Here is a 111,027-nt window from a genome sequence, read left to right on the forward strand (position 1 = left end):
CGACGGCGACCCGAAGAAGATGGCCGCGCTGTTCCAGGCCCTCGACGGCAAGGTCGATGCGTTCGGGCTGGGCGGCGCGGACCTGTACGTCATCGCGGACGACAGGCGCTACACCTTCCGCAACGTCCGCGCCCTGGTCAAGAACGCCGTCAAGACCCCCGTCCTGGACGGCTCGGGCCTGAAGAACACCCTGGAACGTGACGCCATCGCGCAGCTCGACCCCATCCTGAACTGGCGCACCCAGAAGGTCCTGATGGTCTCCGCCGTGGACCGCTTCGGCATGGCCGAGGCCCTCGCCGAGCACCACGCGGACATCGTGTTCGGGGACATCGTGTTCGGCCTGAACCTCGATCGGCCCCTGCGCAGCATCACCTCGCTGCGCCGCGTCGCCAGGCTCGTACTGCCCGTCATCACGCAGCTCCCGCAGGACTGGTTCTACCCCACGGGCGCCAAGCAGGAAAGCAGCGTGCAGGGCAGCGGCACGAAGTACTACGCCTGGGCGGACGTGATCGCCGGGGACACCCACTACGCCAAACGCTACGCCCCGCAGGACCTCACCGGGAAGACGATCCTCACGCAGACCATCACCGCCGCCGACCGCGACTGGATGAAGGCGCGCGGCGTCAGGCGCCTGATCACCACCACGCCCCGCATGGGCAGCCGCAACTTCGCCACGAACGTCCTGGAAGCCATGTTCGTCGCCCTGAGCGGCAAACGCGAGGCCCTGTCCGGCCCCGAGTACCTGGAGTTCATCCGGCAGGTGGGCTTCAGACCCGAGGTCAACGAGCTGTAAGGGACGGGGGGCTCAGCGCCCCAGTGCCTCCTGCCACTGCGGCACACGCGGACTGACCCGCAGGAGTCCCATCAGGGTGGTGGCGGGGCGGGTGTACCACAGATCGCCGTTCTCGTGCGCCTCCGGCTGCCGGGTGAGGTAACGGGTGGCGTTGTCCAGCGTGTACGCCAGCACCCGGAGGGTCAGCGCGTCGTCGGCGTGCCCAGTGGCCTCGTGGTACCCGGCGAGCAGGTCCGGCACGGCCAGCGGCCCGGCGTAACTGAGGTCCAGGGCCGGGTCGCCCCACCCGGCGTCGCCCCAGTCGATCAGGGCGCTGACCGCGCCGTCATCCGTGACCATCAGGTTCCCGGCGTGCAGGTCGTCGTGCAGGAAGGCGAGGCGTGCGGGCGGCGGGTTCTCGCTCAGGAGGCGGGCGGTCAGGCCGGTGGCCCAGTCGGCCTCGGCGGTTCCTACCTTCTCGCCGGTCAGGACGCGCGCCCGGGTGCGGGCCGGGTCGGGCGGCCTGATGGCCTTCAGGTGCCCGTTCGGGTCGGGTGCGCCTTCCACGCCCGCGTGCAGGGCGGCCAGGGCGCGACCCGCCTCCCGCCACGCGCGGGCCAGGCGCGGGTCGCCGTGCGCCCAGCCCAGGCTGTCCAGGCTGCGGCCCGGCGCGAAGGCGTACACGCTGACCGGCGCGTCCAGCACTGCGCGGGAATCGTCGAAAACCAGCAGCTCCGGTGTCGGAATGCCCGCCCGCACGGCTGCGGGCACAGCGACACTCTCGGTCAGGGCGTCCGCGTCGTCGCCGGGCAGCGGCACGCGCAGCACCACGTCCTGCCCGGCGCGGCGGGCGCGGTACACGCGGTTCACGATCCCCACGCTGGGCAGGCGCGTCAGCGGCCCCTCCAGGCTGAACTGCTGCGCGAAGGCCGACAGTTCGGCAGGGGTCAGGTCAGGCAGGGCAGGCACGCGTCCCAGCATGCCGCGTAGGCGACCCGCCGGGCATCCGTCAGGTGGCGGGTACACTCCGGGGCATGCAGGCACTCGTGGACGCCATCCGGCAGCAGGGCGAGATTCTCCCCGGCGGCATTCTCAAGGTGGACGGACTGGTCAACCACCAGCTCCTCCCGCACCTGACGCGCGAGATGGGGGAGACCTTCGCGCGGCACTTCGCGCCACTGAACCCCAACAAGATCGTGACCATCGAGGTCAGCGGCATCGCGCCCGCCATCGCCACCGCCATGGTGCTGGGCGTGCCCATGGTGTACGCCCGCAAGAAGAAACCCGTGACCATGAAAGAACCCGCGTTCACCGCGCAGTCCGTCAGCCGCACCAAGGGCGGCGTGGTGGACCTGTACGTCAGCAGTGAGTTCCTGGGCGCAGACGACCGCGTGGTCGTGATCGACGACTTCCTCGCGTCGGGCGGCACGCTGCGCGCCCTGGCAGGCATGATCGACGTCAGCGGCGCGCAGCTGCTCGGGATCGGCTGCGTGGTGGAAAAGCAGTTCGAATCGGGCCGCGAGAAACTCGCCGACCTGAACGTTCCCATCCACACCCTGGCGAACATCGTCCGCATGAGCGAGGCCGCAGGGATCGAGGTCGAAGCCGGACGGTGAAGGTGGGCGCAGGGGACGCCGCGGGGGGCGGGCGGTACAATGCCCCCCATGAGTGACCACTACCAGCAGGATGGCTTCACCGTCACCCCCGAACTGAGCGCCGAGCGCCAGACCCGCTTCAACGCGGCCCCCGAACTCGGGGACGGCATCGAACCCGGCAAGAGCTACCGCGCCGTGCTGGAAACCAGCAAGGGCCGCATCGTCGTCGAACTGTTCGCGGACGACGCGCCCGTCACCGTGAACAGCTTCGCGTACCTGCTGCGCCACCACTACTACGACGGCATCAAGTTCCACCGCGTGATCGACGGCTTCATGGCGCAGGCCGGTGACCCCACCGGCACCGGCGCCGGCGGTCCCGGCTACGACTTCGAGGACGAACCCAACGACCACCGCCACCGCGGCAAGGGCATCCTGAGCATGGCCAACCGCGGCCCGAACACCAACGGCAGCCAGTTCTTCATCACCTTCGTGGACACCCCCCACCTCGACGGCCGCCACACCGTGTTCGGCAAGGTCGTCGAGGGCCTCGACGTGCTCGACCGCCTCACCCGCATCGAGCCGGGCCGCATGGGCACCGCCGACGTGATCGAAACCGCCTACCTCGTCGAGAAATAAGTCGAGGGTTGAAAGGTGATGGTTGATGGACTGGGGATTGCCCCGATCCATCAACCATCACCTTTCGACTATCAACCCTCTCAAGCCTCTTCGGGTGTGGCGTCCACCGCGCGGCGTACCAGCGGCATGATCGTGAGGCCCTGCACGGCGATGGTGAACAGCACGATGGCGTACGTGACGGTCACGAGGTGCGTGCGGTACGGGCTGTCCGGCAGGCCCAGCGCGAGGCTGATGGCGATCCCGCCGCGCAGGCCGCCCCAGGTCAGCAGGCGCACCGTGTACGCCCCGTAGCCCTCGCGGGCGCGCACGAGGGCGAACGGCACGGCCACGCTGATCCAGCGGGCGGCGAGGGCTACGCCGATCAGCAGGACGCTCGCGAGGATCTGCGCGCCGGTCGTCTCGGTCAGCAGTACGTCCAGGCCGATGAACGCGAACAGGACGATGTTCAGCACCTGATCGATGGTCTCCCAGAAGCCCTCCACGAGTTCCTGGGTGTCCGGCGTGAACAGCGTGTGCTTGTACGCGGAGATCACCAGGCCCGCCACGACCATCGCCAGCGGCCCGCTGATGCCCAGCGCCGCGGCCGCCACGTACCCGCCCACGACCAGCGCCAGCGTCAGCAGGATCTCCACGGTGTGCTCCTTCACGCCGCGCAGCAGCACGAAACCCAGGCCCCCCAGCAGCGCCCCGAACGCCAGCCCGCCCAGGGCCTCCTGCGCGAACAGGCCCGCCACGCCCGCCGCGCTGACCTCCGCGCCGTGCCCGCCCAGGCCCGCCGCCCCGGCCAGCGCCAGGAAGATCACCACGCCCACCCCGTCGTTGAACAGGCTCTCCCCGGCGATCAACGTCTCGATCTTCACCGTCACCCGCGCCCGCTTGAGGAGATCCAGCACCGCCACCGGATCCGTCGGGCTGATCAGCGCGCCGAACAGCAGTGCCCACATCAGCGGCACGTCCAGCCCCACCAGCGCGAACACCCCGTACGCCGCGAAGCCGATCAGCGCGGTGCTGATTAGCGTACTCAGGAACGCCAGCAGCAGGATGCTGCGCCGCTGCCGAAGCATCTGCCGCGCATTCAGGCTCAGCGCCCCCGCGAACAGCAGCACGCTGAGAATCCCGTTGAGCACGAACTCCGTGAAATCCAGCGTCTCCAGCACCCCTGCCGCCCACCCCCGCAGGCCCGGCAGGCCCAGCGCGTCCAGCACGATCAGCAGGATGCTCGCCAGCGCCCCTGCCAGCGTCACCCCCACCGTCGTCGGGAAATGCAGGAACCGGTCGTTCAGGTACGCCAGCAGCGCGGTCACGCACAGCAGCACAGCAAAAGCACTCAGCATCCCCCACACCATACCCCCCGCCGCAGGGCACAAAAAAACGCCCCACGGGGGGGCGTTCTCGGGCCGAACAGGCTCAGTCCCGTTCGCGTTCGCGTTCGGCGTTCAGCTGCGCCTGCAGCTGGGCCTGACGCTGCCGCACGTAATCCTGATGGAAACGCTGCTCGTCGATCATGTTCGTGCCGACCGTGAGTTTCCCGGTCGCCAGTTCCCGCATCGCCTGCGTGACCAGATTCCGCGTGCGGACGCGCTGCTCGACCGGCAGCACGCTCGGCGCGCCACTGCGCAGCTGCAGCGCCCGCTTGGCGGTCACGACGCTCAGTCGGTACTTGCTGTCGGTCAGTGACAGCAGCTTGTCAATATCTCGTTCTGCCATGATGCACAACCTCCCTGGAAGCCACCGGACCCTGCACCGGTATCAGCCCCCCACTCTAGCCCACGCGCCGCGCCCCGGCCAACCCCCGGCCCCACACTTGCGGATTGGGCGACTGAAGGGGCAGATCGGACTCATGCGGTTCCCGGGCATCCGGAACAGCGCCGGATACCCGTCCACCTCCTGAGCTCCGATCCTGCTTGCCTCTCTCCTGCGGAGCTCTGCGAGTCCCTCCGGTCGGGTTCGTCTTCGACTCACCGCAAGCTCAGGCGTTGTACGTCGTGCTGGCCGTGTCCCCACCGCGCCCGGTCCAGTTCGTGTGGAAGAACTCGCCGCGCGCCCGGTCCGTGCGTTCGTAGGTGTGCGCCCCGAAGTAGTCCCGCTGCGCCTGGATGAGGTTCGCGGGCAGCACCGCCGAGCGGTACCCGTCGAAGTACGCCAGGGCGCTGCTGAACGCCGGAACGGGCACGCCCCCGCGCACGGCGGCCGCCAGGGTGTCACGCCACGCGCCCTGCGCGCCCTGCACCGCGTCGCGGAAGTACGGCGCGACGAGCAGGTTGGCAAGGTCCGGCTGCGCGTCGTACGCCTCCTTGATGCGGTCCAGGAACGCCGCGCGGATGATGCACCCGCCGCGCCACATCTGCGCGATCCGCCCGTAGTCCAGCGTCCACCCGGCGTCCTGCGCGCTCAGGTGCAGCAGCTGGAAGCCCTGCGCGTACGCCGCGATCTTGCTGGCGTACAGCGCCTGCCGGACGCCCTCCACGAACGCGCCTCTGTCAGCGGGCGTGGCAAACGTTGGGCCGCTCAGGACCGCGCTGGCCGCCACGCGCTCGGCCTTCAGGGCACTCATGGCCCGCGCGTACACCGCCTCGGTGATCGTCGCGGCGGGACTCCCGGCGTCCAGCGCCGCAACCGACGTCCACTTCCCCGTGCCCTTCTGCCCGGCGGCGTCCAGGATCACGTCCACCAGGGGCTGCCCGGTCTCGTCGTCGGTCTTGCGCAGGATGTCGGCCGTGATCTCGATCAGGTAACTGTCCAGTTCGCCCTCGTTCCAGCGGGCAAAGACCTCCCCGGCCTCGGGGGCGCTGAGGCCCGCAGCGCGCAGCAGCTGGTAGCTCTCGGCGATCATCTGCATGTCGGCGTACTCGATGCCGTTGTGCACCATCTTCACGAAGTGCCCCGCGCCGTCCGGCCCGACCCAGTCGCAGCAGGGCGTGCCGTCCGCCACGCGCGCCGCGATCCTCTGGAAGATGGGCTTCACGGCCTCCCAGGCCTGCTCGTTTCCGCCGGGCATGATGCTCGGGCCGGTCAGGGCGCCCTCCTCGCCGCCGGAGACGCCGGTGCCGATGAACAGCAGCCCCCTCTCTGCCAGCTCGCGGGTGCGGCGCGTGGAGTCCGCCGGGTGGCTGTTCCCCCCGTCGATGATGATGTCCCCCTCGGACAGCAGCGGCGTCAGGTGCCCGATGAACTCGTCCACGGCGGCGCCCGCCTTGACCATCAGCATCACGCGGCGCGGCGGCTTGAGCAGCGCCACGAAGGCCGGCAGGCTGTCCGCGCCCAGGATGCGCTGGCCCCGGGCGCGGCCCCCGGTAAAGGCGGTGACCTTGCTGACCGTGCGGTTGAACGCCGCGACCGTGAAGCCCCGGCTGGCCATGTTGAGAATGAGGTTCTCGCCCATCACGGCCAGCCCGATCACGCCGATATCTGCCTGCGCCTGCACGTCCAGAGTCATGCTGGAAGTGTACGGCGGACACAAAAGGGCTGCGGCGACGCATGTCCGCACAGCGGCCCGCCCCTCACCCTTCGGGCGGCGGGGTGCGCTAGCCTCCCGGCACCCATGCCCCGCCCCCCGCTGCGCGCCCTGCTCCTGCCCCTCCTGCTGGGCGTTTCTGCTCCTGCCGCCGCCCAGAGCGTCGCCCCGGCACCTGCGGCCCCCGCCCCTGCACCCAGCGAGGCCCCCCAGTCCAGTGCGGCCCAGTCCAGTGCGGCGCAGCCCAGTCTGGTTCAGCCCGGTTCGGCGCTGCGCGGCCTGTGGATCGACGCCTTCGGCCCCGGCCTGAAAACGCCCGCGCAGGTGAAGCAGACCGTGCAGGACGCCGCGCGCCTGGGCGTGAACACCCTGTTCGTGCAGGCCATCCGCCGCGCCGACTGCCTGTGCCGCAGGGCCAGCGTGCCCGCCGTCACGGACGCCGACCTGACCCCCGGCTTCGACCCGCTGGACGCCATCACGGCCCAGGCCCACGCGCGCGGCATGCGGGTCATCGCGTGGCTCAGCGTGACCGGCGTGGCGAACACCACCGTCCCCAACACCAGCCCCGACCATCTCATGCGCGCCCACGGGCCGGACGCGGGCCGCGCGTCCTGGCTGGCCCGCCGCCCCGACGGCAGCTGGCTCGAAGGCAAGGACGCCTGGCTGGACGCCGCCATTCCCGACGCCGCCGAGTACATGACCCAGGCCGCCGTGAGCCTCGTGCGGCACTACCCCGTGGACGGCATCCAGCTCGACCGCATCCGCTACCCGGACGGCGGCGCGTGGGGCTACGACCCCAAGGTGCTCGCCCGCTACCGCGCCGAGACCGGACGCCCCGGCACGCCCGCGCCCACCGACCCCACGTGGCAGGCCTGGAAACGCGAGCAGATCACCAACCTCGTGCGGCGCATCGCGCTGGAGGTCAAGGCGGTGCGCCCGGACGCCTGGATCAGCGCCGCCACCATCACCTACAACGACGCGCCCGCCGACCTGGGCGGCTTCCGCAGGACCCGCACGTACACCGACGTGATGCAGGACTGGCCCACCTGGATGCAGACCGGACTGATCGACCTGAACGTCCTGATGAACTACAAGCGCGACGCCGCCTCGCCCCAGGGCGCGTGGTTCGACCGCTGGAACGCGTTCGCGCAGCAGGTCCAGACCCGCCCCGACGGGCAGCGCGTGGCGCTCGCGTCGGGCACCGCCATGTACCTCAACGCCCCGAAGGTCACCGCCGCGCAGGCCGCCCGCAGCGTCAGGGCGGGCCTCGGCTGGGTCGGGTACTCCTACCGCACCCCCACCGCCGACGTGTACGGCCAGCGGCAGGACACGCCCGCCGGACTGGGCGCCGTGCAGGCCGCCCTGACCGCCCCCGGTGGCGTCCTGAACACCCCGCGCCCCTGGACGGAATCACCCGTCACCACGCGCGGGCTGCTGGGGCGCATCACCGGCGCGGGCACGCCCGGCGGGCAGACCGTGCAGGTCCTGCGTGACGGCAAGCCCATCGCGCAGGCGCAGACCGACGCCCTCGGGTACTACGGCTTCGCCACCCTCACCCCCGGCGCGGTCGAGGTGCGCGTCAGCGGGCAGCGATGGCTCGACCGCGTGCCCGAACGGGGCGTGGTGCGCCTCCCGGACCTGCTCGTGCGGGCCGTGCAGATCATCCCCAGCCTGCCGCCCGCCAAACCCTGACGCCAGTGCGCCGCAGCCCACCTTCGGCTCCTGATGTCCGGGGCAGACGAACGGCCCGGCCCCCCGCGCCGGGTACACTCCCGGCATGACCGACACCGGCCTCTCCCCGCAGGAATTCCGTCAGACGCTGGGCCGCTTCGCAAGCGGCGTGACCATCATCACCGCCAGGGGTGACGAGCGGCGCGGCATGACCGCCAGCGCCTTCGTGTCCGTCAGCCTCCAGCCGCCCCTGATCCTCGTCAGCGTCGACCAGCGTGCGCACATGCACGCCCTGCTCCTTCAGGACGACGTGACGCACTTCGGCGTGAACGTCCTGTCCGCCACGCAACGTCACCTCAGCGACCACTTCGCGGGCCGCCCCGGCCCCGAGGACCAGGTGCCGTGGTTCGAGCACGAGGGCCTGCCCCTGATCGGCGGCAGCGTCGCGCAGCTCGTGTGCCGCAAGGACCGCGTCATCGAGGCCGGGGACCACACGCTGTTCCTGGGTTTCGTGGAGTACAGCCGCTACACCGACGACGACCCGCTCGTGTACTTCCGCGGCCAGTACCACGAACTGGGGTGAGGAGCTGTGGGCTCTGAGCCATGAGCTGTGAGGAAGACATCTGAGGCTCCGGCAGCGGCGGATGCTGGCCCCACCGCTCATAATTCCCCTGTGCCTCCCTACGCGCTGCAACTGCTGATCGCGCTCGTGCTCGTCGGCGTCACCCGCCTCGTCGCGTACCCGCTGAATGTGGGGAGCGGCGTGGTGGACGCCCTGGACGCCGTGCTGATGATGCTGGCCCTCGTGAACCTGCGCCTCGCCTGGACGGGCGCGAACGCCTCGGGCGGCGGGCGCGCCCCGGCCTGGTTCGTGATCGCGGGCCTCGTCACGGCGGGCCTGATCACCCTGGCGATGGTCGCGGCCCTCACGCCCCGCGCCTCCTGACATGGACGCCATCTGACAGCGATGTTCAGCTGCATTGATCCGCTTTCAGTCTCTGTCTTTCTCAGGTGCTCGCTCCGCGGTGCAACTCTGCGAGCCCACCCTGTTCAGAGGTACCGAGGCATACCCGCAAGACCTCTGAATTCTGCTGTGAGACGCCTGCCGGGTTTGCGCGGGGCTCGCGCCGGGGCTGGGCTAGACTCCGGGGCATGATTCGCCTCGCCATTCTCGCGGACCTGCACGCCAACCTGGCGGCCACCCTCGCGGTCCACGCAGACATTCAGCGGCGCGGCCTGACGGACATCTGGGTGCTGGGCGACCTGGTCGGCAAGGGACCACGCCCCCGTGAAGTGCTGGACTGGACGCAGGCGCACGCCACGCGCGTCATCCAGGGCAACTGGGACGCCCGCGTCGCCGGCGCCACGCACCGCCCGCAGGACCTCTGGCCGCGCAGCAAACTCAGCCCCGAAGGCCTCGCGTACCTCGGCGCCCTCCCGTACGGCATCGAGGAGCAGTTCGGCGGCGCGTGGTGGCGCTTCGTGCACGCCAGCAGCCGCGGGCTCTTCCACCGCCTGTACCCGCACAGCAGCCTGCACGATCAGCTCGAGGCGTTCGCGCCCAACGCGCAGTTCGGCCTGAAGGCCCACGCGGACGCGCTGGTGTACGCCGACATGCACGAGGCCCTGATGCTGGACGTCGAGGGCCGCCCCCTGATCAACTGCGGCAGCGTCGGCAACCCGCTGGACTCCACGCTGCCGTGCTATCTGGTACTGGAATTCGACCCGCACGGTCCGTCTCACAGCGCCACGTACGTCCGCCTGACCTACGACCGTGACGAGGAGATCAGCGCCGCCGAGGCCAGCGGCATGCCGTTTACCCGCGAGTACGTCGCGGAACTCCTGACCGGCGCGTACCAGAAACGCCGCGCCCGCACCGGGGAGTAGGAAGTAGGACACCACTGGACTGGCGGGCACCACCAGCGCTGTCTGGGGATGGGAAGGAACTGGACGGGTACCGCCGCGCCCTCCGGCTCAGCCCTTATCCTGGGCCGCATGCGCCGCGCCTTGCTGACTGCCGCCCTGCTGGGTCTGACCGGGGCGGCGCAGGTGGCCGCGCCCGCCGCGGGGGAGCCGGTGACGCTGCACCTGTCGCGTGAACCGGGCCTGAGCGCGGGGGTGCGCGCGGCCCTGCGGGCGCTGCCGGGGAATGTGGAGACGGTGGTGCTCGTGCAGGACCTGCGGACGCGGGCGGTGCTGGAGGCGCAGCAGCCCGACCGGGCGCTGATTCCGGCGAGCACCACGAAGCTGGTGACGGCCGCCAGCGTGCTGAACGAGCGGGGCGGGGCGGGCGGCTGGTGGAGTGCCGAACTGACCGTTCCGGCGGCGCAGGTGGGCCGGGCGTCGGTCAAGGCGGTGACGCTGCGCGGCAGTGGCGACCCGACCCTGAGCGTGGCTGACGGCGCGTACAGCCTGCGGGCGCTGGCGCGGCAGGCGTACGCGCGGGGGCTGCGCGAGGTGGGCGAGGTGCGCGTGGACGACCTGGGCTTCGACTCGGCGGCGTGGGAGGTGCCGCTGGGCGTCCCCATGACGGCGCTGCGGCTCGCGGAGTGGCATGATGATCCGCCCGTCTCGGCGCAGGCGGCGCGGGAACGGCTGGGCGCGGCGCTGACCGCGCAGCTGCGCGCAGCGGGCGTGCGCGTCACGCGGGAGGGGGTGGGGCGCGCCGCCCCGTGGCAGGCGTGGGTGCCGCCCGCCCGGACGGACGGGCAGGGGCGGGCGCTGCCGCCCGAGCCGGTCACGCCCGTGGCCGCCCGCCCGGAGCAGGGGATCGCCAGTGTGCGCAGCGCCTCGCCGTTCCAGGTGCTGGCGGCGACGCTGCGGCCCAGTGACAACCTGCGCGCCGAGGAACTGCTGGGCACGCTGGCGCACGGCGCGAACGGCACGCTGCGCGGGGCGCTGGCGCGGGAGCGTGCGTACCTGCGCCGCATCGGCGCGGACCTCAGCAGCGTGGAGCTGCATGACGGCAGCGGCCTGAGCCGCAAGAACCGCCTGAGTCCGCGTGTGCTGGTGGCCGTGCTGCGCGAGCAGTTCGACCTGCCCGCTCCGCTGCCCGGGAAGGCGGGCCTGCCCGGGGCGCTGTACCGCGCGCGCGGCAACGCGTTCGCCGAGGCCCTCCCGCAGGCCGGTACGGGTGAGAACGTCCCGGAGCACGACGGGCGCGGCGGAACGATGGCGCTGCGGCTGCGCGGCGCGGGCCTGGACGTGCGCGCCAAGACTGGCACGTTGCCCGGCGTGAGCGCCCTGGCCGGGTTTGTGACGGGCCGCAGCGGACACGTGCTGGCCTTCGCCGTGATCATGAACGGCCCGGAATCCAGTCCGATCCTGACGCTGCGGGCCGTTCAGGACGACGTGGTGCGCGCGGTCGCCGCGGCCCACTGATCGACGGTCCGGCCCGCGGACCCACCCGCCGGAGGGGGCGCGCGCAGCGGGCCGCGCTTCATGCAGGACTTGAGCCCGATCCCCTACACTGCGGGGCGTGACGACTGATGCGGGCATGAACGTGGTGGTGGCGACCAGCAACGCCGGGAAGGTCCGGGAGATCGAGGAGGCCCTGCAGGGCACCGGCTGGACCCTCAGCCCGCTGGGCGGCCTGATCCTGCCGGAGGAGACCGGCGCGACGTACGAGGAGAACGCGGCATTGAAGGCCTGCGCCGCCGCGCTGATGACCGGGCGGCCCGCGCTGGCCGACGACAGCGGCATTGAGGTCGAGGCGCTGGGCGGCGAGCCCGGCGTGTACTCCGCCCGTTACGGCAACCGCGACAACGACGTGGAACGCAACGTGTACCTGCTGGAAAAACTGCGCGGTCAGACCAACCGCCGCGCGAAGTTCGTGTCGGTCGTGATTCTGGCGTACCCGGACGGGCACCTCGAAACCTACCGGGGCGAGCTGCCCGGCACGCTCTTGGAAGGCCCGCGCGGCGCGAACGGCTTCGGGTACGACCCGCTGTTCGTCCCGGACGGCGACACCCGCACCCTGGCCGAGCTGACCGTCGCGGAGAAACGCGCCATCAGCCACCGCGGCCGGGCACTGGCGGCCCTGCGTGACGCGCACCGCAGCGGGCTGCCCGAACGGGACATCACCCCGATCGTCTGATCCGGCCGTTCGGACCGGGGCCACCTCTGACCGGGGTGGCCCCGCGTGTTCATGTTCCCCTGACGGCCCGTGCAGCCTTCCTTCACCCTGGGCGCTGCCTTCCAGTCGCGCCCCGCCCGCGTTCCGTACGGTGAACGGCATGAGTGCATACCGGAGCGTGCTGGCAGGACTGATCGGGGGGGCCGTGGGCACACTGGCCATGGGGCAGTACTGGACGCGCGTGGCGCCGCTGCTGCAAGGGGACGGCGGCGGCAATGGAGACAGCGAGCAGCCGAAGAAGGACGAGCATTCCATCTCGGTGATCGGGCAGCAGCACCAGCCGGGCGAGAGCAGCACCGCCGCCATCGGCCGGGTCGCGTACGAGAAGGCCGAGGGGCACGCGCCCGGCAGGCAGACCCGCGCGGCCCTCAGCGAGGCGGTGCACTGGGGCATGGGCGTCGGCAGCGGCGCGCTGTACGGCGCCCTGGCGGGCCGGGGCAACCCCGTTAAGGGCGTGGCGTTCGGGGTGGGTCTCTGGGCACTGGTGGACGAGGGCATCGTGCCGCTGCTGGGTCTTCAGGACGGCCCGGCCGGCACGCCCGCCAAGGGCCACGCCAACCGCCTGGGCGCGCACCTGACGTACGGACTGGCGCTGGGCCTCACGGCGCTGCTCGTCGACGCCGCGCTGCCCGAGGACTGAACCGGGGCAGGTAACAGAGGACGGGCCGCCTCCCGGGCAGGGGAGGGCGGCCCGCCTCACAGCGGGGCGGTGTTCAGGCCCTGGCGTGGTCGCGCACGTCGTTCTTCAGGCGCATCAGGATGGCGCCCATGCCGCGCAGGCGCATGGGGGTGATCAGTTCAGTGAGGCCCATGTCCATGTAGAACTGGTCGGGGATGCTCAGGATCTCCTCGGGCTGCGCGCCGTCGAGCGCCTCGTGCAGGATGCCCGCGTAGCCGCGCACGGTGGGGGCCTCCTCGGGGACCTTGAAGTACAGGTGCATGCCGCCCTGCTCGTCCTGCTCGGTGACCAGGAAAAAGGGGCTGGTGCACTCGGGCACCGGCTGGAGGAACTCGGGGTGCTCGAGGTACTTCTCGGGCAGCCCGGGGAGTTTCTTGCTGTATTCCAGCAGGGCCTGGAGGCGCAGGGGTTTGGGGGCGCTGCGGAACATCGTGACGATGGTCTGGAGTTTGTCCGGCAGGGCGGGCGCGGCGTCGGTCATGCGCGGAGTGTAGCGCCGCCCCCGGGGCGGGATTGGGTGGGCCTGTCCAGTTGACCTCTTTTGTCAATAAGTTAGGGATCAGGGTACAATCCTGGGGCACTCGGCAGTTCCACCCCCACTCACAGGAGGCACCACACCATGGACTACGCGAAAGACGTACTCGTCAGCACCGACTGGGTCGAACAGAACCTCAACACGCCCGGCATCCGCCTGATCGAGGTGGACGAGGACATCCTCCTCTACGACACCGGCCACGCCCCCGGCGCCGTGAAACTCGACTGGCAGGTCGACCTGTGGCACCCCGTCGAGCGTGACTTCATCACCCCCGACAAGGTCAGCGACCTGCTGGGCCGCCTGGGCATCAAGGCAGACGACACCATCGTGCTGTACGGCGACAAGAGCAACTGGTGGGCCGCGTACGCCTACTGGTTCCTGTCCTACAGCGGCGTCAAGAACCCCCTGAAACTCATGAACGGCGGCCGCCAGAAGTGGGTCGCGGAGGGCCGTCCCACCACCACCGACGCCCCCAGCGTGGAGGCCGCGTCCTACCCCGCCCTGACCCGCGACGACAGCCTGCGCGCCTACCGCGACGAGGTCAAGGCCCACCTGGAGAGCGTCAAGGGCGGCACCGGCGCGCTGGTGGACGTCCGCAGCCCCGATGAGTTCAGCGGCAAGGTCACGCACATGCCCAACTACCCGCAGGAAGGCGTACTGCGCGGCGGGCACATCCCCGGCGCGCGCAGCATCCCCTGGGCCAAGGCCACGAACGAGGACGGCACCTTCAAGTCCGCCGACGAACTCAAGGCCCTGTACGAGGGTGAGGGCGTCACCGCCGACAAGGACGTCATCGCGTACTGCCGCATCGCCGAACGCAGCAGCCACAGCTGGTTCGTGCTGCGCGAACTGCTCGGCTACCCCAAGGTGCGCAACTACGACGGCAGCTGGACCGAATGGGGCAACGCCGTGGGCCTGCCCATCGAGAAGAGCTACAGCGAGGCGTAACCCTCACCCCGCGCACCCCCGGCCCCCACAGGTCGGGGGTGTTGTCATGCCGTCGCAGTGCCGGTCACGGAGCGCCTGAGACGGCGTGGTACGCCTCCTGCTGCTGGGGACAAGGGCACGCCTCCGCTTGTAAATGGAGCCGCTGTGTTCTGGGGTTCCCCTGGACGCCGTCCCGGATCGGCGTGCGTCCGCCCCCGTTCGGGGGTATGCTGCGCTTCGTTTCACCAACTGATTCAGGTTTCACAGCAACCGACCCGTCTGCCTGCCCCGCCCGCGCGGAGGCGTGCAGACCGCCACCCCCGGAGGAACACCCGATGCGCCGCCTTGCCTTGTGCCTTAGCTTGACCCTGATGACCGCCACTGCCCCGGACGCCGCCGCCCAGACTGCCCCCACTGCGCCGAACACTGCTGCGCCCCAGACCGCCGCGCCATTCCTGCCCGGCGACGCCCGCCCCGACGCCCCGGAACTCGCCGCGCGCGGCAGCTTCGCGGTGGGCGTGCGCACCGTCACGCTGGTCAACCCGGGCCAGCCAGACCTCGCCCGCGCGCCGCAGGGCGGGCCCGTGCCGCGCGCCGACCGCCGCCTGACCGTGGAGATCTGGTACCCCACCGCGAGCGGCGCGAAGGAAACCGTCACGTATACCGACACCCTCACCAGTGGCAAGGCCTTCACCTTCGACGGCCGCGCCGCGCGGGACGCCAGGCCCCTGAGCGGGCAGGCCTTCCCGCTGGTCATCGTGTCGCACGGGTACACCGGCAGCCGCTACCTGCTGACGTACCTCACCGAGCACCTCGCCAGCCGCGGGTACGTCGTGGCGGCCATCGACCACACCGACAGCACCCACGACAACCGCGGCCCGTTCAACAGCACCCTGGTGAACCGCGCGCCGGACATCAACTTCACCCTCGACCAGATCGCGAAACTCGGCGCGCCCGGCAGCGGCTCCCCGCTGAGCGGCGTGGTGAACGCCAGCCGCACGGCCGTGCTCGGGTACTCCATGGGCGGCTACGGCGCGCTGAACGCCGCCGGGGCCGGGTACGCCCCGAAGGTCGCCGCGCTGCTGCCCGGCGGGACCCTGACCGCCCGCCAGACCGGCGCGTTCACGCCGGATGCGCGCATCCGCGCCGCGGTCGCCTTCGCGCCCTGGGGCGGCCCCAGCGCCGCGCGCGGCCTGGGCGTGCCCACCGGCGAGTACGGCTTCTGGGACGCCAGGGGCCTGGAGGGCCTGAAGGTGCCCACCCTGTTCGTCGTGGGCGACCATGACGACGTGTCCGGCTTCGAGGAGGGCGTCAAGCCGCTGTTCGAGCACGCCGTGAACGCCGACCGGTACCTGCTGGTGTACCAGAACGCCCGGCACAACATCGCCCCGAACCCCGCGCCCAGCCTGCCGGGCCTGAGCTTCGCGGACCACGAGCACTACGCCGACCCGGTGTGGGACAGCGCCCGCCTGAACAACCTCAACCAGCACTTCGTCACCGCCTTCCTGAACCTGACCCTGAAGGGCGACGCGGGCGCCGCCGCGTACCTGAACGTGCCGACGCCCATCGCCGCGAACGCGACCGGCGCCGCCGCCTGGAAGGGCTTCGCGCCGCGCACCATGCTGGGCCTGGAGCTGTACCACCTGCGCCCCCGCTGACATGACGGATCTCCGCCGCACCCTGTATCACGTCCAGGCAGACGGGCAGCACCTGCGCGTGCACCTGCTGCTCAGCGGCGCCGTCCGCCTGGACCTGGACGGCGTCACGCACGACGAACCCACCCTGGAAGGCGCGCTGGACGCCGCGGCCCTGTGGCCCGCCGTGCCCGGCGCCCTGTACGACGCACTGGCGTGGGAACTGGAGCTCTGTGCCACACGCGGTGGGTTCTGGTCGCCGCCGGACGGCCCGCCCACCTGAACCACGCCCCGGCGTGAAGAACACCACAGGAGCGCGTCCAGAACGGGGGATATCCACCCCTGCCCCGGGCGCGTTACCTTAAGCGGGATGCTGGGTTTCCTGATCGTCATTGTGCTGCTGGCCGCCGCCGCGTTCGCCTGGCGGGCCACGCGCCGCGCCGCGCCCCCCCAGGCCCCCCGGCCCTCCGAACCGGCCGCGCCGCTGCCCGCCGGGGACGTGCGCCCCACCGCACCCACCCTGGTCATGCCCGCTGAGGGCGGCGAACTGCTGCACGACGCGCAGAGTGAGATGCTCGCCGACGTGAGCCCCGAGGAACTCCAGCGCCTGATGGCCGCCGTGCCCAGGGACGTCATGGGCCGCGCCATCGGCCAGGAGGACCTGACCAGTCACGCCCCCGTCACCGCCGAGCAGCGGCAGGAACTCCAGGGACTGGGCAGCGCCCTGGACGACCTGGACTTCTGGAACATGGACGGCGAGCAGAAAGACCCGCCCAAGGCCTGATCCACTGGGTTGCCACCACCGTTCAAGCCGGGGGAAGCGGGCAGGAGTGAAGAGGCTTCCGGGCGTCAACGGAACAGACGGAATTCGGATGCCCCGCGTCAGAAATTCCGCCGGAGATTTCCGGTAGAGCCGCGACCGCCGCGCGCCGCACAATGCCCGCATGACCCTGCCGTACGCGCGTGACTTCATGCTGGGCCGCATGTTCGCGGCGGACGCGGCGTTCGACGGGCTGTTCTACACCGGCGTGACGAGCACCGGGATCTACTGCCTGCCGTCCTGCCGGGCCCGCAAGCCCCGCGCGGAGCACGTGCAGTTCCACGCGACGCCCCATGAGGCGCGCGCGGCGGGCCTGCGGGCCTGCCGCCGCTGCCATCCGGACGGGTACCGGGGCGTGCCCGGTCCCGAGGCGGCGCTGCTGGCCGCGCTGGGTGGCGTGCGCGTGCCCGACGTGCCGGGTGTGCGGGCGCTGGCCGACGCGCTGAACCTGGGCGAGAGCGCCCTGCACGTCCACTGGCGTGAGCTGTTCCAGGTGACGCCCGGCGAGTGGCTGGCCCGCGAGCGCGTGCGGCTGGCCGCGCGGACCCTGCGCGGCACCGGGGACAGCGTGGCGGAGGTCGCATTCGCGGTGGGGTTCGGGAGCCTGTCGGCGTTCGGCGCACAGTTCCGGCGCGTGATGCACCTGACCCCGCAGGCGTGGCGGCACGCCGGGCGCGGCGGCGGGCTGACCCTGACCCTTCCGGCGGCGTTCCCGCTGGAGGTCGTGTGGCGTGACCTGGGCCGCGACCCGGACTCCGTGACGCAGCGGGTGGAGGCGCACGCGGGCCGAGTGACCTTCGCGTGGGCCCTTCCCGGCGGCCCGCAGCGGGTCACGCTGCACGTCACCCCCGGTCGGGTCGAGGTGCACCCGGACGACCCCGAGGCGCTGACCCCCGCCGACTGGGAGGCGCTGCACACCCTGACCGTCCGCGCGCTGGGCCTGCACACGCCCCTCACCCCCGGCGACTGGCCGGTCCCTCTCGTGCCGCAGGCCTTCGACGGGCTGATCTGGGCGGTCGCGGGCCAGCAGGTCACGTTCGCGCAGGCCCGCCGGACCCGCCGCACGCTGACCCTGCGGTACGGCACGCCCGTCGCGGGGGGCCTGACCGCGCCGCCCACCGCCGCGAGGCTTGCCGCGCTGGAGGACGCCGACCTGCGCGCCTGCGGCCTGACCGACGCGCGCGCGGCCCTGCTGCGCCGCCTCGCCGGGCGGGTCGCGCGGCGTGAGCTGAGCATGGACGCCCTGGCGCGCGGCACGGTCGGCGAGGCCCGCCGCACCCTGCTGGCCGTGCCCGGCATCGGGCCCTGGACGGCGGATTACGTGCGGCTGCGCGTGCTGGGCTTCCCCGACATCGTGCCCGAGGGCGACGCCGCGCTGGCCGCCAGCCTGCGCCGCACCCACGCCCTGCCCGCGCGGCCCACGCCCGCGCAGGTTCAGGCTCTGCTGCACCCGCACGCGCCGCGCCGCAGTCAGGCCGTGCTGCGCGCGTGGCACGCAGGTCTGAACCCCACGTAACGCCCCTCGTTTTCGCTATCCGGCCCCGTTGTGGCGCCGGACGACCTTCCCCCATGCCCCAAGGAGCCCACCCATGATCCGACCCGACCACGCCCGCACCCTCCACGCCCTGCACGCCCCCGCCGGTGGGGGCCTGATCCTCCCGAACGCCTGGGACGCCGCGAGCGCCCGCACGCTGGAGCACGCGGGGGCGCCCGCCATCGGCACGACCAGCGCCGGAATCGCCTTCGCGCTGGGGTACCCCGACGGCGAAACGGCGCCCGTGGAGGACCTGCTGGACGCCCTGGCGCGCCTCGTGCGGGCCACCTCCCGGCCCGTCACCGCCGACCTGGAAGGCGGGTACGCCCGGGACCCCGGCGGTGTCGCGCGGATCGTCACCCGCGCGTTGCAGATGGGCGTGGCGGGCCTGAACCTGGAGGACGCCACCGACACGGGCACGCTGCGGGCCGTCGAGGACCAGACGCTGCGGCTGCGCGCCGCCCGGCACGCCGCCGACACCCTGGGTGTGCCCGCGTACCTGAACGCCCGGACCGACACGTACCTCGCCGGGTTTGGGCACACCCAGGGCGAACGCCTCGCGGAGACCGTCCGGCGCGGCCGGGCGTACCTGCACGCCGGGGCGGACAGCGTGTTCGTGCCCGGCCTGACCGACCCCGCCACCCTGCGCGAACTGCGCGGCGCGCTGGGCGGCCCGGTCAGCGTGATGCTCCTGCCCGGCGGCCCGGACGCCCACACCCTGCTGCGCGCCGGGGCCAGCCGCGTCAGCAGCGGCCCCGCGCTGATGCTCGCCGCGCTGGGTCACACCCTGACCCTCACCCGCGACCTGCTGGGCCCCGGCACGCCGCCCGCCACGCCCGGCCCCAGCTACGCGCAGGTGCAGGAGTGGTTCAGTGGGGGGGCGTCACTCGCTCAGCAGTAGGCGCGGATTCCAGTGAGTCGGGCCGCTGAGCTGCACGCGCCGCTCGGGGTGCGCCTGTCCGTCGCAGGGGGCCTGCGCGTGCTCAGGGAGGGTCAGGGGCCACACGCTGGCCACCGCCCGCCCGGCGATGTCGGCGGTGTCCACCGGCCCGAACACGCGGCTGTCGAGGCTGCCGCCCTCGCTGCGGTTGTCGCCCATCACGAAGTACGCCCCGGCGGGCACGGTGACGGCGGGCGTGTTCGCCAGGGGGCTGGCGGTGTCGTGGCAGCTGGCGTCCCAGTACGCCTGCGTGCGCGGCTCGGGGAGCGGCTTGCCGTTCACGAGGACGGTACCGCCGCGCACCTGAACGGTGTCGCCGGGCAGGCCCACGACGCGCTTGACGAGGTACGGACGGTACGCCCAGGGGAGGGTCACGCCCCGGTACTCGCGCGTCCACTCGGCGGCGGCGCTGCGGGGCGGTTTGAACACGACCACGTCCCCGCGTGCGTACGTGCCCAGCCCGGCGCGGTGCGCCCAGCCCTCGACCTTCGGGACGACCAGCTGTTCGCTGTGGCGCAGGCCGGGGAGCATGCTCGCGCCGTCCACGCGCACAGCGGTCGCGCCGAACTGCGTGAGCAGCAGCGCGAACAGGGCGGGTGATCCCCACTCCTGCCAGAGGGTCCGCCAGCGGCCCGGGCGACCCTGCGGCGGGGTCACCGGCCCACCTGCGCGGCGGGTGCGGGGGCGGGCGGGGTGTGGGTGCCCAGCGCGTACGCCGCGCCGCCCAGCAGGCCCGCCGCGAGCAGCCAGCGCAGCGCCAGCCCCAGCGTGTACGTCCGCGCGAAGCGCAGCGCGGTCAGGGGAGCGGGGCCCGCGTCCCGCAGCGCCTGCGCCCAGGCCTGCGCCTCGTCCAGGCCGCGCAGGCGGGCGTTCAGCATGTCCATGTGCAGGTGCCCCAGCAGTTCGGCCTGCACGACCCGCGCGGCGCGCGGGGGGATCAGGCAGGTCACGCGGCGCAGGTAGGACCTGACCTCGCGCGGGGGTTTGCCGCTCACCACAGGCCCCTCAGCGCCCGGTCGAACGCCTGGTAGCGCTCGCGGCGCCGGGCGAGTTCCTCGCGGCCCGCGTCCGTCAGGGTGTACGTCCGCACCGGGGGGCCGCCGCGCGCGGGGCTGGCCTCCTGGGCATGCAGGAACCCGGCGCGTTCCAGGCGGTGCAGCGCGGGATACAGGCTTCCGGCGTTCAGGCGGATGTGCCCGTCGGTGCCGCTGTGCACGCGCGCGGCGATGTCCTGCCCGTAGCCGCCCTCGCGTTCGAGGACGCTCAGGAGGATCAGGTCGAGGTTGCCCTTGAAGAGGTTCGGATCCACGGGTATCAGAGTCCGATATCAGGATGTGATGCCGGTGAGCCGCCTCCCTCTTGTCTCCCCCTCACCTCTGCACGCGACCGTACGGTCTGACCGGGCGGCCCCCTGCCATCCTGACCGCATGACCGCCCCGCCCGCCGACGTGCCCCTGGACCTCCCGGACGCGCAGCTGCCCGGCGTGCTCGGCGCCGCCCTGGCGGGCCTGTACACCGGCGAGCCGCGCCTGCCCGCCCGGCCCGGCGGGCGCGCGGCGGGACTGGCGGCGCTGCACGCCTGGACCGGCGCCGGGTACCGCGAACGCAACCACCTGTCGGGGAACGTGTCGCGCCTGAGCATGTACCTGCGGCACGGCATGCTCGGCATCCGCGAGGTCGCCGCGCACGCCCGGCACGTCCTGCGGGGCCGCGAGCGGGACGAGTTCCTGCGGCAGCTGACCTGGGGGGAGTTCTTCCGGCTGGTGCTGCGTCAGGAGGGCGCGCGCGTGCTGGACAACCTGGAAGAGCCCAAGTACCCCGCCCGCTGGACGGCCGCACTGCCGGACGACATCCGCACGGCGCGCACGGAGCTGCCCTGCGTGGACGCCTGGGTGACGCACCTGACCCGGGACGGGTGGCTGCACAACCACGAGCGGCTGTGGTTCGCGGCGTACCTGATCCACTGGCGCGCGGTGCACTGGCGGGCCGGGTACGCCTTCTTCCGCGAGCACCTGCTCGACGGGGATATCGCCAGCAACGCCCTGTCGTGGCAGTGGGTGGCGAGTACCTTCAGTGGCAAGCCGTACTTCATGAATCAGGAGAACGTCGAGCGCTTCAGCGGGGGCCGCTGGTGCCGCACCTGCACCGCGAATTGCCCGTTCCGGGGCAGTTACGAGGAGCTGGAGGCGCGCCTGTTCAGCGGCCGCCCGCCCGGAGAATCGCTGTCCGGTGAAGCCGGGACCTTTCGCCGCGCCGCGCCAGCAGAGGAGCCAGCAGCAGAGGTGGTGCCTGCGCCGGTCCAGCCGACCGGACCGACCTCCCCGCGCGTGGTCTGGGTGCACGGGGACGGCCTGTCCGTGACGGACCCGGCTCTGAGTGCCTGCCCGGACGCCCCGGCGTTGTTCGTGTTCGACCGGCCGTTCCTGTCCGGGACGCCCATCGCGTTTCCCCGGCTGGCGTTCATGTACCAGGGCGTGCGGGACATCGCGGCCGCGCGCCGGGCGCCCACGCACGCGCGGGTGGGCGCGGTCGCCGGGGAACTCGCGGCGTTCGCCCGCGCGTACGGGGCTGGGGAACTGCACGTCACGCGGAACTTCACGCCGGAATTCACGCGCATCCTCGCGGGCGTGCGCGCCGCCCACCCGGACCTGCGGGTGGTCGTGCACGAGCCCGAACGCCTGACGTCGTACGACGGGCCGGTGCGGCGCTTCTTCGGCTTCTGGAAGAAGGTGGAACGCGAGGTGCTGCAGGGCGCCCCCAGCCCGGACGCCCCCCGGCGCGGCCACCGCTGATACGGACTCCGGTTGAACGGTGTGCAACAACGTTCAACCCGAGCAGACTCGGAGAGCTGCGCAGCAGAGCGAGCAGGAGCGAAACGCCCCTCCGGGCGTGGAGTTGGCAACCCGGTGCCCTTCCGGGTTGTGAACGAAACAGACGGAATCCGTATGACCCACCCCGGTCCTGGGGGCGGGTGTCCATCTGGCGGATGCGCCCGCCCGCCGGGGTGGGGGAGACTGCCCGCATGACCGCACCGAATGCCGATCTGCGCGCCGCGTACGCCTGGGCCCGCGTGGGCCGCGAGCGCCTGCTGGCGTGGCTGGAGGCCCTGCCCGGGGAGGTGTACACCCTGGAACGCCCGGACTTCGCGTTCGGCAGCCTGCGGAACGTGCAGGTGCACGTCGCGGACTGCTACCGCGTGTGGATCGCGGCGCGCGGCCTGGGCGAGACCGTCGTGCGGCTCGACCCGGGCGCGCTGCCGGACGTGGCGGCCCTGCGCGCCGTCTATGCGGACGTGGACGCCCTGGTGGACCGGGCCCTGAACGCCTTCACGCAGCCGGACGAACCGCGCCGCGTGCCCTTCCGGGACCGGGAGCTGGAGGTCACGGGCCGCTGGCTGGTCATGCATCCCCTGACGCACGAGTTTCACCACAAGGGCCAGCTCCTGACGATGGGGCGCGTGCTGGGCTTCCCGTACCCGGCGGGGCCCGACACGGACCTGGGCCTGCCGGAGGAAGCGGCGGCGTGGCTGAACTCTTGAACGTCCTGAACATTCCGGTGGACGCCGCGATGCTGGCGGCGTGGCGCGGCTGGCTGGCCCCGGCGCGGCCGCCGTTCTACCTGACCGCAGCCGAGGCGGAGGCGCTGGGCCTGGACACCGTGCCGCGCGACGGGCTGACCCTGACCCCCGAGGTGCGTGACACCATCACCGAGTGGAACATCCCCCCGCTGGCAGACCGGGTGGCATGGCTGACCCTGGCGGACGTGGACGCCCTGCCGCCCGGGGCGCGCCGGGCGCTGCTGCGCGCGCAGGTGCGCCACGGGCGGGGCAACGTCCCGCTGGGCCGCGCCTTCCCGGAGCTGGGCCTGCCGCCGGGCCGGTTCCTTTGGCGGCCCGGGCAGCTGACCGCCGGGGTGCTGGCGCGGCTCGTCGCGGCGTCTGGTGTGCCCTGCCAGCGCGCGGAGGTTCCACCGGAGGTGTGGCGCGCGGCGCAGGAGGTCCTGCCGGGCGCGCGGGCGCTGGCGGGTTCATTCCCGCAGGGCAGCGCCGGGAACTGTTTCGGAGCCGTGATGGGTGCGGCGGGGACCAGGGGCGCGGCGGCCGAGTGGATGCAGCGCGAGCCGTTCGAGGCCTTCCTGCATGAACACACCCGCCCCGGCGGGCGGGACGATCGGGCGGGCACGGTGCTCCTGTGGCGTTCGGCCAGTGGGCTGGCGGCTCTCGCGGCGTCAGTTGCGTTGAACGGGTCTGGTAGCCTGCGGGCATGATTCATCCGAACTGGGCGGCGCTGGTCGAGGATGACACGCAGCCGTGGGCGACGCTGGAGTCCCGGCAGATCGTGTCGGGGTTCCGCACGGTGTTCGAGGACCGCGTGCGCCTCCCCAGCGGCGTGGAGACCACCTACCAGTACCGGCCGCGCGGGCCGCGCGCGGTGTTCGTGCTGCCCGTCACGGCGCAGGGCGAGGCGGTCCTGATCCGCCAGTACCGCTACCCGCTGCGCGCGACCGTCACCGAGGTCGTCGCGGGCGGCGTGGAACGCGGCGAGGACCTCCTCCCGGCGGCCCAGCGGGAACTGCGTGAGGAGGTGGGGGGCGTGGCGGCCGAGTGGGTGCCGCTGCCCGGCTTCTACCCGCAGCCGAGCATCAGTGGCGTGATCTTCTACCCGTTCCTGGCGCTGGGCGTCACGCTGGGCGACATGCACCACGAGGACACCGAGACCATCGAGCGCGTGGTGGTGCCGCTGGCCGAGGCGTACCGCCGCCTGGACGCCGGGGAGATCCTGGACGGATCGAGCAGTCTGGCGATGTGGCACGCGCGCGCCGTGCTGGCCGGGCGGGGCCTCCTCTGACTGTGGCGCCGACCGACCTGCCCGCGCCGTTCACGACCCTGGCCGGACCGCACCGGTTCGACGCGGTGATCGAGAACAGCGAGTTCCTGACCTTCGCGGACCGCGCCGACACGCCTGAGGACGCGCTGGCGCAGCTGTCGGCCCTGCGGGCGCGCTACCCGGACGCCACGCACCACTGCTGGGCGTACCGCATCGGGGCCGCGTACCGCTTCAATGATGACGGCGAGCCGGGCGGCACGGCGGGCGCGCCGATCCTGCGGGCCATCGAGGGTCAGGGCGTGGACCGCGTGATGGTCGTCGTGGTGCGCTTCTACGGCGGCGTGAAGCTCGGCACGGGCGGGCTGGTCCGCGCGTACGGGGGCGGCGCGGCCGAGTGCCTGCGGACCGCCGCGCGGCTGGAGGTGCGCCCGCGCCGCACCGTGCGGGTCGCGGTGCCCTTCGATGCGGTCAGTGGGCTGTATCACCTGCTGGGCACCTGGGACGTCACGCGCGGCGAGGAGGCGTACACGGCGGGCGGCGTGGAACTCGACGTGCACCTCTATTCGGAGGACACCGGGGCCTTCGCGGCGGCCCTGCGGGACGCGACGCGCGGCGCGGCGGTGACCGACCTTGACTGAGCCGACCCCCACCCTCACCCCCGCGCCCACGACCCCGACGCTGATCACGCTGGGCGGGCTGGACCTGGCCGGCTTCCGCAAGGTCAAGTCCCTGCTGCTGCTCGTGTACGTCGCCCTGGAAGGCCCCACGCCGCGCCGCACCCTGGCGACCCTGCTGTGGCCCGGCGCGGCCCGCCCGGAAGGCAGCCTGCGCGTGGCGCTGCACGCCCTGCGCGAGGTCCACCCGGGCGCGCTGGGCGGCGAGGACCGCCTGATCACCCCCGTGACCAGCGACGCGGCGCACCTGCTGACCCTGCGCGGCGAGGCCGCCTGGGACGCCTACGCCGGGCCGTTCCTGCACGGCGTGCCCCTGACCGGCGTGTCCGCCGAGTTCGAGGAATGGGTGGAAACCCAGCGGGAACGCCTCGCGCGGCACGTGCAGGAGGAAGCCCTGCGCGCCGCTGAGACCGCCGACCCCGCCCGCGCCGCCGACTGGGCAGCGCGGGCCTACCGCACCCCGGGCGCCCCGCCGCCCGAGGCGGACCTGCTGCGCCGCGCGCTGCCCCTGACGCTGCCCGGCTCGCCGCTGGAGGCGGAGATCCGCGCGGAACTGGGCGAACTGGACGAGGGAACGCCCACCCCGGCCCCCGCGCCCCGCGTGGCCGCGCGCATGCTGGGCCGCGAGGCGGAACTCGACACGCTCCTCGCCTGGACGCTCGCCCCGCAGCCTGACCCCCCGGCGGGGGGCGCGGCCCTGATCACCGGCCCCGGCGGGATCGGCAAGAGCACCCTGACCCGCGAACTCCTGCGGGAACTGACCCGCCTGGACCGCCCCGCGACCCTCGTGGACGCCGAGGGCGCCACCAGCGCCGCCGAACTGGGCGCCCGCCTCGCCGCCGCCCTGACCCCCGGGCAGGCCGCGCCCCCCACCCTGGCCGCCCTGAGCGATCACCTGCCCCCGCACGCCACGGTCCTGCTGGACGGCGCGGACGCCCTGAATGACCTCCCGGACCTGCTGCGCGCCCTGCGCCGCGACCTGCCCGGCGTGCGCTGGGTGATCAGCAGCCGCCGCAGCCCCCCCGGCCTGCTGGGCGGCGGGGACCTGCTGCTGCCCCTGGCGGGCCTCCCGCAGGCGCCGCCGGAAGCGGACCTCGCGCAGATCGCCGCGAGCAGCGCCACGCAACTCTTCCTGCGCGAAGCCGCCCGCACCCGCCGCGACCTGACCCTGACCGCCGGGAACGCCGCGCTGATCGCCGGAATCACCCGCCGCCTCCAGGGCCACCCCCTCGCCCTGGCCCTGGCCGCGTCCTGGCTGCGTGTCGAGCACCTGGAAGCCGTGTACGCCCGCGTCCTCACCGAGGCCGCCCAGCTGACCCCCGAAGGCGGCGGCAGCGACGGACGGCGCGGCCTGAACGCCGTCGCCCGCCGCTCCTGGGACCTCCTGAGTCCGGAACAGCAGCACGCGGCGCTGCGCCTGACCGTCACCAGCGACCTCGACCCCGCCGACGCGCCCCACCTGGGCGTCCCCGCGCACCTCATCGACGAGCTGCTCACGCACAACTTCCTCGAAGCGCACCAGCCCGGCACCGAACGCCTGCGCCTGTACCCCGCGCTACGCGGCCTGCTGACCGAACAGGCCGCCGCGCACCCGGACCTGATCACGCAGGCCCGCGCCGACCACGCCCACCACTACCTGACATGGTTCACCGCCCAGCCCCCCGAAGCGCCCCCGGTGGACGCCGAACGCGACAACATCGTGGCCGCCCTGCACACCGCACTGGAACACGGGCACGCCACCGCCGCCCAGATCGACCACTTCCTGGCGCACCATGACCGGCGCGGCCTGCACGCCAGCGGCACCGACACCTTCGCCGCCCTGGCCGACGCCGCCGAGGACGCGTGCGCCCCGGACAGCGTGCAGGCCGCCGCGCAGATCGCCAGCATGTGGCTCGCGTACCGCGCCGGACGCCTGCTGGACGCCCAGACGCTCGCCGGGCACTTCCTGGCCGGACCACTGGCCGCCGACCCCACCAGCCGCATGAAAGTCCTGAACACCCTGGCCGCCGTCCGGGGGGTGCAGGGACAGATGCAGAGCGCCACGGACCTGCTCAGGCAAGCGCTGGCACTGGCGGTCGAACTGGGCGATCAGGTGCGCGCGGTGTTCTACAGGGTGAACATCCTGTCCAATCTGGGTTTCCTGGGGAACGCGCCGCAGATTGAGGAGATGGCGGGTGAACTGCGTGCGGAACTGCCGACCCTGCCAGATGCGCTGGCCTGGATGGTCCGTGAGCGGCTGCTGCATATCCTGCTGTACGCTCCGTCCCCCGATATGCCCGTGCTAGAGGCAGAAGCGAGGCAGGTGCTGACGCATGCCCGGGTGGTCGACAATGTCTTCTTGCAGCGGGAGGGCTGGTTCCGGCTCATACGTGCGCTGCTCTTGCAGGGACGCGTCCGTGAGGCTGAACAGCACCTACAGCAGTTCAGGGCCGCCTGCGCGGAGGTCAAGGAGACGGCGATCTGGCTGGAGTACCATCTGCTCCGGGTGGCTCTGCTGTACACGAGGGGACGCGCGCAGCAGGCCCGTCAGGAAGCCCGGATGGCGCTGCGCCTGCTCGGGCAGCACCCGGCTCAGTGGGACGCGAACGAACTGCTGTTGCTGGTGAGTCCTGATCTGATGCAGATCCGACCGGCCGAGACAGCGCAGGCTCTGGCGTCCCTTCGGAACCTGGACTCGGCACACGCCGCGCAGCGACACCGGGCCACTGAACTGCTGCGCATGTATCCGCACGCCCCAGCCGCAGAACATCCCTACCGGATGGATGGATTGCTCTCATGGCTGACTGAGGCGCTCGGGAGTGACTGAGGCTCAGGGTCCCAGGTACGGTCCAGGGGGGCCAGTCTCGTCGCCCAATGCCTCAGGAATCTCGGTCTCACTGCCTGCTGCGGGTGGGGCCATGGTGGCCGTGGCGGGCTGGAACATTGCAGGTTGTTCGGTCTTGTGGCCGTTTTCGAGGCCGTCCACGTAGTACAGCGGCCAGCCATTGCACAGAACCTGCTCGTAGGCATACCACGTGTCGTCCGCCTTGGCGCGGTCTTGCGTGCTGAACTTCGGTCCACTGGGGAGAGATGCCACGACTGGCATCGGCACATACTGCTTCACGAAGGGTTTGTTGTATTCGGACCAGCGGCAGCCCAGGGTCACGGTGTACTTCCCGGCGTAAGCCTGTTGCAGGGGGGTGTAGATGAACAGGGCGTAGTCCTTGCCCTTGCGGGTGGCATACAGCTGACCATTCCTGCTCGTGATGCTGTCGAACGTTTCGGGTTGCGTCATGGAACCTCCGTTGTGTGGTGCGTGTTTCAGTTTAGGGCCCGTGGGGGCGGTGGTGCGGGCCGGGCAGGGGGGGTTGGTCCAGGCGAACCTGGGTGAACAGGTGGGGGACCTCGCCGCTGGGCGGCTGGCCGGGGTGGTCGTGGGCGTACAGGTACAGGGGCCAGCCCTGGTAGGTGGTGTGGTCCCAGGTGCGCAGGCCGTGCGGGTCGCGCGCCTGGGCGTGAACCAGTCCGGGCGGGGGGTGTGGGGCGGGCGGCAGGACGGGCAGAGGCACGTACTGGTACAGGAACGCCTTGAGGTGCTCGGGCCACTGCGCGGCAGTGAGAATGGTGTCGCCGGTCAGGAGGGCCATCTGCAGCGGCGTGAAGCGGTACAGCGCCAGGGGCCCGCGTGGGGTGTGGACGCTCAGGTGGGGGCCGTGGGGGGTGAGGTGGTGCAGATCAGCGGGGGGGAGGGGCTGGCCCAGGCGGCGGGTGTGGGGGGTGGGGTGCGGGTGGGTCATGCGGGCTTCCTCTACAGGGCGAGCATGGGGTGGGTGGGGGCCGGGTTCAGCAGGCGTTTCAGGCTGTCCAGGGAGCGGCGGGTGGGGTGGGTGCCGGCGCGGGTTTGCGCGGCGTGGAGCAGGTCGGCCAGGGTGTGGCCGTCGTGCGGGGCGTCGCTCAGGCCGGTGCGGGGTTCTGGGGTGCGGCCCAGGGCGCTGAGGTGCGCGTGGATGCGCCGCACGACCGGGGCGAGCTGGTCGGGCGTGATGGTCTGGGGGCTCAGGAGGGTGAAGTCGTGCGTGCCGGTGCGGTAGGGGCTGGCGTTCCAGGCGCGCGCGGCGGTGTTCAGTTCGCGCGCGGCGCGGCGCAGGGCCTGATCGATGGGCGCGTCGCCCAGCTGGCGGCGGTGGTCGTGCAGGGGGGGCAGGCGCAGCGTGGCCAGGGTGGTGACGCCGTGCGTCTGGGCGGCGTCGTGCAGCAGCGCGTCCCGGTCGGGCAGGTGCGTGACGGGGTCGAGGTGGTAGCTGTGGACGTCCTCGATGAGCAGGATGCGGTCGCCGTTCGGCAGGCTGCGGAGGTTCAGGCGGCACACGCGCCGCTCGCCGGTGTGGGTCAGCAGGCGGGTCTGGTGGGTGCCGTCCGTCCAGGTGGTGACGGGGGCGGGCAGGGCGCTGGGGTGGTAGGCGCGCTGGTAGGCAGGGTTGGGCTGGGCCTGCGTGGGGGCGTGGGCGGGCCAGCGCAGGCCGGGCAGGGGCAGCAGGTGGAACAGGTCGTCGTCGAGGTGCGGGTGGGTCATGCTGGGTCGTCTCCCTGGGTTGTGGGGGGCGGGGGTGTGTCGTTGGCCTCAGCATGCCCGGAGAGGCGTTAACAGGGCGTTAGGGCGGTGTTCGGGGGAGGTGGGGGCAGCGCGCGGGCTACACTCCGGGGATGACGTGGCCGTTCAGGGTTGGGTTTGGGGAGGACGCGCACCGGCTGGAGGCGGGGCGGCGGCTGGTGCTGGGCGGCGTGGAGATTGGGCACGCGGAGCTGGGTGCGGTGGCGCACAGTGATGGGGACGCGGTGCTGCACGTGGTGGCCGACGCGCTGCTGTCGGGGCTGGCGCTGGGGGATATCGGGGCGTACTTCCCGGATACGGCCGAGCAGTGGCGCGGCATGGATTCGCGCGTGATCGTGGAGCGGGCGCTGGCGCTGGTGCAGGAGCGCGGCTGGGTGCCGGTGAACGTGGCGGTGGTGGTGACGCTGGACCGCCCGAAGCTGGGGCCGCTGCGCGCGGAGATCGCCCGGTCGGTCGCGGCGCTGCTCTCGCTGCCCGAGGGGGACGTGGGCGTCAGTTTCAAGACGTCAGAGGGTCTGGCGCCGCTGCACGTGCAGACGCGCGCGACGGTGCTGCTGGCCCGCGTGGACGCGGCCCCGGGGGTCGGCGGTGAGTGACGCGGCGCCGGGTGGGGAGGGGCCGCTGCTGCACGTGGTGCTGTTCGAGCCGGAGAAGGCCGGGAACGTCGGGAACGTCGCGCGGACCTGCGCGGTGCTGGGCGCGGACCTGCATCTGATCCGTCCGTTCGGCTTCCACCTGCACGACCGGGAGTTCCGCCGCGCGGTGATGGATTACCTGGAGGGCGTGACGCTGCACGAGCACGCCAGCTGGACGGCCTTCCAGGGCACGCTGGGCGTGGGCGCGCGGGTGTGGGCGTTCAGCACGCACGCGACCGACCTGCACACCCGCGCGGGCTTCCGGCGAGGGGATTACCTGCTGTTCGGCCCGGAATCGCGCGGGCTGCCCGCGTGGCTGCGCGACGCCCTGCCGAAGCTGAAGCTGCCGCAGCCGGGTGGGGGCCGCAGCCTGAACCTGAGCGTGGCGGCGGGCGTCGCGGCGTTCGAGGCCGGGCGGCAGATCGAGGGCTGGTAACGCCCGGACCGGGCGGGGGCGCTGCGCCATTCGGCTCATTTCGACAGGCATCGAATCAGTCATGATGATTCGAGGAGGATCGAAATGACCGACGCCGACTCCACCCCGCAGGGCCGCATGAACGCCCTGTACCACCGCCTCGTCACGGGCATCCGCACGAACGCCGAACGCGACCTGCGCCTCGCCCGCGCCGCCGGGAACGCCGCCGATCAGGCCCGCGCCCAGGCCCGCCTGGACACCTCCCCCCTGAACACCATGGACGCCGCACTCGGCATCTACGAGGGCGCGCACCGCGCCGCGCACGGCACGCCCCCCTGGCCCCGCGAACCCCGCCCATGAGCGCCGACCTCACCGCCCGCGCTGGCCTCTTCCGCGCGCTGTCCCACCCCGCACGCCTCAGCCTCCTGCGCCTCGTCTGGACGCGCGAGGCCAGCGGCGACGAACTCGCCCGCCTGATGAACCTCGCGCCCGCCACCATCAGCCACCACCTCGCGCAGCTCACCGAGGCCGGACTGATCCTCACGCGGCAGGACGGCCACCACCGCCTGCACCGCGCGCACACGGCCGCGCTGAACCTGATCCTCGCGGACGTCGTGCGCGGCGCCACCCCCGCCCCCACCCCCGACGACCCCTACCGCGACCGCGTCCTGCGCGCCTTCCTGAAAGGTGGACGCCTGACCACCCTGCCCGCCCAACGCAAGAAGAAAGACGTCATCCTGCACGAACTCGTCACCCTGTTCGAGCACGGCCGCCACTACCCGGAAGCCGAGGTGAACGCCATCCTGGGTGACGTGTACGCCGACGTGTCCACCCTGCGCCGCGAGATGATCGGCCTGGGCGTCCTGAACCGCGAACGCGGCGTGTACTGGCGGCCCGAAGCGGACGCCGACCCCTCTTCCCCCGGGGACGCCGGGTAGAGTGGCAGGCATGACCTCAAGTGATTTCCAGGCGCGACTGGCGCGCTACGCCGAACTGCTCGTCCGGACCGGCGTGAACCTCCCGCAGGGCGGCAAGGTCCGCGTGAGTGCGCCGGTCGAGGCGACCGAACTGGCGCGGCTGGTGGCGCGCGCCGCGTACCGCGCCGGGGCGGCCGACGTGCGCGTCACGTACCACGATCCTCACCTGGGGCTGGCGCTGTTCGAGGACGGCTCGGACGACGCCGTGAACCACCTGCCCGCGTGGCACGCGCAGGAGGCCGAGGCGATGGTCGGTGACGGGTACGCGTCCATCGGCATCATCGGTGAGGACCCCTCGCTGCTGGCGGGCGTGGACCCCGCGCGGATCGCGGCGCGCAGCAAACTGGTCGCGCAGGCCATGCGCCGGGTGAGCGAGGCGAGCGGCAGCTTCCGCGTGAACTGGACGGTCGGCGCGATGGCCACGCCCGCCTGGGCCGCCCGCGTGTACCCGGAGCTGCCGCAGGAGGAGGCCGTGGCGCGCCTGTGGGACGACATCTTCACGGTCACCCGCGCCGATCAGCCCGACCCGGTCGCCGCGTGGGACGCGCACCTGACCCGCCTGGAACGCCTGACCACCCACCTGAACGGCCGGCAGTACGCCGCCGTGCACCTGAAGAGCGACCTGGGCACCGACCTGACCGTGGGCCTCGCCCGGAACCACGTGTGGCAGGGCGGCGCGGAAACCGCGCAGAACGGCGTGCGCGGCGTCCCGAACCTCCCCACCGACGAGGTGTTCACCGCCCCGCACCGGGACCGCGTGGACGGCGTGGCGGTCGCCAGCAAACCCCTGAGTACGCGCGGGCAGCTCATCGAGGGCATCCGCATGCGCTTCGAGGCCGGGCGCGCCGTCGAGGTGAGCGCCACGCGCGGCGAGGAGACCCTGAAAGCCCTGATCGCCACCGATGAGGGCGCCGCCCGCCTGGGCGAGGTGGCCCTGGTGCCCGCCAGCGCGCCCGTCGCGCAGACCGGCACGCTGTTCCTGAACACCCTGTTCGACGAGAACGCCGCGTCGCACATCGCGCTGGGCCGCTGCTACCCCACCAACGTGCAGGGCGGCACCGACCCCGCCACGCTGGACGCGGCGGGCGGGAACCACGACAGCCTGATCCACGTGGACTGGATGATCGGCACGCCCGCCACCGATGTGGACGGCATCACCCATGACGGCACCCGCGAGCCGCTGATGCGTGCGGGCGAGTGGGTCATCGAGGGGCTGTAAGGAACAGAAAAAAGGGAAGAGGGGAGCCGGTCGCGGCTCCCCTTCCCCTGACGTGCGTGGGGCTTACAGCGCCAGGATCGCGCTGAAGTTTCCGCTGAGGCCGTCGGGGTAGAAGCCGCCCTTCGTCGCGCCGGGCGCGAGGAACACGATGTTCCCCACCTGACGGGGCGTGCGGCTGTACGCGATCCCGTTCGCGTCGGCCAGGACGATGTTCGCCTTGCCGCCCTCGACGATGCCCTGATCCACGTCCGTGTCGCCGTCCACGCTGTCACGCAGGTTGCTGATCGCCTGCACGACGTCCGAGACCTTCAGGCTGGCCGTGACGTCCGTGTTGCGCTGCTGGTACAGCAGGGTGCGGATCATGCCCGAGTGGTAGGCCTCGACGGCCAGGATGCCCGCCGCGTTCTCTAGGTTGCCGCCCGCGCTCGTGTCGGTCAGCAGGCGCGCCGCGCCCTTGTACGCACTGACACCCACGTCCTCGAAGATGAACGCGCCGTGCAGGAAGAACAGGTCGTTCGCGAAGGGGTTGAAGTTCGCGATGGCCCCGCCCGACGCGGCCTTGCCCGCCGCGACGAACGCCGGACCCAGGTCCAGGGTGGGCTGCGCGACGGCCGCGGCACCCAGCACCTTGCGGATGACCTTCACGTGGTTCAGCTCGTCCGTGGCAATCTCCTCGGCGTAGGCGCGCACGTCGGCGGACGCGAACGGCACGCCGTTCCCGTTCTTGCCCGTGAAGCCCGCAGGCAGGATGACCTTGCTGCTGTCGCCACCCGCGGCGTCCAGTTCCTGCAGGCGACCCACGGCGGCCAGGTAGAACGCCGCTTCCAGGTACTCGAGGTTCAGCGCGAAGTTGAAGATCATGGCGTCCAGGTTCGCCTTGGGCGTGGCGCTCAGGGCGGGCGTGCAGCCGGCGAGCAGACCGGTGGCGGTGACGGCCCCGGCGGCCCCGAGGAACTTACGGCGGTTCATGGCGTCGGACATGGTGATCCCTCCAGAAGGTGAAAGAAACGGTTCGGACACGAGGACACCCCCACCGGCGCAGGCGGATTCCTGCCCCGGGCTTGCTGATCGTGTCGCTCTGATCAGCTCTATGCACCCCGCTGGAAACCGGATCACCCCGGCGCGCAACCGTGAAGATCCCATGAACGTCAGGTGGGCGGCGCCCCCGGTCCGGCCTGCCCGAAGGCGTTCTCCTGCACCATGCGTTCCAGCGCGCGGGCCCGCTCCAGCTGTGCGCCCAGCGCCGCGTGCCGGTCCTCCAGCGACCGGACCGCGCCCCCCAGCCGCGCCAGTACGTCCGCCTTCAGGGCCGGGAGGGACGCCGGGTCCGGCGCCTCGCGCTGCACCGAGAACATCGTGCCGCCCTGCGCGACCAGCCCCAGCAGACCCTGCGCGTCCAGGAACGCCCGCGTGTCCTCCAGCGTCAGCCCCACCGCCTGCCACTGCTGCACGCCCCGCAACTCGATCACGTTGTGCAGCAGGAACCGGAACTTGCCGTTCACCCGCATGGGGTGCAGCAGGTCCTCGCGCAGCAGGTGCCGCACCGTCGTCGCGGGCAGCCCCATCAGCGCCGCGAACCGCCCGATCCCCACGCCCCGCTCCTCGAACAGGGCGTCCAGCACCTCCGGGCCGCCACACATGGTCGCCACGTCCGCGCGGTTCGCCTCCGGCATGGACGTCATCAGCTCCCGGAACTGCCGGACACTCTGCCGGAACGCCGCCTCGGTCAGTTCATTCACGCCAGTCTCCGCACGGTCACCGTCACGTGCCAGTGCGGCCGTCGCCAGCGCCTGCCCAGCAGGTGGTTCAGGCGACTCATACGGACTCCGATTGAATGGGCTGCAAAGCCCGTTCAGTCCGAGCGGATGCGAGAAGGAGAGAAACGGGTTCCGGACGTGCAGCCGGCAATCCGGTGAAGTTCCGGATTGTTGGCGAAACAAACGGAATCCGTATCAGGCGGGACGCGCGGGCCGCCTCACGGCACTCGTTCAGCCGGTCGGAGAAGGGAGCAGCGTCGGGGGCGGTCAGGGCGTCGGTGTGCAGCGCATTGAACATGGGGTGGTGCCTCCTGAGCAGAGGTCAGGGGTGGCGAGGGTCTCACTCGATCCCTCTGAATCGAGCGAAGCGAGTGCCTGAAATGACAGTGATGGGAAGCTGAGCCCTGGGGCGTGCTGTTCGCTCCAGGGTGCAGCTGGACACCGCTGTGAACATCAGTGTGGAACGTGCAGTCGACTGCACGTCAAGCGCCTGCCCGCGCCGTCAGGTGGTAGCCCGCCCACTCCCGCCAGAACGCCCCCGCCGCGTCCAGGCACGCGCGCTCCAGCCGCGCCACCTCTGCCGCGTCCGCCCCCGCGTGAACGGCCTGCGCGAACGCCAGCTTCGACCGCAGGAACGCCGCGTGATGCCCCGCCGTCCCCCCGTAGTTCTCGGTCACGCCCGCCCAGTCCGGCCCCCACGCCGCCCGCAGCCGCCCCGCCACGCGCGCCTGCACGTCCGCGTGCGGCCCGCCCGGCAGCAGGTGCGTCACGTCCTGCTCCAGCCACCGCACAAAGCGCTCCTCCAGTCCCGCCCGCCACGCCGCGTCACTCACGCCCCGCAGCAGAGCACGCGGTGACCGGGCACGCCGCCGCACATGACAAGAAGCGGGCGACCCGCAGGCCACCCGCTCCCTCAATCTCTCGTCTGACTCCAGTTCCGCCACTGCGGGAACATCCCCCGCAGTCGCTGCACTTCCGTCAGCCGTTCACCATGCCTGCTCACTTCGCTCGGGGTGCAGGCACCCGGCAGGTGCTTACTTCACCAGGCCGAGTTTGCGCACTTCGTCGCGTTCCTCGGTCAGTTCCTGCGCTGTGGCGTCCATCTTGCCGCGGCTGAAGTCACTCACCGGGAGGCCCTGCACGATCTCGTACTTGCCGTTCTTGCAGGTCACGGGGAAGCCGTAGATCAGACCCTCGGGAATGCCGTAGCTGCCGTCGCTGGGAATGCCCATGCTGACCCACTCGCCCTCGGGCGTGCCCAGCGCCCAGTCGCGCATGTGGTCGATCGCGGCGCTCGCGGCGGACGCGGCGCTGCTCAGGCCGCGCGCCTCGATGATCGCTGCGCCACGCTTCGCCACGGTCGAGATGTACTGCTGCTCGTACCAGTCGCGGTCCACCTGATCCAGCGCAGGCTGACCGTCCACCGTCGCCTGACTCAGGTCGGGGTACTGGGTCGAGGAGTGGTTGCCCCAGATCGTCAGGTTCTTGATGCTGCTCACAGGCTTCCCGGTCTTCTCCGCCAGCTGGCTGATCGCGCGGTTGTGATCCAGACGCACCATCGCCGTGAACTGCTTCGCGTCCAGATCCGGCGCGTTCTGCTGCGCGATCAGCGCGTTCGTGTTCGCGGGGTTCCCCACCACGAGCACCTTCACGTCACGGCTCGCCACGGCGTTCAGCGCCTCACCCTGCGGCTTGAAGATCCCGCCGTTCGCGCCCAGCAGGTCCCCGCGCTCCATCCCCGCCTTCCGCGGCATGGCGCCCACCAGCAGCGCGTAATCCGCGTCCTTGAACGCCACCATCGGGTCATCGCTCGTCACGATGTCCGCCAGCAGCGGGAACGCGCAGTCACGCAGCTCCATCACGACGCCCTGAAGCGCCTTCAGCGCGGGCGTGATCTCCAGCAGCTGCAGAATGACCGGCTGGTCCTTACCGAGCATGTCGCCCGACGCGATGCGGAAAAGAAGGCTGTAGCCGATCTGGCCAGCGGCGCCGGTAACGGCAACGCGGACGGGTTGTTTGGTCGTCATGGGTATCCCTCCTGAGGATGGTTTTACGGCTCACGATAACGCGCGGCGGGACGCTTGAGGGAAAAGTTCCCCGGACGGGGACAGGGGGCTGTGCTTCCCGGCGTGTGGCCCCACCCCCAGCCCCCTCCGCAAGCGGCTCATACGAGTACCCCAGAGGGGCAGGGGGGGCAGGCGTTGCACGGGGCAAGAGTTTCTTTCGGCGCGGCGGAGGTGTATCGAGCGTTGACGGGTCCGGCCTCGACGCCATCCTTCGCCCCCCGCAAGGCCCGCGCGCTGCGCGCACGACGGCCGGTGGCGGTCCGCGGTCAGCTGTGGTGGGGGACGCTTCGCGCCGCTGATCTACTGTTCTCGCTTCGGCCGAAGTTGCTGTTCAAGGCTCCCCTTGAGGGGAGCTGTCAGCGCAGCTGACTGAGGGGTTCCCTGCGTAGCAGATGTGTTGCCCTTCCCGCTGCGCAGCAGCCTCCGTTCTAACTTCATACACCTCACTCCCCATTTCCCCTTACAGTGGCGCGTCGTCGGCGAAGTTCGGTTCGCGTTTTTCGCGGAGGCTGCTGAGGCCCTCGCGGACGTCGGGGCCGGTGAAGCCGAGGAATTCGAGGGCCAGGGAGGCGTCGAAGGTGGGTCCGGCCTGCCTGAGCCAGTTGTTCAGGGCGTATTTGGTCCAGCGGATGGCGGTGGGGCTGCCCTGGGCGAGTTGGTTGGCGACGGTCCAGGCGCGGTCCATGAGTTCGTCGTCGGGGACGGTGAGGCTGACCAGGCCGATGCGTTCGGCTTCGATGCCGCTCACCGGTTCGCCGGTCATGAGGTGGTATTTGGCCTTGTTCAGGCCGCACAGCAGGGGCCAGATGATCGCGGCGTGGTCTCCGGCGGCGACGCCCAGGCGGACGTGGCCGTCGAGGAGGCGGGCGGTGTGCGCGGTGATGCTCACGTCGGCCAGCAGCGCGACGGCAAGTCCGGCGCCGACGCAGGGGCCGTGGATGGCGCTGACGATGGGTTTGCTGCAGTTGATGACGTTGTACACGAGGTCGCGGGCTTCTTTCCAGACGCGGGTGAGGGCGGTGAAGTCGCTGCTCATCTCCTCGATCAGGGTGAAGTCCCCGCCAGAGGAGAAGCCGCGTCCCTCGCCGCGCACGAGGACGCAGCGGATGCCGGGCGTGTCGTCGATGTCGCGCCACACGCGGGTCAGGGCGCGGTGCGCGTCGGCGTTCACGCTGTTCAGGGTCTTGTCGCTGCGGATGACGACTTCCAGGATGCCGCTGTCGTGCAGCTGGAGGTTCAGTCCGGGGTACGCGCCGGGAGCGGTGAGCTGGGCTGTGTCCATGGGGGCAGGGTAGCGGGTGCGTGGGCGGGGGTGTCCGGCGGGGTGGGATGGGTGCACCTGAGGCGGGCCCGCACGGCAGTCACGTGCGGGCCCGCTTGAGATGAATGGTTTAGCCGTTGAGCTTGGCGGTCACTTCGACGAGGCGGCGCGCCTGGTGGGCGATGGTGGCGCGGTCCTCATCGTTCAGGGGCTGGCCGTTCGCGGTGACGCTGGCGCCGTATGGGTTGCCGCCGGACGCGAAGATGGCCTGGTCGGTGTAGCCGGGCGCGACGATGATCGAGCCCCAGTGCATGGCGGTGACGTACAGGGTCTGGAGGGTGGTTTCCTGGCCGCCGTTGGGGTTCTGGGCGCTGGTCATGGCGCTGAAGGTCTTGTTGGCGAGTTTCCCGGTCGCCCACAGGCCGCCGAGCGTGTCGATGAACGCGCGCACCTGGCTGGCGGCTCCGCCGAAGCGGGTGGGCGTGCTGAACAGGTACGCGTCGGCCCATTCGAGGTCGGCGGGGGTGGCGGTGGGCACGTCGGCGCTGCGTTCCTGCTGGGCCTTCCAGGCGTCCTGGGTATCGATGATGGCCTGCGGGGCGGTCTCGGGGACTTTCAGCACGCGGACCTCCGCACCGGCGGCGCGGGCGGCTTCGGCGGCGGCGTGGGCCATGGCGTGGTTGGTGCCGTAGGTGGAGTAGTAGACGATGGCCAGTTTGACGGGGGAGGACGTGGTCATGCATTCAGCATGCACCTGACCGGGCATTCACTCAATATTGAAATATTTGGACTGTATTGAGCGAATTCTCATTCAGGAAAGAGGAGGGGCACCCGGTAGTGCCGCTGTGTCGGGTGCCCCTCCGAGAAGATGGTCAGACGCGGATGGTCACGCGCGCGCCGTCGTCCTCCAGATGCACCGTGTCGATGAACCGCACCACGCGGGTCGCGTAGCCCATCACCAGCGTGTGCGTGCGCGCCCCACCGCCGAAGCGCCGCACGCCGCTGAGCAGCTCGCCGTACGTGATGCCGGTCGCGCTGAACACCATCTGCTTGCCCGGCGCGAGGTCATTGGTCTTGTAGACCCTGTGCTCGTCCACACCCATCGCCTTGAACCGCTCGCGCATGGCGTCGTCCTCCGCGATGAAGCGGCCCTGGATCTCCGCGCCCAGGCACTTCATGGCCGCCGCCGACAGCACCCCCTCGGGCGCGCCGCCCGACCCCATCAGCGCGTGCACGCCCGTGCCGCGCACGCCCACCTGCAGGCTGGCGACCACGTCCCCGTCCCCGATCAGCTTCACGCGCGCCCCGGCAGCCCGCACGCGGCGGATCAGGTCCGCGTGCCGCTCGCGGTCCAAGATGGTGATCATCAGGTCGTCCACGTCCCGTTCCAGGCTCTGCGCCAGCACGTTCAGGTTCGCCTCGACCGGCCAGTCCAAGTTCACCTTCCCGGCGGCGGGGGGCGGCACGACCAGCTTGTCCATGTAGCAGTCCGGCGCGTGCATCAGCCCGCCCCGCTCGGACAGGGCGATCACGGCCAGCCCGTTCGGCAGGCCCTTGGCGGTCACGCTGGTGCCCTCGACCGGGTCCACGGCGATGTCCACCTCGTACTGACCCTGCCCGACCTTCTCGCCGATGTACAGCATGGGGGCCTCGTCCATCTCGCCCTCGCCGATCACGACCGTGCCGCGGATATCCAGGCTGTTCAGCAGTTCACGCATGGCCTCGGTGCCCGCGCCGTCCACGGCGTTCTTGTCCCCCATGCCCATCCAGCGGCTGGCAGCCAGGGCGGCGCCCTCGGTCACCCGGGCGGTCTCCAGGACCAGGGCGTGCTCGAAGTGGTTGGTGTCCACGCGGCTCTCCGCGCCTTGCTTCCGCTTGACCGTCATGCCGTTAACGTAACACGGGGGCATGAAAAACCGTTTCCGGGAGCGGTTCCACGCAGTGATTGGTGTGTCACTCCCCGGGGGAATTCATGGTGCCCCAGGAGGCAGAGCGGCGCAGGCTGTGGGTTGGCTCAGCGCAGCACGCCCGCCCACACCAGCAGCAGCCACAGCACCACCGGGATCGCCAGCGAGCCCAGGGTCAATTTCAGCAGCCGCCACCAGTCATTCAGGAACTCCCTCACGCCCCCAGGGTAGCAGCCGCCCGCCCAGGCGACCGGGTGCCCCTTCACGCTGTCTTGCCTCAGCCGGACCCGCCACCCACGCACTCCGTACACTGGCGGGTATGACCCTCAGCCCCCTGGCCGGTAAACGCGCGCCGCAGAGCCTGCTGACGAACATCCCCCGACTGGTCGCCCACTACTACGAGACCCGCCCCGACCCGCGAGATCCCCTCCAGCGCGTGGCCTTCGGGACCAGCGGGCACCGCGGCACCAGCATCAGCGGCAGCTTCAACGAATCGCACATCCTGGCGGTCACGCAGGCCGTCGCCGAGCACCGCGCCGCCGCCGGCATCCGGGGGCCGCTGTTCATGGGCCTGGACACCCACGCGCTGTCCGAACCTGCCTGGATGACCGCGCTGCAGGTCCTCGTCGCCAACGGCGTGCAGGTGCGCGCGCAGGCAGGCGCGTTCACGCCCACGCCGCTGATCAGCCACGCGATCCTCGAACACAACCGCCCCGGCCGCGAGGGCAAACCCGACCACGACTGGGCCGACGGGATCGTCATCACGCCCAGCCACAACCCCCCGCAGGACGGCGGCTTCAAGTACAACCCCCCCTCGGGCGGTCCGGCCGACACTGACGTGACCGGCGCCGTGCAGGCCCGCGCGAACGCCATCCTGGAGAACGAACTGCGTGACGTGCAGCGCGTCTCGCTGGAGGACGCCCTGGCGGGCCTGACGGACTTCGACTTCATCACGCCCTACGTGTCGGGGCTGGGCACGGTCGTGAACCTCGACGCCATCCGCCAGAGCGGCGTGCGGATCGGCGTGGACCCGCTGGGCGGCAGCAGCCTCCCGGTGTGGCAGGCCGTCCAGGCGCAGCACGGCCTGAACCTGACGATCGTGAACGAGGACATCGACCCGCGCTTCGCGTTCATGAGCGTGGACCGCGACGGGAAGATCCGCATGGACTGCTCCAGCCCGTACGCCATGGCGGGCCTCTTGGCCCTGAAAGGCGACTTCGACGTGGCGATCGGCAACGACCCGGACGCCGACCGGCACGGCATCGTGACCCGCGCGGGCCTGATGAACCCCAACCACTACCTCGCGGTGATGATCGAGTACCTGTTCAGCCACCGCCCGGGCTGGCGCGAAGACGCCGCGATCGGCAAGACGCTGGTCAGCAGCGCCCTGATCGACCGGGTGGGCGCCGGGATCGGGCGGCGCGTCGTGGAGGTGCCGGTGGGCTTCAAGTACTTCGTGGAGGGCCTGCTGGACGGCTCCTTCGGCTTCGGGGGAGAGGAGAGCGCCGGGGCGAGCTTCCTGCGCCTGGACGGCACACCCTGGAGCACCGACAAGGACGGCCTGATCCCCGGGCTGCTGGCCGCCGAGATGACCGCCGTGACCGGCAAGACGCCCAGCGAACGCCTCGCGGACCTCACCGCGCGCTACGGCGAGACCGCCTACGACCGCCAGGACGCCCCGGCGGACGCCGCGCAGAAGAAGATCCTTTCAAACCTCAGCCCCGAGCAGGTCACCGCCACCACGCTGGGCGGCGACCCCATCACCGCGAAACTCACCCGTGCGCCCGGGAACGGCGCGGGCATCGGCGGGCTGAAGGTCACGACCGATCAGGCGTGGTTCGCCGCGCGCCCCAGCGGCACCGAGGACGTGTACAAGATCTACGCCGAGAGCTTCCGCGGCGCCGAGCACCTGAAACAGGTCATGGAGGAAGCCCGCGACGTCGTGAGTGCCGCCCTGACCGGGCACTGAACGCGTCCCCACTGCTCAGCCCCGCTGACCCGGCCAGCCTGCCGCCCCGACCACACCATGTCGGGGCGGCACCTTCATGTGCCGTCATGAAACTCATCCCATAGACTGGACGGTACTCACACAGCCGCAGCGCCGCCGCACCCCCAGGGGGCGGACGCGTCGCGCTCCGCGCCGCCTTCTCATGAGTGCAAATGCGAAAAATTCCGCACCCTGACGCAGGAATCAGTAAGTTTTATGTGAGTTCGTATTGCCTATGTTTGGATATCGAAACTCCGGGCACCGACCCTGCCCGCGTCCCACAGGAGGAACACCGATGGAACATGAGATGCTGCACCACAACTGGATGGGTTCATACATCCTCCTCTCGTACGCGATTGCCGTCGCCGCGTCCTACATGTCCCTGGAACTCGCCGGCCGCGCCGGTCGCGTCTTCAACAGCGCCTCCAGCCGCTTCTGGCTGATCGCGCAGGCCCTGGTCCTCGGCTACGGTATCTGGGCCATGCACTTCGTGGGCATGATGGCCTTCCAGGTGAACGCCGCCACCAGCCTGAACTACCCCATCACGATCCTGTCCGGCCTGATCGCCGTGGCCTTCGTGTACCCCGCCCTGCTCGTCCTGCACAGCGGCGCGTTCACCCTGCGGCGCCTGGCCATCGCGGGCGCCATCGCCGGCACCGGGATCGTCGCCATGCACTACAGCGGCATGGCCGCCTACCGCATGCCCGGGACCGAAGTCCAGATCAACGTCGTCGCGCTGATCGCCTCGATCATCATCGCCGTGGGCGCCAGCATGGCCGCGCTGTTCCTGTTCCACACCCTGACCAGCGACTGGGCGCGTCGCCAGACCAGGGCGCGGCTGAACCTCGTCAAGGCCGGCGCCGCCGCCGTCATGGGGGTCGCCATCACCGGCATGCACTACACCGGCATGGCCGCCCTGCAGTTCAAGGTCGTCGACGAGATGAAACTCGGTCTCGCCGCTGACGGCATCGACACGACCCTGCTCGCGCTGGTGATCGGCGTCGTGTCCTTCCTGCTGATGGGTCTGGCCCTCACCAGCGTGCTCATGGACGCCGGCCGCGGCGGTGACCTCGACGATCTCGACTTCGGCAGCGCCGCCGACTGACCCTGCCCGCGGGCCCCACCGGGCCCCGCGCCGACCCTCATCTGCCCCTCACGCCAGCGTCTGCTCGCGTATCCTCTGCACCCTGCGGCGCGCCCCCTCACGCGCGCCCGGAAAGGACACCCACCATGGCCCGAATCCTGATCGTTGATGACTCCCCCGCCGACCTGAAATTCATGGAAGCCGCCCTGAAAGGCACCACCCACAGCGTCACCGCCCTGAACGACCCCGCCCAGGTAGAAGCCGTGGCCGACCAGCTGCGCCCGGACCTGCTCCTCGTGGACGTCGTCATGCCCGGCCGCAACGGCTACGAGGTCGTGCGCGGCCTGCGCCGCCAGCCTGGCATGGAAGCCCTGAAGGTCGTGTTCGTGTCCAGCAAGGGCAACGAGACCGACGTGAAATGGGGCCTGCGTCAGGGCGCCGACGACTACATCGTCAAACCCTACACCCCCGAGCAGGTGCTCGGCGTCGTGAGCCGGCTGATCGGCTGATGCCCGACGCGCTGCTCGTCCGCGTGCAGGACACCCGCCTCGCGCTGCCCCTCTCGGGCGAGCAGACCATCGCGGAGGTCGGCCCGCTCGCACCCCTCCCCCACGGACAGCCGCTGCTGCGCGGCCTGACCACCCTGCAGGGCCGCGCCGTACCGCTGCTCGACCTCGCGCCGCTGCTCGGCCACCCCGCTGCCGCGCCCCAGCTGATGGTCCTGACCAGCCTCGAAGGTGAACGCGTTGCGCTACTCGTGGACGAGGTCTACGGCGTCAGCAGCCTGCCCACCCCACCCCCCGGCACGGCCCTGCTGCTTGATGTGCCCGGCGGTCCCCTCCTGAATCCAGCCGCCCTGGCCCGCGACCTGCGCGACCACCTCGGCTGACCCCACCCTACCCACCCCTCACCCGCTCCCCGTCCCGGAGGCTCACCCATGCAAGGAACCGTCCCCGTCAACCGCGCGCAGCGCCGCGCCAACCGCAACACCAACGCCCAGCGTGTCGGCTGGCTGGGACAGCTGCGCGTGGGTCAGAAACTCTCCCTGACCGCGTTCGCGTTCGCCATTCCCCTCACGGTGCTCGTCAGCACCCTGCTCGTGCAGCAGCAGAGCGACATCAGCTTCACGCAGCGTGAACTGAGCGGCCTGCAACAGTTCACGCCCCTGCGTGACATCAACGCCAACCTCGCGGGCTTCGTGACCACCGCGCTGCGCGGCGACCAGGCCGGCGCGCAGAAGGCCGCCGCCGCCGTGGACCGCGCCATCGACCAGCTCGAAGCGCAGGTCTCGCCGGAGTACCGCGAGCGCGTCCAGGCGCTGCGCCGCGACTGGAAGACCCTGCCCGACTCGATCGGCACGCAGCCCGACCTGGCCATCCTGCAGACGTACGCGCAGCTGCTCAACACCTACCAGCGCGACCTGAGCGAGGACCTGCTCACCCAGTCCGGCCTGATGCTTGACCCGGTCGCCGGGTCCTTCCACACCATGGAAGCCACCCTGCGCATCCTGCCGCGCCTCTCGACCGGCATGAGCCTCGCTGCACTCACCACGGAAGCCGGACGCCGTGAACCCGGCGACGACAGCGCCTACCTGAACGTGCTGCGCGACCTGAACGTCAGCCTGCAAGAAGCCCTGGCGTCCTACAACGCCAGCGTGGACCGCATCGTCCGGGCCGACCCTGATGGCGCCGAGGGCATGAGCGAGGCCGCGCAGAAACTCAGCGACGCTGTCACGCCCGCCCTGGCCGACCTGGGCGGCGCCATCGAGGCCGGCAACCTGAACGGTGTGGACCTCCAGGGCATCCAGAACGGCGCGCTGTTGCAGGTGGGCGCCGCGTTCAATACCGGCAGCGAGACCCTGGCCCGCCAGCTGCAACAGCGCGTGGAAGACACCCAGCGCGCCCGCCTGCTGTCCCTGATCGCGATTATTGCCGCGCTGGTCGTCGCCTTCACGCTGCTGATCCGCCTGTCGCGTGCCATCGTCAAACCCCTGGGCGAACTGACCCGCGCCAGCCGCGCGGTGTCCAGCGGGGACCTGAACGTCGTGGTGCCCGTCCAGACCCGCGACGAGCTGGGCTACATGGCCCATACCTTCAACAACGCCACGAACCAGCTGCGCGCCAACGAAGAGAAGAACACGGCAGAACGTGACGAGGCCGCCAAGCTCCAGAACAACATCGGGTCGTTCCTGGACGTCACCATGGACATCGCGGGCGGCGACCTGACCCGCCGCGGCGTCGTCACGGACGACGTGCTGGGGAACGTCGTGGACTCCATCAACCTGATGGTCGACGAGCTGGGGCAGGTGCTCGGGGAAGTGCAGAAGGCCTCGGTGTCCGTGACGGACGCCAGCCGCGACATGCTCTCCACCACCGACCAGATCGTGAAGGGCGCCGACACCACCACCCAGGAGACCCGCCGCGTGGCTGAACAGGTACGCGCCGTGACCGACGGCTTCCGCGAGATGGCCGAAGCCGCCCAGCAGAGCGCCGAATCCGCCCGCCAGGCACTGGAAGCCTCCCAGCAGGGCCGCGAGGCCGTGCTCGGGACGCTGGACGGCATGCAGAACATCCGCCGCGAGGTGCAGGGCGTGGCCCGGCGCATCAAGACCCTCGGGGAACGCTCGCTGGAAATTCAGGAAATCGTCGACACCATCTCCCGCCTGTCCAGCCAGACCAACCTGCTGGCACTGAACGCCTCCATCGAGGCGGCCGGTGCAGGCGCCGCCGGCAGCCGCTTCGCGATCGTGGCAGACGAAGTGCGTAAACTCGCGGACTCCTCCGCGCAGGCCACCGCGCGCATCGCCAGCCTGATCCGCACGGTGCAGCTGGAGATCACGGAAGTGGTCACCAGCGTGGAAGACAACACCCGCGAGGTGGAACAGGGCTACCGCGTCGCCGCCGTCGCCGGGGAACGCATCGAGCAGCTGGGTAAACTCGCCGCCGAATCCGCGCAGTTTGCCGAGCGCATCAATGCGGCCACCACCGAACAGGTGCGCAGCGTCGAACAGGTGAGCGAGGCCGTGCAGCAGATCGGTCAGGTCGCCGAGAACTCCAACGAGAGCGTCGAGCAGGGCCGCGCCGCCGCCCGCCGCCTGCAGCACCTCGCGCAGAACCTGCTGCAGAGCCTCTCGCGCTTCAAGATCCCCAGCTGAGCCATAAGGAGCCGATGTGACGTCCCTCACCTCCCCGGTCATGGACCCGGAACTGACCGCCACCTACCTGCAAGACGCCCGCAGCGTCGCCGCCGGACTGGAGGACGCCACCGTCGACCTGTGGGTCCCGGACGACCGCGCCCGCGCGATGGACAGCCTGTGGGTCCTCAGCCACCGCCTGCACGGCACCGCCGGCCTGTACGGCCACCCGCAGACCGCCGCGCTCGCCGCGCTGCTCGAACGCCTCATGGAGGGCCGCGCGCACCTGAACACCGACGCGGCCGTCCCGGTCCTCACCGAGATCCTCGAACGGGCCGGCACCTGCTTCGCGCAGGCCCTGAACCGCATCGAGCAGGGCAGCAGCGAGGGCGACGTGGGCCTGATGTTCGCCGACCTGGGCGGCCCCGCCCAGGTGACCGAACTGCTGCGCACTCAGCCGTTCGCGCTGCAGGCCCGGCAGGCGCGCAGCGAGACGCAGGAGGAACCGCCCTTCGCGGTCGTGAACGCCGCCATCTGGGAGGACTTCGGGCCCGAGGCGGCCGAACTGACCGCCACGCTGCGCGCCGGTCTGCACGCCGACACGCCCGACCTGACCGCCCTGTTCCGCGCCGCGCACACCCTGAAGGGCAGCAGCGCCATGGTGGGCCTCGCCGAGATGGCCGAGGTCGGGCACGCCATGGAAGACCTCCTGGGCGCCGCCCGCGAGGACGCCGTCACCCTGGACCGCGCCCTGCCACTGATCGACGACGGCCTGAACGTCGTGGACCTCGTACTCGCCCACGCCGAGGGTCAGGTCCGCGAGGCCCCGCAGGCCCGCATCCAGGCCTACCGCGCCGCCGTGAGTGCCCTGCTCAGCGGTCAGGACCCCACCACGCTGATCCCCGCCCCGGACGGCCAGGCGCCCGCCGCGCCCCTGCCCGAGGCGCGCCTGAGCGTCCGCGTGGACAGCGCCCGCCTGGACGGCATGCTCGACGACGTCGCCGGACTGGTCGCCGCGCGCGCCCGCCTGAACGGCCTGCTGCTGCGCCAGCAACAGGTCGCCCGCAGCCTCGACGCCGCGCACGAACGCGTGCAGCGCACCGTCCGTGACTTCGAGGAACGCTACCTGAACCCCAACCTGACCCCTGGCGGCGCCAGCGCCGGCGTGCCCCTGGACCGCATGCCCGGCCAGCCCCGACCCGGCGCGGCCGACCTGGGCCTGCAGGACCGCCTCGCGGACTTCGGCGCGCTGGAACTCGACAGTTACGACGACCTGAACATCCTCGCGCGCGCCGTCACCGAGCTGAGCGCCGACCTCGTGGAGGTCCGCGCGCAGACCGCGCAGGCCATCAGCGCCCTGGGCGACGAACTGACCGGCCTGGAAAAACTCACCCGTCAGCTGCGCGTGGAACTCAGCCGCGCCCGCCTCGTGCCCCTCGAACGCGTCACCGCGCCCCTGCACCGCTGGGCAGGCCGCCGCGACGACCTGAAACTGACCGTGCACGGCGAGGACAGCCTGATCGACGCGCAGTACGCCGCGCCGCTCGGGCAGGCGCTGCTGCACCTCCTGACGAACGCCGCCGTGCACGGCGCGCAGACCCCCGACGAGCGCGCCGCGCACGGCAAGCCCGCGCTGCTGCAGGTCGGCGTGGACGCCCACGTCGCCGACGGCCACCTGCACGTCACCGTGCGCGACGACGGGCGGGGCCTGAACTACGACGCGCTGCGCCAGCGCGCCCTGCAGTCCGGGCACCTCAGCGCCGGGGAACTGAACGCCATGACCGACGCGCAGACCGCGCAACTGGTGTTCCTGCCCGGCCTGAGCACCGCCGCGCAGGTCACGCAGGAAGCCGGGCGCGGCGTCGGCATGGACGCCGTGCGCGAGGCCATCACCCGCCTGGGCGGCCGCGTCAGCATCAGCAGCGTCCCCGGAGAGGGCACCGCCACCACCCTGCACGTCCCGGTCGCGCAGCAGATCGCCGACGTGCTCGTCCTGCGCGCCGGAACTGCCCGCGTCGCCGTGCTCGCCAGTCAGGTGCAGGGCATGACCGTCCTGGACGGCGACGCCCCGCACGGCAGCGTGGATCTCAGCGACCTGTGGGGCGAGGCGCCCGCCCAGACCCGCTACGTGGCCCGCCTGTCGGTCCCCGAAGCGGACGGCGGCACCCTGCACGTCATCGTGGACGAATTCCAGAGCATCGAGGAAATCGTGCTGCGCCCCGCCGGGAACCTCCTGAGCCCCCTGGAATACCTGAGCGGCATGACCACCCTGAACGACGAGCACGGCCAGGCGTACCCGGTCGCGGTCCTGAACCCGGCGGGCCTGCGCCGCGCCCGCGCAGCGCAGCGCACCGCGACCGCCGCCGCCACCCAGAGCGCCGGACGCATCCTGCTCGTCGACGACAGCCTCAGCGTGCGCCGCCACGTGGGCCGCAGCCTGGAACGCTTCGGGTACCAGGTCGCCACCGCCAGCGACGGCCAGGAAGCCCTGGAACGCCTGCTGGCCGGCGAACAGGCCGACCTGCTCCTGAGCGACCTGGAAATGCCGCGCATGAACGGCTTCGAGCTGCTGCGCGCCGTGCGCTCCAGCCCCGCCCACGCGCAGCTGCCCGTCGTGATCATGACCACCCGCGCCGGGGAGAAACACCAGCAGCTGGCCATGGAACTCGGCGCGAACGACTACCTCGCCAAACCCGCCGAGGAACGCCTGCTGCACCGCCGACTCGACGCCCTGATCGCCGCCGGGGTCCGCGCATGACCGCGGGCGACGGGGCCGCCTGCCTGGTGGTGTCCCCCCAGCTGTCGCGCGCCCTGTCGCACGCCGCGCTGATCGAAGCGGCCGGCTGGAGCGCCACCACCGCCGCCGGCGGCCTGCACGCCCTGACGCAGATCGAACGCGAGAAACCGTACCTCGTGACCATCGACCCGCTGCTCGAGGACCTCAGCCCCGCCGACCTGCACGAGATCCTGCGGGACGACCCGGCCACCGCCGAGACCATCGTCCTGATTCCCGGCGCGCAGCGGCCCACCCGCTACGGCGGCCCGTTCGACGTGACCGTCCCGGCCGGACTGACCGCGCCCGACGCGCTGGCCCTGGCGCTACAGATGCTGGGCGGCGCCACCCCACCCCGCTGGCACGACCCGGAGAGCGCCGCGCTGAGCGGCGACCTGAGCACCCTGCCCCTGACCGAGATTCTGCTGTGCGCGCAGGAACTGCAACTCTCTGGCCTGCTGCTGATCCACGCGGCGCAGCCCGCCCACGTGGTCCTGCGCCGCGGGGAGATCATCGACGCCGAATGCGGCGACCGCACCGCCCAGCAGGCCGTCACGCACCTACTCAGCAGCCGCCTGCCGGGCAACTTCCGCTTTCACCTCATGTCCCCGGACCCGCTCGGCGCGTACCCTCGTGGAGTCACGGTTCCCACTGCCCGCCTGCTCATGGAGGCAGCCGTGCACGAGGACCACGCCCAAGCCGCTCCGCCCCAATCCGCCCTGGAGGCCTCATGAACCCAGCTGACATCAACCCACCCATCACCGTTCTGGTCGTGGACGACTCCGTGAGCGTCCGCAAGGCCCTGGAACGCATCCTGGCCCCCCAGGGCTACCAGATCCGCATGGCCGACAGCGCCGAGAGCGCTCTGGAGAACCTCGAACCGCTGCCCGACCTGGTGCTGGCCGACATCCTGATGCCCGGCATGAGCGGCCTGGAACTCACGCGGATCATGGGTGACCGGGGCCTGAACGTCCCCGTGATGCTCATGAGCGGCATCGTGGACGAGGTCACGCAGCGCGACGCGCAGGCGGCCGGGGCGCGCGGCGTGCTGCGCAAACCCTTCACGCCCGCCGAACTGCTGCCCGCCATCGAACCGCAGGTCCTGGCGGCCCTGGACGCCCGCGCGCAGCGGGACGGCACCGCGCCCGCCGCCGCGCAGCCCACCCCCGTCACGCCCATGCCCGCAGCGGCCGCGCCCGCGACGCCGGTGCCGGTGGCGGCGCAGCCCGCGCCTGCCCCTGTCCAGCCCGGCGCGCAGCCCAGTGCCGCGCAGCCCGCTCCGTTCCAGCCTGCCCCCACCTTCACCCCCGCCCCGACCTACGCGCCGGCCGCGCACAGCGGCCCGCTGGCCGGACTGAACGCCGTGCCCGGTGTGCTGGGCGCCACGCTGTACGACGCAGACGGGGAACGCCAAGACCAGTTCGGCCCGGACCTGCCCGAGAGCTTCGCCATGTACGCCCGCTTCATGGTGACGGCCGCCGCCACCGCCAGCCACCACCTGAACCGCGGGGACCTGGGCAGCATCCTCCTCAGCTACGCCGGGCAGACCCTGCTGCTCAGCCCCCACCGCGACGGGCAGCTCGTCACGCTGCTTGCCAGCAGCGACGCCGCGCCCGCCGCGCAACGCTGGCAGGCCGCGCAACACAACTGAACCCGCCCCTGGTTGAGGGGTGCGTACACACCCTTCAGTCCAGGCGGAAGCGACTCGCAGAGCTGCCCCGCAGCATGGGAGCAGCGCGGGACACGCGGGAGGGGAATGGTCATGGGCCGTTCCCCTCCCACCCCATGAGGTCGGCCTGAGGTCGGCGGGCATGAAGGTTTGCCCGGGGGCAGTGCGCGCGGCACGCGCCCTAGACTGCCTGCATGACTTCCCGCACGCGGACCGACCGGCTGCGGCTTCGCAACGCCCTGTGGCAGCAGCTGCGGACCACCGAACCGGGCGCGGCCGGGTTCGAGCAGACCCTGGCGCGACTGGCTGACCTGACCGGCTGGGACCGCGCGCGCATCCTGGCTGGCCTGGGTCTGACCGAACCGGACCTGACGACACGGTCCCTGCCCGCCAGGAGGGGCGGATGAGCGCCGAGGTGGTGCCCTTCGACTGGGCGCGCATATTCCTGGGGGACACGCCGCCACTGTTCCTGCTGGAGATCATCTTCCGGACCACCGTGATCTTCGGGTGGCTGCTGCTGCTGCTGCGCTTTACCGGTAAGCGTGGACTGGCGCAGCTCAGCCCACTGGAACTGGCCATCGTGATCGGCCTGGGGTCCGCGGCGGGCGACCCGATGTTCTACCCGGAGGTGCCGCTGCTGCACGCCATGCTGGTCCTGGCAGTCGTGGTGAGCCTGCAGACCCTGCTGGCGCGGCTGGTGATCCGCAGCGAACGCGTGGAGACCTTCGTGGAGGGCGTCCCGGTGGAACTCGTGCGCGACGGCGTGCTCAGCGGCCGGGCGCTGGAGGCGTCGAACCTCAGCCGGGAGGACCTGTTCGAGCGCCTGAGGGCCCAGGGCGTGCGGCAGCTGGGCGAGGTCCAGCGGGCGTACTTCGAGCAGGACGGGAACCTGACGGTGTTCACGCACGCGCAGCACGCCCCGCCGGGGCTTCCGGTCGTGCCGCCCTGGGATCTGGAACCGCCCCGGGTCGTGCAGCCCGGCGAGCCCGTGCGCGGCCCGCTGGCTTGCCTGGGCTGCGGCACCACACGCGACCCGTCCGGTCAGCAGGACGCGGGCACCCTGAGCGCCTGCGGGTGCGGCAGCGACCGGTTCACGCCTGCCACGACCGACCCCCTGGCGCCCCCCACAACCGTCAGTGGGGCAGGCGGCGACGCGGACGACCGCGCTCCTGGCCAGGACGGTGGAGGACGCGGCCCACTGGCAGGCCTGGGCCCCGACTGATAGGGCTGCTGTCTGTCGCGGTGACCCCCGGAATCCCACCGGGCTGCCAGCCCCACGCCCGGAAGTTACTGCGCGCCCACTCCGCAGGGCAGCTCTCCGGGGCGCATCCGCCCGGATCGAGCGGCTGATGCACGCCCTGCACTCCGAGTCCGTCTGAGCGTGCAGGATCAGGGCGGGCCTGACCGCCGGTTCAGCCCTCGGTGGACGCGCCGGGTCGGGTCGTCCACACCGGGTCGGGTTCGATCTGCTCGGCGGGGGCCTTGCCGGGCTCCAGGCCGCTGCTGCTCGCCGTCTGGAGCGGCGTGACGCTCATGCCGGGCGCGCACTCGATCTGGCAGGACAGGCGCGCCTGCCCCAGCAGCCCCTTCTCGGTCAGCTTGTCGAACTCGGCGGCGGTCATGGCGTCCGGCTCGCCCTCCTGAAAACTGACCCGGCAGGTCGTGCAGCGCGCCACGCCCCCGCAGCGGTGCAGGACGTCCACGCCGCCCCGCTCCAGGGCCAGCACCAGCCGCTCCCCGGCGTTCGCCTGAATCTCCCCGAAGCCCTGCACCTGCACCGTCAGCTGTTGCGTCATGCCCCCCAGCATGCCACGCGGGGGCGGGCCGCTCACAGCGGTTTCCAGTTCCATGGAAGGGCCAACACCACGCCCTTCAATTCCACTTCCAACCGCTGGTGTTGTCAGGTGCCCGCTCCTGAATGCTGCTGTCAGCGGAACAGGGTGGGCATGGTGACCTCGCCGTCCAGCCACACGCGGCCCTTGCCGCGCCGCTTCCCGCGGATCAGGGCGGTGTCCGCGCGCGCCAGCAGCTGCCCCGCCGAGCCGCCCTGCCCCGGCTCGGCGAACGCCAGTCCGGCCGTGGCGTCCAGGTCGTGCGCCGTGCCGTCCACCACGACCGGTTGCCGCGCGATGGCCTGCAGCACGCCCTCGACCCGCAGGCGGATCTCCTCGCGGGAGGACGCCTGCACCAGCAGCGCGAACTCATCCCCGCCCAGGCGGCCCAGGGTGTCCCCGGCCCGCAGCGCCGTGAGCATCCGCGCCCCGACCGCGTGCAGCACCTCGTCGCCGGCGTGGTGCCCGAAGGTGTCGTTCACGCTCTTGAATCCGTCCAGGTCGAAGATCGCCACGGCCAGCAGGCCGCTCCCGCGCCGGGAGTCGTCCAGCTGCGCCAGGAAGCTCGCGCGGTTGGGCAGGCCGGTCAGCGGGTCCGTCGTCGCCTGCCGCTGCAGCGCCTCGATGGGGCGCGTGGCGCGTAGCACCAGCAGCCACGCCAGCAGGCTGCCCGCCAGGCTGATCAGCAGCACGAACGCCAGCGGGCGCGGCCGGGCCGGACCGGGGAAGTCGGCGGTGGGCGCATACACCCCGACCGTCCAGGTGACGCCGGGGTGCACCTCGAAGGGGCGCAGGACCACCCCGTACGACTCGCCGCCCACCCGGAACCAGTGCGTGCCGCTGCCGGGCGTCAGGCGGCTGCGGTCGTCGAGCAGCGCGCGCAGGGCCGGGTCGGCGACCTCGCGCAGCAGCGGCACGCGGCCCTCCACGGTGACCGGCCAGGCGCGGCTCGCGGCGATCGCGTGACCGCCCGCATCGGTCACGAACGCCCGGCCGCGCGCACTGACCCGCAGGCCCGTCAGGAACGACGCGAGCTGCCGCAGCTGCACGTCGGCACCGACGACCACGGTCCCGCCGGGGCTCATGGCGCTCGCGGCGACCGTCACGCCCGGCTGCTGCGACGAGGCGAACACGTACGGGTCGGTCCAGATGGTCTGACCGGGCCGCGCCTGCGCCTGCCGGTACCAGGGGCGGGTGCGGGGGTCGTAGTCGCTGGTGGCGCTGTCCTGACTGGTGGGCAGGCCGCGCGCGTCGTAGTGGGTGGTCGTGACGCGCCGTGCGGGCCGGACCTCGATCACGCGGGCGTAGCGGCCGGTGTCGCCGGGTCCGTCGCGGCGCAGGAACGTGAAGCGGCCGTCCGGGTGGCCGACCAGCATGCCGTTCAGCTGCGGGACGTTGTCCAGCAGAGCGTGGAAGTTCGTCAGGAGGCTGGACGGATCGTCGGCGCTGAGCAGGCCCGACTGCACGTTCGCGCGGTTCACCTGCACGATCTGCGCCGCCGAGCGGAGGTAGCCCTGCACGTTGTCGGACGTGACCCGCACGAGCTGTTCCAGCGCCCCCTGCGTCTGTGCGCGCTGCGCCCGCGCGCTGAGCTGCTGCTGCCCGATCAGCGCGACGAGCAGCGTCAGGCCCTGGGTGAGCAGCAGGGCCAGCAGCAGCCACACGCGCGTCTGCACCGGCAGGCGCGCGGCCTGCCGGGCCGAGACGGCGCGGGGGGCGGGGGGCGTGTGAGGTGGGGCGCGCAAAATCAGGTCAGTCTAGGCGCTGACCGGGTGTTCACCTATCCCCCGTCAGGCGGGTGCGCTGGACAGCACAGAAGGCCCAGGCCAGACCGGGCAGGGCGCACGCGCCGGTCAGGCCAGTGGCGGCGCTTCACGGGGCAGCAGCTGCCACGCCGTCACGTCCAGCAGCCCGCGCGGCGTGAGCTTCAGCGCCGGGATGACCGTCAGGCCCAGGAACGCCAGGGTGGTGACCGGGTACGGCAGCGTGCAGCCGTGCGCGCGGCACGCGGCGGTCACGCGGCCCAGCGCCGCCGCCGCCTGCGCGGGCGGCAGGTCCGTCATCAGGCCCGCGAACGGCAGGGGCAGCTGCGCGCGGACCTCGCCGCCCGATACGAGCACGATCCCGCCGCCCAGCGCCTCCAGCGCCCGGCCCGCCGCGCGCACGTCGTCATCCGATCCGCCCAGGAACGCCACGTGATGCGCGTCGTGCAGCACGCTGATGCCCAGCGTCGCGCCGCGCAGGCCCGTGCCGGACGTCAGGCACGCCGACCACTCGCCGCGCCCGTAGCGGTCCGCGACGACCAGCCGCGCGTCCCCGCTACCTGGCGCGCCCACCCCGGTCGTGATCTGGTCCGCGCGGACCTGCATGACCGGCCAGTGCGCGGGCACGTCGAAGGTCGCCGCCGCCCACCCGGTCCCCAGATCCACACCCCCGCCCGGCAGGGGCGGCGTGACCGTGCCCGCGTGGGCCTCCTGACCGCCCACGAAGGTCTCCAGCACCTCGAAGCCCTGGAGGTCGCGCAGCAGCACGAAGTCCGCGTGGTACCCCGGCGCGACCAGCCCCACGTCGTGCAGGCCCCAGTACTCGGCCGGGTTGCAGGTCACCAGCGCCACCGCGTCCGCCGGGTGCAGCCCGCCCGCCACGCACATCCGCAGCAGGCGGTCCAGGTGCCCCAGCTCCAGCAGTTCGTCCACGCTCACGTCGTCACTGACGAGCATCGCGCGGCGCGGGCGGTCGCGCAGCACCGGCAGCAGGGCGTCGAGGTTCCGCGCCGCCGAGCCCTCGCGCACCATCAGCCACAGCCCGGCGCGCAGCCGCTCGCGGGCCTCCTCGGGCGTCGTCGCCTCGTGATCCGAGTGCAGCCCGGCCGCCGCGTACGCTATCAGGTCGCGCCCCCGCACGCCCGACGCGTGCCCGTCCAGCCGCAGGCCCGACGCCCGCCCGGCCTCCAGCACGTCCCACACGTCCATGTCGCCGCCCAGCACGCCCGGGTAATTCATCATCTCCGCGAGGCCCAGCACGCCCGGCACGCGCAGCATCCGCGCCGTCTCCTCGGCCCCGATCACCGCGCCGCCCCGTTCGAACGCACTGGCGGGCACGCACGACGGCGCCGACGCCCACACCCGCAGGCCCGACGACCGGCCCGCCGCGAGCATCCATTCCAGGCCGCCCCCACCCAGCACGTTCACCAGTTCATGCGGTTCGGCCACCACGCCCGTCGTGCCGCGCGGCAGCACCGCCCCCGCGAACCCCGCCGGGGTCAGCAGACTCGACTCGATATGGACGTGCGCGTCGATGAAGCCCGGCGCCAGAAACGCCCCGCGCGCCTCCACCACCCGCGCCGCCTGAAACCCACTCCCCAGTGCCGCCACGCGCCCGTCCGCGACCAGCACGTCCGCCTCGAACACCTCGCGCGTGGCGGGCTGCACCACCCGCGCGCCGCGCACCAGCAGGTCGCCCCGCTCCTCACCGCGCGCTGCGCGCACCAGACGCCGCCGATCTTCCCCGGTTCCAACCATGACGCAGTGTAGAGAAGTGCCCGCACCACGCCAACCCCGGCGCCGGGGCTCAGACGGACTCCGGTTGAAAGGTTGGCAAAAACGTTCAACCCGAGCGGACTCGGAGAGCTGCGCAGCAGAGCGAGCAGGAGAGAAACGGTTCCGGGCGTGGAGTTGGCAACCCGGTGTCCTTCCGGGTTGTTCACGAAACAGACGGAATCCGTATCAGTTCAGGGTGGAGGCTTCGCTGCTCGTGCCCACCGCCGCCAGACCCCGGTTGAGCGGCTGGCCGGGCGGCGGCCAGGGGTCGCGGCGCCAGGGGCTGTCGTCACGGGTCAGCAGCGCCTTCACCGCGTCGGCGTACCCCCGGTTGCGGACCGGGTTGGCGTTCCAGAAGGCCGCGCCCGCCTGGAAACTCCGGCCGTAGTGCGCCCAGTCGCGAAACGGCGCCTCCCGCGCCATCTGGCGGCACTGCCCCAGCACCTGCCAGCCCTGCCGGTCGCTCAGGTACCCCAGCGCCACGCCCTGCGCGGCAATGTCCGCCGCCCGGGCGAGGTCGAAGGCCAGGCCGCCCACGTCCCCCACCTCCGGCTCCCACTGGCGCACGACTGTCACGTGCCGCCGGTCGAGGCCCGCCGTGTTCTGACCGTGCAGCGCTCGGCGCACCTGCTGGTACGGCTCGTGGTGCCCGCCCCCGCCGAGCAGCCACGCGAGGCTGGACATGGCCGACGCGTGATCCGTGATGCCCCACCCGGACTCCAGGGACGCCGCCAGTTCCCGCAGGGCCTCCTGGCGGGCCTGCCGGTTCTGGCCGGGCGGCATCACCTGATAGAAGTACGCCGTGGGCCGGTGCGTGGCCGTCTCGAAAATATCGAGCCACAGGGACGTGAACGGCGCCCGCAGGTTCAGCGCGAAGCGGTCGGCGTCACTCAGGGCCAGCGCGGCTGCCTCGACCTCCGCCCGCCGGGCGTCGGCGTCCCGGGCCGCCTGGGCGTCCCGATCGGCCCGTTCCTGCGCCAGCTCGGCGTCCGCTTCCTGAAGGCCCTCGCGCGCGCCCTCCAGCATGGCCTTGCCCACCCACCACAGCGCGGCCAGCGCCAGTCCGGCCGCAACGGGAATCAGCACTGTCCAGAGGGTCACCTGGGCAGCATACTGCCCGGTCCCGCGCCGCCCGTGCGCAGATGACGCCCCGGCACGCTCGCCAGCGGCGGATCAGGACGAACTCTTGAACCCGCGCAGCAGCGAGCCGCGTTCCGCCAGCGCCCGCTCGAACAGTGCCTGCTGGAACGCGCGGGCGTCGTTCACGCCCGACGCCGACTGCGCCGCCTGAAGCTGCGCCTTGGCCGGTTTGGGAATGGGCGAGAGCGTCCCGAAACGCCGCGCGCGGAACATGCCCGGGTGCTCCTCGAACACCACCGTCACGCCGTCCGGCAGGCCCCGCACGTGCGCGGCGAACGCCTGCTCCTGCACGAGTTCCGCGTGCGCCGCGCCCGCGCCCAGTTCGGTCAGCAGCCGGTCGATCAGGGTGAACACGCCCGCCGCGTAGGCGTCCACCTCCGCGCGGGTGGGCAGCGCGCCCCGGTGGATCACGCGGTTGCGGAAATCGGTGCCCAGGCCTCTGGGCGTCAGGAAGTCCGGTTCGCGGCCCTCGCGCAGCAGGTACGCCAGCGCGAACATGCCCAGCTGCCGCTCGGACTGGCTGGAGACGTGCCGCCACGTGCCCTCCAGCGCCGCCAGGGCGTTCTCGAAGGACCCCTCGCGCCCGGCGGCCTGTTCCAGCGCGAAGGCCCGCACGTAGAACTCGAAGAAGCGCTCCAGCGCCGCCGCGAAACTCGCCACGGCCTCCCGCGCGTAGCCGTCCATCAGCGCCCGCGTGCCCAGGTCGAACAGCACCTCGAACTTCTGCTTGCGTACCAGCACGCAGTACCGCACGCCGCACCGCGCGCAGCGCAGGTCATGCACGCTGCTGTCCGCGAACTCCGCGCGGTTCACATGCGCGCACTGCGGGCAGGTCGTCGGGAAATCCATACCCCGAGCATAGAGCGCCCCGCGTGGGTACGGCGAAGGCCCCCACGCGCGGTGGGGGCCTGGGCGCAGGAACCTTACTGCGCGGTGACGCCGGTGTAGCTGTTGATCCAGTTGATGTAGCCGTTCACGCGGGTGTACACGCCGTACCCGCGGCACTCGGCGGGGCCGTAGGACACGATGCCCAGCACGTAGAACTTGCTGTTGTAGCGCGCGGCGAGCGGGCCGCCGCTGTCGCCGTTGCAGGAGTCCTTCCCGGCGTCGTACTTGCCGCAGATGGTGTTGCTGGGACGGCTGCCGCAGTCGCTGCCGGTGGGCGTGATCGGGATGGTCACCTCGCGCAGCGCGCGGTTGCTGTACGCGCCGGTCTCGGTGCGGCCCCAGCCGCTGACGGTGGCGTACTTGCCGTTCACGTCCAGGACGCTCTCGGTGGTGTTGTTCGGCAGCGCAGCGGTCTGCACGGTGCTGCCCAGCGTGAACGCGGTGCCCACGCGGATCAGGGCGATGTCGTACGCGTAGGTGCTGCTGTTGTAGCTGGGGTGACGCACGATCTGCGCGGCGGTGCGCAGCTGACCGCTGGTGGTGGTCAGGTCGTTGATCCCGGCGCGGACGCGCATCTGGCTGGCGCTGTACCCGGCCACGCAGTGCGCGGCGGTCAGCACCCACGTGGAGCTGATCAGGGTGCCGCCGCACCAGCCGCCCGACAGTTCGGTGCTGGGCGTGACGCTCACCTGGTAGGGGCGGTTGGTGACGTTCGTGACCGTGCCGTACACGATCTGGCTGCCGATCGTCTCCGTGAAGGCCTTCTCGGTCCCGGTGACCGTGACGGTTTCCTCGGGCAGCGTGGCCTGCGGGGCGGTCTGGGTGGAGCAGGCGCTCAGGGCCAGGAGGCCCAGGGCGGTCAGGGCGGCGTGCAGGGGCTTGAACATGGTGAAACCTCCGGGAAAGGGGAATGGGGGAGAGGACGCGAATCAGGGATCAGGTGTTCACGAACCTGATCCCTGACTGGAGGATTTACTTCGTTTCGACGAGGGTGTACGAGCCGCTGCCGCTGTAGCCGTACACTTCCCAGCGGTAGGTGCCGCTGGTAGCGGCGTAGTTGATGCTCTCGCTGCTGGTGCCGCTCTCGCTGGCGGCGACGTCGGCCCAGGTGCTGCCGTTGTACTTCTGGAGGTACAGGTCGAAGTCGGTGCCGGAGGGGCCGCTGAGGGTGGCCTTCAGGGTGCCGCCCGCGTAGCTGAAGCCGCTCGTGCCGGGCTTGTAGCTCGCCGTGCCGGCGCTGACCGTGCCCGTGTAGGTGGTCGTGCCGGTGGGGGGAGTGACAGTGCCGCTGCCGGTGAACAGCAGGCGGTTGGGGCTACCGGTGCCAGCACCCGTGACCTTGCCGGTGGTGGCGCCATTGATCAGGGCGCTCGTCACGGCGCTGTTGGTGGTGTTCCCGGCGGCGATCAGCAGCGCGGCGGCGCCCGCGACGTGCGGGGTGGCCATGGAGGTGCCGCTGATGGTGTTCGTGGCGGTCGTGGACCCGATCCAGGTGCTGGTGATGTTGCTGCCGGGCGCGAAGAGGTCCACGCAGCTGCCGTAGTTGCTGAAGCTGGAGCGCGCGTCGGTGTTCGTGGTGCTGCCGACGGTGATGGCGCTGGCGGCGCGGGCGGGGGAGACGTTGCAGGCATTCTGGTTCTCGTTGCCCGCCGCGACAGCCATGATCAGGTTCTTGCTGGCGGCGCTGTTGACAGCGTCGTCGACGGCCTGGCTGGCCCCGCCGCCCAGGCTCATGTTGGCGACGGCGGTGGCGCTGCCCTTGTTGGTCACGGCCCAGTTCACACCGGCGATCACGCCGGAGTTCGTGCCGCTGCCGTCACAGCCGAGCACCTTCACGGCGACGAGCGTGGCGCCCTTGGCGACGCCCCAGGTGGCGCTGCCGACGGTGCCCGCGACGTGCGTGCCGTGCCCCTGGCAGTCGCTGTTGTTGCCGTCACCGGTGGTGTTCGTGCCCCAGATGGCGCGCCCGCCGAAGTTGGTGTGCGCGGTGTTGATCCCGGTGTCGATGATGTAGACCTTCACGCCGCTGGCGGTGCTGGTGTAGGTGTAGCTGCCGTCCAGGGGGAGGTTGCGCTGGTCGACACGGTCGAGGCCCCAGGTGGCGCCGGTCTGCGTGGCGCTCATGTGCATCATGGCGTCCTGCTCGATGTACTTGACGCGCTTGTCGGCCTGGAGCTTGGCGAGGTTCTGGGTGCTGAGTTTCGCGGCGAAGCCGTTCAGGGCCGCGCCGTACACCTGCTGTACCTGCACGCCCTGCGGGTCGAGGCCCAGGCTGCTGATCAGGCCGCTGGCGCTCTGGCTGCTCAGGTCGGCGGCGGCGCCGTCGCTGAAGACGACGATGTACTGGCCGGGGATCGCGTCGGGGTTGCTGGTGCCCAGGAGGGGCGCGCTGGTCTGGCCGCGGGAGACGACGTCGGTGGTGGGAACGGCCTGCTGGCTGCCGCAGGCGGCGAGGAGCAGGGTCAGTGCAAGGGTACCGAGGGTGCTGGTGCGTGCGTTCATGGTGGCGACCTCCTGGGGCAGTTCCGCAACCGTGACAGATGGGAGTATGGCCGTGGAGTGCACGGCTGATGGGACGCTGTCAAGCGAAATTGGGAACTTCGGAGATGATACGCAGCTGAACGTCCCATGTTGATGAACGTGCTGCCTGGCTGCGCCATTGTGTTCCTGATGAGTACAAAAATCACAGAATTCTGACAGTGGAGCGCACAAAATCTATGTCCATTATATCGAGACACAGCGCTCCAGTCATTCTCCACTTCCATCACTTCTCATTTTACTAATCTGACTGACCGTGTATTTATCTGGCAAATGAGGCCATACGGTCTTTCGAAGCTTTCATATGCCAATAGCCTACGCAGACAGATGAAATTCTGTAGCTCAGGTCGTTCCGCACCTCTGGTGCAAGGGGCAAACGACCTCCGGCCCATGAGAAGCCCGTACCACCCCCACAGGAACCGCCCCGGGGCGCACCTGCGGGCCGTCCCACCCATCAGCACACCCGAACGGCGTGGGGTCGGCCGGACCATGCCGGGCGCTTGCCTGCCCGGCAGAACGCGGGCTCAACGCTTCGCGCCTCCCTTCAATCTGCGGTCACGTCACAGGTGCCAGCCGCCCGCGACCTCCAGGTCCTGCCCGGTCACGTAATCGCTGGCCCGCACGAAGAACAGCGCCGCCCCGACCAGTTCCGCCACCGTCCCCACCCGCCCCGCCGGGATCTCCCGCACGGGCTGGCTGACACTCGTCTCGATCACACCGGGACTGACCACGTTCACGCTCACGCCACTGCCCGCCAGCGTCACCGCCAGCGACCGCGACAGCTGCGCCACGCCCGCCTTCGCGATCACGTACGGGACGATCCCGGGCCGCGCCACGTCCGCCGACGCGCCCGCGAACCCCAGGTTCACGATCCGGCCCCAGCCGCGCGCGCGCAGCAGCGGCGCCGCCTCCTGGCAGGTGGCGAATGTGGCCGTCAGGTTGCTGCCCAGCATGTCCGCCCACTGCTCGTCCGTCACGTCCAGCAGGGGGCGGTTCACGTAGTTCCCCACGTTGTTCACCAGCACCGCCAGCCCCGAATCCGGGAACGCCGCGTGCGCCGCGCGCACCAGCGCCCGCGCCCCGGCCGGGCTGCCCAGGTCGGCGCTCAGCGTCACCGCCCGCACGCCCAGCGCCTCGCACTGCCGCGCGGTTTCAAGGGCGTCGGCCTCGCTGGAGCGGTAGTGGACGGCCACGTCGAAGCCCTCGGCGGCCAGCGCGACCGCCAGCCCGCGCCCGATGCCGCGCGCCGCGCCGGTCACCAGCGCCGTGCCCCGTCCCACCCCGCCCTGTTGCGCCGCGCCCCGACTCACCTCGCCCTGATCGCCGGTCACGCCTCGCCCTGCCGCAGCGCCAGGGTCACCAGGGAGCGCGTCACCGTGTTCAGTGGGTATTCCAGCGCCTCGTGCAGGTGCACCCAGGCCCACTCCTCGATCTCCTCGTTCGGGGTCACGTCGTGATCCCCGGTCGTCGCCAGGAAGTCCACCAGCAGCATGTGCGCGGGCCTGTGGAACTCCCCGCTGAGGACCGACTCCTGCGTCTGCGCGTACTGCACGTCCTCCAGCCGCAGGCCGACCTCTTCCTGAAATTCGCGTTGCACGGCGTCCAGCAGCGTCTCGCCCCACTCGACCTTCCCGCCCGGCACGCCCCACAGCCCGCGCCACTTCGTGGTGCGCACGAGCAGCACCCGGCCGTCCTTCCCCCACACGAGCGCCCCCACACACACCAGCGGTCTCTCCATGCGCGCCAGCGTACCGCCGCGCCCGCCGGGCCGTCCGGGTGAACGCCTACCGACCCCGGCGGCGCATCACGCGGCGTTCCAGGCCCGTGATCACGGCGTACACGAGCACCCCGTAGCCGATGAGCAGCGCGATGGCCGCGAACTGCCCGGCCTTGTTCTGGTACGTCCCGGCGACCTGCACCGCCAGCCCCAGGCCCTTCTGGTTCGGGTCCACGAACTCCCACACGACCGCCCCGATCAGCGCCAGACTGGCCGCCAGCCGCAGCCCGCCCAGCAGCACGGGCAGCGCACCCGGGAACTCCAGGCGGGTCAGGCGCTGCCAGCGCGAGGCGCGCAGGGTGCTGAACAGCTCGTGGAAGGTGGCCTCCAGTTCCCGCACGCCCACCAGTGTGGCGACCAGCATGGGGTACAGGGCGCTCAGGGCCGACACGATCACCGCCGGGAGGAACCCGAAGCCCAGCCACGACACGAGCAGCGGCGCGAGCACCACGATGGGCGTGCTCTGCGACGCCACGATGAACGGACTCAGGAAGCGCTCCAGCGCCCGCCAGTGCGCCAGCGGGTACCCGATCAGCACGCCGGAGAGCGCGCCCAGCAGCGTGCCCGCCAGCGCCGTCTTCACCGTCACCCCGAATGCCGACAGCAGCTCCGGGGCGGTCCGGACCCCCTCCTGCCACACCGCGCCCGGCGTGGGCAGCAGGAACGGCTGGTTCAGGGCCGAGGCGCCCACCTGCCACCCCACGCCCGCCAGCAGCACCGCCAGCGCGGGCAGCAGCCACGTCACGCTGCGCCCGGCGCGGGTGTCCACCCGCAGCCGCGTGGAGTCCCCGGTGCCCAGCACGGCGCGCAGGTGCGCCTCCAGCCCGTCGGTGTAGGCACTCACGCGGCCCTCGCCGCGCGTGTCGAGGACCTCCACGATCTGCCCGCCGCGCAGCACCGCCACCCGGTCGGCCAGCCACACCGCCTCGCGGATCGAGTGCGTGACGAGCACCGTCGTCCGGCCCGTCTTCTCGTGCAGGTGCCGCAGTTCCGCGTTGAACCGCTCGCGCACCAGCGCGTCGAGCGCCGCGAACGGCTCGTCCAGCAGCAGCACGTCCCCACTCTGCGCCAGTGCGCGCGCCAGCGCCACCCGCGCCCGCATCCCCCCGGACAGCTGAGCCGGAAAGTACGGCCCATACGCCTCCATGCCCACCAGCTTCAGGGCCTCCGGGGCGCTCAGGCCGCCCCCCGCACCCAGATCGGCGGGCAGCTGCACGTTCCGCAGCGCGGTGCGCCACGGCAGCAGCCGGTAATCCTGAAAGACCAGCGCAGGCGGCGTCCCGATCCGCACTGACCCCGATTCGGGGCGCAGCAGCCCGGCCAGCACCCGCAGCAGCGTGCTCTTCCCGCCGCCCGACGGACCGATCAGCGCCAGGAACTCTCCCCGGCGCACGTCCAGCGTCACGCCGCTGAGAATCACCTCGCCGCCCAGCCGCACCGTGACGTCCTGCACGGCCAGCGGGGCGTCCGCGCCCGGCGTGCTCACGCCTTCACCTCACGCGCCGCGTCCGGGGCGGGGGCCGGGGCGGGCCGCCCGCGCGTGTTCACGAGCACCACGCCCGCCACGGCCACCACGCCCCCCAGCAGCGTCAGCAGGGTGGGCACCTCGTTCAGCCACGCCCACGCGATCAGCACCGCGAACACCGGCGACACGTACAGGAACGACGTCGTCACGCCCGCCCCCACCCGCGACAGCGCGAACGTCCAGGTCAGGTACGCCAGCGCCGCCGGGAACAGCCCGATGTACACCATCGCCAGATGCGCCCCCAGCGGCGCCGCGCGCAGTTCCGCCCCGAAACCCGGCAGGAACACCAGCATGGGCACCGTCCCGGTGATCAGCGACCACACCGTGAAATGCAGCGGGTTCATCCGGGCCAGTAGGGGCTTCTGGAACACGAAGTACACGCTGGTGAACAGCGCCGCCGCCAGGATCAGCAGCGCCCCCTTCGTGAAGCTCAGGCCCTGCCCGCCGCCCAGCACGATCAGCGCCACGCCGCCCAGACTGACCAGCGTGCCCAGCCAGCCCAGCGCGTTCAGCCGCTCACCGGCGAAGCGCGTGGCGAGCAGCGCCGTGATCACCGGCCCCGCCGCGATGATCAGGCTGGCCGTGCCCGCCGGGACCGTGACCTCGCCGTAGTTCAGGCACACGTGGTACAGCGTGATCCCCGAGAAACTCAGCAGCGCGATCCGGCCCAGGTCCCGCACGGGCGGCACCGGAATCCGCGCCAGCAGCGCGTACACGCCCAGCGCCGCGCTGGCCACCAGGAAGCGGTACAGCGTCACGTGCCCCGGCGAGAACGCCTCCAGCCCCGCGCGGATGCCCGCGAACGCCGACGCCCAGAACACGATCGTGACCAGGATGGCCCCCAGCGACAACGGATCCAGACGGCTGGGCGGGGCAGGAGCGCGCATACGCCCGCCAGCATAGACCCCGGCCCGCCGCCGGGGCACGGGGCCGTCCAGCATGAACCCACCCTGAGGCCCGCCACACCCGCCCCCTGCCCGCGCAGCGAAGGATGAGGCATGACCGACCCGCACCCCCAGAGCACCCCGGAAACCGCACAGGACCACACCGGCAGCGACCACGCCACGCACGGCGCAAACACCAACCTCACACCCGACGTACAGGGCGGCCCCACCCGCGGTGAGGACCGCGACGCCACCGAGACCATCACCGACCAGCACGCCCACCAGAACGGGAACCAGCCGGGCTGACGCCCCGTAAGGTCAATTGCCCCCACCCGGGCCGGAAGCGGGCCTTAATCTTCGTTGGGCGTGGCTTCACGTCCGCCCAGGCACTCACTTCATACACTGCCCCCACGGAGGGAACCACCATGACGAACAGCACCACAGGAATGGATCAGAACCGCATGATCAGCGGCGCCGCCGGAGGCGCCCTGCTGCTGCTGGGCCTGCGCAAGCGCGGCGTGCTCGGCCTCGGGATGGCCGCTGTCGGCGGGTACCTCGCCTACCGCGCCGCCACCGGCAACGATCCCGTGATGGCCGCCGCCGGCCTGAGCGGCAACGCCACCGCCGCCAAGCCCATCTTCGTGGAGCACAGCGTCGTCATCGACCGCCCCGCGCAGGCTGTGTACGACTTCTGGCGCAAGCTGGAGAACCTGCCCCAGATCATGAGCCACCTCGAGAGCGTCACCACGCTCGACGAGAAACGCAGCCGCTGGGTCGCCAAGGCCCCGCTGGGCACCCACGTCGAGTGGGAAGCCGAGATCGTGAACGACAAGCCCGGCCAGCGCATCGGCTGGCACTCCCTGCCCGGCGCGACTGTGGACAACGCGGGCAGCGTGCAGTTCGAATCACTCCCCAACGGCGGGACCCGCGTGCACGTCGCGCTGTCCTACCGTCCGCCCGCCGGGCCACTGGGCGCCGCCGTCGCCAAGCTGTTCGGCGAGGAACCCAGCCAGCAGATCGCCGAGGACCTCCAGAAGTTCAAGGCTGCCTTCGAGGGCAACGCCAAGAACTGATGCAAACACGGAAGGGGCCGGAGGTGTGCAGCCTCCGGCCCCTCCTGCTGGCTTCGGTTACCAGTTCAGATCGACGCCGGTGAAGGGCGTGCCGCTCTTGACGACCGTCGCTCCCTTGTACTGGGTCCATCCGGCCTTCAGGTTCAGCAGGTTCTCACCGCTCTTGCTGCCGGTGCCGTCTTTCGAGTACGCGAAGGTCTGGCTGTCACTGGTGCGCTTCTCGGTGCTGTCGAAGGTGTTGTTGCCGTTGCTGTCCACGTACGCGAACAGTTCATAGCCGCCGTCCACCGGGGTGGCGGGCAGGCTGATCGAATACACGCGCTTCTGCGGGTTGAAGGTGCCCAGGTTGCCCTGATCCAGCGCCGGAGCCTGCCCACCGTTGAGGGTGGTGCCGCGCAGCGCCATGCGGATGGTGCCGCTGGGCTGGGTGCCGAGGATGTTGCCGGACACGTCCCCGTCGGGAATGCCGAGATAATTGCAGGAGGCCATCGCCAGGGGCAGCAGGAGCAGGGCAGTTTTCTTCATGCCGTCACCCTAGATGTACAGCGTGAACCGGATATGAGGCCAGTCTGACGGGCAGATCAGGAATCGTCCTCGCCAGAAGCGGGGGCCTCGGGGACGTCCGCCGCACCCTCCTCAATGACCGTCAGGGACCGCAGCGTCGCGCCCTGATGCCAGCCGTACGCCGGGTTACGCAGGCCCAGCGCCGCCGCGACTGCCTCGGCAACGCTGCGGTCGGGTTCGCCGTCTAGGCAGAACAGCAGGAACTTCCGTCCGCCCGGCGCGATCCGCACGAACAGGTCCTCGCCGATCTCCAGCTGCTGCGTGCGCGCCAGCCGCTCGGCGCGCCCCTGCGCGTAGCGCAGCGCCTCCCGGATCGGAACCGTCACCGTCGGGTTGCTCATGCGCGCAGCCCCGAGAGCAGCATCTCCGCGAACTGATCGGCCACCTCACGCGGGCTCATGGACCCACCCGGGCGGTACCACGTGTACGCCCAGTTCACCGCCGACAGGATCAGGTACGCCGTCATCTTCACGTCCAGGTCCGCCCGGAAGGTCCCTTCCTGAACGCCCTGCATGACCAGCTCGCGGTAGAAGCCGTCGATGGTGTCGCGCCAGCCCGTCACGCGGCCGTACGCCTCGGGGGACAGGTGCTTCCACTCGTGGAAGAACACGGTCGCGCTGTCCATGTTGTCCGCCACCACCCGGATGTGCCGGAACATCGCCTCGCGCAGCTTCTCGTCGGCGCGCATGGGCTCGCCGCGCAGCGTGAACAGCGCCTCGTCGAACTGCCGCGACGCCTGGTTCACGATCTCGATCAGCAGTTCCTCCTTGGACGCGATGTGCGCGTACAGGCTGCCGCCCTGCATGCCCAGCTCGCCCGCCAGGTCACGCATGCTCGTGGCGTGGTACCCACGCTCGGAAAAGAGGCGGCTGGCCGAGTCCAGAATCTGCTCGCGGCGGGGTTTGGCAGTGTCAGTCATGGTGGGGGAGGGGCCGGCTCGGCCTGATCCGCACAGCCTACCACGCCCGACCCAAACGCCCGTTAGGCCCATCCGGGTGCGTGCTGGACAGGGTCCGGCCCCCCGGCGGGTTTCCCATCACTGGACGGCCCTTCACGCGCGGGTGGTAGAACGGACGGTATGACCACCGAGCCCCTGACCAGCCCGCAGGCCGCGCCTGCCGGGGTGCGCGCCGCCGTGCGCGGCGTGCCCGCCTACCCGTTCACGCCGCTGGACGTGCCCACCAAACTCGACCAGAACGAGAACCCCTACGACTTCCCCGAAGCCCTGAAGGCCGAGGCGCTGCGCCGCATGGCCGCGCGCCCCTGGAACCGGTACCCGGACCTGCACGCCGACGAACTGCGCCGCCGCATCGCCACGTACGAGGGCTGGGACGAGCGCGGCGTGGTCGTCACGCCCGGCAGCAACGTCCTGATCAAGCTGCTGACCGAACTCGCCGGGATCTCCCAGACCGTCCTGACCGTCAGCCCGACCTTCAGCGTGTACACCCTGGAAGCGCAGCTGCTCGGCGCGACCCTCGTGCAGGTGCCCCTGAACGCCGACTTCAGCCTGCCCGTGGACGCCCTGAAGGCCGAACTGAAACGCCACCAGCCGGGCGTGCTGTACATCACCCAGCCGCACGCCCCCACCGGCCACGTGGACGCCGGCGCCGCCGTCCGCGACCTCGTGGACGCCGCCGGAGACTGGGTCGTCGTGCTCGACGAGGCGTACCACCAGTACAGCCGCACCGACCACAAGGCCCTCGTGCTCGCGGGCGGCAACCGCCTGAGCCTGCGCACCTTCAGCAAGGCCTGGGGGCTGGCCGGACTGCGCCTCGGGTACGCACTCGCCACGCCGGAACTCGCCGGGCAGCTCCAGAAACTCGTGCCCGCCTTCAACGTCAGCACCCTCGCGCAGGCCGCGCTGGAAGTCGCCCTGGAACAGCCCGGCTACGTGCAGGAGCGCGTGCAGGAAGGCATCCGCGAACGTGACCGTGTCCTCGCGGCCCTCGCGGGTCACCCCACCTTCCAGGCGCTGCCCAGTCAGGCGAACTTCTTCCTGCTGCGCACCCCCGACGCGGCCGCCACGTACACCCACCTGCTGGGGCGCGGCATCGTCGTGCGCCGCCAGGACAGCCTCCCCGGGCTGACCGGCTGCCTGCGCGTCGCCATCGGCACGCCCGCCGAGAACGACGCGCTGCTTGCCGCGCTGGCCGACCTGCCATGACCGCGCGCGGGCCGCTCCGCCTGACCCCTGAGGCGCAGGCCCGCTTCACGCATCCCCCCGAGTACGCGCCGCGCAGCCCCGTCACCCTCGACTGCACGGCGTGCGGGGCCTGCTGCGCCGCGCCGGACATCTACGCGCTGCACAAACCCCTCGGCGTGCCCTGCGTGAACCTCGGGCCCGATCAGGGCTGCGGGCACCTCTGCGCCATCTACGCCACCCGGCCCTCCGTGTGCCGGGGTTACCAGCCGGACTGGGTGTGCGGCGAGGTCGCCCCGCTGCCCACCCTGGCCGCCCGCACCCGGCGCTTCCTGGAGATCTACGGCCTACAGCCGGACTGATTCCCGTAACGCCTGCCGCAGCGAGAACGGCGTGAAGTTGGGGCGGATGCCCGGCACGGTGCCCGTCCAGTTGCGGTACGCCGCGTCGAACAGTGCGGCGCGGTGCAGGTGCGCCAGCGGCAGCGACCGCCACAGCAGTCCCGCTGCGTCCCCGGCTTCCAGGGCGCGCAGGTACGCTCCGGCTAGCTGTTCGGGCAGGTCCGGCGTGCCCGCTCGCACGGGCAGCGCGGCGCGCACCGGGTGCAGGGTGAAACTCAGGAACCACCCGGCGTCCATGAACGGGTGTGCCAGGGCCGCCTCACTCCAGTCGAACCACACGCTGCCCCGCTCCGGGCTGTGCAGGGCGTTGCGGGGGTGCGCGTCCCCGTGCGCTGGTCCGGCGGGCAGCCCGTGCGCGTGCAGGTCACGGAACGCGGCGGCCACGGCCGGGCGCAGGTCGCGCAGCGCCGCCACCTCGTCGGGATTCAGGCGCCAGGCGTGCAGGGGCGCGGGGTCGGTGAGTAGGGCGTCCACCCGCGCCGCCATGTCCGGCACCGTCAGGGTGAGTGCGCCCAGGTCGGTCAGGGCTGGGTCGTCCGCCGCGCGCTGGAAGGAGGCCAGCCGCTCCAGCGCGCCGGTCCACGCCGCCGGGTCGGGCACCCCGTCGAGCAGCGCGCCGCCGTCCAGGGTCAGCAGCGTCGCGTTCTGCGGGTCGGCATGCAGCACAGGCGGCAGCAGGTCCGGGTGCTTGGCGGCGAGGTGCGTAGTCAGGGTCGCCTCGCGCCCGTCTGCGCTGACCTTCAGCCACGCCCGGAGGCCATCCTCCAGTGGCACGCGGTGGATGCCCATCAGGTCGTGACTGAAACCGGGGTCCACCGGCCCTGCCCGGGTCAGGCCCAGCGCACCCAGACGGGCGTCCACTCTGGCCGTCGCGACCTCCGGCCAGTCGGGCCGCTGCCAGGGTCGCGCGCCCGGCAGGACGTCCGGGAGGTGCGCGCTCCAGCCGCCGGGCCACGTGACCTCCGGCCCGTCGGTCAGGCGGACATGCAGCGTCCCGCGCTGCCCGAAGCCCAGCCCGCCATCGTGCAGCAGCCACGCGCCAGGCCGCAACTCCGCGCGCAGCACGTCCGGCAGGGCCGCCGCGTCCGGGATGCTCAGGGTCGGCAGGTCGCCCGCCGGGGTGCGCCACACCTCGCCCCGGGCGTTCCACAGCGCCAGCGGGCTGGGTTCAGCGGCCATGTTCCGTCCGTTCGGGGGCGGTGGTGGTGTAGGTGCTGCGGCCCAGGTAGATGGCGGGCGGCGCGACGAGCAGGCCCGCGTCGTCGTAGGCGTCCGGGTCGAAGTGCACCCCGATGACCTCGCCCACGAACAGGTCGTGGTCGCCGGTCGGCGTGACGGTGCTGAGGCGGCAGGTGTAGTGCAGGTACGCGCCGCGCAGCGCGAGCGGCTGCTCAGGCAGGGTGTCGAGCTTCAGCAGGGCGTGCTTGTCCACGCCGCCGTGCAGGCTGTGCAGGCCCGCGCCCTGCACGGCGTCCGCTTGCGCGAGGGGCAGGAAGTTCACGCCGAAGGTGCCGCCCGCGCGGATCAGGGCGTGCGTGGCGCGTTCACGCCCGACGGCCACGCCGTACAGGGGCGGGTCGGCGCTCAGGGCGGTGTGCCACCCGGCGGCCATGACGTTGCGCTGTCCGGCGTGCGCGGCGGTGATCAGGGCGACGGTGCCGGGGTAGTACCCGAAGAAACGGTCGGTGGTGGCGCTGAGCATGTGCGGTCACTATGCCGCGTGGGGCGGGCGGTACGCTGGGCGCATGCTGCCCCGCGTCCTGACTGACCTGCTGGAGTTCCACGCGCCGCTGTCCGCCGTGCAGCGCGAGCAGAGGGGCGCGGTGACGCTGCTCACGCCGGGCGTGAACGTGCTGGCGCTGAACGCGACATTCCTCCCGGCAAACCTGCGCGGGGTGGACATCGCGGCGGTCCTCGACTGGCACGAGGGGCAGGGCGTACCGCCGCTGGTGGCGACCGCCGGGCCGCTGGTGGGCCTGCCGGGGCGGGAGGTGGCCCGCGTGCGCGTGGTCCAGGCGGACGCCACGCCATGGGCGGGAGGGGAGGGCGTGGTGGTCGAGCAGGTGTCGCGCCTGCACCTGGGCCCGTGGGCGGAGGCCCTGACGCGCGCGCACGGCACGCCGGGCTGGGGCGAGGGGCTGGCGCGGCAGCTCGCGGCGCGGCTGGAGGGGGATCGGGATTTCGTGCCGCTGAGTGCGTACCGGGACGGCGCGGTGGTGGGCGCGCTGCTGTGGCAATCCCGAGCGTGCGGGGGGGCGGCGCACCTGTGGGGCGCGCGGGACGCGGCGGTGGGGGAGGCGCTGCTGGGTGCAGCGGCGGGCCTGGGTGGACCGCTGTGGGTGTCCCGGGGGGATGAGGACGCCACGGGGTCCCCGGGTGATGTAGTTCACTACTCCGTGTTGACTCTGTGAGATTTTTCGCCTCATGCGCGACCAGTCATTTGTAAACAGTGAGAGGTGCACGATGTGGAATTTTCGGCAAAAGCGCGTTTTTTTCTCTCCTGCCGCACCTGTGACCTCCCGTGAGAAATGAGTCGGAATCTCTCATGTTTATGCGGTCTTGAACCGGTTCTAATGACCGCATGCCCACCGCACTTCTGCGAGGTGGCGCCGCCGCGCTGCTCGCCCTCACCCTCGCCGCCTGCGGCAGCACCAGCACCCCGGCGGGCACCCCCGCCCCCCAGCAACCCCTGACCCTCGCCGCGCAGGCCGTCGCCACCCCCGTCGCCCTGACCGCCGGGCAGACGCTGCAACTGAACGTCACCGTGAACGGCCAGCCCGCCCAGCCCGGCCAGCTGAAGTGGACCACCAGCAACGCCGCCGTCGCCACCGTCACGCAGACCGGCCTCGTCACGGCCGCCTCGGCGGGCAGCGCCACCATCCGCGCGGCGCTCGCCAGCAGCGCGGCCTCGTTCATCGACTTCCCCGTGACCGTCACCGCCGCCAGCGCCCCCGCGCCCGCCCCGGCCCCAGCCCCGGCTCCGGCGCCGACCACGCCCAGCGCGTTCGCGCAGCAGGTCCTCGACCTCACGAACGCCGCGCGCGCCGTGCCCCGCAACTGCGGCGCCACCAGCTACGCCGCCGCCGCCCCGCTCACCTGGAACGCGCAACTCGCGCAGGCCGCGCAGGGCCACGCGACCGACATGGCCACCCAGAACTACTTCAGCCACACCAGCAAGGACGGCCGCAGCTTCTCGCAGCGCATCACGGCCGCCGGGTACACCCCGTACCGCACCCTCGGCGAGAACATCGCCGCCGGGCAGACCACCCCGCAGGCCGTCGTGGACGGCTGGCTGAAAAGCGAGGGGCACTGCCGCAACATCATGAACCCCAGCTTCAAGGAACTCGGCGTCGGGTACGCGTACACGGGCACCAGCACCTACAAGCACTACTGGGTGCAGAACTTCGGCGCCCGCTGACGATCAGCACAGCGCAGGGGGAGGCCGGTCGCGGCCCCCCCCTCAATCATGGCCGTTTATCCGAACAGCGCGCGGTACTCGCCGTACCCCTGCGCGTCCAGTTCCGACACCGGCACGAACCGTAGCGCCGCCGAATTGATGCAGTACCGCAGCCCCCCGTGCTCACGCGGGCCGTCCGGGAACACGTGCCCCAGATGCGAATCCGCCCCCGCCGACCGCACCTCGGTGCGCGCGTACCCGATCCTGTAATCCGTGTTCTCCGTCAGCGCCACGCTGGGAATCGGCCGCGTGAAGCTGGGCCACCCGCACCCCGCGTCGTACTTGTCCAGGCTGGAAAACAGCGGCTCGCCACTCACGACGTCCACGTAGATGCCCTCTTCCGTGTGATCCCAGTACTCCCCGGTGAAGGCCCGCTCGGTGCCCTCATGCTGGGTCACGCTGTACTGCATGGGCGTCAGCCGCTCCCGCAGCTCCGTATCCGACGGCTTCACGAACGGCTTGTCAGTCATGAGGGCAGTCTAGGCGCGCGGGGACGCCGGGACGGTAACGAAGCGTAGGAAGTGGGAAGTAGGGAGTGGGTCGGGGCCAGCGTCCCATCCACTCCCTACTTCCCACTCCCCACTGCCCGTTTACAGCGGAATGTTGCCGTGCTTCTTGTAGGGTCTGGCCTCTTCCTTGTCGCGGAGCATCTCGAAGGTCTGGATCAGGACGCGGCGGGTGTCCTCCATGGGGATCACGTCGTCGATGTAGCCCTTGCTGGCGGCGACGTAGGGGTTGTCGAAGGCGTCTTTGTACTCCGCGATCTTCTGCGCGCGGGTCGCGTCGGGGTTGTCGCTGCTTTGAATGTCGCGGCGGTAGACGATGTTCGCGGCGCCCTCGGCGCCCATGACGGCGACGGCGGCAGTCGGCCAGGCGTACACGACGTCGGCGCCCATGTCGCGGCTGTTCATGGCGAGGTACGCCCCGCCGTAGCTCTTGCGGGTGATCAGGGTGACCTTGGGGACGGTCGCCTCGGCGTACGCGTACAGCATCTTCGCGCCGTGCCGGATGATCCCGGCGTGTTCCTGCGCGACGCCCGGCAGGAAGCCCGTGACGTCCACCAGCGTCAGGATGGGGATGTTGTAGCAGTCGCAGGTGCGGATGAACCGCGCGGCCTTGTCGGAGGCGTCAATGTTCAGGGTGCCCGCCATGACGCGCGGGTTGTTCGCCACGATGCCGACCGACTCGCCGTTCAGCCGGGCGAAGCCCACCACGATGTTCTTCGCCCAGTTCGGCTGGATTTCCAGGAAGGTGCCGTCGTCCACGAGTTCGTGGATCACGTCGTGCATGGCGTACGGCTTGCGCTGGTCGGGCACGACGATGTCCAGCAGCCGCTCGTTCGTGCGGGTGGCGGGGTCCTGGGTGGGGTGCGTGGGGGCCTTCTCGTGCGCGTTCTGCGGCAGGTACCCCAGCAGGTCACGGATGCCCGCCAGCACCGCCTCGTCCCCGTCGTACGCGAGGTGCGCGACGCCGCTCCTGCGGGTGTGGACGTCCGCGCCGCCCAGCTGGTCGAAGGTCACGTCCTCGCGCGTCACGGACTTGATGACCTCGGGCCCCGTGATGAACATGTAGCTGCTGCCCTCGCTCATCAGGATGAAGTCCGTCAGTGCCGGAGAGTACACCGCGCCGCCCGCGCAGGGCCCCAGGATCGCACTGATCTGCGGCACCGCGCCCGAGTAGATCGCGTTCCGGTAGAAGATCTCGCCGTAGCCGCTTAAGGAGTCCACGCCCTCCTGGATGCGCGCCCCGGCGCTGTCGTTCAGGCCGATCACCGGGCAGCCCGTTTTGGCGGCCATGTCCATGATCTTGGTGATCTTCGCGGCGTTCATCTTGCCCAAAGACCCGCCCAGCACCGTGAAGTCCTGGCTGAACACGAACACCTGCCGCCCGTCGATGGTGCCGCGCCCGGTCACGACGCCCTCGCCCGGGGCGTCCACGCCCTGCATCAGGCGGCCGCCTCGGTGCTCGACGAAGGTGCCCATCTCCAGGAAACTGCCGGGGTCCAGCAGCGCCTCGATGCGCTCTCGGGCCGTGAGTTTCCCGCCAGCCTTCTGTTTCTTCAGGCGCTCCGGGCCCCCGCCCTGCTCAACCCGCGTGCGACGCTGCTCCATCGCCGCGATCAGTTCCTGTAACTCCACGCCCACTTTCGTCATGCGCGCATGCTACCCAAACGGGCGTTAGGTGCGCGCGTGACCGGAACGGGAACAGGCCCGCTGCACCTCTGGCGCAGACCTATGTTGTGTCCCCTGGCCCCCTGACCGCCCCTTACAGGTCCTGCCGGGCCTCTTTCAGCAGTTCGGACAGGCGTGACAGGCAGCGGCTGTACTTCTTCGCGTACGCGCCGTGCCGGTACGTGTCGCTGAACAGCCCGGACAGGTTCGTGCCGGTGAACGCGGCGTGCAGCCCCAGGTCGTACAGCTTGTCGATGAAGTGCACGAAGCGCAGCGCGACGTTCTGGTCCGGCATGGGGGTCAGGTCGGTCACGGCGACGGCACCCACGCCCGCCAGCAGGCAGCTGAAGCGGCTGGGGTGCACCTGCAACAGGTGACGGCTGAGGTCGCGGTGGTTCAGGCGGGCCAGCGTGGCGTGGTTCTGCCGGGCCTCCCACGCGGTGAACTCGCCTGGGGTCAGGACGTCCTCGGGGCGCACGCCGCGCTGCCGGTAGTCCGGCCCGTCGATGCGGTGCGTCTCGAAGCGGCTGGCGATCGCCTGGATCTGCCGCTGGAAGTCGCTGGCGTTGAAACGCCCCTGGCCCAGCGCGCCGGGTTCGGTGTTGCTCGTGGCGATCACGCTCGTCCCACCCGGCATCAGCTGGCCCAGGAAGGTGTTCGCCATGTGCGTGTTGCCCGGATCGTCCAGTTCGAACTCGTCGATCAGCAGCAGGTCGTGCCCGCGGAAGGCGTCCACGGCGCGGGTCATGCCCAGCGCCCCAATGATGTACATCAGGTCCTGGAAGCTCATCAGCGCCGCGCGGCCCGGCGCCTCGTGCCACGCGCTGGCCAGCAGGTGCGTCTTGCCCACCCCGAACCCCCCGTCGAGGTACAGGCCGCGCCCCTCGGGCTTGGCGCGGCGGAACAGGCGAAAGCCCCCGGGCCGCACCTGCGCGCCCTTCAGGAACGCCTGCGTGGCCACGCGCGCCTCCTCCTGGCTGGGGTACGCCGCGTTCGGGTGGTACGTGGCGAAGCGCACGCCCTGGTAGCGGGGCGTGGGGGCCAGTTCGGCCGTCAGGGCCTCCGGGTCCAGGCTGGGGTTGCGGGACAGCAGGTCGATCATGCCGGTTCCGGTTGAAGGGTTGAGGTCTGCCCTTCAACCTGAGCGGACGCGATCAGGAAAAGAACGGGTTCCGGACGTGGAGTCGACAGATCGGTGGTGTGCCGAGCTGTCAACGGAACAAACGGACTCCGTCTCATCGGTGGACGTCGAGTTCGACCTTGTAGTTGCCGCGCCGCGTCTCGTTCACCACGCGTTTGAAGTCGATGCGGCCCAGGCCATCGGCAGCGAGGCTGTCGCCCTCGCGAATCTCGCTGCTGGCCCGCGCGGGCTGGCCGTTCAGGCGGACCTTACCGCCGTCGATACCCTGCTGGAAGTACGCGCGGCTCACGCCGAAGCCCTTGGCGCCCACGACGTCCACGCGCATGCTGGGCACCACGACCTCACGCAGCTTGCTGCCCTTCCCGGCACTCTCGCCGACCGGCTCCACGTCCACGTCGCGGCCGCCCAGGCTGGTCAGGTCCGCGATGGCCTGCGCGGCCTTGCCGGTCGCGGCGATCAGGAAACTGCCGCGGTCCTCGCGCAGGTCCCCCAGGCCGTCCTCGTCCAGCCCCAGGCGCCTGAGCTGCACCGCGAAGTCCTGCGCGTCCCACGCGGGGCCGCCCTCCTGCGGGGTGACGCGGTACACGGTCACGCCGCCGTCCACCTCGGGGATGTGCTCGGGATGCAGCGTCAGGACCACCCGGCGCGCGTCCGGGAAGCCCCCGGCGAGTTTGTGGCGGACCTCCGGGTCATTCAGCAACCGGCGGTCGATGTCGTCGCCGTCCACGAAGGGCGTGCGGATCACGCGCCCGCCGCGCGCCTGGGCGATCAGGGTGGAGAGTTTCTGCTTCATGCCCACAGGATAAGTCCCGCGCCCCAGTGGGGGCAGGTGGGGGGGGTGGTCGTGATGAATCCCGCACGGGTCACAAATGGTGAATGATGGTGGTAAGAGTCCGGATGTCAGGATTCCCGGCGTATGCGCCTCACCCGTCCCGCCGCCCCCTCCCCGCTGGTTCGAGGTACCCCATCGTGACTCCCGCAGCCTTCACCGCCGTGCAGGCGGCCCTGAGTGACCTGATGCGCGTCCACACGCCCCGCGCCACCCTGCTCGCCTCGCTGGGCGACGAGGTGCTGCGCGTCCGCGCCGACACCCCCCCCGAACGTGCCGGACTGGACCTCGTGCCCCCCGACGAGTGGTTCGAACGTGGCGAGATGACCTGGCTCACGCGCGACGGCGCGCTGCTGGGCCTGCTGTGGCAGGAGGACAGCCCGCCCCCCGACGCGGCCGTGCAGGTCCTGACCATGCTGCTCGCGGCCGCCCGCGCCGACGGCGTGCACCGCGAGACAGAGGTGCTCATCACCCAGCTGCCCGTCGCCACGGCGTGGCTGACCGGCGACCTGGTGTTCCGCAAGGTCAGTCGCCCGTTCCTGGAACTGTTCGCCCTGGCCGAACCCGATGTGACCGGCCGCCCCGTGCAGGACGTGTTCCGCGACCGCCCGGCGCTCGTGCAGGCGCTCATGCAGGCGGGTGCGGGCCGCTCGGTGCGTCTCCCGGACGAGCAGATCACGCACGCCGGGCACGCCGCGTGGGTGCGCGGCGAGGCGAGACCGTACTTCGGGGCGTCCGCTGCCGGGGTCATGCTGACCCTGCAGGACGTGACCGGCGAGTACGAACGCGCCGCCCGCGTCTCCGCGCTGCTGGACACTGACACGCCCGCCGCGCTGCTGTCGGAATCCGGCGCGGTGTTGCAGGCCAGCCAGGGGTTCCTGAGCCTGCTGCCCGCCGGGGCACCGGTCGTGACCGGAGCGCCCCTGTGGTCCTGGGCGTGTTTCGCGGACGTCCCCAGCGACCCCGTGCGGGACCTCGTGCGGCTCGCCGCGACCGGCGGCGCCGCCCGCGCGGACGTGGAACTCGCCGGGGGCGGCAGCCTGAACCTGCGCGTGCGGCGCACCAGCGAACCCGGCCTGCTCGTCGCCGAGGGCGAGGCCGCCGCGCGGGACGGCCTCGCCCCGCTGGGCGTCATGAGTCAGGTGCTGGCCCTTTCGGAGGACGCCACCATCCTCGTGGATCATGCCGGGCGCGCCCAGCTGGTCAGCGAACGTGCCGCGACGCTGCTGGGCGTGGAGGCCGCGCGGCTGGTCGGGCTGGCCGTCACGCGCGTCATGACCGAACTGGGCGTCAAGATCTTCACGCCCGAGGGTGAACCGCTGGCCCTGCCCGACTGGAAGGAGATTCCCCTCCCCCTGCGGCGTGAGGTGCTGCTGGCCCTCCCGGACGGCACGGTCCGCCAGATGGAACTGCGCGCCACCGGCGTGGGCGGCGAGGCCGGCGGCGCGCGCGGCAGCGTCCTGCTGACCCTGCGGGACCTGACGGCCCTGCGCCGCGCGCAGGCGAAGATCCGCCACGACGCCCGCCACGACGCCCTGACGGGCCTCCTGAACCGCACCGGGGTGCGCGAGGCGCTGGGCCGCACCGGTGAGCGCGGCGCGGCCGTCTGCCTGGACCTCGACGGGTTCAGTGAACTGAACGCCGCGCTGGGCCGCACCGCCTGCGACCGCCTGCTCATCCAGGTGGCCGCCCGCCTCAACGACCTGAGCAGCGAGACGCGCGGCCTGTCCGCCCGGCTGGCTGACGATTCGTTCATGGTGTTCCTGCCGGACCTGAGCGCCGCCGCCGCCCTGAACCGCGCCGGGGCAGTCCTGGACAGCCCGCTGCGGGTCGGGCAGCGGGACGTGCAGCTGACCGCCGCGCTGGGTGTCGCCGACCGCCCGGACGACGCGCAGGGCGACGCGGTGCTCGCCAACGCCGAGGTCGCCATGCAGCACGCCAAGCGGCAGGGGCGCGCGCAGCGCAGCGTGTTCCAGCCCGCCCTGCGCGACGAGGTCGCCCGCGCCTTCGAACTCGAGGAGGCGCTGCGCGGCGCGCTGGACAAGGACCAGTTCACCCTGCTGTACCAGCCCGCGCTGTCCCTGAAACGCGACCGGGCCTTCAGTGCCGAGGCGCTGCTGCGCTGGAACCACCCCACGCTGGGCCTGCTCGGCCCGGCCCGCTTCCTGGACCTCGCCAGCCGCAGCGAACTGATCACGCACGTCAGCGAGTGGGTCGTGCAGGAGGCCGTGCTGGGCCGTCAGGCGGTCCGCGCCGCGCTGCCGGACCGCCACGCGAACTGGACGGTCAGCGTGAACCTGAGCCTGGAGGAACTGCGCCGCTCGGCCGGGCTGCGCCGCCTGCTGCCGCTGCTGTCCGCCGAGGGGGCGCCCGACATCGAGGTGAGCGCCGGGAGCCTGCTCGACCACAGCCAGGAGACGCTGGGCCTGCTCGAACAGCTGCGCTCCCTGGGCGCCCGGCTGAGCGTGGACGACTTCGGGGACGGCGCGAGCAGCCTCGCGGCCCTGACGCGCTTCCCGCTGAGCGCCGTGAAACTGCACCCCACCCTGACCGCCCGCCTGCCCGGCGACGAGAAATCCCTGACGCTCGTGCAGGGCACCATCGACCTGGCGCACAACCTGGGATTGCAGGTCGTGGCCGTGGGGGTGGAGACCGCCGATCAGCTGGGTATCCTGCGGGAACTGGGCTGCGACGCCGCGCAGGGCTACGCGATCACGCCCCCGCTGTCCGGCGCGGACCTGATCAGCTGGCTGCGCGACCACTGACAGCAGAATTGAGCTGCACCTGAGCAGTGGTTGAACGTGGCGTTGATGGGCGTGCTGCTGGCCCCTCAACGGAACTGGAAATCGCTGTGATCCGGAGCTTCACGGGCGGGCCGGGAGATGATTCCTGCCTGCCCGGTGCTGTTGGCCGCTGGCCGGGGCTCCGGGCAGGGGCAGGGCTGAGTTGTGTCGTGGCAGGCCCGTGAAGGATCGCTCAAGGGTGGTGGCGGGAATGGCAGGCTGGCTGACATCTTCCGCCCGTTCCGGTCGTTTAACGTGAACGCGTTTTTCACAGTTCACCCCCCGGAGGTTCACGCATGCCCCAAGACGACCGCACTGCCCCCCGTCCCGCCCGCCGCGACACGCTGCGCTTCCTGACCGCCACCGGCGCCGCCCTGGCCGCCGCGCCCCTGGCCCGCGCCCAGACGGCGCCCGCCACCCCGGCCACGCCCGCCGCCGCGTCCGGCGCCATGGCCATGAACGGCAGCGGCTTCTACCGCCAGAAGATCGGCGACATGACCCTGACCACCGTCAGCGACGGCACCGCCGCCCTGGCCGCCGTGCTCCCCACCTGGGGAGCCAACCCTGACCGGCAGGCCGAGTTCGCCGCGACCCTCGCCGAGTACAGCGTTGCCGCCACGAACACCGTGAACCACTTCAACCCGGTGCTGCTGGAGATCGGCGGGAAACGCATCCTGATCGACACCGGACGCGGCGGTGCGAACGGGCAACTGGTCGCGAACCTGCGCCGCGCCGGGATCGAACCCGACACGATCAGCGTCGTGTTCATCACGCACGGACACGGCGACCACATCGGCGGCCTCACCACGAACGGCAAGCCCACCTTCGCCAACGCGCAGCACATGATCAACGAGGCCGAATTCAACTTCTGGGTCACGCAGGCCAACCCCAACGACGCCGTGAAGAACAACCTGATCGGCCTGAAGGACAAATTCAAGCTCCTGAAAAGTGGCGAGGAGATCGTCCCCGGCGTCCTGACCGTCGCCACGCCCGGCCACACCGCCAACCACCACAGCGTCCTCGCGCAGAGCGGCGGCCAGAGCGCCCTGATCCTCGGTGACGCCGGCGGTCACTTCCTGATCTCCCTGAAGCACGAGGGCGCGTACGTGGGCTTCGACACCGACGGCGCCCAGGCCGCCCGCACCCGCCAGGAGATCTTCGCGCGCATCACCGACGGCAAACTGTGGGTCAGCGGGTACCACTTCCCGTTCCCGGCCATCGGGCACCTGCGCCGCCTCGCGCCCGGCTCGTTCGAGTACGAGCCGACCCTCTGGAACTGGAGCTGACCTCCACGCCCTGAACCCACCCCGCAGTCACCCCCGGCGCTACACTCCGGGGGTGATCGTCAAGTACGGCGGGAATGCCATGAAGAGCCTGGACCTGCGGCGCGCGGTGGCCGCCGAGATCGCCGCGCTGCGCGCCGAGCAGACGGTCGTGGTCGTGCACGGCGGCGGGCCCGTCATCGAGCGGGAACTCGCCGCGCGCGGCATCCCCAGCGAGTTCCGCGCCGGGCTGCGGGTCACCACGCCAGAGGCGATGGACGTCGTGGAGATGGCCCTGTGCCAGCTGAACAAGCAGCTCAGCCAGGACGTGGGCCACGCCGTGGGCCTGATGGGCCGCGACTCGGACCTGCTGCGCGCCGAGGTGTTCGACCCCGCCCTGGGCCGCGTGGGCCGCGTGACCGGCGTGAACGCGGACGTGCTGCGCGCCCTGATCGGCGCGGGCCTCACGCCCGTCGTGGGCTGCGTGGCCGTCGGCCCGGACGGGGACGCCCTGAACGTGAACGCCGACACTGCCGCCGGGGCGGTCGCGGGCGCCCTGAACGAGGGCATCGTGTTCCTGACCGACGTGGACGGCGTGTACCGCACCTACCCCGACCCGGAGAGCCGCGCCGCGCACCTCACCCGCGCCGAGGTCGAGGGGGGCATCGCGGACGGCTGGATCGCCGGCGGCATGATTCCCAAGGTCCGCGCCGCACTGGACGCCCTGGACCGCGGGGCGCCCTTCGCGGTGATCGCCAGCGGCATGCACGCCGGGGCGCTGTCCGCCGCCGCGCGCGGCGAGGCCGGCACACGCATCACGCCCTGAACGCGGCTGCGACCACGACTCTGAGCAGCGTCAGCGCACGCGGCTGAAGATCAGCGTGTCGCGCACCCCCGAGCCGTCCGCGGTCACGTCGTCGTTCACCAGCCTGGCGTCCAGCGCGTAGCCCAGCGCCGGGGGAATGCGGGCGCTGCGCCCGTTGGCGGGATCACAGCGGATCTCCAGGCGCCGCAGGCCCAGGCCGCCCGCCGCGCGGTCCGTCAGGGCCAGGTCGGTCAGGGCCTGCGTGACCTCGCGCGCGTAGCCCTGCCCGGCGTGCGCCGTGGCGATCCAGTACCCGATCTCGCCCTTCGGCACGCGCCAGTTCAGCGCGTGGTACCCGCTGCTGCCCACCAGTTCGGTGCCGTCAGCGTTCCACACGTGGTAGCGCAGGTTCTCCCGCGAATCGAAGCGTTCGGCGGCGCCCGTCAGGTTCTCGCGGGAGGCCTCCAGGGTCATGGGCGCCTGCGCCCACGTCATCCACGCGCGCAGTTCGGGCAAGGAGGCGTTCACGGCGGCCACCAGCGCCTCCGCGTCCGCCGGGTCGGGGCGGCGCAGGCGCAGGCGGGGCGTGACGATCTCGGCGGGCACGGTCAGGTCGGTGGGCAGCGCAGGCATGCCGGGCAGTCTAGGCGCGCCGCGCTCCACGCGCCTGCGCACAATGGCGTGCCGGTCACCGTTGCCCTGGCCCCACCCGGTGCGGCATACTGCCCGGGCCGCGGGCGCGGCGTCCCACGAGAGACGCCCCCGACGACAACCGAACACCCGGAGCCGGGCCGCGTCCTGCGCGTCCCCTCCCACCCCGGCAGGCCCCGCGCCCGCCGCCGGTTGTCACGGCACCCCACGAGGTGCGACATGACTCCACAATCCCTGACCCGCGCGCAGCAGTACCGGCGCGAATGGCTGGCTCAACCCCGCGCGGACATCCTGGCCGGCCTGGTCGTCGCGCTGGCCCTGATCCCCGAGGCGATCGCGTTCTCGATCATCGCGGGCGTGGACCCGCAGGTGGGCCTGTACGCGTCGTTCATCATCGCGATCGTCACGGCGTTCATCGGCGGGCGGCCCGGCATGATCAGCGCCGCGACCGGCGCGATGGCGCTGCTCATGACCGGCCTCGTGAAGGAACACGGGCTGGCGTACCTGTTCGCCGCGAGCGTCCTGACGGGCGCGCTGCAGGTCGCGTTCGGCTGGGCGGGCCTGGCCCGCTACCTGAAGTTCGTGCCGCGCAGCGTCATGACCGGCTTCGTGAACGCCCTGGCCATCCTGATCTTCCTGGCGCAGCTGCCGCAGCTGATCGGCGCGAACGTGCAGACGTACGCGATGCTCGCGGCCGGGCTGGCCATCATCTACCTGCTGCCCCGCGTGTTCCGCGCGGTGCCCAGCGCCCTGGTCGCCATCGTGACCCTGACCGCCGTGTCGGTCCTGACCGGCGCGGACGTCCGCACCGTGGGGGACATGGGGACCCTGCCGGGCACGCTGCCGCCCCTGGCGCTGCCGCAGGTGCCGCTGACCCTGGAGACGCTGGGCATCATCCTGCCCGTCTCGCTGACGCTGGCGCTCGTGGGTCTGCTGGAGAGCCTGCTGACCGCGCAGCTCATCGACGAACGCACCGATACCACCAGCGACAAGAACACCGAGGCCCGCGCGCAGGGCGCGGCGAACATCATCACCGGGTTCTTCGGCGGGATGGCCGGGTGCGCCATGATCGGCCAGAGCATGATCAACGTCACCAACGGCGGCCGCGGGCGGCTGTCCACCTTCACGGCGGGCCTGGGCCTGCTGATCCTGATTCTGGCGCTGCAACCCCTGCTCGTGCAGATTCCCATGGCGGCCCTCGTGGCGGTCATGATCGTCGTATCGGTCAGCACCTTCGACTGGCGCAGCCTGCGTGACCTGCGCGTCACGCCCCGGGGCGAGGTGCTCGTCATGCTGAGCACCGTGGCCGTCACGGTCTTCACGCACGACCTCAGCCGGGGCGTGCTGGTCGGCGTGATCCTCAGCGCGCTGCTGTTCGCCCGGCAGGTCTCGAACGCGTCCCGCGTGACCGTCAGCGACACCGGCGGCCTGCGCACGTACCACGTGCAGGGGCAGCTGTTCTTCGTGAGCACGCACGACTTCCTGCGGCAGTTCGACTTCACGCACGCGGGCCCCGTCGTGATCGACCTGAGCGGCGCGCACCTCTGGGACGGGTCCGCCGTGGCCGCGCTGGACAAGGTCCTGGCCCGCTTCACCCGCCAGGGCCAGCCCCCCACCCTGCTGGGCCTGAACGAGGCGTCCGCGACCCTCTTCCGGCGCCTGAGCAGCCCCGGTGGCGCCTCCGCCGGGCACTGACCCACGGACCGGACCGGCCACTCCAGCCCACCGGCCGGTCAGTGCCCATGACCGGCCGGTGCTCGGTTCACGCGGAGGTCATGTCGTCCAGCGGTGCTCGTAGCAGTACGCCCAGTCCTCGCCGGGCTCGGCGCTGCGGATGACCGGGTGCCCCTGCCCCTGCGCGTGGCGGGTCGCGTGGCGGTTCTTGCTCGAATCGCAGCAGCCGACGTGCCCGCAGGTCATGCACACCCGCAGGTGCACCCAGGTGTCCCCGGCGGCCACGCACTCCAGGCACACGTCCGCCTCGGGCGTGACCGGCCCGGCGTTGTGCGCGGCGTGCTCGCACTGGGCGCGCTGCGCAGCACTCAGGGTCACGGGCGGGTGCTCGGCGAGGTGGCGGGACAGCTGCGCCCGCGTGACCTCCGGCGGGGTGAGCAGGTCGAGGATGCCTGCCGCGACCTCCCGGTGCGCGCTCAGGACGTGCTGGGCGCCCAGCGCCTGCAACCCCGCAAACCCCTCGGGCGAGGTGGCGCGCGTGATGACCTGCACCTGCGGCGCGACCGTGCGCAGCACACTCAGGGTCCGTTCGGTCATCTCGGTGTCGTCGTCCGCGATGACCACCGCGCGGGCCGAGTCGATGCCCAGGTCCCGCAGCAGCCCCGCGCGGGTGTAGTCCGCGATCAGGACCGGCGCGCCGCGCCCCTGGAGTTCACTCGCGCCGTCCGGACTGCGGGTGAGCACCGAGTACGGCTGCCCGGCGCGGCTCAGGGCGCGGGCCGACAGGCGGGCGTGCGCGCCGTACCCCAGGAACACCACGCGGCCCGCGACCGGCAGGCCATGCGCGCCGTCCCCGTGCGCCTCCCCGCCGGACGGCCCGGCACCTGCTGCCGCCGTGCCAGCTCCCCCGGGGGCAGGGGAGGGGAGCCGGGCCAGCAGCGGCCCGCCCAGTGCCGCCAGGGCCGGGGTCAGCGCCATCAGGAGCACCGTCGCGGCGATGAACACCCCCGAACCCTGCTCGCCCAGCCCGGCGAAACTCAGGCCCAGGGCCGCGCCGGTCGTGGCGAGCACGAACGAGAACTCCCCGACCTGCCCGGTCAGCAGCGCCACGGGCAGCGCCGTGCGCCAGTCCTCACCCAGCAGCCGCACGCTGAGGGACGTCACGAGCACCTTCAGCAGCGTGATCAGCGCCGCCGCGCCCAGCACCAGTCCCAGGTGACTCAGGACGAACCGCAGGTCCAGCTGCACCCCCACCGACAGGAAGAACGCCGCGCTGAACAGGATCTGCAGCGGCAGAATCTCACCCATCGCCTGCGCGCCGTAACGGCTCTCACTGACCAGCAGGCCCGCCAGGAACGCCCCCAGCGCCAGACTCACGCCCGCCAGCGCGGTCAGGCTGGCCGTGCCGAAGCACAGCGCCACGACCGCCAGCAGGAAGATCTCCGCGCTGCACGTCCGCGCCACGACCTCCATCAGGGGCGGCACCACCCGCCGCGCCGCGACGAGCACCAGCGCGATGATCCCGCCCGCCTTCGCCAGTGCGATCAGCACGCCCGCCGCGCCGCCCCCCTGCCCGGCCAGCATGGGAATCAGCAGCACCATCAGCACCACCGCCAGATCCTGGAAGATCAGGATGCCCAGACTGACCTGCCCGGTGCGGGCGTTCGTCTCGCCCCGCTCGCCCAGCAGTTTCATCACGATCGCGGTGCTCGACAGGGCCAGCAGGCACCCGGTGAATGCGGCGTCCGCCGCGCCCACCCCGAGGGCCAGCAGCGCACCCGCTGCCGCCAGAACGGTCAGGCCCACCTGCAACCCGCCCCCCAGGAAGATCAGCCGCGCGATCCTGGAAAGCCGCTCCAGGCTGAACTCGATCCCGATGGTGAACAGCAGCAGCATCACCCCGACCTCCGACGCCGCCGCGATCAGCTGCGGGTCCCGGATCAGGCCCAGCGCGCCCGGCCCCACCAGCACCCCGGCCAGGAGGAACCCGATGATCGGCAGCAGCCGCAGCCGGAACGACCCGTAGGCGGCCAGCGCCGACACGATCAGCAGCAGCGTCAGCTGCACCAGGAACGCCGGCGGTCCCGCGTGCGCCGCCTCCGCGGCGGTTCCCTCCGCGCCTGCCACGCCTGTCAGCGCCAGCGCCCCCCACATCCATCCTCGAACCGTCATGCCCCAGCATGACAGCCCGGGAGCGGAACCCAGGGGACTTCAAGGGCACTTCAAGGGTACTTCCCTCAGCGGTTTCCAGTTCCATTGAGGAGCCAAGAGCACGCCCCGGGGCTCCACTGCCAACCGCTGTCCCGTTCAGGTGCTCGCTCTGCTCGATTCAGAGGTAGTGGGGAACCCCTTCAATACCTCTGAATTCTGCTGCTGGGCCCCAGCGGCGCCCTGGCGTCACGGTCGGCCGGGAAGCACTCCAGCCGGAGGTCAGTCCGGCAGGTGGAACGCCACGCGGACATCCAGTCCGCCGCCCGGCGTGTCGTGCAGCGTGATCTCCGCGCGGTTCACCTGCGCCAGCCGCCGCGCCAGCGGGAGCCCCAGCCCCCGCCCCGGCACGTGCGTCGCCAGGCGCGTGCCCAGCTGGAACGCCTGCTCGTGCAGGCTCGGGTGCAGGCCCGGCCCGTGGTCCGTCACGCGGATCACCGGCCCCCACAGTGCCGTCGGCGGGTCCAGCGTCACCGTGATCGGCCCGTCGCTGTACTTGATGGCGTTCTCGACGAGGTTCTCCACAATCTGCTGCACCTGGCTGGCGTCCACCACCCACAGCAGCGGCCCAGAGGGGCGGCGCACCCGCACGCGCATGTTCTCGTGCCGCGCGACCAGCGCCGTCAGGTCCGTCAGGACCGGCAGGGCCGTCATCTGCACGTACATGGCGTCCAGGCGTTCCAGTTCGCTGCGCCGCGCCATCTGGTCGGCGGCGCCCTCGATGCTGCGCAGCAGCTTCTCCCGCGCGCGGACGTTGTCGGTGTGCCGCAGCGCCTCGGTGGCCAGCAGCAGCGCCTGCATGGGTCGGCGCAGCTCGTGCGCGGCCATGCCCAGCGCCTCGCGCTGCTGGGACTCGCTGCGCTCCCGGGTGTGCCGCTCGTACCCCGCGCGGTTCAGCGCCGTGAGGATCAGGGTGCTGCCCAGCAGCCCGCTCAGGAGCCCCGCGAGCAGCATGGTGCTCTCCAGCGCCTGCAGGTTCCGCTTCAGGGTGAGTCGCGCCTGAGCCTGCCGCGCGCGGCTGCGTTCATCGAGCGCCAGCACGATCCGCAGCGCCCGCTGCGTGTCCGCCGGGGTGCGCCGCTCGATCAGCGGCGTGACGTCCTGTAGGCGCCCGCCCACCTGCTGCTTGCCTGTCTCTTGTTCACCCGCATCAGGGTCCGGGTAGCGCTGACTGGAGCCCAGCAGATCCAGCACCTCGCGCCGCCTGGCGTCCAGCGTCACCGCCGGGGTGTCTCCGCCGACCTCCAGCGCCGCGTACCGCACCAGGGTGGTCAGCAGCTTCTGGTACGGCGGGTCCCACAACGTCGCGTCGTCCTGCGCCAGGTCACGCCGGGCTGGCAGGAACGCCGCGACGATCAGCAGGACCGACAGCAGCATCGGCAGCAGCGCCATGAGCAGATTCGCCCGGCTCTGCTGCGTCAGGTCCCACAGCGGCGCGCGGTCCGGCGTCACGTGCCCTGCGGTCCGTCACCCGGCACAGTGGCCCCCCGGCCGGACCGTGCCGGGCGACGCGGGCGGCGCGCAGAAGGCGCACAGAGAGAGCGGAAGGCGGAAGCGGGGACGCCAGGGAAGACGCGAAGAAAGAGGCGTCCGCCGACCCGGCCACCCGGACGGGCGGCGCCCGGCAGCGTGCGGACGTGGGGGGGGAACACGCCGCGCATGCTAGCGATTTCCCGCCGGGCCACTCAAGGGTCCCCCGGCCGAACCCGGGCGGAGCGCGGTATGCTGCCGGGCGGACATGACTGAACGACCGCTGGTTTCGCTGGGGGACCTGACCTGGGACGTGCTGGCGAAGCCGGACACGCTGCTGCTGCCCGGAGGGGACAGCACGGGAAGGATTGAACTGTCGGGCGGCGGAAGCGCCGCCAATCTCGCGGTGTGGGCCCGCCGCGCCGGGGCCGCGCGCGCCGTGCATTTCATCGGGAAGATCGGTCAGGACCGCTTCGGCGAACTGGCTGTCGCGGAACTCCAGGCCGAGGGCGTCAGCGCCGACGTCATCGAGAGCGCCGAGCACCCCACCGGCGTGATCCTGGGCCTGATCGACCGGCGCGGGCAGCGCGCCATGCTGACCGGGCAGGGCGCCGACTGGGAACTTCTCCCGCACGAACTGCCCACCGAGACCCTGCGCCGCTGCGGGCACCTGCACCTGACCGCCTGGAGTCTGTTCCGCGACCCGCCCCGCTCGGCCGCGCTGCACGCCGCGCAGCTGGCCCGCGCGGGCGGCGCCACCCTGAGCCTCGACCCGGGCAGTTTCCAGATGATCCAGAGCATGGGCCGCGAGGTGTTCCTGCGCATCCTGGACCGCCTGCCGGTCGACGTGCTGTTCCCCAACGACGACGAGGCCCGCGCCATGAGCGGCCGCGGCGACCGAGGTGACGCCATGGACTGGTTCCGCACGCGCTTCCCGGACGCGCTGATCGTCATGAAACTCGACGAGGACGGCGTGCTGATCGAGGGCCCCGCCCAGGCCCGCGTGCAGGTGCCCGCCACGAACGAGCGCGCCGTGGACGCCACGGGTGCCGGAGACGCCTTCGGCGGCGCGTTCCTGACCGGCTGGCTGACCCACGGGGACGCCGTGCGGGCCGCGCAGCTGGCCGTGCAGGTCGGCGGCTGGGTCGTGTCGCGCTTCGGGGCGCGCCCCCCCACCGACGAGGACCTCCTGAACCGCATCGCCACGCACGCCGCGGGGGCCGCGTGAGGCGTGGTGCCGGCTGCCTGCGCGTCCTGGCCGTCTTCACGCTGCTGCTGTTCGGCGCGCTCGGCGGGGCCCTGTGGTACGTACGCGGCCTCCTGGGGCCAGCGGGCGGCCCCGCGTACACCCTGGAAGTCAAACCCGGCGACACCCTGGCGGGCGTGGCGGGCACGCTGCAGGCGCAGCGGATCGTGAAGAACGGCGACGTGCTGCGCTTCCTGATGCGCCGCAGCGGCACCGCCGGCAGCCTGAAAGAGGGCCTGTACGACCTCAGCGGCACCATGACCGCCGAGCAGGTCGCCGAGAAGCTCGCCGGGCCCGCCCGCATTCCCACCGTCAGCGTCACCATCCCCGAGGGGCGGCGCGTGCGCGACCTGAGCGCCATCTTCCAGAAGGCCGGGTTCGACGGCGCGGCCATCCTGAAGGTCCTGAACGATGCCAGCCTCAGCCCCCACGCGGGCGGCAGGCAGCCGAACCTCGAGGGGTTCCTGTTCCCCGCCACGTACGACCTGCGCCCCCAGGCCACCCCGCGGCAGATCGTGCAGACCCTGCTGGACCGCATGAACCAGGAATTCACGCCCGAACGCGTCGCCAGCGCCAAAAAGCTGGGCCTGAGCGTCCGCGACTGGGTGATCCTGGCCAGCATGGTTCAGGCCGAGGCCGCCAACGACGCCGAGATGCCCATCATCGCCGGGGTGTTCCTGAACCGCCTGCGCGACGGCATGACCCTGGGCAGCGACCCCACCGTCGCCTACGGCCTGGGCAAGGACCTCCCGGAACTCGACCGCAGCGCCGGGGACTTCACGAAGGACACCCCCTACTCCACGTACACCCGCGCCGGCCTGCCCGCCGGACCCATCAACAACCCCGGACAGGCCGCGCTCCTCGCCGTCCTCAGCCCGAAGCGGACCCTCCCAGACGGCCGGGACGCCGTGTACTTCCTGCACGGGCTGAACGGCAACATCTACGTGAACCACACCTACGCCGAACACAACCGCGACATCGCCCGGTACCGCTGACCACCGCGCGCACAGCAGTCAGAGGCCGTGAGAGAAGTCCTCACGGCCTCTGACTGCTGCGGAGTGAGGATCTGACATGACAGTGGCTGGCCGTGGAGTGCACGGGCCTGCTGCTGGCCCCTCAGTGCAGCTGAAAACCGCTGTGACTTGCGTGGACCGCAGGCAGGCCACACCTGTCTGACCTGCAGCTGACGACGTGACAAACTTCGTCACGAAACCCGCCTGCGCCCGGTACAGTACGGACATGATCCTGACAACGCTGCTGCTGGTCGCTGGCCTGGCGGCCGCGGCCCTCCTGCTGCGCCGCGTGCTGGGCGGCGGTGAACGCTACGAGCGGATTCCGCGCGGTCCTGGCCGCCGCGACAGTGCGCAGGACGTGTACTGGGAAGCGCGGGTCCTGGCCGCCCTGAACGGCAACCGCGCCGCGCTGGAACGCCAGGTGGTCGGCAAGCAGCGCCACAAACCCGGCCTGAAACGCTGGGAGCTGCTGCGCCTCGTGTACCTGGACCTCACGCGGCGTGGCGCCGCCCGTCCCACGGAACGCCCGGCGGCCGGACGCCGCCCTTCCGGGCGCCGCACTGGCGCGCGTGGGGGAACGTTCCGCACGCACTTCTAGAACAGTTCTCCGCACGGAGGCCTCAGGCGCCGGTCTTCCTGAGGTCTCCTTCTTCTGTCCTGCCCGGCAGGCCCCACTCGCTTTCCTGCGGAGCTTGACAGTGGAGTCCTGCGGCCTTCCGCTCCTCGTCCAGGTGTCCGGTGCGCGCCCCGGCACGTGATGAAGTTCACGCTGGCCGACACGTGATTGACGGACGCGTCGCAGCCTGCGGGGCATGAAGCGCGTCCTGATGACCTTCCTGCTCGGCACCGTCACCCTGGCCCCCGCTGCCTCGTTCAGCCTGGGCGGGCAGCTGCGTAACCCCGCCCAGGCCCGGCCGCTCGGCAGCGGGCCGCTGACCGTGCTGCTCACCAACCTGGGGGGCGGCTGGCTGCTCGGCATGGGCCCCCTGAAGGGCGAGCGGTTCAACGTCGTCGTGCCGTCCGGATTCAGACCCCCGGTGCAGCCGCTGGACGTGTGTGACGGCGTGACCGTGCAGCCCGCCGGGGCCCGCACGTACACCGCTGAGACGCTGCTGCTGTTCGGCGCCGCGTCGAACGCCGTGGCGACCCTGGTGCAGGCGGATCACCCGACCGTCGCCACGCAGCGCGGGCAGTGGGTGTACAGCGACCGCACGGTCACCCTGCGGGGGCGCTGCGCGGGCCTGAACACGTACTACAACCTGACGCTGCGGCCCGGCTGGACCGGCGTGACCACCGAGAGCCGCGACGGCCGCTTCGAGATCCGCAACGCCACCGTGAACCTGCCGTACTGGGTGCAGCCGGTCCTGACCCGCGACGCCCGCGCGACCTTCCCTGCGTTGTTCAGCGGTCAGCGCAGCGCGTTCAGGAACCGCTGACCCCCGGCCCGCCGGTCGGCGCGGCGTCCCGCCCGCGCGGCACGTCCCGCGCGCCCCGCCGCCCGAACGCGTGCGCCAGGTCCCGCTCGCTGAGGCGCAGCACCGTGGGCCGCCCGTGCGGGCACGCCCACGGGTGCTCGCAGCCTGCCAGGGCGTCCAGCACCGCCTGACCCCGCCCCAGGTCCAGCATCCCGGCTTTCAGGGCAGGCGCGCAGGCCAGCTGAGCCAGCACCGCCCGGCGCGGGTCCGGACCGTCCCCCAGCGCACTCTCGACGATCTGCTCGTGCAACCTCGGGACGTTCAGGGGGGCCAGCGCGGCGGGCAAGGTGCGCAGGCGGGCCAGTCCCGCCCCGAAGTCCTCGATGGTCAGGCCCCAGGCCTGCAACTCGGGGCCGCGCTCGTGCAGACGCGCCAGCTGCTCGGGGGTCAGGTGCAGCAGCTCCGGCTCGGGCAGTTCCGCCGGGTGCTCGGCGTCCAGTGCGCGGGTCAGGTGCTCGAACAGGGCGCGTTCGTGCGCCGCGTGCGCGTCCACCACCCACAGGTCCCCCTCGCCCTGCGCGAGCAGGTACAGCTCCTGATACACGCCCAGCAGCGTCAACGCCGGGAACGCCGCGTGCCCCGGTGCCGGGGCGGGCTGTGCCGCCGGGCGCAACTCCGGCAGCGCCCGCGCCAGCGGATGCGTCGCCAGGGCCGCTGCCACCGCCGCCCGCACCCGCGCCGCCACGCCCGTCAGGTCCGCCAGCGCCACCACCTGCTTCGCCGGGTGCACGTTCGGGTTGTGATCCTCCGGCGCGACCGTCACGTCCAGCACGCACAGCGGCGCCACACCCGCCGGGAGGAGCTCCGCGAAGCCCTCGATCACGGCGCGTTCCAGGTCCGGCGGGGCCAGCACGGGCCGACCGTTCACGCTGAAATGCATCCGGTCGCGCCGCGCCCGCGTCAACTCCGGGCGCGACACCACCCCGCCCACCCCCTCGCCCGAAACAGCCAGGACGCGGTTCGCGCTCAGCGGGCCGTACACGCTCGCCACCGCGCCCCGGTGATCGCTGGGGGCGTGTGTCAGGCGCACCTCGCCGTCCACCGTCAGCCGCCAGTGCAGGGCCGGATGGTGCAGCACGTAGCGGCCCAGCAGCGCCGTCACCTCCCGCACCTCGGATGCCGCCGGGGCCTGCGTCCGCAGCCGCGCGGGCAGCCGCGCGAACAGGCTGCGCACCGTCACGGTCGTTCCGGCCGGGGCGGACGCGCGGGCCACCTGCACGTCCTCGCCCTGGGCCAGCACCTCGCAGGCACCCACCTGCGCCGCCGGACGCGACACCACGTGCAGTTCCCCGGCCTGCGCCGCCGCCCACAGCGCCTCGCCCCGGAAGCCCAGCGTCGTCACGCCGTCCACGGACCTGGCCTGCGGGGACAGCTTGCTCGTCGCGTGTCGCAGCGGTGCCAGACCCACCGACCCCGCCGGAATGCCCGCTCCGTTGTCCCGCACCCGCACCAGCCGCAGGCCCCCGCCGTCCACCTCGACCTCGATGCGGGTCGCCCCGGCGTCCAGCGCGTTGTCCACCAGTTCCCGCACCACGTCCAGTGGGCGCGACACCACCTCACCGGCCGCGATCAGGCGCGCCACGTGGGCCGGGAGAACGTGAATGTCAGGCGAGGTCACCCGGTCAGGGTAGCGGTTCCCGCACCCGCACTTCCTGCCTCAGGTCGCGTTCTGCGGGCCGGGGACGGCGGTCAGCAGGGCGTGCAGCGCGGCCGGGACGGCGTCAGGGGGGAGGTGACCCAGCAGGACCAGCTGCGCGAGGCCGTGCACGGTCCCCCACAGCGCCGCCGCGAGGGCCTGTGGCTGGTCGCTGCGGAGCTGCCCGGCGTGCAGGGCCGCCCGGATCAGGCTGTCCAGCAGCGCGTGGTTGCGTTCGATCAGGGGGGTCAGCGGTGAGGGGCGGTCTGGCGGGCAGATCTCCGGGTCGAAGATCAGCGTGAATGCCTGCGGGTGTTGCGCGGCGTACGCGACGTACGCCACGCCGACACCCAGCAGGTTCCCGAGCGCATCGGGGGTGGCGGCGGCCTGCTCCTGCGCGGTGACGAACTCGGTCATGCACGTCAGCGCCAGCGCCACGAGCAGGCCCTGGCGGTCCCCGAAGTGATGGGCGGGCGCGGCGTGGCTGACCCCGGCGCGGCGGGCGACCTCGCGCAGGCTGAGGCTGCGGGCGGGGTGGGTGCGCAGCAGGTCGCGGGCGGCGGCCAGCAGAGCGGCGCGCAGGTCACCGTGATGGTAGGCGCGGGCCGCAGAGGTGGAACTTGACATTGTCAACATGATGGCGCACGCTGAAACCAGCTGCAATTTGACAGTGTCAAGATGGAAGTTCTGCCCTCAGCTGCCGTGCACCCTCAGCGCACGCGGACGCCCCACGTCACCCCCGGAGCCCAGCCCATGAACACCCTCGTCATCAGCGGCCACCCCCGCCCCGGCAGCCTCAGCCACGCCCTCGCCGCCCACTACGCTGACGCCGCACGCGCCGCCGGAGCCCGGGTGCAGACCCTCGCCCTGAGCGACCTGCACTTTGACCCCCACCTGTACGCCGGCTATCACGCCGGGCAGCCCCTGGAACCCGACCTGAAACGCGCCCAGGACCTCCTGCGCTGGAGCACCCACCTGTGCCTGGCCTATCCCGTCTGGTGGGGCGCGCCCCCCGCACTCCTCAAGGGCTTCATCGACCGGGCGTTCCAGCCCGGCTTCGCCTTCCGCTACCGCGAGGGCCACGCCTTTCCCGAGCGCCTGCTCACGGGCCGCACCGCCCGGCTGATCGTCACCAGCGACAGCCCCGCGTGGTACCTGCGCGCCGTCATGCGCGACAGCGCCGTGAACACCGTCGCCCGCAGCACCCTCAGCTTCAGCGGCCTCCGTCCCGTCCGCGTCACCCGCCTGGGCCCTGTCCGCACCAGCACCCCGCAGCAGCGTCAGCGCTGGCTCGATTACGTCGCGGTCCTCGCAGCCCGTGACCACCGCCGGACCGGCAGGCCTCAGTCCATCCCCCACCCGACCCGCTGATCCCCACTGTTCACTTCCCACTCACAGCGCACGGAGCCCCGTGCACCGCTTCTCTCAGGGGCTCGTGGTCTGCGCGCCGGTCACCTCGCGCTGCCAGCGGTGGAGCAGGTCGAGGGCCTGCATGGGTGTCAGCCGGGCCAGATCCAGGGTGGCGAGTTCCCGCGTGAGGCGCGTGTCGGCCCCCTGCGCGCCCAGCGCGGTCAGCAGGCGCGCGGCGCGGCTGGTGACGCCCCCGGGCAGTCCGGCGAGGCGGGCGACCTCCACGCCGTAACTCTGGCGGGCGGCGCCGGGCACGACCTGATGGTAGAAGGTCAGGCCCCCGCTCCCGGCGGCGCCGTTCTCAAGCTGCACTTCCTCGGCGGCGACGTGGAGGTTCACGAGGCCGGGCAGGTCGGTTTCCAGCCGCGTGAGTTCGAAGTAATGCGTGGCGAACAGCGTGTGCGCCCCGGCGGCGTGCAGGTGTTCCAGCGCGGCCTGCGCGATGGCGAGCCCGTCGAGGGTGCTCGTGCCGCGCCCGATCTCGTCGAGAATCACGAGGCTGGCGTGTGTGGCGCCGTGGAGGATCGCGGCGAGTTCGCTCATCTCGACCATGAACGTGGAGCGTCCGCCCGCGAGGTCGTCACTGGCGCCGATGCGGGTGTGCACGGCGTCGTAAACGGGCAGTGCGGCGTGGTCGGCGGGCACGAACGAGCCGATCTGATGCAGCAGGGCGCACAGCGCGGCGGTGCGCAGGTACGTGCTCTTCCCCGCCATGTTCGGTCCGGTCAGCAGCACCGCGCGCCGCGCGGGATCAAGGTGCACGTCGTTCGGCACGAAGCGTCCGCCCAGGCTGCGTTCCACGACCGGGTGCCGCGCCTGCACCAGCCGCATGGGACCATCACTGGTCACGGGGCGAATCCAGCCGTGCTCGGCGGCCACGTCGGCCAGCGCGGCCAGCACGTCCAGTTCACTCAGCGCGCCGGCGGCGTCGGCCAGTGCCTCGGCGTGCGCGGCGAGACTGTCGCGCAGCTCGGTGAACACCTCCTGTTCCAGGCGGCTCGCGGCGGCCTCCAGCCGGGCGATCTCCCGCTCGCGCTCGCGCAGGTCCGGGCGGGTGAACCGCGCGCGGTCCTTCAGGGTCGCCACCTGCCGGTAATCGGCGGGCACCTTGCCCAGGTGCGCGCCCGTGACCTCCAGGTAGTACCCGAACACGCTGTTGTAACTCACCTTCAGGCTGCCAATTCCGGTGCGCTGCCGCTCGCTGACCTCCAGGTCCGCCAGCCACGCGCGGTGCCCGATCGCAGCGGCGCGCAGCTCGTCCAGCTCGGCGTGGAAGCCGTCACGGATCAGGCCCCCCTCACCCACGCGGATGGGCGGCTCGTCCACCAGCGCGGCGCGGATGCGGGTCACGACGTCCGGCAGGGCCGACAGGCGCTCGCGCACACCGCCCAGCAGGCCCCCCTGCGCGCCCAGCAGCTCGGTCGCCTCGGGCAGCAGGTCCAGCGTGCGGGCCAGGGCCGCCACCTCACGCGGCGCGGCCCGCCGGGTCGAGACCCGCGCCGCCAGCCGCTCCAGGTCATGCGCGCGGTACAGCAGGGACCGCACCGCGCCGCGCAGATCCGGGGCGCGCGTCAGGGCCTCCACCGCGTCCAGCCGCGCCCGGATGCTCAGCTCGTCCAGCAGCGGCGCGCGCAGCCACGCCCGCAGGCGGCGCCGCCCGCCCGCCGTGCGCGTCTGCCCCAGCACGTCCGTCAGCGTGCGGCCCTGCGGGGACTGCGCCTGGAACAGCTCCAGCGCCCGCACCGCCGCGTCCGGCAGGCGCATGTGCGCGCCCGGCTCGAAACGCACCACGCGCCGCACCATGTCCAGCCGCCCCTGCTGCGTCACCCGCGCGTACCCCAGCACCGCCCCGCACGCCCGCCGCAGCGCCCCCGACGCGAGGCTGGGCGGCACCTCACCCAGCGTGGCCCGCAGCGCCTCCAGCGCGTCCGCCTCCTCGAAACTGGCCGGGGAGAGCATCACCGGGAATCTCGCCTGGAAATCCGCCAGCAGCGCGGCGTTCCCCGACAGTTCCGGCGCGAGCAGCACCTCCCGCGCCCGGCAGCGCGCCAGCTCGTCGTACAGCGCGAGGCGGGTGTGGAACGCCGCGCAGCGGAACTCCCCGGTACTGACGTCCAGCAGCGCCAGCGCGTACCCGTCCCCGGTCGCCACCGCCGCCAGGTAATTCTCGTCCGCGCCCAGGTGCCGCTCCTCGGTCACGGTGCCCGGCGTCAGCAATTGCGTCACGCGGCGGTCCATCAGGCCCGAGCCCGGCTCCTCCACCTGATCCGCCACCGCCACGCACACCCCGCACGCCAGCAGCCGCTCCACGTGACTGTCCAGCGCCCGCAGCGGAATGCCCGCCATGGGCGTACTGAAATCCCGGCTGCTCTTGTGCGTCAGGGCCAGCCCCAGCAGCCGCGCGGTGCGCTCGGCGTCCTCCCCGAACGTCTCGTAGAAATCCCCCACCTGAAACAGCAGCAGCGCGTGCGGCAGCGTCTCGGCCACCTCGTCGCGCATCCGCACGTACTGCTCCAGCATCGGCGGCAGCGCCCCCGAACCGGTTCCCTTCAGGACATTCTGAGCCCGCATCCCGCGCAGGATAGCCGCCCCCCGCACCCTGGATGGAGAGAGGCGCACCCTTGCCCCGCGCAGGGGCCGGTCAGTTGTCGAACCAGAACACCATCCGCAGGTCCGCCGGGTCCACCACCCGGGTCTGAAGGTACGGCACGACGCGGCTCAGCAGCCCCGTGGTCTGCCCCAGGTCGCGGTAGGTGCGCACCTCCCGGTCCAGGCGGCGCTTCACGCCCGCCTCGCTCAGGTCGAGATCCCGCAGCGGCTGATCCCAGTCGAAGCGCAGCAACTCGTCCAGCGTCAGCCACGACGGGTGATGACACCAGACCTCCACTTCTGTCCAGACGGCCTGAAGGGCGGCGCTGAGATCGTCAGGCAGGCCGCGCGGGGCGGCGATCGGCTCGATCTCGATGGTGTTGCGGACGCCCGCCAGCAGGGCGAACAGGTCGTAATCCCGGTCCAGATCCAGCGGATGTGCCCAGTGGGCTTTCAAAATCCGGTCCTCCTCTTCCTGGCTCATCCCGCGGGTGTCCGGCACCGGGTGAAGGTCGGCTGGCTCCCACACGCCGTTGCGGCGGATCTCGTAATACTCGTGGATGTCGCAGCCCATAGCCCCGAGCATGCCAGTTCCGCCTGCCGTGTGGGCGGCCCGCGCGGTGTACCCTCGGCGCATGAGTCTCTTCCAGCTGAACGGGAAACGCGCCCTGGTGACCGGCGGCAGCCGTGGCATCGGGCTGGCCGCCGCGCACGATCTGATCCGCCTGGGCGCGCAGGTGACGCTGGCCGCCCGCAACGAGGACGTGCTGCGCCGCGCCGCCGACGCCATCGGCGCGCGCTGGGTCGTGGCGGACGTGAGCACCCCGGACGGCGTGCGGGCCGCCGTGGAGGCTGCCGGGCAGGTGGACATCCTCGTCAGCAACGCGGGTGGGCCGCCCCCCGCGCAGCCCAGCGCCGTCACCGAGGAGGGGTGGGGGCAGGGCTTTCAGACGACCTTCATGAGCACCGCGCGGCTGGCCGCCGCCGTGCTGCCCGGCATGCGCGAGCGCCGCTGGGGCCGCATCATCGCCGTGACCAGCCTGACCGTGGGCCGCCCCGCGCTGAACCTGCCGGTCAGCAACGCCATGCGGGCCGCCGTCACGAACCACCTGCGGACCCTGGCGCTGGAAGTCGCCGCCGATGGCGTGACGTGCAACACGGTGGCGCCCGGCTACACCGCCACCGACCGCCTGAACGCCCTGCACGCCGACCCGGCCGACGCCGAGCGCCTGAAGGCCCGCATTCCCGCGCGGCGCTTCGGCGAGCCGAACGAGGTAGGGGCCGCCATTGCGTTTCTCGCCACGCACGAGGCGGCGTACATCACGGGTCAGGAGATCCTCGTGGACGGCGGCTGGAGCATCTGAGTCGGACTCCGATGGAATGGTTCGCCAGGACCAGTCAATCCGAGCAGAGCGGGTGGGAGTCAGAAGGGTTCCGGGCGTGGAGTGCGCAACGCGGTGCCCTTCCGGTTGGAGGACGAAACAGACGGAATCCGTGCAGCAGGGGAGGTCCGGGGCATCTGGACCGCGCCTGCCAGGGCACGCTGGGGACCGCGCGCGGCCTTCACCGTCATTTGACCAAACCCCATTAAGGTTTCATAGGTGAGCTGCCCCCCATCCGATTCGCTCCCGCTCGCATACCTTCAGGGTAAGACGGCCCCGCACCCCCACACCTCACTCGATTCTGCCCGCGCGGGCAGTGCAAGGAGCACCCCATGAGCCTCGGACCCCTGGAAATCATCCTGATCATCGCTGTCATCGCCCTCATCTTCGGTGCCAAGAAACTCCCGGAACTCGGGAAGGGCCTCGGACAGGGCATCAAGGAATTCAAACGCGAAACGCACCACAAGGACGACGTCACCGACGTGCCCTCGCGCCCCCTGGACCCCGCGACCGCCACGCCCGTCACCCCGGTCAGCGATCCCGTCAGCGAACGCCGCTGAGCCCCGGCAAGGAGCGCGTGATGTCCACCCCCACCCAAGACCTGAGCAGCGCGCCGCTGTTCGACCACCTGGATGAACTGCGCAGGCGGATCATCATCAGCGTGATCTTCCTGGCCGTCGGCCTGATCGTCGCGTTCCAGTTCCGCGTGCAGCTCATCGAGGCGGTCAAGGTACCGCTGCAGGCCAGCGAGCAGTACCGGGACGGCGTGGTGCAGGTGGTCACGCAGGGCCTGACCGACCAGCTGCTGCTGTCCCTGAGCCTCTCGTTCTGGGCGGGCTTCGCGGTGGCCCTGCCGTTCATCCTGGGGCAGGTGTGGGGCTTCATCGCGCCCGGCCTGTACCCGCAGGAACGCCGCTGGGCGCTGCCCTTCGTGATCGGCGCGGGCCTGTCCTTCCTGGGCGGCGCGGTGTTCGGGTACTTCCTGGTGCTGCCCACCATGGTCGGGTTCCTGCTGGACTTCCTGGCCGGGACCGTCACGCCCCTGCTGAACCTGCGTGACTACATCGGCGTGGTCATGACGTTCCTGATCTCCTTCGGGCTGGCATTCGAGATGCCCATCCTGGCCGTGATCCTGACCCGCATCGGGGTCGTGAACCACACCATGCTGCGTGCCGGGTGGCGCATCGCGCTGATCGTGATCATGCTCGCTGCTGCTGTCATCACGCCCACCCCGGACCCCATGAACATGCTGCTCGTCGCTGTGCCGCTGTACGTCCTGTACGAACTCAGCGTGATCCTCTCGCGCGTGTTCCGCGTCATTCCCACCGAGGAGACCGAGACGCCCGCCCCACTGAGCTTCTGAACCCGGCGTTTCTGATCCCATCCCACTGAACGCGGCCCCCTGCCTCCGGGCGGGCGGGCCGCGTTCCCACGGCCGAAGCTCTACACTGCGAGGCGACCTATGGATCCCATCTTCCTGCAAATCGGCAATTTCACCATTGCCTGGTACGGCGTGCTCATCACCCTGGGCATCGTGGCCGGCGTGTGGGTCGGCACGCGCATGGCCCGCGAACGCGGCCTGAACGTCGACCTCTTCAACGACATGATTCTCTGGATGATCGTCTGGGGCCTCGTGGGCGCCCGGATCGTGTTTGTCGCGACGTCCTGGAACCAGTTCGAGAACACCCCCTTCCCCCGCGTGCTGCTGGACATCGTCAACCTCCGCCAGGGCGGCATCAGCATCCACGGCGGATTGATCGGCGGCATTCTCGTGATGCTGTACTACGCCCGCCGCAAGGGCATGGACTTCTACCGCTACGCGGACCTGTGCGTGCCCGGCGTGGCGTTCGGGATCATCGGCGGGCGCATCGGGAACATCATGAACGGCACCGACACGGTGGGCCGCGTGACCGGCTGGCCCATCGGGTACCGCTGGCCGGACGGCGCCCGCGCCTTCCATGACGGCATGTGCGTCCGGAACGCCAATCCCGACATGGACCTGTCGCAGTACTGCCAGCAGATCGGCGGGCAGCTCGTCATGACGGCGCCCGTGCATTTCGCGCAGCTGTACGGCGTGATCATCGGCATCATTCTGTCCGTGGCCGCGTACTTCTGGCTGCGTAGCCGCATCCCTGGCTGGGCCTTCTGGCAGTTCTGGCTGTGGTACTCCATCCTGCGCGCCGGGTGGGAAGAAACCTTCCGCCTGAACCCCCTGTCGCCCAAGGCGTACCTGAACCAGGGCCTGGACGCACCCGGCATCGGCCTGTTTACGGACACGCACATCATCAGCATTCCGCTGATCCTCGTGAGCATCTGGATGCTGATCCGCCTGCGCCGCAAGGGCCCGCCCGCCCAGGCAGCCCCGGCCGACGCGCCGGCCTGATCCAGAACCGCACGTACAGAGGGTGTCCCCGGCGGTGGGGACACCCTTTTTCGTGGGGGCCGTTCAGGTCTGTCCGGGCCCGGCCCAACCGGGAGGTTGGTACAGTGGGCAGGCTATGACTGAACAGATCCGTCCGCTGGACGTCGTGATTCTCGCCGCCGGGCAGGGCACCCGCATGAAATCCAGCCTGCCCAAGGTCCTGCACCCCGTCGCGGGCCGCCCGATGGTCGCCTGGGCCGTGAAGACTGCCCGCGAACTCGGCGCGCGCAACGTGGTCGTCGTGACCGGCCACGGGGCCGATCAGGTGGAAGCCGCGCTGCAGGGCAGCGGCGTCGTGTTCGCCCGGCAGGAGCAGCAGCTGGGCACCGGGCACGCCTTCATCCAGGGCCTGGACGCGCTGGACGACCACGCGAACGCCGACGTACTGGTCCTGTACGGCGATACGCCCCTGCTGCGCCCCGACACCCTGGCCGCCCTGCTGGGCGACCACCGCGCGCGCGGCAGCGCCTTCACGGTCCTGACCGGGGAACTCGCGGACGCCACCGGGTACGGCCGCATCATCCGCGACGAGCAGGGCAACGTGGAACGCATCGTCGAGCAGAAGGACGCCACGCCGCTGGAACGCACCGTGCGGGAATTCAACAGCGGCGTGTACCTCATGGACGCCCGCGCCACCGACCTCGCGCACCGCATCACGAACGACAACGCCAGCGGCGAGTACTACCTGACCGACCTGCTGGGCCTGTACAGGGCCGAGGGGGCCGAGGTGCACGCCTTCAAACTCACCGACCCCGGCGAGGTCATGGGCGCCAACGACCGCACGGGTCTCGCGGAGGCCGAGAGCATCATCCGCGCGCGCATCACGCAGGAGCACATGCGCGCCGGGGTGACCATCCACATGCCCGAGACGGTATACATCGAGGACACCGTGCAGATCGGCCGGGACGTCACGCTGGAGCCCGGCGTGATCCTGCGCGGCGACACCCGCATCGCAGAGGGCGTCACCGTCGGCCCGTACAGCGTCATCACCGACAGCACCCTGGACGAGGGCGTGACCATCAAGGCCCACAGCGTCCTGGACGGCGCGGTCGTCGGCGCGGGCGGTGACGTGGGGCCCTTCGCGCGCCTGCGCCCCGGCACCGTCCTGGCGGGCGGCGTGCACATCGGGAACTTCGTGGAAACCAAGAACGCGCGGCTCGCGGCAGGCGTGAAGGCCGGGCACCTCGCGTACCTGGGCGACGTCGAGATCGGTGAGGAAACCAACGTCGGCGCCGGTACCATCGTCGCGAACTTCGACGGCGTGAACAAGCACCGCACGGCCGTGGGGGCCGGCGTGTTCATCGGCAGCAACAGCACCCTGATCGCCCCGCGCGTCATCGGGGACGCGGCGTTCATCGCAGCGGGCAGCGCCGTCCACGACGACGTGCCCGAGGGCGCCATGGCCGTCGCGCGCGGCAAGCAGCGCAACCTCGAAGGCTGGTCACGCCGCTACTGGGGCGACCTGCACGAGAAGGTGCAGGTCAAGCTCCCGTGGCTGGCCGGCTGGTTGAACCGCCAGGACTGACCAGGGTGGGGAGGCGGGACGGGTGTGCTGCCCCCCTCCCTGCGCTCAGATGTGACTGCCGCGTCAGAGGCGCGGGCGTACGCTGCCTCTCATGATCGAGGTCAGTGGGTACACCAAACGCTACGGGCGGCACGAGGCCGTCAGCAACCTGTCGTTCACGGTGCAGCCCGGCGCGGTGTTCGGCCTGCTGGGCAGCAACGGGGCGGGGAAGACCACCACCATCCGCGCGCTGGTTGGCCTGACCCGCCCGACCAGCGGCACGGTGCGCGTGGCGGGCTTCGACGTGTGGCGCGACCCGGTGAAGGCCAAGGCGGCGTTCGGGTACATCCCGGACCGGCCGTACCTGTACGGCAAACTGACGGCGCGCGAACTGCTGCGCTTCGTAGGTCAGCTGTATCAGGTGCCGAACGCGGACAGCGAGATCGACCGCTGGCTGGAGTTCTTCCGCCTGACCGACTTCGGGAACGAACTGATCGAGACGTATTCGCACGGCATGCGGCAGAAGGTGGCGATCATCGCGGCGCTGCTGCCCGATCCGCCCGTGCTGATCGTGGACGAACCCATGGTGGGTCTCGACCCGCACGCGGCGCGGCAGGTGCGGGATCTGTTCCGTTCGCACGCCGACCGTGGCCGCACCGTGCTGCTGACCACCCACTCGCTGCCCGTCGCGGAGGCCGTCTGCGACCGCCTCGTGGTGCTCGACCGCGGCAAGGTGCTTGGCGAGGGGTCAATGGACGACCTGCGAGCCCGCACCGGCACCGAGGCGGGGGGCGTGCACGGCGACAGCCTGGAACGCATCTTCTTCCGCCTGCTGGAAGACGAACTGGAGGAGGGGCGACGCGCCCGCGAGGCCGAACAGGCCGGGGTGGGCGCTTGACCGTCACGCCCGCCCCCCGACCCGCCCGCACCGCGCCGCCCAGCCTGAGCGCCCTGAAACTTCGCGCGCTGGCCCACACCATCCGCCGGGCGCCGAAGTGGGGCTACGCGCTCGTGGGTACCCTGGCCCTGCTCCTCATGGTGGGCGAGGTGATCGGCACCTGGAAGGCCCTCACGTTCCTGGGCCGCTTCGGGGACATCGGCCTGAACGTCTTTTCCCGCGTGCTGGAGATCGGCCTGATCACCCTCGCCAGCGGCGTGACGTTCAGCGCCACCACCGCTGCCATCAGCACGCTGTACCTCAGCGACGACCTGAACTTCCTGCTGACCCAGCCCATCAGGACCACCCGCGTGTTCGCGCTGAAGGTCACCGAGACGTTCCTGAACGCCGCGCTGGTCCCCGTGTTCCTGACGGTACCGCTGCTGCTCACCGTCGCCGCGTACTTCCAGGCGCCCGTCTGGGCGTACCCGGTCATGATCCTGGCCACGCTGCTGGTGTTCGCCGCGCCGGTGGGCCTCGGCGCGCTGCTGGCCGTGCTGCTCATGCGCGTCGCCCCAGTCGGCCGGGTCCGCGAGGTCAGCACCGGCCTGGGCGTCGTCATCAGCGCCGCGCTGGTGTACGCCATCCGCGCCCTGCGGCCGGAAGTCCTCGTGCAGAAACTCCAGGACCCCACCAGGGTCGAGGCCCTGCTGCGCGACTTCGCCGGACCCAGTAGTCCCCTGTTGCCCCCGTCCTGGGCCGCGCAGGGCATCTGGCAGGCCGCCCACGGGCACCTCGCCGCGCCGCTGCTGCCCCTCCTGCTGCTGACCGTCACGCTGCTGCTCGGCGCGACCCTCCTCGCCGCGAAAGCCTACCAGGACGGCTGGGCCCGCGCACTGGACTCCAGCACCCCGAAACTCGACCCACGCCCCCGCCGCGCCGGGCTCACCGAACGCCTGCTAACCCGCCTCGGCCCCGGCGGCGCGCTCGCCAGCAAGGACCTGCGCGTCACGCTGCGCGACCCCACCCAGTGGAGCCAGCTCCTCGTGGTCGTCGCCCTGGCCGGCGTGTACCTCGTGAGCGTCAAGGCCGTGCCCATCCCCGTCCCACAGTTCCGGGGCATCCTCGGGTACATCCAGCTGGCCTTCCAGGGCTTCATCATCGCGGGCATCGCCGTCCGCCTCGCCTTCCCCGCCGTCAGCACCGAGGCGCGCGGCTACTGGCTGCTGCGCACCGCGCCCATCCAGCCCTGCCAGATCGTCCTCAGCAAATTCCTGGGCGTCCTCCCGGTCACGCTGACCGTCGGCCTCGTCATGGGCCTCGCCAGCGCCGCCGCCATGAACCTCGGCCCCACCCTCTACCTGCTCAGCGCCCTGGTCAGCATCAGCAACGCCCTCGTCATCACCGCGCTCGGCGTCGGCCTCGGCGCCGCCGCCCCCAAATTCGACGCGGACAACCCCGCCGAGATCGGCGTCAGCCCCGGCGGCCTCGCCTTCATGGGCCTCAGCCTCGCGTACTCCGTCCTGTGTCTGCTGCTGCTCGCCCGACCCGCCGCCGGCAGCGTCCTGCGACCCGACCTGTACCCCGGCTACAGCGCCCTGACCACCACCGAAGGCATCCTCGGCTTGATCGGCCTGCTGCTCGCCACCGTCCTCGGCACGTACTTCAGCCTCCGCACCGGCTGGCAGCGCCTCGACCGGCTGGAGTGAAGGCTCAGGCCGCCCGCTGGGCCCGGAGCTGCCGCAGCAGGTCCAGGACCGGCGGCAGGTCGTCCACCACCTGACTCAGGTACACCACGTCATCGAGCTGAGAGGTCGGCAGCGTGACCTCCGCAGGTTGACGCAGCAGATGTCGGATTTCCAGCACGAGATGAAGATACGTGGTCTGTGCGCCACTGGCGTGTTCGTTGCCTCCGATCATGTGTAGAGGCTAGACCGAGGGACTGAACCGTGGCCGTCCATCACCTGTTAAAGCGCAACGGCAGATTAGTTTATTTGTTCCGCTCAACTTTGATGAAGGGAGAGTTGGGTCGCTATAGTGCGTCCGTGATGGTTCTCTTGACGCGCATGCTCAGTGTTCTGCTAGTGGTTTCACCGTTCCCGGCGTGGGCAGCGCCAGCGTTCAGCCAGACTCCACACCCCTGCCCCATGCCGATCCCGACCGAAGACGGGGCGACCGAACTGCCGTACTGCCACTGACTCCCGGGGCGGGGCCGTCGTTACGGTCCGTCACCCGCCCCGACTGTTCAGGCTGCTGAAACACTGAGGACACCTATGGGCGCATCAGGATCAGACCTTCGCATGCCCATGAACTGCCTGGGCGACTACGCCGCCTTCATGAGCTGGTTGCACCAGGCGCGCCAGTCTGCGACGCCCGGCGAACTGCTCGCCGCCAACGCCGACCTGACCAGCCCGCTGGGCCTGCTGCGCAGAGCCATGATGGCCATGCGGGAACGGCCCGTGCCCCGGCGCGAGGTCCGGACGTGGCTGGCGGCCGCGCACGAGCAGGCCCGGCCCGACGAACAGCTGCTGATTGAAATCTACGAGCAGTACGCCGCGGTCAAGAGGGCCCACATGGAAGGGCAGCGTGAGACGGATCTCCTGCGCCAGAGCCTGCGTGAGTACGAACACCTGCTGATGCAGGTGCGGCGCATGCCGGACTCGCCTCTCCAGGCAGAAATGGAACTGCTGACCAGCGACGGCCTGATCCGTTCCGCCAAGCGACTCCAGCGGTCCGATCTCGTCGAGGAACACGCCCCGCGCTTCGAGGCCCTCGCGGCGTCCCTGGGCAGCGCCCCGCTCTTCCAGCACTCCATGATTCAGCTGCTGGGTGCCTATACGTTCCTGGGTGAATACGTGCGCGCCATCGACCTGGGGCGTGACCGTCGGCTGACCACCCTGGCACGACAGGGCATCTACACCGAACTGCTGTTGAGCACCGTGTCGAACAACTACTTCAATCTGGGCAATCTGGATCAGGCCCTCGCAGTCCTGGACGACCCGTACCACGGGCAGCCGCGGCCCGCGTTGATCCAGAGCACCTTCGATTCCTACCGGGTGTACTTCGGGGAGTTGACCGTCGATCCATCCGCTTTCGAACTGCCCCGGTACGACACTTTCTTCAAGTGTCTGCTGAACTTCACGGTTGCTGAATCGCTGGTGCCCGTCGGGAAGGCGCTGGCCCAGCGTGAGGAACTGCTGCGTGAAGTGCTGACCACCTCCGAACTGGCTCTGACCCGCGACACCTATCCCACGGATCTGCTGTTCGGGTACTGGTTACGAGCCCGCGCCCGACTGCTGCTGGGGGAGTACGGCATGGCGGTGCAGGAACTGGCCACACTGTTTGAACCTCAGCCGCAGGAACTGCTCAACCGGGCACTGCTCACCGCGCTGGATCTTGAACTGGCCATGACGCCCATGTCAGCGCTCCGGATTCCCCTTTCGGAGGCCGAACAGCGGTTCCGGCAGGTGTTCGAGGACGCGCGCACCACCCGCTACGCCAACCCGGAAAGTCTGGCGCGGCTCGTACAGCGCTGGCATCCGCAGGCGGCGGCATACGCGGCGCTGATGCCGAATCCGGTCCGGGAGTGCTTACCGGCGCTGGACCTGCTGGCCCGGGTGGACCAGCGGGCCACCTGGCGGGGGCAGGCGCTGCCGCCCGCACTGGTTCCGCATCTGACTCGTCTGGGGGTGCGGGTGCCGACGCTGGGGGTCACCCTGAGCGGCAACGCGGCGTATCAGGTGGCTCGCCTGTCGCGTCAGGTGGGGGAGGCGACAGTGTGGGGGCCGGTGCTGCCGATGCTGCCGGTGGTGGTGGCACTCTCGCGGGGCGGGGAGGCGCACCGGGACGCGGCGCGGCGGGCGTGGCGGGATTTCGGGATGCTGCCGGGCGCGCACCGTGATCCTGAACTGGAGGGCGTGGTGGAGGTGTGGCGCGCGGTGGTGGCGGGTGATCGGCCGCTGGCGGATGGCCTGCGGGCGCTGCAGGACCTGTGACGTTCAGGGCCGGTGCGCCGCGCCCGCGCCGATGACGGTGTGCCAGCGCCGCACCTCCCAGGTGCCGATCAGGCCGCCCAGCACATAGGGGTCGGTGCGGGCGAACTGCTCGGCGGCGTCCGGCGCGTCGCCCTGGAACAGCAGGGCGGCGCCGTCCACCGGGTCGGCCAGCGCGCCTGCCAGCAGCAGTTCGCCCCGGTCGGCGGCGGCCTGCGCGTGCGCGAGGTGCGCGGCCCGCAGCGGTTCGCGCCGCGTGACGTAGTCGGGGACGAGGTCGCGGTACAGCAGCAGGAAGTGCATGCGGGCAGTGTACCGGGGGCACAAAAGGACGTGCGCCGCCCGGGGAGGGAGCGGCGCACGTCCGTGTGGTGGTTCAGTCCTTGACGAGTTCGATGTCGGCCAGTTCGCTGATGGGCAGGCCCCACTTGTTCATGGCGTCGAAGAAGGGATCGGGGTCGAGCTGTTCGACGTTCCACACGCCGGGCTGCATCCACTCGCCCTGAAGCATGAGCATGGCGCCGATCATGGCGGGCACGCCGGTGGTGTAGCTGACGCCCTGCGCCTGCACCTCGCGGTAGCAGTCGGCGTGGTCCTTGACGTTGTACACGAAGTGCACCTTGGGCTGGCCGTCCTTGCCGATGCCCTTGGCCTGCACGCCGATGCAGGTCTGGCCGCTGTACCCGGCCGCCAGGGATTCGGGGGCGGGCAGCACGGCCTTCAGGAACTCGATCGGGGCGACCTTCATGCCGCGGAAGTCGATGGGTTCAATGGAGGTCATACCGATGCCCTCGAGGACGTTGAGGTGCTTGATGTACGCCTCGCCGAAGGTCATCCAGAAGCGGGCGCGCTTGATGGTCGGGAAGTGCTTGACGAGGGACTCGAGTTCCTCGTGGTACAGCACGAAGCTCTTGCGGGTGGCGACCTTGGGGTAGTAGATGTCCTGGCTGATTTCCAGAGGCTGGGTTTCGACCCACTGGCCGTTTTCCCAGTAGCGGCCGTTGGCGGTGATCTCGCGGATGTTGATTTCCGGGTTGAAGTTCGTGGCGAAGGCCTTGCCGTGGTTGCCGTTGTTGCAGTCCACGATGTCCAGGTAGTGGATTTCCTGGAAGTGGTGCTTGGCGTGCCAGGCGGTGAACGCCTGGGTGGCGCCGGGGTCGAAGCCGCAGCCGAGCAGCGCCATCAGGCCCTTGTCCTTGAAGCGGTCCTGATAGGCCCACTGCCAGGAGTACTCGAACTTGGCGACGTCCTTGGGTTCGTAGTTGGCGGTGTCGAGGTAGTGCACGCCGGTTTCCAGGCAGGCGTCCATGATGGTCAGGTCCTGGTAGGGCAGGGCGACGTTGATGACCATCTTGGGCCCGAAGTCGTTGATCAGTCCCACGAGTTCGGGGACGTTGTCCGCGTCGACGGTGGCGGTGGTGAACACGGCCTTGCTGTGGGGCATGTGCTCTTTGATCTCGGCGACGATCTTGTCGGCCTTGGCGACGGTGCGGGTGGCGATCAGCACTTCGGTGAAGACTTGATCGTTCTGGGCGCATTTCTTGGCGACGACGTTGGCGACGCCGCCCGCTCCGATGATGATGACCTTGCTCATGGGGGTCAGTGTACCCTGCCTGCCCGCGGCGCTAGGGTGAGGGGGTGAGTCCGCGTCCCCGCCCGTCTGCCCGACCGCCAACCAAGCCAACTGCCCAGCCTGCCGCCGCGCCGTCTGCCCGGCCGGGGGGGCCGGGGCTGCGGGCCGCCGGGGAGCTGCGCGAGGTGACGCCGGAGATGCGGGCGCGCAGCGTGCGGACGTTCGTGACGGTGCTGGTGGTGTTCTTCGCGCTGGTGGGTGTGGTGGTGGCGACCCTGGCGTGGCAGGGGCGGGGCGTGCGGGATTACGCGGCGCGGGTGGCGCAGGCGGCGCTGGCCGGGAAGCCGTCCCCGAACGTGGGGTTCACCCGTCCGTGCGGCGAGGTGGTGCCGGGTCCGCTGCCCGCGCAGGCGCAGTCGTGTGAGGTGCGGGTGGAGGGCGGCGCGGCGCGCGTGACGGTGGAGGTGCAGGGTGGGCGGGCGTACGTGATCCAGCGTCCATGAGTGTTCGGTAAAGGCCGGGTTTACAGAACGGCAGATTTCCCTCACGTTAATGAGAAGCCTTCCCAATAAGGTTGGGGAGTCCGACGCCCATCGCCCACCATTCCCACCCCTGACAGGAGTGCGCCATGCCCGACCAGAACGACAAGGCCTACGCCCCCACCGAATCCGCCGACATGCAGACCACCGCGCCCCAGGCGCCCGGCGCGCCGCTGACCAACCACTCCGGCAACCTCGCGCCCAGCAACACCAACAGCCTCACCGCCGGCGAGCGCGGCCCCGTCCTGCTCCAGGACTGGCACCTGCTGGAACGCATGGCGCACTTCAACCGCGAGCGCGTACCCGAACGCGTCGTGCACGCCAAGGGCAGCGGCGCCTTCGGCACCTTCCGAGTCACCCGCGCCATCCCGGAACTCACGGTCGCGAAACTCTTCCAGAAGGAAGGCGCCGAGTGCCGCATGCTGGCCCGCTTCAGCACCGTTGCCGGTGAACGCGGCTTCGCCGACACCGTCCGCGACCCGCGCGGCTTCGCGCTGAAGTTCTACACCGAGGACGGCAACTGGGATCTGGTCGGCAACAACACCCCGATCTTCTTCGTGCGCGACCCCATCAAATTCCAGGACTTCATTCACAGCCAGAAACGCCACCCGGTCACGGGCCGCCGCAGCAACGCCATGCAGTTCGACTTCTGGGGCCTGCGCCCCGAGAGCCTGCATCAGGTCATGTACCTGTTCGGCGACCGCGGCATTCCCCGCTCCTTCCGCTTCATGAACGGCTACTCCAGCCACACCTACAGCCTGTGGAACGACAAGGGCGAGCGCTTCTACGTGAAGTGGCACTTCCACAGCCAGCAGGGCGTGCAGAACATCACCGAGGACGTCGCCGCGCAGGTCGCCGCGAAGAACCCCGACTACCACTTCCAGGACCTGTTCGACGCCATCGAGCGCGGCGAGCACCCCAGGTGGACGGTCAGCATCCAGGTGATGCCCGAGAAGGACGCCGAGACGTACCACATCAACCCCTTCGACCTGACCAAGGTCTGGCCCCACGCGGACTACCCGCTGATGCAGGTCGGGGAGTTCGAGCTGAACGAGAACCCCCAGAACTACTTCGCGGAGATCGAGCAGGCCGCGTTCGAGCCCAGCAACCTCCCGCGCGGCTTCGGCGCCAGCCCCGACAAGATGCTCCAGGCGCGCCTGATGAGCTACGCCGACGCGCACCGTTACCGCATCGGCATCAACTACGCCGCGCTCCCGGTGAACAGGGCCGCCTGCCCGGTCATGACCTATCACCGCGACGGTCAGACCCGCTTCGACGGGAACTTCGGCGGTATGCCCGTGTACGAACCGAACTCGTACGGCGGCCCCGCCGTCGCGGATGGCACCCCGCAGGAACCCCCCATGCCGCTGGGCAGCCTTGCCGACCGCTACGGCTGGCCCGAGGACGACACCGACTACTACGGCCAGCCACGCGACCTGTACGCCGTCATGCAGCCGGATGAGAGAAAGCGCCTCGCCATGAACTTCGCCGGTGCGCTGGCCGACGTGCCTGGCTTCATCGCCGACCGCTTCATCGGGCACCTGGACCGGGTCTCCGCTGAACTGGCCGGGAACGTCCGGGCCGGCATTCAGCAGAAGAAGGCCGAGGGGCACCCGGAACTCAGCGGCATCCTCACCGAGACGCACACGAACGCCGCCGGGGGCGACCAGACCCCCTCGCGCGAGCTGGTCGTCGGCGCGGACGACTGAGCCGACTTCCTCCACAGACCCACCCTGACCGGGGTGGGTCTTTTCATTGACGCGGGAGGCCGCATGACCGGGCGTCCTGTAGTCATTCCCGCTGTACGAACCTTCAGGAAGGGTTCATACTTTTTATGGTCAAGATCACAGTTCATCCGGCACCGTTCGTTCGTGTGTCCGGCCTCTTCGCCGGTCCACAAGGGGGAAAACGTGTTTCCAGCTGCATTCGATTACATCCGCACCCACTCCGCAGAGGAAGCCCTGGCCGCACTGGCCCGGCACGGCAGTGACGCCCGCATCCTGGCCGGCGGGCAGAGCCTCATCCCGGCCATGCGCTACCGGCTGGCCCGCCCCACCGTGCTCGTCGACATCGGCCCGCTGAAAGAACTGAAATACCTGCGCGAGGACGGTGGGTACCTGCGCGTGGGCGCCATGACCGCCGACGTGACCCTGGAACGCGACGCGAACGTCCGCGCCCGCTACAGCCTCCTGACCGACACCGGCGACGTCGTCGCCGACCCGGTCGTGCGCTGCACCGGCACGGTCGTCGGCAGCCTGTGCCACAACGACCCCAGCGGCGACTGGGGCGCGGCGGCCCTCGCGGCCCGCGC

The 111,027-nt window shown here is 71.3% G+C and carries 111 protein-coding genes (2 of these 111 cut by a window edge); 63 read left to right on the forward strand and 48 right to left on the reverse strand.

Annotation, left to right across the window (positions count from 1 at the left end; translation table 11 throughout):
• Positions 1 to 793, forward strand: partial view of a hypothetical protein gene (locus SY84_RS11650; RefSeq protein WP_046844149.1) — the 3' portion only. It extends 143 nt beyond the left edge of the window; the window shows 793 of its 936 coding nt (coding positions 144–936); its start codon lies off the left edge, out of view; its stop codon occupies positions 791 to 793.
• A gap of 12 nt (positions 794 to 805) precedes the next feature.
• Here SY84_RS11650 and SY84_RS11655 read toward each other — a convergent pair whose 3' ends face one another.
• Positions 806 to 1,741: a phosphotransferase family protein gene (locus SY84_RS11655; protein ID WP_157882971.1), complete on the reverse strand. Its 936-nt coding sequence runs from the start codon at positions 1,739 to 1,741 to the stop codon at positions 806 to 808.
• A 65-nt stretch (positions 1,742 to 1,806) separates the two neighbouring features.
• Between SY84_RS11655 and xpt the strand changes: the two genes are divergently transcribed.
• Both xpt and SY84_RS11665 read left to right on the forward strand, forming a co-directional pair.
• Positions 1,807 to 2,388, forward strand: a complete 582-nt coding sequence (gene xpt, locus SY84_RS11660; RefSeq protein ID WP_046844151.1) for a xanthine phosphoribosyltransferase — start codon at positions 1,807 to 1,809, stop codon at positions 2,386 to 2,388.
• 48 nt (positions 2,389 to 2,436) lie between these two features.
• Entirely contained in the window at positions 2,437 to 3,003 is a 567-nt protein-coding gene (locus tag SY84_RS11665) for a peptidylprolyl isomerase (RefSeq protein ID WP_081424581.1), read from the forward strand.
• A gap of 80 nt (positions 3,004 to 3,083) precedes the next feature.
• Here the strand turns inward: SY84_RS11665 and SY84_RS11670 are convergent, their stop codons facing one another.
• The 3 genes from SY84_RS11670 to gnd all read right to left on the reverse strand — a co-directional run bounded on the left by SY84_RS11670 (position 3,084) and on the right by gnd (position 6,439).
• Positions 3,084 to 4,337 (reverse strand): cation:proton antiporter, encoded by a 1,254-nt coding sequence (locus SY84_RS11670; RefSeq protein ID WP_046844153.1) that lies wholly within the window; start codon positions 4,335 to 4,337, stop codon positions 3,084 to 3,086.
• 73 nt (positions 4,338 to 4,410) lie between these two features.
• On the reverse strand, positions 4,411 to 4,710 hold the full coding sequence (gene rpoZ / locus SY84_RS11675; protein ID WP_046844154.1) for a DNA-directed RNA polymerase subunit omega: 300 nt from the start codon (positions 4,708 to 4,710) through the stop codon (positions 4,411 to 4,413).
• A gap of 262 nt (positions 4,711 to 4,972) precedes the next feature.
• A complete protein-coding gene (gnd, locus tag SY84_RS11680) occupies positions 4,973 to 6,439 on the reverse strand; it encodes a decarboxylating NADP(+)-dependent phosphogluconate dehydrogenase (RefSeq protein ID WP_245621331.1) in 1,467 nt (488 codons plus the stop codon).
• 105 nt (positions 6,440 to 6,544) lie between these two features.
• Here gnd and SY84_RS11685 point away from each other — a divergent pair, with 105 nt between their 5' ends.
• The 7 genes from SY84_RS11685 (at position 6,545) to SY84_RS11715 (ending at position 12,903) form a co-directional block, all read left to right on the forward strand.
• A complete protein-coding gene (locus SY84_RS11685) occupies positions 6,545 to 8,149 on the forward strand; it encodes a glycoside hydrolase family 10 protein (protein ID WP_081424582.1) in 1,605 nt (534 codons plus the stop codon).
• 85 nt (positions 8,150 to 8,234) lie between these two features.
• Positions 8,235 to 8,711, forward strand: a complete 477-nt coding sequence (locus SY84_RS11690) for a flavin reductase family protein (protein WP_046844155.1) — start codon at positions 8,235 to 8,237, stop codon at positions 8,709 to 8,711.
• A gap of 90 nt (positions 8,712 to 8,801) precedes the next feature.
• Positions 8,802 to 9,074 carry a hypothetical protein gene (locus tag SY84_RS11695; RefSeq protein ID WP_046844156.1) on the forward strand — a complete coding sequence of 91 codons (273 nt, stop codon included), beginning with the start codon at positions 8,802 to 8,804 and terminating at the stop codon, positions 9,072 to 9,074.
• A 206-nt stretch (positions 9,075 to 9,280) separates the two neighbouring features.
• Positions 9,281 to 10,015, forward strand: coding sequence for a metallophosphoesterase family protein (locus tag SY84_RS11700; RefSeq protein WP_046844157.1), 735 nt, complete (start codon positions 9,281 to 9,283; stop codon positions 10,013 to 10,015).
• Between the two features lie 108 nt (positions 10,016 to 10,123).
• Positions 10,124 to 11,509, forward strand: a complete 1,386-nt coding sequence (locus tag SY84_RS11705; protein WP_046844158.1) for a D-alanyl-D-alanine carboxypeptidase/D-alanyl-D-alanine-endopeptidase — start codon at positions 10,124 to 10,126, stop codon at positions 11,507 to 11,509.
• 115 nt (positions 11,510 to 11,624) lie between these two features.
• Positions 11,625 to 12,224, forward strand: a complete 600-nt coding sequence (gene rdgB, locus SY84_RS11710; protein WP_046845178.1) for an RdgB/HAM1 family non-canonical purine NTP pyrophosphatase — start codon at positions 11,625 to 11,627, stop codon at positions 12,222 to 12,224.
• A 139-nt stretch (positions 12,225 to 12,363) separates the two neighbouring features.
• Positions 12,364 to 12,903 (forward strand): hypothetical protein, encoded by a 540-nt coding sequence (locus SY84_RS11715; protein WP_046844159.1) that lies wholly within the window; start codon positions 12,364 to 12,366, stop codon positions 12,901 to 12,903.
• A 73-nt stretch (positions 12,904 to 12,976) separates the two neighbouring features.
• On the opposite strand, the gene SY84_RS11720 is transcribed toward SY84_RS11715, so the two are convergent.
• Positions 12,977 to 13,423: a SufE family protein gene (locus SY84_RS11720; RefSeq protein ID WP_046844160.1), complete on the reverse strand. Its 447-nt coding sequence runs from the start codon at positions 13,421 to 13,423 to the stop codon at positions 12,977 to 12,979.
• A 138-nt stretch (positions 13,424 to 13,561) separates the two neighbouring features.
• Between SY84_RS11720 and SY84_RS11725 the strand changes: the two genes are divergently transcribed.
• The 6 genes from SY84_RS11725 to SY84_RS11750 all read left to right on the forward strand — a co-directional run bounded on the left by SY84_RS11725 (position 13,562) and on the right by SY84_RS11750 (position 19,293).
• Entirely contained in the window at positions 13,562 to 14,425 is an 864-nt protein-coding gene (locus SY84_RS11725; RefSeq protein WP_046844161.1) for a sulfurtransferase, read from the forward strand.
• Between the two features lie 350 nt (positions 14,426 to 14,775).
• Positions 14,776 to 16,062, forward strand: coding sequence for an alpha/beta hydrolase family protein (locus SY84_RS11730; protein ID WP_245621332.1), 1,287 nt, complete (start codon positions 14,776 to 14,778; stop codon positions 16,060 to 16,062).
• 1 nt (position 16,063) lies between these two features.
• Entirely contained in the window at positions 16,064 to 16,321 is a 258-nt protein-coding gene (locus SY84_RS11735; RefSeq protein ID WP_046844163.1) for a hypothetical protein, read from the forward strand.
• 87 nt (positions 16,322 to 16,408) lie between these two features.
• Complete coding sequence (locus SY84_RS15955; RefSeq protein ID WP_052751137.1) at positions 16,409 to 16,822, forward strand: hypothetical protein; 414 nt, start codon at positions 16,409 to 16,411, stop codon at positions 16,820 to 16,822.
• A gap of 160 nt (positions 16,823 to 16,982) precedes the next feature.
• Positions 16,983 to 18,374, forward strand: a complete 1,392-nt coding sequence (locus tag SY84_RS11745; RefSeq protein WP_046844164.1) for an Ada metal-binding domain-containing protein — start codon at positions 16,983 to 16,985, stop codon at positions 18,372 to 18,374.
• A gap of 73 nt (positions 18,375 to 18,447) precedes the next feature.
• Positions 18,448 to 19,293: an isocitrate lyase/PEP mutase family protein gene (locus tag SY84_RS11750; protein WP_052751138.1), complete on the forward strand. Its 846-nt coding sequence runs from the start codon at positions 18,448 to 18,450 to the stop codon at positions 19,291 to 19,293.
• Here SY84_RS11750 and lepB read toward each other — a convergent pair.
• From lepB to SY84_RS11765, 3 genes are read right to left on the reverse strand one after another with little or no spacing between them, the layout of a single operon-like run.
• The gene (lepB, locus tag SY84_RS11755) at positions 19,276 to 19,989 is read right to left on the reverse strand and encodes a signal peptidase I (protein WP_046844165.1); all 714 of its coding nucleotides are present in this window, start codon (positions 19,987 to 19,989) and stop codon (positions 19,276 to 19,278) included. The two genes, SY84_RS11750 and lepB, sit on opposite strands and share 18 nt — an antisense overlap.
• The gene (locus tag SY84_RS11760) at positions 19,986 to 20,327 is read right to left on the reverse strand and encodes a hypothetical protein (RefSeq protein WP_157882972.1); all 342 of its coding nucleotides are present in this window, start codon (positions 20,325 to 20,327) and stop codon (positions 19,986 to 19,988) included. Before SY84_RS11760 ends, lepB begins: the two co-directional genes overlap by 4 nt.
• Positions 20,324 to 20,641 (reverse strand): PadR family transcriptional regulator, encoded by a 318-nt coding sequence (locus tag SY84_RS11765; RefSeq protein WP_046844167.1) that lies wholly within the window; start codon positions 20,639 to 20,641, stop codon positions 20,324 to 20,326. The genes SY84_RS11760 and SY84_RS11765 overlap by 4 nt, the downstream gene beginning before the upstream one ends.
• Before the next feature lie 118 nt (positions 20,642 to 20,759).
• On the opposite strand from SY84_RS11765, the gene SY84_RS15960 reads away from it, so the two are divergent.
• From SY84_RS15960 to SY84_RS11795, 6 genes are all read left to right on the forward strand, one after another.
• Positions 20,760 to 22,124 carry an FAD-binding domain-containing protein gene (locus tag SY84_RS15960; RefSeq protein WP_052751139.1) on the forward strand — a complete coding sequence of 455 codons (1,365 nt, stop codon included), beginning with the start codon at positions 20,760 to 20,762 and terminating at the stop codon, positions 22,122 to 22,124.
• Between the two features lie 230 nt (positions 22,125 to 22,354).
• Positions 22,355 to 22,870 carry a DinB family protein gene (locus SY84_RS11775; RefSeq protein ID WP_046844168.1) on the forward strand — a complete coding sequence of 172 codons (516 nt, stop codon included), beginning with the start codon at positions 22,355 to 22,357 and terminating at the stop codon, positions 22,868 to 22,870.
• Positions 22,855 to 23,598, forward strand: coding sequence for a hypothetical protein (locus tag SY84_RS11780; protein ID WP_157882973.1), 744 nt, complete (start codon positions 22,855 to 22,857; stop codon positions 23,596 to 23,598). Before SY84_RS11775 ends, SY84_RS11780 begins: the two co-directional genes overlap by 16 nt.
• Positions 23,595 to 24,179 carry an NUDIX domain-containing protein gene (locus tag SY84_RS11785; RefSeq protein WP_046844169.1) on the forward strand — a complete coding sequence of 195 codons (585 nt, stop codon included), beginning with the start codon at positions 23,595 to 23,597 and terminating at the stop codon, positions 24,177 to 24,179. Before SY84_RS11780 ends, SY84_RS11785 begins: the two co-directional genes overlap by 4 nt.
• 2 nt (positions 24,180 to 24,181) lie before the next feature.
• Positions 24,182 to 24,796, forward strand: a complete 615-nt coding sequence (locus SY84_RS11790) for an IMPACT family protein (RefSeq protein ID WP_046844170.1) — start codon at positions 24,182 to 24,184, stop codon at positions 24,794 to 24,796.
• Positions 24,789 to 27,638 (forward strand): ATP-binding protein, encoded by a 2,850-nt coding sequence (locus SY84_RS11795; RefSeq protein ID WP_046844171.1) that lies wholly within the window; start codon positions 24,789 to 24,791, stop codon positions 27,636 to 27,638. Before SY84_RS11790 ends, SY84_RS11795 begins: the two co-directional genes overlap by 8 nt.
• Positions 27,639 to 27,641: 3 nt before the next feature.
• Here the strand turns inward: SY84_RS11795 and SY84_RS11800 are convergent, their stop codons facing one another.
• The 3 genes from SY84_RS11800 to SY84_RS11810 are packed head-to-tail and all read right to left on the reverse strand — an operon-like array spanning position 27,642 to position 29,384.
• Complete coding sequence (locus tag SY84_RS11800; RefSeq protein ID WP_046844172.1) at positions 27,642 to 28,106, reverse strand: hypothetical protein; 465 nt, start codon at positions 28,104 to 28,106, stop codon at positions 27,642 to 27,644.
• 31 nt (positions 28,107 to 28,137) lie between these two features.
• Positions 28,138 to 28,608, reverse strand: coding sequence for a hypothetical protein (locus tag SY84_RS11805; protein WP_046844173.1), 471 nt, complete (start codon positions 28,606 to 28,608; stop codon positions 28,138 to 28,140).
• An 11-nt stretch (positions 28,609 to 28,619) separates the two neighbouring features.
• Entirely contained in the window at positions 28,620 to 29,384 is a 765-nt protein-coding gene (locus SY84_RS11810; RefSeq protein ID WP_046844174.1) for a diguanylate cyclase domain-containing protein, read from the reverse strand.
• Between the two features lie 131 nt (positions 29,385 to 29,515).
• Between SY84_RS11810 and ispF the strand changes: the two genes are divergently transcribed.
• The 5 genes from ispF (at position 29,516) to SY84_RS11835 (ending at position 32,669) form a co-directional block, all read left to right on the forward strand.
• On the forward strand, positions 29,516 to 30,019 hold the full coding sequence (ispF, locus tag SY84_RS11815; RefSeq protein ID WP_046844175.1) for a 2-C-methyl-D-erythritol 2,4-cyclodiphosphate synthase: 504 nt from the start codon (positions 29,516 to 29,518) through the stop codon (positions 30,017 to 30,019).
• Positions 30,012 to 30,494, forward strand: coding sequence for a tRNA (cytidine(34)-2'-O)-methyltransferase (locus SY84_RS11820; protein ID WP_046844176.1), 483 nt, complete (start codon positions 30,012 to 30,014; stop codon positions 30,492 to 30,494). Before ispF ends, SY84_RS11820 begins: the two co-directional genes overlap by 8 nt.
• An 84-nt stretch (positions 30,495 to 30,578) precedes the next feature.
• On the forward strand, positions 30,579 to 30,833 hold the full coding sequence (locus tag SY84_RS11825) for a hypothetical protein (protein ID WP_229755766.1): 255 nt from the start codon (positions 30,579 to 30,581) through the stop codon (positions 30,831 to 30,833).
• The gene (locus SY84_RS11830) at positions 30,830 to 31,411 is read left to right on the forward strand and encodes a metalloregulator ArsR/SmtB family transcription factor (protein ID WP_046844177.1); all 582 of its coding nucleotides are present in this window, start codon (positions 30,830 to 30,832) and stop codon (positions 31,409 to 31,411) included. The genes SY84_RS11825 and SY84_RS11830 overlap by 4 nt, the downstream gene beginning before the upstream one ends.
• A 10-nt stretch (positions 31,412 to 31,421) precedes the next feature.
• On the forward strand, positions 31,422 to 32,669 hold the full coding sequence (locus SY84_RS11835; protein ID WP_046844178.1) for an aminopeptidase: 1,248 nt from the start codon (positions 31,422 to 31,424) through the stop codon (positions 32,667 to 32,669).
• A gap of 63 nt (positions 32,670 to 32,732) precedes the next feature.
• Here the strand turns inward: SY84_RS11835 and SY84_RS11840 are convergent, their stop codons facing one another.
• The 7 genes from SY84_RS11840 to glpX form a co-directional block, all read right to left on the reverse strand.
• Positions 32,733 to 33,650 carry a ferritin-like domain-containing protein gene (locus SY84_RS11840; protein ID WP_046844179.1) on the reverse strand — a complete coding sequence of 306 codons (918 nt, stop codon included), beginning with the start codon at positions 33,648 to 33,650 and terminating at the stop codon, positions 32,733 to 32,735.
• Positions 33,651 to 33,817: 167 nt separating this feature from the next.
• Positions 33,818 to 34,408, reverse strand: a complete 591-nt coding sequence (locus SY84_RS11845) for a MerR family transcriptional regulator (protein WP_046844180.1) — start codon at positions 34,406 to 34,408, stop codon at positions 33,818 to 33,820.
• 500 nt (positions 34,409 to 34,908) lie between these two features.
• The gene (locus SY84_RS15965) at positions 34,909 to 35,259 is read right to left on the reverse strand and encodes a hypothetical protein (RefSeq protein ID WP_052751141.1); all 351 of its coding nucleotides are present in this window, start codon (positions 35,257 to 35,259) and stop codon (positions 34,909 to 34,911) included.
• A gap of 201 nt (positions 35,260 to 35,460) precedes the next feature.
• On the reverse strand, positions 35,461 to 36,453 hold the full coding sequence (locus tag SY84_RS11855) for a malate dehydrogenase (protein WP_046844181.1): 993 nt from the start codon (positions 36,451 to 36,453) through the stop codon (positions 35,461 to 35,463).
• A 499-nt stretch (positions 36,454 to 36,952) separates the two neighbouring features.
• Positions 36,953 to 37,774 carry an enoyl-CoA hydratase/isomerase family protein gene (locus tag SY84_RS11860; protein ID WP_046844182.1) on the reverse strand — a complete coding sequence of 274 codons (822 nt, stop codon included), beginning with the start codon at positions 37,772 to 37,774 and terminating at the stop codon, positions 36,953 to 36,955.
• A gap of 109 nt (positions 37,775 to 37,883) precedes the next feature.
• The gene (gene wrbA / locus SY84_RS11865) at positions 37,884 to 38,492 is read right to left on the reverse strand and encodes an NAD(P)H:quinone oxidoreductase (protein WP_046844183.1); all 609 of its coding nucleotides are present in this window, start codon (positions 38,490 to 38,492) and stop codon (positions 37,884 to 37,886) included.
• Between the two features lie 133 nt (positions 38,493 to 38,625).
• Positions 38,626 to 39,639: a class II fructose-bisphosphatase gene (gene glpX, locus SY84_RS11870; protein ID WP_046844184.1), complete on the reverse strand. Its 1,014-nt coding sequence runs from the start codon at positions 39,637 to 39,639 to the stop codon at positions 38,626 to 38,628.
• 340 nt (positions 39,640 to 39,979) lie between these two features.
• Here glpX and pgm point away from each other — a divergent pair, with 340 nt between their 5' ends.
• The 10 genes from pgm (at position 39,980) to SY84_RS11920 (ending at position 51,528) form a co-directional block, all read left to right on the forward strand.
• The gene (pgm, locus tag SY84_RS11875; protein ID WP_046844185.1) at positions 39,980 to 41,629 is read left to right on the forward strand and encodes a phosphoglucomutase (alpha-D-glucose-1,6-bisphosphate-dependent); all 1,650 of its coding nucleotides are present in this window, start codon (positions 39,980 to 39,982) and stop codon (positions 41,627 to 41,629) included.
• Positions 41,630 to 41,942: 313 nt separating this feature from the next.
• Entirely contained in the window at positions 41,943 to 42,752 is an 810-nt protein-coding gene (locus SY84_RS11880) for an MHYT domain-containing protein (RefSeq protein ID WP_046844186.1), read from the forward strand.
• A 125-nt stretch (positions 42,753 to 42,877) separates the two neighbouring features.
• Positions 42,878 to 43,240, forward strand: a complete 363-nt coding sequence (locus SY84_RS11885) for a response regulator (RefSeq protein ID WP_046844187.1) — start codon at positions 42,878 to 42,880, stop codon at positions 43,238 to 43,240.
• Complete coding sequence (locus SY84_RS11890) at positions 43,240 to 43,620, forward strand: chemotaxis protein CheW (RefSeq protein WP_046844188.1); 381 nt, start codon at positions 43,240 to 43,242, stop codon at positions 43,618 to 43,620. The genes SY84_RS11885 and SY84_RS11890 overlap by 1 nt, the downstream gene beginning before the upstream one ends.
• A 48-nt stretch (positions 43,621 to 43,668) precedes the next feature.
• Positions 43,669 to 45,885 (forward strand): methyl-accepting chemotaxis protein, encoded by a 2,217-nt coding sequence (locus SY84_RS15970; RefSeq protein ID WP_052751142.1) that lies wholly within the window; start codon positions 43,669 to 43,671, stop codon positions 45,883 to 45,885.
• Between the two features lie 16 nt (positions 45,886 to 45,901).
• On the forward strand, positions 45,902 to 48,622 hold the full coding sequence (locus tag SY84_RS11900) for a hybrid sensor histidine kinase/response regulator (RefSeq protein WP_157882974.1): 2,721 nt from the start codon (positions 45,902 to 45,904) through the stop codon (positions 48,620 to 48,622).
• A complete protein-coding gene (locus SY84_RS11905) occupies positions 48,619 to 49,371 on the forward strand; it encodes a DUF4388 domain-containing protein (protein ID WP_046844190.1) in 753 nt (250 codons plus the stop codon). Before SY84_RS11900 ends, SY84_RS11905 begins: the two co-directional genes overlap by 4 nt.
• A complete protein-coding gene (locus SY84_RS15975) occupies positions 49,368 to 50,288 on the forward strand; it encodes a response regulator (RefSeq protein WP_052751143.1) in 921 nt (306 codons plus the stop codon). Before SY84_RS11905 ends, SY84_RS15975 begins: the two co-directional genes overlap by 4 nt.
• 212 nt (positions 50,289 to 50,500) lie before the next feature.
• On the forward strand, positions 50,501 to 50,713 hold the full coding sequence (locus SY84_RS11915; RefSeq protein ID WP_046844191.1) for a hypothetical protein: 213 nt from the start codon (positions 50,501 to 50,503) through the stop codon (positions 50,711 to 50,713).
• On the forward strand, positions 50,710 to 51,528 hold the full coding sequence (locus SY84_RS11920; protein WP_046844192.1) for a DUF421 domain-containing protein: 819 nt from the start codon (positions 50,710 to 50,712) through the stop codon (positions 51,526 to 51,528). Before SY84_RS11915 ends, SY84_RS11920 begins: the two co-directional genes overlap by 4 nt.
• 190 nt (positions 51,529 to 51,718) lie before the next feature.
• Here the strand turns inward: SY84_RS11920 and SY84_RS11925 are convergent, their stop codons facing one another.
• From SY84_RS11925 to SY84_RS11975, 11 genes are all read right to left on the reverse strand, one after another.
• Positions 51,719 to 52,102: a 2Fe-2S iron-sulfur cluster-binding protein gene (locus SY84_RS11925; RefSeq protein ID WP_046845187.1), complete on the reverse strand. Its 384-nt coding sequence runs from the start codon at positions 52,100 to 52,102 to the stop codon at positions 51,719 to 51,721.
• Positions 52,103 to 52,233: 131 nt separating this feature from the next.
• Complete coding sequence (locus tag SY84_RS11930) at positions 52,234 to 53,883, reverse strand: sensor domain-containing diguanylate cyclase (RefSeq protein WP_046844193.1); 1,650 nt, start codon at positions 53,881 to 53,883, stop codon at positions 52,234 to 52,236.
• Between the two features lie 108 nt (positions 53,884 to 53,991).
• On the reverse strand, positions 53,992 to 55,659 hold the full coding sequence (locus SY84_RS11935) for an adenine deaminase (RefSeq protein WP_046844194.1): 1,668 nt from the start codon (positions 55,657 to 55,659) through the stop codon (positions 53,992 to 53,994).
• A 204-nt stretch (positions 55,660 to 55,863) separates the two neighbouring features.
• Positions 55,864 to 56,778 (reverse strand): DUF1266 domain-containing protein, encoded by a 915-nt coding sequence (locus SY84_RS11940; RefSeq protein WP_046844195.1) that lies wholly within the window; start codon positions 56,776 to 56,778, stop codon positions 55,864 to 55,866.
• Between the two features lie 72 nt (positions 56,779 to 56,850).
• Entirely contained in the window at positions 56,851 to 57,666 is an 816-nt protein-coding gene (locus SY84_RS11945) for a hypothetical protein (protein WP_046844196.1), read from the reverse strand.
• A gap of 74 nt (positions 57,667 to 57,740) precedes the next feature.
• Positions 57,741 to 58,592: a serine protease gene (locus SY84_RS11950; protein WP_046844197.1), complete on the reverse strand. Its 852-nt coding sequence runs from the start codon at positions 58,590 to 58,592 to the stop codon at positions 57,741 to 57,743.
• A gap of 85 nt (positions 58,593 to 58,677) precedes the next feature.
• Positions 58,678 to 60,207, reverse strand: coding sequence for a S8 family peptidase (locus SY84_RS11955; RefSeq protein ID WP_046844198.1), 1,530 nt, complete (start codon positions 60,205 to 60,207; stop codon positions 58,678 to 58,680).
• A 596-nt stretch (positions 60,208 to 60,803) separates the two neighbouring features.
• Positions 60,804 to 61,574, reverse strand: a complete 771-nt coding sequence (tmpR, locus tag SY84_RS11960) for a bifunctional dihydropteridine reductase/dihydrofolate reductase TmpR (RefSeq protein WP_245621333.1) — start codon at positions 61,572 to 61,574, stop codon at positions 60,804 to 60,806.
• On the reverse strand, positions 61,571 to 61,981 hold the full coding sequence (locus SY84_RS11965) for an NUDIX domain-containing protein (protein WP_046844199.1): 411 nt from the start codon (positions 61,979 to 61,981) through the stop codon (positions 61,571 to 61,573). Before SY84_RS11965 ends, tmpR begins: the two co-directional genes overlap by 4 nt.
• A 46-nt stretch (positions 61,982 to 62,027) precedes the next feature.
• Positions 62,028 to 63,506 (reverse strand): ABC transporter permease subunit, encoded by a 1,479-nt coding sequence (locus SY84_RS11970; RefSeq protein WP_046844200.1) that lies wholly within the window; start codon positions 63,504 to 63,506, stop codon positions 62,028 to 62,030.
• A complete protein-coding gene (locus tag SY84_RS11975) occupies positions 63,503 to 64,432 on the reverse strand; it encodes a DMT family transporter (RefSeq protein WP_046844201.1) in 930 nt (309 codons plus the stop codon). The genes SY84_RS11970 and SY84_RS11975 overlap by 4 nt, the downstream gene beginning before the upstream one ends.
• Before the next feature lie 111 nt (positions 64,433 to 64,543).
• Between SY84_RS11975 and SY84_RS11980 the strand changes: the two genes are divergently transcribed.
• Complete coding sequence (locus SY84_RS11980) at positions 64,544 to 64,735, forward strand: hypothetical protein (protein ID WP_046844202.1); 192 nt, start codon at positions 64,544 to 64,546, stop codon at positions 64,733 to 64,735.
• 119 nt (positions 64,736 to 64,854) lie between these two features.
• Entirely contained in the window at positions 64,855 to 65,502 is a 648-nt protein-coding gene (locus tag SY84_RS11985; RefSeq protein WP_046844203.1) for an SRPBCC family protein, read from the forward strand.
• 57 nt (positions 65,503 to 65,559) lie between these two features.
• On the opposite strand, the gene SY84_RS11990 is transcribed toward SY84_RS11985, so the two are convergent.
• The 3 genes from SY84_RS11990 to SY84_RS12000 are packed head-to-tail and all read right to left on the reverse strand — an operon-like array spanning position 65,560 to position 66,985.
• Positions 65,560 to 66,027, reverse strand: coding sequence for a hypothetical protein (locus SY84_RS11990; protein ID WP_046844204.1), 468 nt, complete (start codon positions 66,025 to 66,027; stop codon positions 65,560 to 65,562).
• Positions 66,028 to 66,083: 56 nt separating this feature from the next.
• Entirely contained in the window at positions 66,084 to 66,407 is a 324-nt protein-coding gene (locus SY84_RS11995) for a hypothetical protein (RefSeq protein WP_046844205.1), read from the reverse strand.
• Positions 66,404 to 66,985: a TetR/AcrR family transcriptional regulator gene (locus tag SY84_RS12000; protein ID WP_046844206.1), complete on the reverse strand. Its 582-nt coding sequence runs from the start codon at positions 66,983 to 66,985 to the stop codon at positions 66,404 to 66,406. The genes SY84_RS11995 and SY84_RS12000 overlap by 4 nt, the downstream gene beginning before the upstream one ends.
• 159 nt (positions 66,986 to 67,144) lie before the next feature.
• On the opposite strand from SY84_RS12000, the gene SY84_RS12005 reads away from it, so the two are divergent.
• Positions 67,145 to 68,230 (forward strand): pyridoxal phosphate-dependent aminotransferase, encoded by a 1,086-nt coding sequence (locus tag SY84_RS12005; RefSeq protein ID WP_046844207.1) that lies wholly within the window; start codon positions 67,145 to 67,147, stop codon positions 68,228 to 68,230.
• Positions 68,227 to 68,568, forward strand: coding sequence for a YkgJ family cysteine cluster protein (locus tag SY84_RS12010; protein ID WP_046844208.1), 342 nt, complete (start codon positions 68,227 to 68,229; stop codon positions 68,566 to 68,568). Before SY84_RS12005 ends, SY84_RS12010 begins: the two co-directional genes overlap by 4 nt.
• Here the strand turns inward: SY84_RS12010 and SY84_RS12015 are convergent.
• Both SY84_RS12015 and SY84_RS12020 read right to left on the reverse strand, forming a co-directional pair.
• Positions 68,554 to 69,786, reverse strand: coding sequence for a phosphotransferase (locus SY84_RS12015; protein ID WP_046844209.1), 1,233 nt, complete (start codon positions 69,784 to 69,786; stop codon positions 68,554 to 68,556). The genes SY84_RS12010 and SY84_RS12015 overlap by 15 nt on opposite strands.
• On the reverse strand, positions 69,776 to 70,309 hold the full coding sequence (locus SY84_RS12020) for a flavin reductase family protein (protein ID WP_046844210.1): 534 nt from the start codon (positions 70,307 to 70,309) through the stop codon (positions 69,776 to 69,778). The genes SY84_RS12015 and SY84_RS12020 overlap by 11 nt, the downstream gene beginning before the upstream one ends.
• A 43-nt stretch (positions 70,310 to 70,352) precedes the next feature.
• Between SY84_RS12020 and SY84_RS12025 the strand changes: the two genes are divergently transcribed.
• Positions 70,353 to 71,018: a hypothetical protein gene (locus tag SY84_RS12025; RefSeq protein WP_052751144.1), complete on the forward strand. Its 666-nt coding sequence runs from the start codon at positions 70,353 to 70,355 to the stop codon at positions 71,016 to 71,018.
• A gap of 170 nt (positions 71,019 to 71,188) precedes the next feature.
• Entirely contained in the window at positions 71,189 to 72,025 is an 837-nt protein-coding gene (locus SY84_RS16295; RefSeq protein ID WP_081424587.1) for a CAP domain-containing protein, read from the forward strand.
• Positions 72,026 to 72,081: 56 nt separating this feature from the next.
• On the opposite strand, the gene msrB is transcribed toward SY84_RS16295, so the two are convergent.
• The 4 genes from msrB to SY84_RS12055 form a co-directional block, all read right to left on the reverse strand.
• The gene (gene msrB, locus SY84_RS12040) at positions 72,082 to 72,534 is read right to left on the reverse strand and encodes a peptide-methionine (R)-S-oxide reductase MsrB (protein WP_046844212.1); all 453 of its coding nucleotides are present in this window, start codon (positions 72,532 to 72,534) and stop codon (positions 72,082 to 72,084) included.
• A gap of 120 nt (positions 72,535 to 72,654) precedes the next feature.
• Complete coding sequence (locus SY84_RS12045) at positions 72,655 to 74,217, reverse strand: acyl-CoA carboxylase subunit beta (RefSeq protein WP_046844213.1); 1,563 nt, start codon at positions 74,215 to 74,217, stop codon at positions 72,655 to 72,657.
• 112 nt (positions 74,218 to 74,329) lie between these two features.
• A complete protein-coding gene (gene zapE / locus SY84_RS12050; protein WP_046844214.1) occupies positions 74,330 to 75,337 on the reverse strand; it encodes a cell division protein ZapE in 1,008 nt (335 codons plus the stop codon).
• A gap of 133 nt (positions 75,338 to 75,470) precedes the next feature.
• The gene (locus SY84_RS12055; protein ID WP_046844215.1) at positions 75,471 to 76,169 is read right to left on the reverse strand and encodes a S4 domain-containing protein; all 699 of its coding nucleotides are present in this window, start codon (positions 76,167 to 76,169) and stop codon (positions 75,471 to 75,473) included.
• 176 nt (positions 76,170 to 76,345) lie between these two features.
• Between SY84_RS12055 and SY84_RS12060 the strand changes: the two genes are divergently transcribed.
• The 3 genes from SY84_RS12060 to argB all read left to right on the forward strand — a co-directional run bounded on the left by SY84_RS12060 (position 76,346) and on the right by argB (position 81,076).
• On the forward strand, positions 76,346 to 78,970 hold the full coding sequence (locus SY84_RS12060; protein WP_245621335.1) for an EAL domain-containing protein: 2,625 nt from the start codon (positions 76,346 to 76,348) through the stop codon (positions 78,968 to 78,970).
• Between the two features lie 314 nt (positions 78,971 to 79,284).
• Positions 79,285 to 80,274 carry an MBL fold metallo-hydrolase gene (locus tag SY84_RS12065; protein WP_052751145.1) on the forward strand — a complete coding sequence of 330 codons (990 nt, stop codon included), beginning with the start codon at positions 79,285 to 79,287 and terminating at the stop codon, positions 80,272 to 80,274.
• Positions 80,275 to 80,326: 52 nt separating this feature from the next.
• A complete protein-coding gene (argB, locus tag SY84_RS12070) occupies positions 80,327 to 81,076 on the forward strand; it encodes an acetylglutamate kinase (protein WP_046844216.1) in 750 nt (249 codons plus the stop codon).
• A 30-nt stretch (positions 81,077 to 81,106) separates the two neighbouring features.
• Here argB and SY84_RS12075 read toward each other — a convergent pair whose 3' ends face one another.
• Positions 81,107 to 81,688, reverse strand: coding sequence for a GNAT family N-acetyltransferase (locus tag SY84_RS12075; RefSeq protein ID WP_046844217.1), 582 nt, complete (start codon positions 81,686 to 81,688; stop codon positions 81,107 to 81,109).
• Positions 81,689 to 81,925: 237 nt separating this feature from the next.
• Here SY84_RS12075 and SY84_RS12080 point away from each other — a divergent pair, with 237 nt between their 5' ends.
• Complete coding sequence (locus tag SY84_RS12080) at positions 81,926 to 83,401, forward strand: SulP family inorganic anion transporter (RefSeq protein ID WP_046844218.1); 1,476 nt, start codon at positions 81,926 to 81,928, stop codon at positions 83,399 to 83,401.
• A 78-nt stretch (positions 83,402 to 83,479) separates the two neighbouring features.
• On the opposite strand, the gene SY84_RS12085 is transcribed toward SY84_RS12080, so the two are convergent.
• Both SY84_RS12085 and SY84_RS12090 read right to left on the reverse strand, forming a co-directional pair.
• Positions 83,480 to 85,552: a cation:proton antiporter gene (locus SY84_RS12085; protein ID WP_157882975.1), complete on the reverse strand. Its 2,073-nt coding sequence runs from the start codon at positions 85,550 to 85,552 to the stop codon at positions 83,480 to 83,482.
• A 258-nt stretch (positions 85,553 to 85,810) separates the two neighbouring features.
• Entirely contained in the window at positions 85,811 to 87,040 is a 1,230-nt protein-coding gene (locus SY84_RS12090) for a sensor histidine kinase (RefSeq protein WP_052751146.1), read from the reverse strand.
• A gap of 286 nt (positions 87,041 to 87,326) precedes the next feature.
• Between SY84_RS12090 and SY84_RS12095 the strand changes: the two genes are divergently transcribed.
• From SY84_RS12095 to SY84_RS12110, 4 genes are all read left to right on the forward strand, one after another.
• Positions 87,327 to 88,286: a carbohydrate kinase family protein gene (locus SY84_RS12095; protein ID WP_046844219.1), complete on the forward strand. Its 960-nt coding sequence runs from the start codon at positions 87,327 to 87,329 to the stop codon at positions 88,284 to 88,286.
• Positions 88,283 to 89,299, forward strand: coding sequence for an endolytic transglycosylase MltG (mltG, locus tag SY84_RS12100; RefSeq protein ID WP_245621336.1), 1,017 nt, complete (start codon positions 88,283 to 88,285; stop codon positions 89,297 to 89,299). Before SY84_RS12095 ends, mltG begins: the two co-directional genes overlap by 4 nt.
• A 244-nt stretch (positions 89,300 to 89,543) precedes the next feature.
• On the forward strand, positions 89,544 to 89,915 hold the full coding sequence (locus tag SY84_RS12105; RefSeq protein ID WP_046844220.1) for a hypothetical protein: 372 nt from the start codon (positions 89,544 to 89,546) through the stop codon (positions 89,913 to 89,915).
• Between the two features lie 214 nt (positions 89,916 to 90,129).
• Entirely contained in the window at positions 90,130 to 90,753 is a 624-nt protein-coding gene (locus SY84_RS12110; protein WP_052751147.1) for a hypothetical protein, read from the forward strand.
• On the opposite strand, the gene mutL is transcribed toward SY84_RS12110, so the two are convergent.
• Together mutL and SY84_RS12120 are read right to left on the reverse strand one after the other, a co-directional pair.
• Positions 90,740 to 92,410 carry a DNA mismatch repair endonuclease MutL gene (gene mutL, locus SY84_RS12115; RefSeq protein ID WP_046844221.1) on the reverse strand — a complete coding sequence of 557 codons (1,671 nt, stop codon included), beginning with the start codon at positions 92,408 to 92,410 and terminating at the stop codon, positions 90,740 to 90,742. The two genes, SY84_RS12110 and mutL, sit on opposite strands and share 14 nt — an antisense overlap.
• 39 nt (positions 92,411 to 92,449) lie before the next feature.
• The gene (locus SY84_RS12120; protein WP_046844222.1) at positions 92,450 to 93,055 is read right to left on the reverse strand and encodes a TetR/AcrR family transcriptional regulator; all 606 of its coding nucleotides are present in this window, start codon (positions 93,053 to 93,055) and stop codon (positions 92,450 to 92,452) included.
• Between the two features lie 126 nt (positions 93,056 to 93,181).
• Between SY84_RS12120 and SY84_RS12125 the strand changes: the two genes are divergently transcribed.
• Positions 93,182 to 93,799 (forward strand): NAD(P)H-dependent oxidoreductase, encoded by a 618-nt coding sequence (locus SY84_RS12125; protein WP_046844223.1) that lies wholly within the window; start codon positions 93,182 to 93,184, stop codon positions 93,797 to 93,799.
• A gap of 54 nt (positions 93,800 to 93,853) precedes the next feature.
• Here SY84_RS12125 and mutS read toward each other — a convergent pair whose 3' ends face one another.
• Together mutS and SY84_RS15980 are read right to left on the reverse strand one after the other, a co-directional pair.
• Positions 93,854 to 96,409: a DNA mismatch repair protein MutS gene (gene mutS / locus SY84_RS12130; RefSeq protein WP_046844224.1), complete on the reverse strand. Its 2,556-nt coding sequence runs from the start codon at positions 96,407 to 96,409 to the stop codon at positions 93,854 to 93,856.
• A gap of 70 nt (positions 96,410 to 96,479) precedes the next feature.
• Positions 96,480 to 97,013, reverse strand: a complete 534-nt coding sequence (locus SY84_RS15980) for a hypothetical protein (RefSeq protein WP_157882976.1) — start codon at positions 97,011 to 97,013, stop codon at positions 96,480 to 96,482.
• A 49-nt stretch (positions 97,014 to 97,062) separates the two neighbouring features.
• Between SY84_RS15980 and SY84_RS12140 the strand changes: the two genes are divergently transcribed.
• From SY84_RS12140 to SY84_RS12170, 7 genes are all read left to right on the forward strand, one after another.
• On the forward strand, positions 97,063 to 97,791 hold the full coding sequence (locus tag SY84_RS12140; protein ID WP_046844225.1) for an SDR family oxidoreductase: 729 nt from the start codon (positions 97,063 to 97,065) through the stop codon (positions 97,789 to 97,791).
• Between the two features lie 350 nt (positions 97,792 to 98,141).
• A complete protein-coding gene (gene tatA / locus SY84_RS12145) occupies positions 98,142 to 98,369 on the forward strand; it encodes a twin-arginine translocase TatA/TatE family subunit (RefSeq protein WP_046844226.1) in 228 nt (75 codons plus the stop codon).
• Positions 98,370 to 98,389: 20 nt separating this feature from the next.
• Complete coding sequence (gene tatC / locus SY84_RS12150; RefSeq protein WP_046844227.1) at positions 98,390 to 99,172, forward strand: twin-arginine translocase subunit TatC; 783 nt, start codon at positions 98,390 to 98,392, stop codon at positions 99,170 to 99,172.
• 99 nt (positions 99,173 to 99,271) lie between these two features.
• On the forward strand, positions 99,272 to 100,192 hold the full coding sequence (locus SY84_RS12155; protein ID WP_046844228.1) for a prolipoprotein diacylglyceryl transferase: 921 nt from the start codon (positions 99,272 to 99,274) through the stop codon (positions 100,190 to 100,192).
• A gap of 115 nt (positions 100,193 to 100,307) precedes the next feature.
• Complete coding sequence (gene glmU, locus SY84_RS12160; RefSeq protein ID WP_046844229.1) at positions 100,308 to 101,756, forward strand: bifunctional UDP-N-acetylglucosamine diphosphorylase/glucosamine-1-phosphate N-acetyltransferase GlmU; 1,449 nt, start codon at positions 100,308 to 100,310, stop codon at positions 101,754 to 101,756.
• A gap of 91 nt (positions 101,757 to 101,847) precedes the next feature.
• Complete coding sequence (locus SY84_RS12165) at positions 101,848 to 102,633, forward strand: ABC transporter ATP-binding protein (protein WP_046844230.1); 786 nt, start codon at positions 101,848 to 101,850, stop codon at positions 102,631 to 102,633.
• Positions 102,630 to 104,321, forward strand: coding sequence for a putative ABC transporter permease subunit (locus tag SY84_RS12170; protein WP_046844231.1), 1,692 nt, complete (start codon positions 102,630 to 102,632; stop codon positions 104,319 to 104,321). The genes SY84_RS12165 and SY84_RS12170 overlap by 4 nt, the downstream gene beginning before the upstream one ends.
• A 4-nt stretch (positions 104,322 to 104,325) precedes the next feature.
• On the opposite strand, the gene SY84_RS12175 is transcribed toward SY84_RS12170, so the two are convergent.
• Positions 104,326 to 104,532: a hypothetical protein gene (locus tag SY84_RS12175; RefSeq protein WP_046844232.1), complete on the reverse strand. Its 207-nt coding sequence runs from the start codon at positions 104,530 to 104,532 to the stop codon at positions 104,326 to 104,328.
• 380 nt (positions 104,533 to 104,912) lie between these two features.
• Between SY84_RS12175 and SY84_RS12180 the strand changes: the two genes are divergently transcribed.
• Complete coding sequence (locus tag SY84_RS12180; protein ID WP_046844233.1) at positions 104,913 to 106,607, forward strand: hypothetical protein; 1,695 nt, start codon at positions 104,913 to 104,915, stop codon at positions 106,605 to 106,607.
• Positions 106,608 to 106,610: 3 nt separating this feature from the next.
• On the opposite strand, the gene SY84_RS12185 is transcribed toward SY84_RS12180, so the two are convergent.
• Together SY84_RS12185 and SY84_RS12190 are read right to left on the reverse strand one after the other, a co-directional pair.
• Complete coding sequence (locus SY84_RS12185; RefSeq protein WP_046844234.1) at positions 106,611 to 106,907, reverse strand: YciI-like protein; 297 nt, start codon at positions 106,905 to 106,907, stop codon at positions 106,611 to 106,613.
• A 73-nt stretch (positions 106,908 to 106,980) separates the two neighbouring features.
• On the reverse strand, positions 106,981 to 108,198 hold the full coding sequence (locus tag SY84_RS12190; RefSeq protein WP_046844235.1) for a saccharopine dehydrogenase family protein: 1,218 nt from the start codon (positions 108,196 to 108,198) through the stop codon (positions 106,981 to 106,983).
• Between the two features lie 44 nt (positions 108,199 to 108,242).
• Here SY84_RS12190 and SY84_RS12195 point away from each other — a divergent pair, with 44 nt between their 5' ends.
• The 3 genes from SY84_RS12195 to SY84_RS12205 all read left to right on the forward strand — a co-directional run.
• Positions 108,243 to 108,680, forward strand: a complete 438-nt coding sequence (locus tag SY84_RS12195; protein ID WP_157882978.1) for a hypothetical protein — start codon at positions 108,243 to 108,245, stop codon at positions 108,678 to 108,680.
• Between the two features lie 125 nt (positions 108,681 to 108,805).
• Complete coding sequence (locus tag SY84_RS12200; RefSeq protein WP_211117112.1) at positions 108,806 to 110,425, forward strand: catalase; 1,620 nt, start codon at positions 108,806 to 108,808, stop codon at positions 110,423 to 110,425.
• 201 nt (positions 110,426 to 110,626) lie between these two features.
• Positions 110,627 to 111,027, forward strand: partial view of an FAD binding domain-containing protein gene (locus tag SY84_RS12205; RefSeq protein ID WP_046844236.1) — the 5' portion only. Its footprint extends 487 nt past the window's final position; the window shows 401 of its 888 coding nt (coding positions 1–401); it begins with the start codon at positions 110,627 to 110,629; its stop codon lies beyond the right edge, outside the window.

Origin of the sequence: Deinococcus soli (ex Cha et al. 2016) (genome assembly GCF_001007995.1) — a bacterium.
Taxonomy (GTDB): domain Bacteria; phylum Deinococcota; class Deinococci; order Deinococcales; family Deinococcaceae; genus Deinococcus; species Deinococcus soli.

What these genes read in the sequence shown, in the direction of transcription:
- xpt (WP_046844151.1), top strand. Translation starts at nt 1,807, where the DNA reads ATGCAGGCACTCGTGGACGCCATCCGGCAGCAGGGCGAGATTCTCCCC.
- SY84_RS11665 (WP_081424581.1), top strand. Translation starts at nt 2,437, where the DNA reads ATGAGTGACCACTACCAGCAGGATGGCTTCACCGTCACCCCCGAACTG.
- SY84_RS11670 (WP_046844153.1), bottom strand. Translation starts at nt 4,337, where the DNA reads ATGCTGAGTGCTTTTGCTGTGCTGCTGTGCGTGACCGCGCTGCTGGCG.
- rpoZ (WP_046844154.1), bottom strand. Translation starts at nt 4,710, where the DNA reads ATGGCAGAACGAGATATTGACAAGCTGCTGTCACTGACCGACAGCAAG.
- gnd (WP_245621331.1), bottom strand. Translation starts at nt 6,439, where the DNA reads ATGACTCTGGACGTGCAGGCGCAGGCAGATATCGGCGTGATCGGGCTG.
- SY84_RS11685 (WP_081424582.1), top strand. Translation starts at nt 6,545, where the DNA reads ATGCCCCGCCCCCCGCTGCGCGCCCTGCTCCTGCCCCTCCTGCTGGGC.
- SY84_RS11690 (WP_046844155.1), top strand. Translation starts at nt 8,235, where the DNA reads ATGACCGACACCGGCCTCTCCCCGCAGGAATTCCGTCAGACGCTGGGC.
- SY84_RS11700 (WP_046844157.1), top strand. Translation starts at nt 9,281, where the DNA reads ATGATTCGCCTCGCCATTCTCGCGGACCTGCACGCCAACCTGGCGGCC.
- SY84_RS11705 (WP_046844158.1), top strand. Translation starts at nt 10,124, where the DNA reads ATGCGCCGCGCCTTGCTGACTGCCGCCCTGCTGGGTCTGACCGGGGCG.
- rdgB (WP_046845178.1), top strand. Translation starts at nt 11,625, where the DNA reads ATGAACGTGGTGGTGGCGACCAGCAACGCCGGGAAGGTCCGGGAGATC.
- SY84_RS11715 (WP_046844159.1), top strand. Translation starts at nt 12,364, where the DNA reads ATGAGTGCATACCGGAGCGTGCTGGCAGGACTGATCGGGGGGGCCGTG.
- SY84_RS11720 (WP_046844160.1), bottom strand. Translation starts at nt 13,423, where the DNA reads ATGACCGACGCCGCGCCCGCCCTGCCGGACAAACTCCAGACCATCGTC.
- SY84_RS11725 (WP_046844161.1), top strand. Translation starts at nt 13,562, where the DNA reads ATGGACTACGCGAAAGACGTACTCGTCAGCACCGACTGGGTCGAACAG.
- SY84_RS11730 (WP_245621332.1), top strand. Translation starts at nt 14,776, where the DNA reads ATGACCGCCACTGCCCCGGACGCCGCCGCCCAGACTGCCCCCACTGCG.
- SY84_RS11735 (WP_046844163.1), top strand. Translation starts at nt 16,064, where the DNA reads ATGACGGATCTCCGCCGCACCCTGTATCACGTCCAGGCAGACGGGCAG.
- SY84_RS15955 (WP_052751137.1), top strand. Translation starts at nt 16,409, where the DNA reads ATGCTGGGTTTCCTGATCGTCATTGTGCTGCTGGCCGCCGCCGCGTTC.
- SY84_RS11745 (WP_046844164.1), top strand. Translation starts at nt 16,983, where the DNA reads ATGACCCTGCCGTACGCGCGTGACTTCATGCTGGGCCGCATGTTCGCG.
- SY84_RS11750 (WP_052751138.1), top strand. Translation starts at nt 18,448, where the DNA reads ATGATCCGACCCGACCACGCCCGCACCCTCCACGCCCTGCACGCCCCC.
- SY84_RS15960 (WP_052751139.1), top strand. Translation starts at nt 20,760, where the DNA reads ATGACCGCCCCGCCCGCCGACGTGCCCCTGGACCTCCCGGACGCGCAG.
- SY84_RS11775 (WP_046844168.1), top strand. Translation starts at nt 22,355, where the DNA reads ATGACCGCACCGAATGCCGATCTGCGCGCCGCGTACGCCTGGGCCCGC.
- SY84_RS11785 (WP_046844169.1), top strand. Translation starts at nt 23,595, where the DNA reads ATGATTCATCCGAACTGGGCGGCGCTGGTCGAGGATGACACGCAGCCG.
- SY84_RS11800 (WP_046844172.1), bottom strand. Translation starts at nt 28,106, where the DNA reads ATGACGCAACCCGAAACGTTCGACAGCATCACGAGCAGGAATGGTCAG.
- SY84_RS11805 (WP_046844173.1), bottom strand. Translation starts at nt 28,608, where the DNA reads ATGACCCACCCGCACCCCACCCCCCACACCCGCCGCCTGGGCCAGCCC.
- SY84_RS11810 (WP_046844174.1), bottom strand. Translation starts at nt 29,384, where the DNA reads ATGACCCACCCGCACCTCGACGACGACCTGTTCCACCTGCTGCCCCTG.
- ispF (WP_046844175.1), top strand. Translation starts at nt 29,516, where the DNA reads ATGACGTGGCCGTTCAGGGTTGGGTTTGGGGAGGACGCGCACCGGCTG.
- SY84_RS11825 (WP_229755766.1), top strand. Translation starts at nt 30,579, where the DNA reads ATGACCGACGCCGACTCCACCCCGCAGGGCCGCATGAACGCCCTGTAC.
- SY84_RS11830 (WP_046844177.1), top strand. Translation starts at nt 30,830, where the DNA reads ATGAGCGCCGACCTCACCGCCCGCGCTGGCCTCTTCCGCGCGCTGTCC.
- SY84_RS11835 (WP_046844178.1), top strand. Translation starts at nt 31,422, where the DNA reads ATGACCTCAAGTGATTTCCAGGCGCGACTGGCGCGCTACGCCGAACTG.
- SY84_RS11840 (WP_046844179.1), bottom strand. Translation starts at nt 33,650, where the DNA reads ATGTCCGACGCCATGAACCGCCGTAAGTTCCTCGGGGCCGCCGGGGCC.
- SY84_RS11855 (WP_046844181.1), bottom strand. Translation starts at nt 36,453, where the DNA reads ATGACGACCAAACAACCCGTCCGCGTTGCCGTTACCGGCGCCGCTGGC.
- SY84_RS11860 (WP_046844182.1), bottom strand. Translation starts at nt 37,774, where the DNA reads ATGGACACAGCCCAGCTCACCGCTCCCGGCGCGTACCCCGGACTGAAC.
- wrbA (WP_046844183.1), bottom strand. Translation starts at nt 38,492, where the DNA reads ATGACCACGTCCTCCCCCGTCAAACTGGCCATCGTCTACTACTCCACC.
- glpX (WP_046844184.1), bottom strand. Translation starts at nt 39,639, where the DNA reads ATGACGGTCAAGCGGAAGCAAGGCGCGGAGAGCCGCGTGGACACCAAC.
- pgm (WP_046844185.1), top strand. Translation starts at nt 39,980, where the DNA reads ATGACCCTCAGCCCCCTGGCCGGTAAACGCGCGCCGCAGAGCCTGCTG.
- SY84_RS11880 (WP_046844186.1), top strand. Translation starts at nt 41,943, where the DNA reads ATGGAACATGAGATGCTGCACCACAACTGGATGGGTTCATACATCCTC.
- SY84_RS11885 (WP_046844187.1), top strand. Translation starts at nt 42,878, where the DNA reads ATGGCCCGAATCCTGATCGTTGATGACTCCCCCGCCGACCTGAAATTC.
- SY84_RS11890 (WP_046844188.1), top strand. Translation starts at nt 43,240, where the DNA reads ATGCCCGACGCGCTGCTCGTCCGCGTGCAGGACACCCGCCTCGCGCTG.
- SY84_RS15970 (WP_052751142.1), top strand. Translation starts at nt 43,669, where the DNA reads ATGCAAGGAACCGTCCCCGTCAACCGCGCGCAGCGCCGCGCCAACCGC.
- SY84_RS11905 (WP_046844190.1), top strand. Translation starts at nt 48,619, where the DNA reads ATGACCGCGGGCGACGGGGCCGCCTGCCTGGTGGTGTCCCCCCAGCTG.
- SY84_RS15975 (WP_052751143.1), top strand. Translation starts at nt 49,368, where the DNA reads ATGAACCCAGCTGACATCAACCCACCCATCACCGTTCTGGTCGTGGAC.
- SY84_RS11915 (WP_046844191.1), top strand. Translation starts at nt 50,501, where the DNA reads ATGACTTCCCGCACGCGGACCGACCGGCTGCGGCTTCGCAACGCCCTG.
- SY84_RS11920 (WP_046844192.1), top strand. Translation starts at nt 50,710, where the DNA reads ATGAGCGCCGAGGTGGTGCCCTTCGACTGGGCGCGCATATTCCTGGGG.
- SY84_RS11925 (WP_046845187.1), bottom strand. Translation starts at nt 52,102, where the DNA reads ATGACGCAACAGCTGACGGTGCAGGTGCAGGGCTTCGGGGAGATTCAG.
- SY84_RS11935 (WP_046844194.1), bottom strand. Translation starts at nt 55,659, where the DNA reads ATGGTTGGAACCGGGGAAGATCGGCGGCGTCTGGTGCGCGCAGCGCGC.
- SY84_RS11945 (WP_046844196.1), bottom strand. Translation starts at nt 57,666, where the DNA reads ATGGATTTCCCGACGACCTGCCCGCAGTGCGCGCATGTGAACCGCGCG.
- SY84_RS11950 (WP_046844197.1), bottom strand. Translation starts at nt 58,592, where the DNA reads ATGTTCAAGCCCCTGCACGCCGCCCTGACCGCCCTGGGCCTCCTGGCC.
- SY84_RS11955 (WP_046844198.1), bottom strand. Translation starts at nt 60,207, where the DNA reads ATGAACGCACGCACCAGCACCCTCGGTACCCTTGCACTGACCCTGCTC.
- SY84_RS11965 (WP_046844199.1), bottom strand. Translation starts at nt 61,981, where the DNA reads ATGGAGAGACCGCTGGTGTGTGTGGGGGCGCTCGTGTGGGGGAAGGAC.
- SY84_RS11975 (WP_046844201.1), bottom strand. Translation starts at nt 64,432, where the DNA reads ATGCGCGCTCCTGCCCCGCCCAGCCGTCTGGATCCGTTGTCGCTGGGG.
- SY84_RS11980 (WP_046844202.1), top strand. Translation starts at nt 64,544, where the DNA reads ATGACCGACCCGCACCCCCAGAGCACCCCGGAAACCGCACAGGACCAC.
- SY84_RS11985 (WP_046844203.1), top strand. Translation starts at nt 64,855, where the DNA reads ATGACGAACAGCACCACAGGAATGGATCAGAACCGCATGATCAGCGGC.
- SY84_RS11990 (WP_046844204.1), bottom strand. Translation starts at nt 66,027, where the DNA reads ATGAAGAAAACTGCCCTGCTCCTGCTGCCCCTGGCGATGGCCTCCTGC.
- SY84_RS11995 (WP_046844205.1), bottom strand. Translation starts at nt 66,407, where the DNA reads ATGAGCAACCCGACGGTGACGGTTCCGATCCGGGAGGCGCTGCGCTAC.
- SY84_RS12000 (WP_046844206.1), bottom strand. Translation starts at nt 66,985, where the DNA reads ATGACTGACACTGCCAAACCCCGCCGCGAGCAGATTCTGGACTCGGCC.
- SY84_RS12005 (WP_046844207.1), top strand. Translation starts at nt 67,145, where the DNA reads ATGACCACCGAGCCCCTGACCAGCCCGCAGGCCGCGCCTGCCGGGGTG.
- SY84_RS12010 (WP_046844208.1), top strand. Translation starts at nt 68,227, where the DNA reads ATGACCGCGCGCGGGCCGCTCCGCCTGACCCCTGAGGCGCAGGCCCGC.
- SY84_RS12015 (WP_046844209.1), bottom strand. Translation starts at nt 69,786, where the DNA reads ATGGCCGCTGAACCCAGCCCGCTGGCGCTGTGGAACGCCCGGGGCGAG.
- SY84_RS12020 (WP_046844210.1), bottom strand. Translation starts at nt 70,309, where the DNA reads ATGCTCAGCGCCACCACCGACCGTTTCTTCGGGTACTACCCCGGCACC.
- SY84_RS12025 (WP_052751144.1), top strand. Translation starts at nt 70,353, where the DNA reads ATGCTGCCCCGCGTCCTGACTGACCTGCTGGAGTTCCACGCGCCGCTG.
- SY84_RS16295 (WP_081424587.1), top strand. Translation starts at nt 71,189, where the DNA reads ATGCCCACCGCACTTCTGCGAGGTGGCGCCGCCGCGCTGCTCGCCCTC.
- msrB (WP_046844212.1), bottom strand. Translation starts at nt 72,534, where the DNA reads ATGACTGACAAGCCGTTCGTGAAGCCGTCGGATACGGAGCTGCGGGAG.
- SY84_RS12045 (WP_046844213.1), bottom strand. Translation starts at nt 74,217, where the DNA reads ATGACGAAAGTGGGCGTGGAGTTACAGGAACTGATCGCGGCGATGGAG.
- zapE (WP_046844214.1), bottom strand. Translation starts at nt 75,337, where the DNA reads ATGATCGACCTGCTGTCCCGCAACCCCAGCCTGGACCCGGAGGCCCTG.
- SY84_RS12055 (WP_046844215.1), bottom strand. Translation starts at nt 76,169, where the DNA reads ATGAAGCAGAAACTCTCCACCCTGATCGCCCAGGCGCGCGGCGGGCGC.
- SY84_RS12065 (WP_052751145.1), top strand. Translation starts at nt 79,285, where the DNA reads ATGCCCCAAGACGACCGCACTGCCCCCCGTCCCGCCCGCCGCGACACG.
- SY84_RS12075 (WP_046844217.1), bottom strand. Translation starts at nt 81,688, where the DNA reads ATGCCTGCGCTGCCCACCGACCTGACCGTGCCCGCCGAGATCGTCACG.
- SY84_RS12080 (WP_046844218.1), top strand. Translation starts at nt 81,926, where the DNA reads ATGACTCCACAATCCCTGACCCGCGCGCAGCAGTACCGGCGCGAATGG.
- SY84_RS12085 (WP_157882975.1), bottom strand. Translation starts at nt 85,552, where the DNA reads ATGACGGTTCGAGGATGGATGTGGGGGGCGCTGGCGCTGACAGGCGTG.
- SY84_RS12095 (WP_046844219.1), top strand. Translation starts at nt 87,327, where the DNA reads ATGACTGAACGACCGCTGGTTTCGCTGGGGGACCTGACCTGGGACGTG.
- SY84_RS12105 (WP_046844220.1), top strand. Translation starts at nt 89,544, where the DNA reads ATGATCCTGACAACGCTGCTGCTGGTCGCTGGCCTGGCGGCCGCGGCC.
- SY84_RS12110 (WP_052751147.1), top strand. Translation starts at nt 90,130, where the DNA reads ATGAAGCGCGTCCTGATGACCTTCCTGCTCGGCACCGTCACCCTGGCC.
- SY84_RS12120 (WP_046844222.1), bottom strand. Translation starts at nt 93,055, where the DNA reads ATGTCAAGTTCCACCTCTGCGGCCCGCGCCTACCATCACGGTGACCTG.
- SY84_RS12125 (WP_046844223.1), top strand. Translation starts at nt 93,182, where the DNA reads ATGAACACCCTCGTCATCAGCGGCCACCCCCGCCCCGGCAGCCTCAGC.
- mutS (WP_046844224.1), bottom strand. Translation starts at nt 96,409, where the DNA reads ATGCGGGCTCAGAATGTCCTGAAGGGAACCGGTTCGGGGGCGCTGCCG.
- SY84_RS15980 (WP_157882976.1), bottom strand. Translation starts at nt 97,013, where the DNA reads ATGCTCGGGGCTATGGGCTGCGACATCCACGAGTATTACGAGATCCGC.
- SY84_RS12140 (WP_046844225.1), top strand. Translation starts at nt 97,063, where the DNA reads ATGAGTCTCTTCCAGCTGAACGGGAAACGCGCCCTGGTGACCGGCGGC.
- tatA (WP_046844226.1), top strand. Translation starts at nt 98,142, where the DNA reads ATGAGCCTCGGACCCCTGGAAATCATCCTGATCATCGCTGTCATCGCC.
- tatC (WP_046844227.1), top strand. Translation starts at nt 98,390, where the DNA reads ATGTCCACCCCCACCCAAGACCTGAGCAGCGCGCCGCTGTTCGACCAC.
- SY84_RS12155 (WP_046844228.1), top strand. Translation starts at nt 99,272, where the DNA reads ATGGATCCCATCTTCCTGCAAATCGGCAATTTCACCATTGCCTGGTAC.
- glmU (WP_046844229.1), top strand. Translation starts at nt 100,308, where the DNA reads ATGACTGAACAGATCCGTCCGCTGGACGTCGTGATTCTCGCCGCCGGG.
- SY84_RS12165 (WP_046844230.1), top strand. Translation starts at nt 101,848, where the DNA reads ATGATCGAGGTCAGTGGGTACACCAAACGCTACGGGCGGCACGAGGCC.
- SY84_RS12175 (WP_046844232.1), bottom strand. Translation starts at nt 104,532, where the DNA reads ATGATCGGAGGCAACGAACACGCCAGTGGCGCACAGACCACGTATCTT.
- SY84_RS12180 (WP_046844233.1), top strand. Translation starts at nt 104,913, where the DNA reads ATGCCCATGAACTGCCTGGGCGACTACGCCGCCTTCATGAGCTGGTTG.
- SY84_RS12185 (WP_046844234.1), bottom strand. Translation starts at nt 106,907, where the DNA reads ATGCACTTCCTGCTGCTGTACCGCGACCTCGTCCCCGACTACGTCACG.
- SY84_RS12190 (WP_046844235.1), bottom strand. Translation starts at nt 108,198, where the DNA reads ATGAGCAAGGTCATCATCATCGGAGCGGGCGGCGTCGCCAACGTCGTC.
- SY84_RS12200 (WP_211117112.1), top strand. Translation starts at nt 108,806, where the DNA reads ATGCCCGACCAGAACGACAAGGCCTACGCCCCCACCGAATCCGCCGAC.